This window comes from Limnoraphis robusta BA-68 BA1 (assembly GCF_034932365.1).
GTDB lineage: Bacteria > Cyanobacteriota > Cyanobacteriia > Cyanobacteriales > Microcoleaceae > Capilliphycus > Capilliphycus robustus.
Map to the genome: position 1 here is coordinate 1 of NZ_JAYGHR010000078.1, position 90,327 is coordinate 90,327.

General features: G+C 41.0%; 65 protein-coding genes and 4 pseudogenes. 29 read left to right on the forward strand and 40 right to left on the reverse strand.

Going from position 1 to position 90,327, the window contains the following annotated elements; genetic code table 11:
- Positions 1-169 precede the first annotated feature (169 nt).
- The 3 genes from hcp to hoxE form a co-directional block, all read right to left on the reverse strand.
- The gene (hcp, locus tag VB836_RS22755; protein WP_323222910.1) at positions 170-1,816 is read right to left on the reverse strand and encodes a hydroxylamine reductase; all 1,647 of its coding nucleotides are present in this window, start codon (positions 1,814-1,816) and stop codon (positions 170-172) included.
- Positions 1,817-1,848: 32 nt separating this feature from the next.
- On the reverse strand, positions 1,849-3,465 hold the full coding sequence (locus tag VB836_RS22760; RefSeq protein WP_323222793.1) for a NuoF family protein: 1,617 nt from the start codon (positions 3,463-3,465) through the stop codon (positions 1,849-1,851).
- A 199-nt stretch (positions 3,466-3,664) separates the two neighbouring features.
- Positions 3,665-4,189: a bidirectional hydrogenase complex protein HoxE gene (gene hoxE / locus VB836_RS22765; RefSeq protein WP_323222795.1), complete on the reverse strand. Its 525-nt coding sequence runs from the start codon at positions 4,187-4,189 to the stop codon at positions 3,665-3,667.
- 900 nt (positions 4,190-5,089) lie between these two features.
- Here hoxE and nifJ point away from each other — a divergent pair.
- Both nifJ and VB836_RS22775 read left to right on the forward strand, forming a co-directional pair.
- On the forward strand, positions 5,090-8,662 hold the full coding sequence (gene nifJ / locus VB836_RS22770) for a pyruvate:ferredoxin (flavodoxin) oxidoreductase (RefSeq protein ID WP_323222798.1): 3,573 nt from the start codon (positions 5,090-5,092) through the stop codon (positions 8,660-8,662).
- A 169-nt stretch (positions 8,663-8,831) separates the two neighbouring features.
- Positions 8,832-9,842, forward strand: coding sequence for a dihydroorotate dehydrogenase-like protein (locus VB836_RS22775; protein ID WP_323222800.1), 1,011 nt, complete (start codon positions 8,832-8,834; stop codon positions 9,840-9,842).
- A 79-nt stretch (positions 9,843-9,921) separates the two neighbouring features.
- Here VB836_RS22775 and VB836_RS22780 read toward each other — a convergent pair whose 3' ends face one another.
- Both VB836_RS22780 and VB836_RS22785 read right to left on the reverse strand, forming a co-directional pair.
- A complete protein-coding gene (locus VB836_RS22780) occupies positions 9,922-10,341 on the reverse strand; it encodes a type II toxin-antitoxin system VapC family toxin (RefSeq protein WP_323222802.1) in 420 nt (139 codons plus the stop codon).
- Positions 10,331-10,606 carry a hypothetical protein gene (locus VB836_RS22785; RefSeq protein ID WP_323222805.1) on the reverse strand — a complete coding sequence of 92 codons (276 nt, stop codon included), beginning with the start codon at positions 10,604-10,606 and terminating at the stop codon, positions 10,331-10,333. Before VB836_RS22785 ends, VB836_RS22780 begins: the two co-directional genes overlap by 11 nt.
- Before the next feature lie 391 nt (positions 10,607-10,997).
- Here VB836_RS22785 and VB836_RS22790 point away from each other — a divergent pair, with 391 nt between their 5' ends.
- Positions 10,998-13,265 carry a mechanosensitive ion channel family protein gene (locus tag VB836_RS22790; RefSeq protein ID WP_323222807.1) on the forward strand — a complete coding sequence of 756 codons (2,268 nt, stop codon included), beginning with the start codon at positions 10,998-11,000 and terminating at the stop codon, positions 13,263-13,265.
- A 220-nt stretch (positions 13,266-13,485) separates the two neighbouring features.
- Here VB836_RS22790 and coaBC read toward each other — a convergent pair whose 3' ends face one another.
- The 12 genes from coaBC to VB836_RS22850 form a co-directional block, all read right to left on the reverse strand.
- A complete protein-coding gene (gene coaBC / locus VB836_RS22795) occupies positions 13,486-14,748 on the reverse strand; it encodes a bifunctional phosphopantothenoylcysteine decarboxylase/phosphopantothenate--cysteine ligase CoaBC (RefSeq protein WP_323222809.1) in 1,263 nt (420 codons plus the stop codon).
- Between the two features lie 217 nt (positions 14,749-14,965).
- Positions 14,966-15,178 carry a protein IsiD gene (gene isiD, locus VB836_RS22800; RefSeq protein WP_046277048.1) on the reverse strand — a complete coding sequence of 71 codons (213 nt, stop codon included), beginning with the start codon at positions 15,176-15,178 and terminating at the stop codon, positions 14,966-14,968.
- Between the two features lie 87 nt (positions 15,179-15,265).
- Entirely contained in the window at positions 15,266-15,886 is a 621-nt protein-coding gene (locus VB836_RS22805; RefSeq protein ID WP_323222812.1) for an alpha/beta hydrolase, read from the reverse strand.
- A gap of 83 nt (positions 15,887-15,969) precedes the next feature.
- A complete protein-coding gene (locus VB836_RS22810; protein WP_323222814.1) occupies positions 15,970-16,713 on the reverse strand; it encodes a HEAT repeat domain-containing protein in 744 nt (247 codons plus the stop codon).
- A gap of 54 nt (positions 16,714-16,767) precedes the next feature.
- On the reverse strand, positions 16,768-17,289 hold the full coding sequence (locus VB836_RS22815) for a GNAT family N-acetyltransferase (protein ID WP_323222816.1): 522 nt from the start codon (positions 17,287-17,289) through the stop codon (positions 16,768-16,770).
- Positions 17,282-17,461, reverse strand: a complete 180-nt coding sequence (locus VB836_RS22820; protein ID WP_046277052.1) for a hypothetical protein — start codon at positions 17,459-17,461, stop codon at positions 17,282-17,284. The genes VB836_RS22815 and VB836_RS22820 overlap by 8 nt, the downstream gene beginning before the upstream one ends.
- A 62-nt stretch (positions 17,462-17,523) precedes the next feature.
- Positions 17,524-19,341: a sodium:solute symporter family protein gene (locus VB836_RS22825; RefSeq protein ID WP_323222818.1), complete on the reverse strand. Its 1,818-nt coding sequence runs from the start codon at positions 19,339-19,341 to the stop codon at positions 17,524-17,526.
- 183 nt (positions 19,342-19,524) lie between these two features.
- Positions 19,525-22,146 (reverse strand): response regulator, encoded by a 2,622-nt coding sequence (locus tag VB836_RS22830; RefSeq protein WP_323222819.1) that lies wholly within the window; start codon positions 22,144-22,146, stop codon positions 19,525-19,527.
- 86 nt (positions 22,147-22,232) lie between these two features.
- Complete coding sequence (locus tag VB836_RS22835; RefSeq protein WP_323222822.1) at positions 22,233-22,700, reverse strand: response regulator; 468 nt, start codon at positions 22,698-22,700, stop codon at positions 22,233-22,235.
- A 4-nt stretch (positions 22,701-22,704) separates the two neighbouring features.
- The gene (locus VB836_RS22840; RefSeq protein ID WP_323222825.1) at positions 22,705-24,966 is read right to left on the reverse strand and encodes an ATP-binding protein; all 2,262 of its coding nucleotides are present in this window, start codon (positions 24,964-24,966) and stop codon (positions 22,705-22,707) included.
- Between the two features lie 336 nt (positions 24,967-25,302).
- Positions 25,303-26,250, reverse strand: a complete 948-nt coding sequence (locus VB836_RS22845) for an XDD3 family exosortase-dependent surface protein (RefSeq protein ID WP_323222828.1) — start codon at positions 26,248-26,250, stop codon at positions 25,303-25,305.
- 298 nt (positions 26,251-26,548) lie between these two features.
- Positions 26,549-27,088 (reverse strand): ADP-ribosyltransferase, encoded by a 540-nt coding sequence (locus tag VB836_RS22850; RefSeq protein WP_323222831.1) that lies wholly within the window; start codon positions 27,086-27,088, stop codon positions 26,549-26,551.
- Positions 27,089-27,593: 505 nt separating this feature from the next.
- Between VB836_RS22850 and gloA the strand changes: the two genes are divergently transcribed.
- Both gloA and VB836_RS22860 read left to right on the forward strand, forming a co-directional pair.
- The gene (gloA, locus tag VB836_RS22855) at positions 27,594-28,022 is read left to right on the forward strand and encodes a lactoylglutathione lyase (RefSeq protein WP_046277055.1); all 429 of its coding nucleotides are present in this window, start codon (positions 27,594-27,596) and stop codon (positions 28,020-28,022) included.
- A gap of 114 nt (positions 28,023-28,136) precedes the next feature.
- On the forward strand, positions 28,137-30,914 hold the full coding sequence (locus VB836_RS22860; protein ID WP_323222834.1) for an ATP-dependent Clp protease ATP-binding subunit: 2,778 nt from the start codon (positions 28,137-28,139) through the stop codon (positions 30,912-30,914).
- 5 nt (positions 30,915-30,919) lie between these two features.
- Here the strand turns inward: VB836_RS22860 and VB836_RS22865 are convergent, their stop codons facing one another.
- Positions 30,920-31,864, reverse strand: coding sequence for a glycosyltransferase family 2 protein (locus tag VB836_RS22865; RefSeq protein WP_323222836.1), 945 nt, complete (start codon positions 31,862-31,864; stop codon positions 30,920-30,922).
- 182 nt (positions 31,865-32,046) lie between these two features.
- Here VB836_RS22865 and VB836_RS22870 point away from each other — a divergent pair.
- The 8 genes and pseudogenes from VB836_RS22870 to VB836_RS22905 all read left to right on the forward strand — a co-directional run bounded on the left by VB836_RS22870 (position 32,047) and on the right by VB836_RS22905 (position 40,605).
- Positions 32,047-33,237: pseudogene (locus VB836_RS22870) on the forward strand (RNA-guided endonuclease InsQ/TnpB family protein).
- 175 nt (positions 33,238-33,412) lie between these two features.
- Positions 33,413-34,363 carry a hormogonium polysaccharide biosynthesis glycosyltransferase HpsE gene (hpsE, locus tag VB836_RS22875; RefSeq protein ID WP_046277058.1) on the forward strand — a complete coding sequence of 317 codons (951 nt, stop codon included), beginning with the start codon at positions 33,413-33,415 and terminating at the stop codon, positions 34,361-34,363.
- Positions 34,364-34,393: 30 nt separating this feature from the next.
- On the forward strand, positions 34,394-35,446 hold the full coding sequence (locus tag VB836_RS22880) for a glycosyltransferase (RefSeq protein ID WP_046277059.1): 1,053 nt from the start codon (positions 34,394-34,396) through the stop codon (positions 35,444-35,446).
- Positions 35,447-35,457: 11 nt separating this feature from the next.
- The gene (locus tag VB836_RS22885; protein ID WP_323222838.1) at positions 35,458-36,396 is read left to right on the forward strand and encodes a glycosyltransferase family 2 protein; all 939 of its coding nucleotides are present in this window, start codon (positions 35,458-35,460) and stop codon (positions 36,394-36,396) included.
- Between the two features lie 111 nt (positions 36,397-36,507).
- Positions 36,508-37,353 carry a sulfotransferase family protein gene (locus tag VB836_RS22890; protein ID WP_323222840.1) on the forward strand — a complete coding sequence of 282 codons (846 nt, stop codon included), beginning with the start codon at positions 36,508-36,510 and terminating at the stop codon, positions 37,351-37,353.
- A gap of 125 nt (positions 37,354-37,478) precedes the next feature.
- Positions 37,479-39,437, forward strand: coding sequence for a molecular chaperone HtpG (gene htpG / locus VB836_RS22895; RefSeq protein WP_046277062.1), 1,959 nt, complete (start codon positions 37,479-37,481; stop codon positions 39,435-39,437).
- 250 nt (positions 39,438-39,687) lie between these two features.
- Positions 39,688-39,924 (forward strand): 50S ribosomal protein L28, encoded by a 237-nt coding sequence (gene rpmB / locus VB836_RS22900; protein WP_046279534.1) that lies wholly within the window; start codon positions 39,688-39,690, stop codon positions 39,922-39,924.
- Positions 39,925-40,002: 78 nt separating this feature from the next.
- Positions 40,003-40,605: a glutathione S-transferase family protein gene (locus VB836_RS22905; RefSeq protein ID WP_046279535.1), complete on the forward strand. Its 603-nt coding sequence runs from the start codon at positions 40,003-40,005 to the stop codon at positions 40,603-40,605.
- A 4-nt stretch (positions 40,606-40,609) separates the two neighbouring features.
- Here VB836_RS22905 and VB836_RS22910 read toward each other — a convergent pair whose 3' ends face one another.
- Together VB836_RS22910 and VB836_RS22915 are read right to left on the reverse strand one after the other, a co-directional pair.
- Complete coding sequence (locus VB836_RS22910) at positions 40,610-41,623, reverse strand: DMT family transporter (protein ID WP_323222843.1); 1,014 nt, start codon at positions 41,621-41,623, stop codon at positions 40,610-40,612.
- 69 nt (positions 41,624-41,692) lie between these two features.
- Positions 41,693-42,817, reverse strand: coding sequence for an RRXRR domain-containing protein (locus VB836_RS22915; RefSeq protein WP_323222845.1), 1,125 nt, complete (start codon positions 42,815-42,817; stop codon positions 41,693-41,695).
- Positions 42,818-43,275: 458 nt separating this feature from the next.
- Here VB836_RS22915 and VB836_RS22920 point away from each other — a divergent pair, with 458 nt between their 5' ends.
- Entirely contained in the window at positions 43,276-43,998 is a 723-nt protein-coding gene (locus VB836_RS22920) for a glycerophosphodiester phosphodiesterase (protein ID WP_046279537.1), read from the forward strand.
- A gap of 39 nt (positions 43,999-44,037) precedes the next feature.
- Here VB836_RS22920 and VB836_RS22925 read toward each other — a convergent pair.
- Positions 44,038-45,211: pseudogene (locus tag VB836_RS22925) on the reverse strand (RNA-guided endonuclease InsQ/TnpB family protein).
- 346 nt (positions 45,212-45,557) lie between these two features.
- Here VB836_RS22925 and acsF point away from each other — a divergent pair.
- The 3 genes from acsF to VB836_RS22940 all read left to right on the forward strand — a co-directional run bounded on the left by acsF (position 45,558) and on the right by VB836_RS22940 (position 49,780).
- Positions 45,558-46,634 carry a magnesium-protoporphyrin IX monomethyl ester (oxidative) cyclase gene (acsF, locus tag VB836_RS22930; protein ID WP_323222847.1) on the forward strand — a complete coding sequence of 359 codons (1,077 nt, stop codon included), beginning with the start codon at positions 45,558-45,560 and terminating at the stop codon, positions 46,632-46,634.
- 169 nt (positions 46,635-46,803) lie between these two features.
- The gene (locus VB836_RS22935; RefSeq protein WP_323222850.1) at positions 46,804-48,675 is read left to right on the forward strand and encodes a sensor histidine kinase; all 1,872 of its coding nucleotides are present in this window, start codon (positions 46,804-46,806) and stop codon (positions 48,673-48,675) included.
- Positions 48,653-49,780, forward strand: a complete 1,128-nt coding sequence (locus tag VB836_RS22940) for a hybrid sensor histidine kinase/response regulator (RefSeq protein ID WP_323222852.1) — start codon at positions 48,653-48,655, stop codon at positions 49,778-49,780. The genes VB836_RS22935 and VB836_RS22940 overlap by 23 nt, the downstream gene beginning before the upstream one ends.
- 55 nt (positions 49,781-49,835) lie before the next feature.
- On the opposite strand, the gene VB836_RS22945 is transcribed toward VB836_RS22940, so the two are convergent.
- Together VB836_RS22945 and VB836_RS22950 are read right to left on the reverse strand one after the other, a co-directional pair.
- Positions 49,836-50,723, reverse strand: a complete 888-nt coding sequence (locus VB836_RS22945) for a fructosamine kinase family protein (RefSeq protein ID WP_323222912.1) — start codon at positions 50,721-50,723, stop codon at positions 49,836-49,838.
- Between the two features lie 85 nt (positions 50,724-50,808).
- On the reverse strand, positions 50,809-52,209 hold the full coding sequence (locus VB836_RS22950; protein WP_323222854.1) for a DUF2079 domain-containing protein: 1,401 nt from the start codon (positions 52,207-52,209) through the stop codon (positions 50,809-50,811).
- Positions 52,210-52,401: 192 nt separating this feature from the next.
- On the opposite strand from VB836_RS22950, the gene VB836_RS22955 reads away from it, so the two are divergent.
- The 6 genes from VB836_RS22955 (at position 52,402) to pcrA (ending at position 60,890) form a co-directional block, all read left to right on the forward strand.
- Complete coding sequence (locus tag VB836_RS22955) at positions 52,402-54,315, forward strand: ArnT family glycosyltransferase (protein WP_323222857.1); 1,914 nt, start codon at positions 52,402-52,404, stop codon at positions 54,313-54,315.
- Between the two features lie 23 nt (positions 54,316-54,338).
- A complete protein-coding gene (locus tag VB836_RS22960; RefSeq protein ID WP_323222859.1) occupies positions 54,339-55,001 on the forward strand; it encodes a DUF47 domain-containing protein in 663 nt (220 codons plus the stop codon).
- Positions 55,002-55,117: 116 nt separating this feature from the next.
- Positions 55,118-56,176 (forward strand): inorganic phosphate transporter, encoded by a 1,059-nt coding sequence (locus tag VB836_RS22965; protein WP_323222862.1) that lies wholly within the window; start codon positions 55,118-55,120, stop codon positions 56,174-56,176.
- Between the two features lies 1 nt (position 56,177).
- Entirely contained in the window at positions 56,178-57,185 is a 1,008-nt protein-coding gene (locus VB836_RS22970) for an endonuclease/exonuclease/phosphatase family protein (protein ID WP_323222864.1), read from the forward strand.
- A gap of 265 nt (positions 57,186-57,450) precedes the next feature.
- Positions 57,451-58,440, forward strand: coding sequence for an NAD-dependent epimerase (locus VB836_RS22975; protein ID WP_046279546.1), 990 nt, complete (start codon positions 57,451-57,453; stop codon positions 58,438-58,440).
- Between the two features lie 107 nt (positions 58,441-58,547).
- Positions 58,548-60,890, forward strand: a complete 2,343-nt coding sequence (pcrA, locus tag VB836_RS22980) for a DNA helicase PcrA (protein ID WP_323222866.1) — start codon at positions 58,548-58,550, stop codon at positions 60,888-60,890.
- A gap of 368 nt (positions 60,891-61,258) precedes the next feature.
- Here the strand turns inward: pcrA and VB836_RS22985 are convergent, their stop codons facing one another.
- The 4 genes from VB836_RS22985 to VB836_RS23000 all read right to left on the reverse strand — a co-directional run bounded on the left by VB836_RS22985 (position 61,259) and on the right by VB836_RS23000 (position 64,640).
- Positions 61,259-61,627 (reverse strand): YccF domain-containing protein, encoded by a 369-nt coding sequence (locus tag VB836_RS22985; RefSeq protein WP_046279458.1) that lies wholly within the window; start codon positions 61,625-61,627, stop codon positions 61,259-61,261.
- A 32-nt stretch (positions 61,628-61,659) separates the two neighbouring features.
- Complete coding sequence (locus VB836_RS22990; RefSeq protein ID WP_046279459.1) at positions 61,660-62,280, reverse strand: tetratricopeptide repeat protein; 621 nt, start codon at positions 62,278-62,280, stop codon at positions 61,660-61,662.
- 136 nt (positions 62,281-62,416) lie between these two features.
- Positions 62,417-63,496: an RNA-guided endonuclease InsQ/TnpB family protein gene (locus VB836_RS22995; protein ID WP_323222870.1), complete on the reverse strand. Its 1,080-nt coding sequence runs from the start codon at positions 63,494-63,496 to the stop codon at positions 62,417-62,419.
- Between the two features lie 58 nt (positions 63,497-63,554).
- Entirely contained in the window at positions 63,555-64,640 is a 1,086-nt protein-coding gene (locus tag VB836_RS23000) for an ATP-dependent 6-phosphofructokinase (RefSeq protein WP_046281523.1), read from the reverse strand.
- Positions 64,641-64,955: 315 nt separating this feature from the next.
- Here VB836_RS23000 and VB836_RS23005 point away from each other — a divergent pair, with 315 nt between their 5' ends.
- Complete coding sequence (locus tag VB836_RS23005) at positions 64,956-67,493, forward strand: TDT family transporter (protein ID WP_323222873.1); 2,538 nt, start codon at positions 64,956-64,958, stop codon at positions 67,491-67,493.
- Between the two features lie 155 nt (positions 67,494-67,648).
- Here VB836_RS23005 and VB836_RS23010 read toward each other — a convergent pair whose 3' ends face one another.
- The 3 genes from VB836_RS23010 to VB836_RS23020 form a co-directional block, all read right to left on the reverse strand.
- Positions 67,649-68,107, reverse strand: a complete 459-nt coding sequence (locus VB836_RS23010; protein WP_323222874.1) for a hypothetical protein — start codon at positions 68,105-68,107, stop codon at positions 67,649-67,651.
- A gap of 132 nt (positions 68,108-68,239) precedes the next feature.
- Positions 68,240-68,782, reverse strand: coding sequence for a hypothetical protein (locus VB836_RS23015; RefSeq protein WP_323222877.1), 543 nt, complete (start codon positions 68,780-68,782; stop codon positions 68,240-68,242).
- A gap of 441 nt (positions 68,783-69,223) precedes the next feature.
- Positions 69,224-70,507 carry an FGGY-family carbohydrate kinase gene (locus VB836_RS23020; protein ID WP_323222879.1) on the reverse strand — a complete coding sequence of 428 codons (1,284 nt, stop codon included), beginning with the start codon at positions 70,505-70,507 and terminating at the stop codon, positions 69,224-69,226.
- Positions 70,508-70,735: 228 nt separating this feature from the next.
- Between VB836_RS23020 and VB836_RS23025 the strand changes: the two genes are divergently transcribed.
- A complete protein-coding gene (locus VB836_RS23025) occupies positions 70,736-71,401 on the forward strand; it encodes a peptidoglycan-binding domain-containing protein (RefSeq protein WP_323222881.1) in 666 nt (221 codons plus the stop codon).
- Positions 71,402-71,491: 90 nt separating this feature from the next.
- Here the strand turns inward: VB836_RS23025 and VB836_RS23030 are convergent, their stop codons facing one another.
- Positions 71,492-71,842, reverse strand: coding sequence for a hypothetical protein (locus tag VB836_RS23030; RefSeq protein ID WP_323222884.1), 351 nt, complete (start codon positions 71,840-71,842; stop codon positions 71,492-71,494).
- 255 nt (positions 71,843-72,097) lie between these two features.
- Here VB836_RS23030 and VB836_RS23035 point away from each other — a divergent pair, with 255 nt between their 5' ends.
- A complete protein-coding gene (locus tag VB836_RS23035) occupies positions 72,098-73,342 on the forward strand; it encodes a bifunctional sterol desaturase/short chain dehydrogenase (protein WP_323222887.1) in 1,245 nt (414 codons plus the stop codon).
- Between the two features lie 70 nt (positions 73,343-73,412).
- On the opposite strand, the gene VB836_RS23040 is transcribed toward VB836_RS23035, so the two are convergent.
- From VB836_RS23040 to VB836_RS23075, 8 genes and pseudogenes are all read right to left on the reverse strand, one after another.
- Positions 73,413-79,211 carry an AAA family ATPase gene (locus tag VB836_RS23040; RefSeq protein ID WP_323222889.1) on the reverse strand — a complete coding sequence of 1,933 codons (5,799 nt, stop codon included), beginning with the start codon at positions 79,209-79,211 and terminating at the stop codon, positions 73,413-73,415.
- A 318-nt stretch (positions 79,212-79,529) separates the two neighbouring features.
- Positions 79,530-80,081: pseudogene (locus VB836_RS23045) on the reverse strand (serine/threonine protein kinase); the annotation flags it as partial.
- A gap of 257 nt (positions 80,082-80,338) precedes the next feature.
- Positions 80,339-80,932 (reverse strand): VOC family protein, encoded by a 594-nt coding sequence (locus VB836_RS23050; RefSeq protein ID WP_323222892.1) that lies wholly within the window; start codon positions 80,930-80,932, stop codon positions 80,339-80,341.
- Positions 80,933-81,216: 284 nt separating this feature from the next.
- On the reverse strand, positions 81,217-82,215 hold the full coding sequence (gene cmoB / locus VB836_RS23055; RefSeq protein ID WP_323222894.1) for a tRNA 5-methoxyuridine(34)/uridine 5-oxyacetic acid(34) synthase CmoB: 999 nt from the start codon (positions 82,213-82,215) through the stop codon (positions 81,217-81,219).
- A 228-nt stretch (positions 82,216-82,443) separates the two neighbouring features.
- The gene (gene cmoA, locus VB836_RS23060; RefSeq protein WP_046279672.1) at positions 82,444-83,205 is read right to left on the reverse strand and encodes a carboxy-S-adenosyl-L-methionine synthase CmoA; all 762 of its coding nucleotides are present in this window, start codon (positions 83,203-83,205) and stop codon (positions 82,444-82,446) included.
- A 3-nt stretch (positions 83,206-83,208) separates the two neighbouring features.
- Positions 83,209-83,928, reverse strand: a complete 720-nt coding sequence (locus tag VB836_RS23065; protein WP_323222897.1) for a tRNA1(Val) (adenine(37)-N6)-methyltransferase — start codon at positions 83,926-83,928, stop codon at positions 83,209-83,211.
- The gene (locus VB836_RS23070) at positions 83,921-85,099 is read right to left on the reverse strand and encodes a U32 family peptidase (protein ID WP_323222899.1); all 1,179 of its coding nucleotides are present in this window, start codon (positions 85,097-85,099) and stop codon (positions 83,921-83,923) included. The genes VB836_RS23065 and VB836_RS23070 overlap by 8 nt, the downstream gene beginning before the upstream one ends.
- A gap of 7 nt (positions 85,100-85,106) precedes the next feature.
- A complete protein-coding gene (locus tag VB836_RS23075) occupies positions 85,107-86,339 on the reverse strand; it encodes a peptidase U32 family protein (RefSeq protein ID WP_046279675.1) in 1,233 nt (410 codons plus the stop codon).
- Between the two features lie 104 nt (positions 86,340-86,443).
- Between VB836_RS23075 and VB836_RS23080 the strand changes: the two genes are divergently transcribed.
- From VB836_RS23080 to VB836_RS23090, 3 genes are all read left to right on the forward strand, one after another.
- Complete coding sequence (locus tag VB836_RS23080) at positions 86,444-87,931, forward strand: aminotransferase class I/II-fold pyridoxal phosphate-dependent enzyme (RefSeq protein WP_323222902.1); 1,488 nt, start codon at positions 86,444-86,446, stop codon at positions 87,929-87,931.
- A 166-nt stretch (positions 87,932-88,097) separates the two neighbouring features.
- A complete protein-coding gene (cbiT, locus tag VB836_RS23085; protein ID WP_046279677.1) occupies positions 88,098-88,700 on the forward strand; it encodes a precorrin-6Y C5,15-methyltransferase subunit CbiT in 603 nt (200 codons plus the stop codon).
- Positions 88,701-88,799: 99 nt separating this feature from the next.
- Complete coding sequence (locus VB836_RS23090) at positions 88,800-89,690, forward strand: phosphatidate cytidylyltransferase (protein ID WP_323222905.1); 891 nt, start codon at positions 88,800-88,802, stop codon at positions 89,688-89,690.
- A gap of 41 nt (positions 89,691-89,731) precedes the next feature.
- Here the strand turns inward: VB836_RS23090 and tnpA are convergent.
- Positions 89,732-90,128: pseudogene (gene tnpA / locus VB836_RS23095) on the reverse strand (IS200/IS605 family transposase); the annotation flags it as partial.
- Positions 90,129-90,327 lie beyond the last annotated feature (199 nt).

A 90,327-nucleotide genomic window follows, 5' to 3' on the forward strand; every position in this document is an offset into this window, starting at 1 on the left:
GGTTGGTGGGGGTTAATCGGTGTAATTAGCCTCCTCCTCCCTCCCTTTCTAAGGGGGGCTAGGGGGGATTGGGGGAGGTTGGTGGGGGTTAATCGGTGTAATTAGCCTCCTCCTCCCTCCCTTTCTAAGGGAGGTGCCGTTGGCGGAGGGATGGGGAGGTTGGTGGGGGTCAACCCAAACAAGCGGCTAAATCTTCATCGGGTGTTGTAATCGGTTGGAGGTTGTATTTCTCCGATAACAAATTCAACACATTGGGAGAGAGAAACGCGGGTAAAGTTGGGCCTAAGCGAATATCTTTAATCCCCAAATACAACAGCGTTAATAACACCGCAACGGCTTTTTGTTCATACCAAGATAGTATCATCGATAAGGGCAATTCATTCACATCCATCTCAAACGCTTGGGCGAGTCCTAACGCAATTTGAATGGCAGAATAGGCATCATTACACTGCCCGACATCCATCAATCTCGGTAGATTTCCAATCTCTCCTAACTGTTTATCAAAGAAGCGGAATTTACCACAAGCTAGGGTTAAAACGATGCAATCTTTGGGAACTTTTTCCACAAATTCCGTGTAATAATTGCGATCCGGTTTTGCCCCATCACAACCGCCAACCAGGAAGAAATGACGAATTTTGCCTTCTTTTACAGCCGCAATCACTTGATCGGCTACATTTAAAACACTATTGCGGGCAAATCCGACTGTTACTTGACGGGGTTCTTTTTCTTCAGTAAATCCCGGTAACGCGAGGGCTTTTTGAATGGCGGGAGTATAATTCGGGGTGTTGTCTTCTATATGGGGTAAATAGTTAATCCCCGGATAACCCACTGGCCCAATGGTAAACAGTTTATCTTCGTAGGTTTCTTGAGTGGGCATTAAACAGTTGGTGGTGATAATAATCGCCCCTGGAAACTTCGCAAAATCTTTGGTTTGATTCTGCCAAGCCGTGCCATAATGCCCGTATAAATGGGGATATTTTTGCTTTAAAAGCGGATAACCATGTGCGGGTAATAATTCCCCGTGAGTGTAAACATTAATCCCGGTATTTTCGGTTTGTTTGAGAAGGGCTGCGAGTTGTTTAATATCATGTCCTGACACTAATATCGCTTTACCCAATTTCGGGTTTAACGGGACAACCGTTGGTGTAGGATGACCATAGGTTTGAGTATGACCCGCATCTAACAATTCCATTGCCAGATAGTTAATTTCTCCGACTTTTAACGCCAAATTCACCCAATCTTCTAAACTGAGGTTTGTTTGGTCTAAAGCGGCTAACGCTTCATAACAAAATTGGTAAATGCGGTCATCTTCTTGACCCAATTCTTGGGCGTGGAAACTATAAGAGGCTAACCCTTTCACCCCATAAAGAACCGTCAGTTTCAGCGAGAAAATATCAACATCACTTTTTGACTGAGTGATAAATTTTAAGCCAATATCTTGACCTTGTTGTGCCAAACTTTCGGTGAAGTCGGGTTGATAACAACTGATCTCAGACCATTCAACAGAAGTTAGATGTTTTGCGACTTCTGCTTTGAGTTTTTCACGCAATTGAATGGCTTGTTGAATGGCTTCCCAGAAGCGTTTTTTATTAAAGTTAACGTTGGTCATTGTGGAAAACAACGACTCGCAGGTAAACACATCAACTTCGTGAGTTGAGATGCCTAATTCCTTCGCTTTTAACGCAACCGGGGCAATGCCTCGTAAGCAATAAACGAGTAAATCTTGTACAGCGTTTACTTCGGGACTTTTGCCACAAGCGCCCCACTGATGGCAACCTTGTCCGCTTGCGGTTTGTTCACATTGTTCACAAAACATGGCTAATTCTTTTTGAAACTTCAACGGATTAACTAAACCAAAACCTTCTGATTGGAAACCTCTTGAGAAACCAACAATTCGGTGTATTCCGATTCAAAATAATGCAAGGTACTGACAATGGGATTCGGTGCCGTTTGTCCTAACCCACATAAACTTGTAGCTTTCACCATGCTACACAATTCTTTGAGTTTTTCTAAGTCGGCTGCGGTGGCTTGTTTTTTGATCAGTTTGGTTAAAAGCTGATACATCTGCACGGTTCCGGCGCGACAAGGAATACATTTTCCACAACTTTCTTCGCGGCAGAAATCCATGTAAAATTGCGCCACTTGAATCATGCTAGTGCCTTGATCCATCACCACCATACCGCCCGAACCCATCATTGAACCTAACTTTGTTAAAGATTCGTAATCAACGGGGGTATCCAACAAATGAACCGGAATACAACCGCCTGACGGCCCTCCTGTTTGTACGGCTTTGACTTCTCCATCAGGAACCCCACCGCCCATTTCTTCAACAATTTCTCGCAGGGTGATTCCCATTGGAACTTCAATTAATCCCGTATTTCTTATTTTACCAGTTAAAGAGAATATTTTGGTGCCTTTGCTTTTTTCTGTGCCAATACTGCCGAACCAATCTGCGCCTTTACGAATAATTGGGGCAATATTAGCGAAGGTTTCGACGTTGTTAATTAAAGTCGGTTTTTCCCATAACCCTGAAACAGCCGGATAGGGAGGGCGGGGACGGGGTACTCCTCGATTTCCATCAATCGACGCAATTAAAGCGGTTTCTTCCCCACAAACAAAGGCACCCGCACCCACGCGAATATCTACGCTAAAATCAACAGGCGCACCGAAAATTTGCGTGCCTAAAATGCCTTGTCGTTTGGCTTGTTGGATGGCTTTTTGTAGACGAGAAATGGCGAGGGGATATTCTGCCCGAACATAAATATAGCCTTGATTGGCGCCAACTGCATAGCCTGCGATCGCCATGCCTTCTAGGATTCGATGGGGATCACTTTCAAGGACACTGCGATCCATAAAAGCGCCCGGATCACCTTCATCTGCATTACAAATGACATACTTTTGTCCGGGAGGCATTTTCGCAACCGTTGCCCATTTTAAACCCGTTGGATAACCGGCACCCCCTCGCCCTCTTAAACCCGATTTTGTGATTTCTGCAACCACGTCTTCCGGGGTCATTTCATAGATAGCATGATGCAGGCTTTGATAACCGCCCACTGCTAAATATTCGCCAATTTTTTCGGGGTCAATTTTGCCGCTATGTTCACGAACGACTAACAGTTGACGACTGAAAAAGGGATGTTTCGGATCGCCCGGAGTGGCTTGAACTTCGCCTCCATTTAATCCGTCAATAATAGAAGCCGCAACTTCCGGTTTAACCACTTCATATTGTAATCCTTGGGGTTCGATTTCAACAATCGGGCCTTTGCCACAAAATCCCATGCAGCCGACGCCAACCACTTCTATTTTATCTTGGAGTCCAGCCGTTTTAACGGCTTGTTCCATTTCTTTTTTAACGGCTAAAGAATTCGCCGCTTGACATCCGGTAGACGTGCAACAATGAACGCGAATACTTTTCAAAGATTGACGTTCTTTTTCGGCGAGTTCTAGTAATTCATTTAATTCCATAGTGTTCTCTTCTATCAAATGTAACTTGGGTGTAACTTGAGAAACCCAACAGGTTTTATTGCAAGTTCAGAAGGTAATGCTGGATTTAATTTGGGTTTGAGTTGTCAGGTTTTGATCCCCCCTTCCCCCCTTAAAAAGGGGGGTGGCGTAGCCGGGGGGATTCCCTATTTCCTGTCCCCTGTCCCAATTCCCCTGTAACCTATTCCGCTTGCCATTGTTTAATTTTTTCAACAGAAGATTCTGCGGTTTGTTGAGGTGCCATTTTGCCATCGTAGACAACCACAGGCGCAATCCCACAAGCCCCAACGCAACGGGCTGTTACCAGGGAAACTAAACCGTCTGGGGTGGTTTCTCCCGAATGAATGCCCGTCTGTTCTTCCAGGGCTGCTAACACTTTATCCCCCCCTCTAACATAACAGGCTGTCCCCAAACAGATGACGCAATTATGACGTCCTGCGGGTTTGAGGGAAAACAAATGGTAAAAGGTCGCGACGCCGTAGACTTTACTCAGAGGCAATTTAAGGTTACGGGCAACGTACATTAAAACGTCATCTTCGAGATACCCAAAGGCTTCTTGGGCTTTGTGTAGCACTTCGATCAGGGCATCTTGACGATATTGGCTGCGTTTCATGGTGACATCCAACACCTTAAACCGCTTATCGCCACTGGGATGGGCAGATGAATCTTGGGTTTGCCCCGATGCCGGGGCGGTTGTTGATTGCATAGTTCTTTGGGTGACAATTTCAGTTACTTTTCGGTGTCGAATACCATTGTTTCTTTAACAACACCGTTGAAGGGACTTTCACGATAACGAACGGATTTAAACTTGTTCAAAACAACACTATGGTTGTTTATGTAAATTTGTTAACCAACCTCTAGTTAGGGTTCAATTTCTAATTGTAAGTATATCGGAATGATTCGTCTGCAATTGTTAAATTAATTCTAAAATTTAGGAGAGCTACTCTGTTAAGAATTGCTGCTGAATTGACATCTAACCCCCAATCGATTATGCCGAGTGGTAAAATCAGCGTTTATTTACAAAAAGGTTGGGCTGTTTATTGAGAAATCTTCTGAAAAACTCCCCAAATCAAATCCTTGGCTGAATTTCTCTCGGGGAAAAAAGCAACAGAAAATCACAAAGCGTTAAAAAACATTAAGAGCCGATCCCTTTTGATGGAATCTATTAGAAGATCAATATAGAGGAGACAGGTTGAGATTGTCCCCGTTAAGACTGAAACTCTTCTCACCAGCAAGCTCAAAGAAGGACAATGGGGGGAGGTGTAACATTCAGGCGTTCCAGCCCAGATAGGAGAACAAAAACAGGCTAGAAACGCTATCGAGAATCAACGGCGTGAATCCTAACACCAAACCAAACTCTAAATTCTTAACCTTTTATTAAAGAATTCACGACCGTTTATGCTTTAATTGAGGAACTCAACACAACACAGCAATAATTGCCGTGACCCGTAAAATTTTATGGAAGTTTCTGCACGTTTAATAACAGAAATGAATTGCCCTTACCCCCTATACTCAAGGGTATGGATGAGTAGAGTCGCATCAAACTGAGCTATTTCATCTGTCATTAATCTGCCGATAACCGCAGCAACATTTAGAGGAAATTTCAATGAACACAAAAACCTATGCAACCCTCGACGGAAACGAAGCCGTCGCCCGTGTTGCTTATCGTCTCAGCGAAGTGATCGCCATTTACCCCATTACTCCTTCCTCACCGATGGGAGAATGGGCGGATGCTTGGATGTCTGAAGCCCAACCCAACCTCTGGGGAAGCATTCCGTCAGTCATGGAAATGCAAAGCGAAGGGGGGGCAGCAGGGGCGGTTCATGGGGCGTTACAAGCGGGTTCTCTCACCACCACCTTCACGGCATCTCAGGGATTATTGCTGATGATCCCCAATATGTATAAAATCGCTGGAGAACTGACAAGCTGTGTGATCCACGTTGCAGCACGTAGTCTAGCCGCCCAAGGACTCTCCATTTTTGGCGATCATAGCGACGTCATGGCAGCCCGTGCCACCGGGTTTGCGATGTTGTGTTCCGCCTCTGTCCAAGAAGCCCAAGATTTTGCGTTAATTGCCCAAGCCGCTACTTTAGAGTCTCGCATTCCCTTCGTCCACTTCTTCGACGGCTTCCGCACCTCCCACGAAGTCCAAAAAATCGAAAGCATTGATAATACAGTGTTGCGGGCTGTTATTGATGATAAATACGTCTACGAACATCGCGCCCGGGCTTTAACCCCTGATGCGCCTGTATTGCGAGGAACCGCCCAAAACCCCGACATCTACTTCCAAGCCCGAGAAACGGTTAATTCCTTCTACACCGCTTGTCCGGCTATGGTTCAAAACGCGATGGACAAAGTAGGAGAACTCACCGGACGCTATTATAAACTGTTTGAATATCATGGCGCTCCTGATGCTGAACGAATAATAATTCTCATGGGTTCCGGTTGTGAAACCGTTCACGAAACCGTTGACGCCCTAACAGCCCAAGGCGAAAAAGTTGGGGTGTTAAAAGTGCGGTTATATCGCCCTTGGGATAACCAAAGTTTCGTCGAAGCCATCCCTAAAACCGTTAAAACGATTGCCGTTTTAGATCGCACCAAAGAACCCGGCGCAGGCGGTGAACCCCTTTATTTAGATGTTGTTACCGCTTTCATGGAAGCTTGGGACGGACAACTTCCGAAACTGATTGGCGGACGGTATGGTTTATCTTCTAAAGAGTTTACCCCAGCCATGATTAAAGGGGTGTTTGATCACCTCTCTCAAGACAAGCTTAAAAATCATTTTACGATTGGAATTAATGATGATTTAAGTTTAACCTCTCTGCCCTTTGATCCAGAATATTCGATAGAACCCAATAACGTAGTCCGGGCAATGTTTTATGGGTTGGGTTCTGATGGTACCGTTGGGGCCAACAAAAACTCGATTAAAATTATTGGGGATGATACCGACAACTACGCCCAAGGTTATTTTGTTTACGACTCGAAAAAATCTGGGGCGGTTACAGTGTCTCACCTGCGTTTCGGCCCGAACCCCATTCGTTCAACTTATTTGATTTCTCAAGCCAACTTTATTGGCTGTCATCAATGGACATTTGTCGAAAAATTAGACGTTCTCAAATGTGCCGCTAAAGGTTCAACGTTCCTGTTAAATAGTCCTTATAGCCGTGAGGAAGTTTGGGAGAAATTGCCCCTGGAAATTCAGGAGCAAATTATTCGCAAAGGGATAAAATTCTATGTGATTGATGCCGATACCGTTGCCCGTGACAGTGGCATGGGACGACGCATTAATACCATTATGCAAACCTGTTTCTTTGCCTTATCAGGGGTTTTACCGCGAGAAGAAGCGATCGCAAACATCAAAAAAACCATTGAAAAAACCTACGGCAAAAAAGGTGCGGAAATTGTTCGCATGAATATTCAAGCCGTAGAAAATACCTTAGCAAATCTGCACGAAGTTAACGTCACCGAAGTTAATAGCGATCTGCGTCGTTTACCCCCAATTCCTGTTAATGCACCGATATTTGTTCAAGAAGTCGAAGGGGCAATGATCGCCGGACAGGGAGATGAATTACCCGTGAGTGCCTTACCCTGTGATGGCACCTATCCAACCGGAACTGCGAAATGGGAAAAACGCAATCTTGCACAAGAAATTCCGGTTTGGGACCCGGATGTATGTGTGCAGTGTGGTAAGTGTATCATGGTTTGTCCTCATGCGGTGATTCGGGGTAAAGTTTATGAGGAAAAAGCGTTAGAAAATGCGCCGGAAAGCTTTAAGTTTACCAATATCAAAGATAAAGAATATTCCGGTCAAAAATTCACCATTCAAGTGGCCCCAGAAGATTGTACCGGATGCGGAATTTGTGTAGATATTTGTCCGGCGAAAAACAAATCAATGGCATCGCGGAAAGCGATTAATATGGAACCGCAACAACCCCTGCGGGAACAAGAACGAGAAAATTGGGATTTCTTCCTCAGTTTACCCAACCCAGATCGCCGTTTACTGCACCTAGATCGCATTCGTCAACAACAATGGCAAGAACCGTTATTTGAGTTTTCAGGGGCCTGTGCAGGCTGTGGAGAAACGCCTTATATTAAGCTAGCAACTCAGTTATTTGGCGATCGCATGGTGATTGCCAATGCCACAGGTTGTTCATCTATTTATGGCGGAAATTTACCCACCACGCCCTACACCACAAACGCTGAAGGACGGGGGCCTGCTTGGTCAAATAGTTTGTTTGAAGATAACGCCGAATTTGGTTTAGGGTTCCGTCTTTCCATTGACAAACACGCGGGTTTTGCCACCGAATTACTGCAAAAATTAGGCGGACTGGTAGGGGATAATTTAGTCTCGAAAATTATCAATAACCCGCAAAAATCAGAAGCCGATATTTGGGAACAACGGGAACTCGTCGCCCAAGTGAAACAATCTCTGCGAGGTGTTGATGATCCCGATGCTCAACAATTAGTCAGTGTTGCTGATTATTTAGTGAAAAAATCCGTTTGGATTTTTGGTGGGGATGGTTGGGCTTATGATATTGGGTATGGCGGTTTAGATCATGTGATTGCCACAGGTCGAAATGTCAATATTTTGGTGATGGATACCGAAGTTTATTCTAATACGGGAGGTCAATCTTCTAAGTCTACACCTCGCGCTGCGGTGGCAAAATTTTCCGCAGGCGGTAAACCCGCACCGAAGAAAGATTTAGGCTTAATTGCCATGACTTACGGTAATGTTTATGTGGCGAGTGTAGCGATGGGGGCGCGAGATGAACATACGTTAAAAGCCTTCTTAGAAGCCGAAGCCTATGAGGGGCCGTCATTAATTATTGCCTATTCTCATTGTATTGCTCATGGGATTAATATGACGACTGCCATGAACCATCAAAAAGACATTGTTGAAAGTGGTCGTTGGTTGTTGTATCGTTATCATCCAGAATTGGCAGAACAAGGCAAAAACCCCTTGCAACTTGATTCGCGATCGCCGAAGCAACCTGTAGAAACATCGATGTATAAAGAAAACCGCTTCAAGATGTTAACCAAGAGCAAACCTGTTGATGCGAAACGGTTAATGCAAGAAGCACAAAAAGATGTTGATACTCGTTGGGCAATGTATCAATATTTGGCAAATCGTTCACCGGAAACAAACGGTCATTCTACTCACGGCAGCAACGAAGAATAAATCCAAACCCCCGCCGGAATTAAACCAACTTCTGAAGCCTAACTCTTAATAAAACCCCCCTTTTTAAGGGGGGCTAGGGGGGATAAAACCCACCCTTTCAAAGGGGGGCTAGGGGGGATGAAACCTCCTAACTACGCCTAAAATTCCTAACTTTTGGAGAACAAAAACAATGGATATAACCACAACCTATTTAGGCTTAAATTTGCGATCGCCTCTGGTTCCTTCTGCGGCAGCACCCCTATCAGAAGACCTTGATAATATTAAACGCCTCGAAGATGCCGGGGCGGGTGCGGTGGTGTTGCATTCACTGTTTGAAGAACAATTACTCCGCGAAAAATTTGAACTTCATCACCATTTAGAATACGGTACCGAAAGTTTTGCAGAAGCGTTAACCTACTTTCCCGAACCCGATGAATTTCATGTTGGCCCTGAGTTATATTTAGACCATATTCAGCAAGCCAAACAAGCCGTTCAAATTCCGATTATTGCCAGTTTAAACGGTTTTTCTTCGGGGGGTTGGGTGGAATATGCAAAACTGATTCAAGACGCTGGAGCCGATGCGATTGAACTGAATATTTACTACGTTCCCACTGATTTTAACATGAGTGGAGCGCAAGTAGAGCAGAATTATATTGATACCTTGCGAGAAGTCAAAGCGGAAGTGAGTATTCCTGTAACAGTGAAATTAAGTCCGTTTTTTAGCAATCTCGCAAATATGGCAAAACAATTAGATGAAGCGGGGGCGGATGGGTTAGCTTTATTTAATCGTTTCTTGCAACCGGATATTAATCCTGAAGAATTAGAAGTTGAACCCGGTTCAATTTTAAGCCATGCTCAAGATTTGCGTTTACCGATGCGTTGGATAGCGATTTTATATGGTCGAATTAACGCAGATTTAGCCGCAACTAGCGGCGTTCAACGGGGTCGAGATGCGCTCAAATTGTTAATGTCTGGTGCAAAAGTGACTCATGTTTGTTCAGCGTTATTACGACATGGAATTCCCTATATTCAAGTGATGGAACAAGAAATGAAGCACTGGATGGAAGACCATGAATATGAGTCTGTTAAACAGATGCAAGGTTCGATGTCTCAACTGCATTGTGAAGATAAATCGGCCTATGAACGCGCTCAATACATGAAAGCCATTACTTCTTATCAACCCGAACGGAGTTTAATTTAGGATTAAGATTGTTTCCCTGGCTTTCTCAGCTAGGGAACAATTTTGATTGGGTTTTACTAAGTATGAAATCCCTTGAAAGTTACTTAAGTAAACGAATAAAACCCGCTTGTTCAAAATGTTGATCGGTTGTCAGTGCTTGCTGAATTTCTAGTTTTTGCATTACGATAAAAGAAGTGCAGTCAACCAGTGACCAAGCTTTATCCGATCTACTTTTGCAAAGTTCCCAAGCTGACGAATCCGTTAATTCATCAATATGAATAATCTCAACATAAGACGCATTTTTGATAGCATCAATAACCTCAAAGATACGAGGGCGAAATATTCTGAGAGGACTGTGTAATAATGCCACCAGTTCAGTGATAATATAATTTGTTGTAATTATACTTGTTTGCTGTTGAACAGCTAAACGAAAGTATTGCTCCGCTTGTAAATGATAAGATTGATTGTCAATAAATAGACTCGCCCAACCCGAGGTATCTACAAAGAGGTTATTCGACACCTTTCAACTCCTGATAGAAAGCGTTACCAAGATATTGATCGTGATTTTCTGCGAGATCGGAAACATCAACATGGAGAGAACCTATTAAACGCAATAGTGGATCATTTTCTTCGGGTTGGGTTAATTGAGATTGAGATAAGGTATCGATCTGTTGCGACAAGACTTGTAACACCACTTCTTCTAGTGATTGATTCAAACGTTCTGCTTGAACCATTAAAGCTTGCTCTAGCTCATCTGGAAGGGTAATTGTGAACGTTTTAGCCATAATAATAAATGATCTCAATTGTGCTGAAGTTATTCGGGTGTCAACTACAATTATATCAAATTATTTGATATCGATAACATTTTTTATAACAAATGATACCCGTTTACCCGAGATTCAGAATTTAGAATTATTAATTTTAGATCGGCTAATCACTTAAAACAATTAATAGATTCCGTAAATTGACTTAATTCAAATGTTCTAAAAAAGGGGTAATCATCCGGATTTTAACCCTTTTTATCTTTCTATCTTTAGACAGAGTAATTGAGTAAACCTTCTCGTTACAGTGGAAAACCCAGATGGGGTAAGGTTCTCTCCCCTTAGCAGTATTTCCTCCCACACTTCTATGCTTGTTGCTTAGAATGGAAAAAGTGCAAACGAGAGGTAGGTACATATGCTTAAATTCACGGATATCCGGATCGGAATTATCCGAACATTAGAAGCATTTAGCAGCCATTTACAAAGCCGACAAGCTAATCTCATGCGGTTTTTATCGGTTTCGTTGCTAACGTTCATTTTAACTGTCACCGGGATACCGACAGCGACAGCACAACTTCCGTTTATCCCCATCCCGACAGAAACTGCAACCGATAACGAAGTCCCCATTTTCAATGCGTTAAATAAACCCTTCAACTGCGCTAACCTCCAGTTGTGTAGTAATGTTTGGATGACTGGAAATTTCAAACCCATTCTGACCATTGCTTCACCTTCCGCCACTGTAGAACAACAAAATATCAGTTTACCTGTTGATTTGCGAGCCAGACAAATTCAGCGACAACTCAACCTCATTCAAGAAGAAGCCCTGCGTCGTGCTAGATCCAATCAATCTAATCCAGATATTTCATTAAATAAAAGTAACACTTCAGCGAAGAAGATTATCCTTGAACAAAGTCGAGAAACTCAAATTGGTAAAACCCTCACCTCTCCATCTGAGAGGAACGAGGAGAATCTTCACCCAGCTACCCCTGAAATTGAAGTTGCTCTAGAAAATAACATTCCTGTGATTTTTATACCTTCTCAAGAGGGATTTTTGAAACAAACGCTCTTGAGTGTGCAAGAATGGGATGTTATTCCCAATCAAGCTTTGTTAGTGCCGAGTGATATCAAACAGCAAGAACAAATTAGACAATGGCGTGAACAAATTTCTGAGAGTAATCCCAATCTATCCTACAGGAAGACAGAAGCATTTGTTTTAGCCAGAATTTGGCAAAATAAAATTCGGCAACAGTTAAGTAATTCCTTAAAAGAACAAGGAAGTATCCTCGAAAATCCTTTATTCTTTGTCAAGACTTTTTCGCCCACCTTCGCTGTTGTTTTGCTCCTGAGTTTTATCTTCTTTTGGCTGAAAAAACAAGTTAAAGCTAGACGCCGTAAACTTCAAAAAACATTAGAAAATCTAGAAAAATCAGTCGCCGTTGAACCCGATACGACATCTGAGGAGTTAGCTGCTAAAGCCGCCCAAGCAGAAGAAGCCATCAACGCAGCCAAAAATACCGATTCTCATCAGACCGACGAACAACCTGCACGTTCTTCTAAGTATCACAATAATAGCAGTGATTTAGCTGATATCCCCTTTGATTTAGTTGCTTCAGGAGTAGAGTCCCTTTGGCAGTATATTACTCAAAACTCTCTCAAACAACAAAGTTTTCTCAAGCAGCGAATTAACTTAATGCTGTTATTTGAAAACATTTCACTCTGGATACAAGTCATTATCTGGGGGGTGGGTATAGCAGTTATAATGTTCTTCTATGCTCCCACTCGAGTTTATGCCGGATTACTCGCGACTAGCCCCATTTGGATTGCTTTAATTTGGATTTTCTTCAGCATTGCTGACAAAGTTGTTGATTTCTTTATTGACTTCCTTCTCAGTCGTTGGGCGACAGAAGCACAACAAACTTCATCGACTCCTCAACGCTATACAATGCGGGTAAAAACCTATTCTGCTGCCCTGTCTCAAATGACTACTGTTATTGCTTATGGATTAGCAACGATTCTCTCTTTATCGGTGTTAGGTCTTTCAACACAAGGACTCGCCAGCGCTGGAATTATCACGCTGATTGCTACCTATATTTTTCAACCTCACATTACCAATATTATTCGCGGTTGTTTGATTCTTTTAACGGATCAATTTGCAGTGGGTGATGTGATTGTTGTTGGCAGTGTTGCAGGTTTTGTGGAAAAAATGAATCTCTACATGACTCATCTACGAGGTGATGAAGGGCGTTTAATTTCTATTCCCAATGGGAATATTGATATTGTTCAAAACCTCACCAAAGAATGGTCACGAGTTGACTTCAAAATTGAGATTGCTTACGATGCTGATGTCAAACACGCCTTAGAAGTGATTCATCAAGTTGCAGAAGAAATGCGTTGTGAACCGCAATGGCAGGATTTAATTCTAGAACCTGCTTCTATTTTAGGGGTAGATGGAATTACGCACAATGGGATTTTAATTCAAGTTTGGATTAAAACTCAACCCATTCAACAATGGGCGGTTGGACGAGAATTTCGCCTCAGAATTAAGTTAGCTTTTGATCGCGAAGGAATTGCCATTGGAATGCCTCAACGTCTTCTTTGGCATCACGAGGAAGAGAGTTCTCATAATGATGGTAATGGTCATCACTCCCAACTGCGAAGTTCCTCTAAAAATAACGACAATTAAAAGGCAGTTTACAGTGACCAGCTTTTACAGTTTACAGTTATCAGTTATGCAGTGACCAGCTTTTAAAGTTATCACTGTTCACTGTAAACTGGTCACTGTAAACTGGTCACTGGTCACTGGTCACTGGTCACTGATTACTGTTCCCTCTATTTTTTAACCGTTTCCAAAAAATTAAATAAGAGGGCAAGAGGGCGCAAGCCTTGCGCCCCTACAAAATTGTTTATTGTTTACCCATCTCGATAAAATTAAACAAATGATGAGCCAATTTTAACTTACTACATCCCCCAATATCTATCTGCTTTCCTGCCCGATTAATTAATGTCGCTATATTCGTATCACTGCCAAACCCCGCATTAGCTTGATCAACCGGATTTGCAACAATAATATCTAAATTCTTCGCTTCTAATTTTCGCAAGGCAGGCGTTAAAATATCCCCCGTTTGTGCCGCAAATCCCACTAAAAATTGAGGGGGTTGCTTTATTTTACCCAATTCTGCTAAAATGTCTGTACATTGCTTTAATGGGAGAACTGTGGGTAAATCCTGTTTAGCAAGCTTCTCCTCGTGGTATTCCCCAGGCTGAACATCCCCCACAGCCGCCACCATCACGGTAATATCCGCTTCGGGGAAACGCTGCAACATCGCTTGATACATCTGTTCAGCGCTCGTCACACTGACTAATTCTACATCCGGCAACTGGGCGACTAACTCCGTATTCATCGGCGCGTGTACCAACGTTACCGTCGCCCCTCGATGAACTGCCGCTTGAGCAACCGCCAACCCCATTTTACCCGTTGAAGGGTTGCCAATAAACCTCACCGGATCTAGATGTTCTCGGGTGCCTCCTGCACTCACTAACACCCGCTTTCCGAGTAAATCGCGTTTTCCCCCAGTATGCAACAACGACTCAAGATGAGCGAGAATTTGCTTCGGTTCAGCCATGCGCCCTGATCCAATTTGCCAACCCTGACTTTCTTTCAAGGGAAGATCACAAGCCAAAACCCCAGAAGTCGGAGCAATACCGTGAAAACGCTGATCGCTGAGAACCTGCTGCCAATTGTGCTGAACAATATTCTGCTTCCACATCTGACGGTTCATCGCCGGAACCAACAACACCGGACAACTCGATGCCAGCAGTGTATTTGTTAATAGATTATCCGCCATTCCTGTGGCAATTTTTGCTAACGTATTTGCCGTTAAAGGCGCAATCACAAATAATTCCGCCCATTCTCCTAACTGAATATGTAGCGGACGCCCATGAGTCGGTTGCCAAAAATCTGCATCGGTATAGGCTTGATGACGACAAAGCGTTGCTATTGTTAAAGGCGTAATAAATTGTTGGGCTGAGTCGGTTAAAATCGCTCTAACTTCCGCTCCCGCTTTCGCCAAAGTAGAAATCACCTCACAAATTTTATAAGCCGCAATTCCCCCACTCACGGCGATTAAAATTCGTTTTTCAAACAGAGAAGGTAAAATAGGTTTCATCTTCTATCTTCAAAACATAAAAGCTAAAATACTTATAGAAGTTTAGAAGTTCAGGAGTTCCTCATTCCGTTTTAACTTTTAACTATTAACTGTTGACTTCTGCCTTCTTGCTTCTGCCTTCTTGCCTATTCCCTCTTGCCTTCTTCAATTAAAATAGGGTTACAGCCCATGCTGTGAACCCCGTATTAATCCCATTGCAGATCATCTTGAAAGATGATTACGCCTCGTCGTATGTCTCCATATCGAGTAGATAGAGATAAGGTTCAGCTAACTCTGGACGCTGAAATGCGATCGCTCGTAGCAAATGCCAATCATTGAGCCCATCAAATGGATTACCATAGTCATCAGTTTCCAAACGTGCAGCCAACTCTGCAACATCTTCCACAGTCAGAGTGGAAATTTGGGGTGAGGATCGAGTCAACGTTTCCATCTGTAGCCACCTCCGGTAAATCGCATTTGCTTTGAGCCTTTGTGTGGGTAAATCTCACATCAGACTCCCTTTTTATAGTGTAAGGTTTTAAGCCGATTTCGACATCACCTCCACAACAAAACTTCGTATTAAACTTAAAACTTCCGGACGAATTTCGTGAGCCATATCGAATTCGTGATATTGTATGTCTGCTCCGAGTTCCTGAAAACGATCTCTAGCTCTGATAGCAGCAGTCAACGGCACAACTCGATCCAGGCGACCATGTACAATTAACATCGGAGGGAAAGAACCACTCACAGGTTCCGGTGAAAAATGCAGATAGCCACTCAACACAATTAATCCCGCCAAGCCTAACTCTCGCCCCACATCCATCGTCATCGCCCCCCCTTGCGAAAAACCGCCTAAAATTGTCCGACTCGCAGGAATACCTGTGGTTGCTTCTAGGGAGGTTAACCAGTCGATCAGGGTTTGGCGACTTTGATCGAGTCCTTTGTATTCCTGGGTTTCTAGGCTATACCAAGCCCGTCCAAGCGGAACTTGTGGATGGGGAAAGGGTGCGTCGGGGAAGATAAACTGATATTGGGTTAGTCTCAGCAAAGGCGTTAACGAAGCTAAATCTTCTGCATTCGCACCCCAACCATGCAGAAACACGATTAAACCTTCGGGGTTGTTGGTTTCCGCAGAAATCGTAATGGTATTTAAGTCCATGAATATTGATTGATTACACTCTAGGCGTTCACGCTATATTGTTCATGGTTTTACTCAAATTGGCAAAGCGAGTGATTAGAAAACTACAATAAACCGTCCCGTTGTAACTCCTCAATAATCTGTAACCCACGCGGATCACCCACTCGCAATAACGAAGATTTTGCATCTTCTCGCACGCCCATATCTTGATCTTCTTCTAAGGCTTCAATTAAGGCATCGATCGCCCCTGCATAGACGACATTAGAAGGCATTTCTCGACACAACTGACCTAACGCCCAAGCACAATTACTGCGAACCGCCGCCACTTCATCCCGGATCAGTCCTTCAATTACAGGTGGAACTGCCCGCACGACAACATCATACCCGACTTTTGCCATTTGACCCAAAGAACTAGCGGCCCACAACCGCACCGCCGGAATATCGGTTTTTAACGCATCCACCAACGGAATTAAAGCCCGTTGATCCTGACAATTTCCCAACGCCCAAACAACCCCTTTGCGAACATAACCATTCCAGTCTTGTTCGAGTTGTTCAATCAACGGTTCTACGGCTTCTGGACTGGGGTTGCGTCCCAAGGCATAAGCTGCACTGACTCGAATTAAGGGACAGGCTTCTGCCAACAAATCAATTAACGGCTTAACGGCCCGCCTGTCTTGAATCTCACAAAATGCCCGTGCTGCAATCATCCGGCGTTGCGGTTCCGGTGATTCGAGTAACGGCAACATCTCCTCTGGATCGGGTTGGGGAGTTTCTGATCTCTCCAGATGATCCAGTGGACTTTCCCATGCTTCTGGGCTATGAATTACACTTAACTCATCATCCTCCATAGCATTAATTTACAGCATCAGGGTGACATCTTAGCAGGCGATCGCAAATTTGTTTCATGTTTCGAGATTGGATAAGGATTTATACATAGAAATGGACTGAGTTTGATAGCCGAGTTTCTGGTACAGATTGAGTGCGGGTTGATTGTGGGAGAAAACTTGCAAGCTAATTTGTCGATCTCCCCGTTGTTTTGCCCAGTTTTCTGCGTGATTCATCAAAGCTGAACCTATCCTACGACGTCGGTGGTCAGGATGAACATACAGTAGAAAAATATGAGCAATGCGTTCACCCTGTAATTGATCAATGGCATTTCCCATCCATAAACAAGCAATCGGAGAAATCGGTTGTAAAGCGGGAAAAGGACTGTTTGTTTGCGGGGAATATTCTTCGCCTGCAACTTCTACCCACCACAGAGGCGTTTGATTGCTAAAATACTGCTCAATGGTATCGGCTAAATGGCTAAAGTTGCGCTCTGGATGAAGTTCTCGATAGGTGCGGTTCATAAACTTCAACAGCAACGCCCGATCCAAACGAGAACCCAAACGTAATCGATAACCCGGAATTGACCAATCAGACACGAATATTACTGAGAAAAACTTGAGCTTGTTCACCCGTCGGACTGACTTCTCCAATGGGTGCAGGTGCAGCTAGATCCCCGGGTAAAAAAATACGCGCACTCACCGCAACCAGAGCCAATAGAAAAATTAAAACGACAATCAAGGGTGCAATATATTGACGAAAAATAGCCATAGGATTTTCAACTTCAGCTAGAAAATTCCAATCTAATTGTAATCTATTTTGTGTCTAGATTTCTACTGATAATCTTCGAGATCTTCATCATCGAGTCCTGGCCTGGGCATGGGTAACACTCGGCTTTTACTCAATTGACGCAAAGCCACGCCGCCCCCAACCGTCAAAATGAGACAAACCCAACCGAACGTTTCTTGCAACAGTAAAAAACCACCAACCGTTAATAAGGCTCCTAGTAATAATACAATAGCCGCGAGCGTCTTTTGTAAATCCCGCCCCAAATCTTGAACTGGAGTTAACCCGGTTTTCAGGCGTTGTTGTTTCCATCCCGGCCCACCGGGTCTGACAAGCCGATAAAATGTTTCTAAAGTTTCTTGTGATTCCGGTGAAGTCAACAGCAAAACCGTCACCCACAAAACAGTTACACAAGCGGTAATAAACATAATCCGCAAGCCAAAATCTTCGATCTTAAAAATGGGGACTAGACTCGTCGCCATTCCTACAAAAAAACTGGCTACAATTGCGGTTAATTCGGCTGCTGCATTAATTCGCCACCAAAACCACCGTAAGATTAAAATTAATCCCGAACCCGTACCAATGGCAATCACCAACCGAAAAACCGTCGCAACATCCGTTGCTAAAAATGCCGCACCTGCCCCTAAAGCGGTGACTAAAACTGAAGACAACCTCCCAATGAAAACCAGTTGAGTTTGAGAGGCATCAGGTTTAATAAAACGTAGATAAAGGTCATTCGTAATAAAAGAAGCCCCCCAATTAATCGAAGTTGAAACCGTACTCATAAACGCCGCTAACAACGAAGCCACAACTAACCCTAAAATTCCCGGTGGCAGAAAATCCAGCATTAATTGGGGATAACCTAACTCTTTATCTTCTAAATTTGGATAAAGAACAATTGAAGCTAAGGCGACCAAAATCCAAGGCCAAGTTCTAATCACATAGTTCATAATATTAAACGTCCAGGCGGCTTTTTCGGCTTCTGCTTCCGTTTTAGCTGCTGCAAATCGTTGGACAAATTCACCGCCCCCATCACTGCGTCGCCATGACCACCATTGAATAAAAATATAAGCAAAAAAGGTACTTGCTGAAATTCCGGCTGTTTTGCTAAAGGCGAGAAATCCATTTTCACCCCCAACTGAAATCGGAAGTAAAGATAATATATCTTTGTCTGGAGAAGCGAGGGGAACTTTTATGACCAACTCCTGAATTCCGCCCACACTATCCACCGCAAAATAAGCAACAATAATCGCACCCAATAAGGCGAGAAAAAACTGAAAGAAATCTGTGGTTACAACGCCCCAAAGACCTGACAATCCGGCATAAATTAAGACAAAAATACTAACCCCAATCACACTTAAAAGTTTGAGATTAGTTTCTGTTGCGTCAATCCCCAAAGCTTGCCAAATATTTAATGCTTCTACGACTTTTACCATCGCTAACATGGCGTAACCAATGGCAATGCAATTAATCGGAACTGCAAAAATAAATGCTTTTACACCGCGTAAAACTGCCCCCATTGTGCCACCATAACGTATTTCGGTTAATTCGGCATCGGTGAGAACTTCTGAACGTCGCCACATCCGGGCGAAAATGTACACCATAATGACGTGAGAAATGCCAAACGTCCACCATTCCCAGTTTCCTGCAATGCCTCGGTTGGCGACAATTCCAGTAATATAGAGAGGCGTATCAATTGAAAACGTTGTCGCCGCCATACTAATTCCGGCTAACCACCAGGGAAGCGATCGCCCGGAAACGAAAAAATCAGCAAGGCTTTTGGAACCTTGACGAGACAAATACAACCCCATCGCCATTGTTGCGATGAGATACAGCAAGACAATTAACCAGTCAATCAGTTGCATGAAACCGGGCGCATGGTAAGATGAATCTAAGTCTTTTAGTTTACCCCTGAAAGTCCTTTTTGTAAAAGCTTTTGTTCTCAAAACAGACTAAAGAGCAAGAAAAGCCCTAAATTTCAATGGTAAATATTGCCCCTTGAGGTTGATTATTCTCCACAATAATGTTTCCCTGATGAGCGGCTACAATCATTTAAGGCTTTCCTGACTTAATAACTGTTCAATCTTATTCGATAAATTTTTTAAACTAAAAGGTTTCGCTAGATAATCAGTAGCTCCTGATTGTAGACATTTTTCTCGATCTTCAGGCATTGCGAAAGCCGTTAAAGCTAAAATTTTAATTTGAGCTGTATCTGGCTCTGATCTAATTCTGCGAATGGCTTCTAATCCATCCATTCCAGGCATTTTAATATCCATTAATATTAATTGAGGCTGCTGTTGTTTGGCGATTTGAATTGCCTCTAAACCATTTTTAGCAACGATTAACTGATATCCTTTTAACTCAAAGTAATCTATAATACTATCAACGTTAGCTTCATTGTGAGCAGCAATTAAAATTAAAGGTTTAGTAGGTTTTTGATGATGTTCTGTAATGTTTTTTGAGGGTTGCTCGTTAAAGTCTTGAGCGGAATTTTCAGTAAAAATTCCTTCCTTTTCAGCGTTATCTTTCCAATAATTTTTGAAAGGGAGAGTAACAGTAAATAGACTTCCCTGACCTAATTCACTCTGGAGATGCACTTGACCTTTGTGTATTTCTGTAATGTGTTTTACCAATGCTAAACCTAATCCCGTACCGGGGTAACTTTTCGATAAACGACTATCAATTTGTACAAAAGGTTTAAAAATTTTTTCCTGTTCTTCTGGAGCAATACCAATTCCTGTATCGCTCACTTTAAAACTAATAGTAGATTCAGCAAAGTTGACTGAGACGATTAAAGTGACTTCACCTTGTTCTGGCGTAAATTTTACCGCATTACCAAGCAAATTCACTAAAACTTGACGTAAATGACGTTCATCTGCTTCAATTTCAGTAACGTCCTGAGTGATTTGAGAGTTCAGTTTAATATTTTTCTTAAAAGCCAGGGGTCTAACGCAATCAAGACTAGAGTTACACAAGGCTTTGAGGTTTACTTGTTCTAGATTTAACTTGAATTTTCCGGATTCAATTTTGGAGAGATCAAGAATATCATTGATCAGATCTAACAGATGTGTTCCACTTTTTCTAACCGTTGAGATAGAATTAGACTGTTGAGAGTTTAGCATTCCAAAAATTCCCTGTTCTAAAGCTTCAGACAAGCCTAAAATCGCGTTTAACGGAGTTCGTAATTCATGGCTCATATTGGCGAGAAACTCATCTTTTAAGCGAGTTGTTCGTTCTAGCTCTATATTCGCTTTTCTGAGAATTTCTTCAGCTTTTTTGCGCTCAGTAATGTCCCGAGCTTCTGGGATTAAAAAGATTACCTTTCCGGCTTCATCGAGCAAAGGACGAAGGGAAAAGTCAAGGGTTAATGTATTTCCCTGAGCATCAAACGTATCAATTTCATAGCGGAGAAACTCTCCTTGAGCCGCTCGGGAAATAGACTCCTGTATGTTGGCTTGAGTCTGAGTAGAAGCCCTTTGACAGGTTGGAATTTCCCAAAACGGACGATTTAGAATTTCTTCACGGCTGACATTTTCCCAATTTAAAGCCGTTTGATTCAATTCCAAGACAATACCATCAATTGCTAATAATCCGGTGAGTTGAAAGCTATTATTAAAAATAGCTCGAAACTTTTGCTCGCTTTCTTTGAGTTTAGCCGTCCGTTCCTGAACTTTGTTTTCTAACTTATGATTAAGCTGTTTTAAGTTCTGATAGAGTTGAGCTTGCTGAATGCTGATGGCAATTTGTACAGAGAGTTCTTCTAAAAGTTCAAGTTCAGATTTTTCCCACTGCCGAAAATCATCACACTGATGAGCAATTAATAACCCCCAGAGTTGAGAGGGTTTGATGTTATATTTTCTCACTCCTTTATTTTCCTTTCTTTCGATAATAATCGGAAATATCAGATTGGCTTTGATCTGAAAACGTTCTAACATTTGGATATGACAGTCGCTATACTCGGCTTGATAAATATCGTTATTAGCATGGGATTTTTCCCAAAGTTGGGTGCGGTTTGTGGGGATATTACAGCACATATCTTGAGATGAAATATTAATTGTTTTTGGCCAGCCTTCTCCCACAGATTCAGAAATAACCCGGCCTTCTAGATGAGATTTAAACTGATAAACAACCACCCGATCACAATTTAAAAATGAGCGGACTTCATTGACTGAAGCTTGTAAAATTTCTTCGAGATTTAAAGATTGACGAATTCGTAAGGCGATGGTTGATACTAACCGACGTTGCTGTTGATTACGTTCGATTTGTTTGAGAAGTTTAACTCGTTCAAAGACAGTATCCACTGTTTTTAAAAGACTTTCAGGTGTTACATTCCCTTTCACTAAATAATCTTGAAAACCACTTTTCATAGCTTGTACAGCAACCTGCACATCCCCTTGACCTGTTAGCATGATTACAGGGATATCTAGACTGATTTCTTGTCTCAAAATTTCTATCAGTTCTAGTCCATCCATATCCGGTAGAATAAAATCCATGAGAATGAGGTCAGGCGCAATTTCTGATAAACATTCAAGCCCTTCTTCTCCCGTTTCTACTCCGATAATTTGATAGTTGTATCGTGAATCTTTAGTCAGATAACGACGATACATTTCTTGGTCAGTGAGAGAATCTTCAATAATCAGAATAATCCGCTTATGGTCTACTCTAGTCATAGCCTTCAGATCATTTTTATCTTTCAAATGTCAACTACTCTAATTTGATGGGTTTTAAAAACTCGTGATCCAGATATAATCAATCTCTAGCTTATATTCTTTGGAAGAATAACAGTCTCAAACCAATAAGAAATAAAATCTTGAATATTCTTTTTTAAACAATCAAGACCAATCGGTTTTTGAATGTAGCTATTCACTCCCTGTTGATAGCAGGCTTGAATATCTTTAGGATTAGAAGATGTTGTCAAAACAACAATCGGAATAATTTTTAAGCGTGGATCTTGTTTGAGGATAGCAATTACATCTCGTCCGTCCATTCCGGGTAAATTTAAGTCCATAACAATTATAGCTGGATCAGCTTGATTTTCTCGATTTGTATATTCTCCTTGAAAGTAAAGAAAATCAAGAACTTCATCTCCATCAATACAGCGCTGAATTGGATAGGCAAAATTTGATGATTTCATCAATCGCAGAAAAACTTCAAAGTCTTCATCACCGTCTTCGACAATCAGCAAATAAGGAATATCTTTTGATTTAATATGAGAGCTATTCATTTGATTACTCCTGCTTAGGATTGAGAGTAAAGTAAAACGTTGTTCCTTGTCCATATTCAGACTCTATCCATATTTGACCTCCATGACGCTCAATAATTTTTTTAACGATTGTTAAACCCGCTCCTGTTCCGCCTCCATAACGATTTCGACCATGCAACCGCTTAAAAATTTTAAAAATGGTGTCGAGATGTTTCTCTTGAATTCCAATTCCATTATCCCGTACATAGAGGGTACAAGGATTGACTTCAGTTTCTAGACAACCAATCTCGAGAGATTTGTGAGAGTTTTCATTATATTTCACAGCATTACTCATTAAATTACTAAAAACTTCTTCGATTAAAATGCGATCGCCTAAAATGACAGGTAAAGGTTGAGGAATGTTAATTGTAATTGATTCATTCGGTTGACTGATCCTTAAAACTTCAGTCACATTCTCGACTAATAAATTTAAGTCAATAGACCGACGGTTGAGTTCTTGACGACCTAAACGGGAAAAATGCAGCAAAGTATTAATTAAATCTTCCATTCGTTGGGTCAAACGGACTAACGTTTTGAGTTTTTCACGACCAGCATCATCTAAAATCTCACTATAATCTTCCATTAAAAAAGTGGAGTAATTGTGAATCCCTCGCAGGGGTTCTTTCAGGTCATGGGAAGCAATATAAGCAAAAGAATCGAGTTCATTATTACTGCGAGATAACTGTAAATTAACTTCGGATAATTCAGCCAATCGACGTAAAACAATGCTAAGGATTGCATTTTTCAATTCTTGGGCATTTTCGATTTCGCAACTTTGCCAAGGTAATGATTTAGATTCGACTGTTTCTTGCCAGAGTTCAAAAGATTTTCTAGGAAATAGGGTGAGACTGCCATCGGCTTCAACTTTTGGAGGTTTCTGAGGATTTCCCGCCCAGTTAACGGTTTGAATCACTTCTGAGCGAAACCATAAAATATAATTGGGTTGAACTTTACCAATTTCTAAAACTAACAACCCACTGGCTAAACTTTTAAAGTTTTGAGCGGAGGGATAAACTTTTGGTAAAGAATCAGTGTAGTAAATACTATCATCGATATTAAGTTGAATCCAATCAATTAAATTTTTGATCTCGGTTTCGTTGGGAGTCTGACCTATACATTGCAGATTGTCTTCTATATAAAGAGCGGCTCCTGAAGCACTGACCAGTTGCAGTAACGGATCTTCGAGATCAACTAAAACATTTAGTAAATCATCAGAGGTAGAAAGAAACAAAGTAATTTCAGATTGAATCTTTCTCAAATACACCTGATAATCCAAATTTTCATTTTGCTCTTTTGTGGGAATTTGTAAAGACATAACTTGACCCAAGAATTCACAAGCGGTTCGGATTTCATAGGGAACATATTTATCAGATGACTCGTGATGGCAAGCGACTAATCCCCATAATTTGTTATCTTTGATGAGAGAAATAGACAGGGAAGCTTTCACTCCCATATTTTCCAAATATTCCAGATGTATTGGAGAGACACTCCGAAGGACTGAATAACTCAAATCCAGGGGATTTTGAGTGAGAGGATTGTTTGCAGGAATCAACTCAACGGATTGATAATTTACATCGGGAATTAACCGCAGAAAATTTAAACAGTAGAGTTTTCGAGCCGGTAAAGGAATATCGGTCGCTGGATAATGTAGCCCTAAATAGGGTTCTAATTCTTCTAATTTATTTTCAGCAATAACATGACCGGAATCGTCTTCATCAAACTTGTAGATCATCACCCGATCAAACCCAGTTAGCTGACGAATTTCCCGGACAATGATAGAACAGAGTTCTTGGAAGTTTTTGGCTTGTTGAAATAAAGTGATAGTTCGCTTTGTGAGTGTATAAAATTTGGTAAATCCGGCGTTTTCTCGGCTACCGAGAGGCTCTAGTTCTAATACCGCTAGACCCTCAGAATAATGTACAATTCCGTTAAACGGTTGAGACTGAGGGCGACTGTGAAGGGAGACTGTGATCGGGTTAAGATATTCAAAGTTTCCAGATAAACATTGACGAACGGCTTCTATCTGTTCGGCGTCTAATAGATAATCTAAAGTTTGGTTTAATAACTCCTCCGGTGAAAATCCGAGTAAGTTTTCCACATTGCGACTAACTTGAACAATTCTCAGATTGGGTTCCTGGAGGCTTAAAAGGACTCCATGAGGCTGAATTAAACCCGGAATGTGAATCTGTTCGCGATCACAATTGGTTAAATTAACATTTGTCCCTGTAACCGTTTTATTTTGAGTCATTGTCCCAATCTGCTTCAGTCTAAACTTCTTAAATTTTTATATTTTCATTATATACTCTCACTGAATCTGTATTCTAGACTTCAATCACCTTGGGATTTTCTGACCCGCCATTCACTCAACATTTGTTAGATTAAAAATATTATATATTTTAAGTTTTTAACATAATTTTTTGGCTAAAACCTCAAAAAACGGCAGAAGATTTAATATCTTGCCGTTTCCAGTTTTAGAGTTTTTATTGCTCTGTCTATTGTTCAATATCAAGTAGATGCCCTAACAGAAGAAAGAATAGTCGTCAATCAAAAGATGAGAAGTGAACTTGACGTTTTTTAGAATCAACTAAGCTTTGTTTTGTTTACGAACTTTGCTTCCGGCTAAAGCCAAACTCACTACAGCTAAACTGGTAACTGTTGTCGGTTCAGGAACACTTGCAGCTACGGCTACTTTATTCGGTTCAAAGTTCATTGCCATCGCCATACCATCGTTTGCACATTCGGCTAAAAGGCTGATTAAAGCATCACCATCAGGAAGGAAGTTCCGATCAAAGCTAAAGCCAAAAGTATGTGCAAGGCTAAAAACTTCTTGATTTCCCGTACCGAAATCTAATCCTGCGAGTTCGTCATTGCTTAACATGGTAATTCCGCCTAATAAATTACCCGAAGCCATCACGTTTTGAATATTTGTATCTCCGATATAGTCTTTGGCTTCTGCTGCACTTAAATCACCAAAACCCACTGCTCCACTTTTTGTTCCTGTTGCACCTGGAGTTTTATCTCGGTTATTTCCTTCTACCCAACTTTGATAACTGCTAAAGCTTCCCCATCCACTATTTGAACTAACTACACTTTTAGCTTGTACATCTCCATAAACGCCTACGCTTCCAACTCCAGAATCATTAGAACCTGCGAAGCGAATTCCAAATAATTTATTAGCAGCACTGGCATCTTTGAAGGTCATGCCACTGAAGTTAAAGAACAAGTCACCGTAACCAACATTCTGATCGGCAGCAGAGCCTGAATAATTTCCTAAGAGGGGAATATTCGCATTAATCGCAATGGAAACTGTATCTTGGTCGGCTTTAATTGCCATACCGAACATTTCATATTTACTCGGACTGCCAACACCATTTAGACCGCCGTCAGTACCATCTTTAAAAGAATCTTTAACAATATTCCACTCAGAACCTACTGTTGTAAAATCAGCCGCTTGTGCTGCTTGTCCAGCTACTAAACTGAGGCAAATAGAGGTAGCGACGACTCCGACTGTTGTTTTTAAGTAGCTTTTCATGGCGTTCAACTCCGTTTACTTGTAGACTATTTTTTTCTTTGTTAACACCATCATATTCACTCAATTATGAAGATTACAACCAACATCTCAACAAAATCTGTAAAGAATTTGTATATCTGTAGATTCTGTGAATAGGTTAATTTCTTTGTTTTTTGCTTCTCCGTATATTCACGGATTAAGTGAGTTAAATTGATTGAATAAACTGTAGGGGCGGGTTAAACAAAGATCTATGTCTGTCATAAAAAACCTGAATAAACCCGCCCTCTGAGGCAGAACCCCGATCACTAAGTTGATGATTTTAAACTTCCTGAAGGTCAATATAATTAATTTTACCCCGTTCAATTTTGTCAGGAAGATTAACGACTTTGTATTGAGTTCCTTTGGGAACTAAAACTTCACATTCAGCATACATAGCGGAAAAATTACAAATAGCCACACCCGAACGATTCCCTTTAACTCTCAGTACAACTGAATAGCAAGAACCTGAATAATTTTCAGCAACATTCAGACTAAACGTAAAGCTAGCCATCGCTTCTAAAGTATAACCTTCAGGCTGCTGGATCTTTTCTAGAAAAGTTTTAATCGACTTTTCAGTGAATGACATTCCTCGATAAATCTCACCCTGATAGCCTGACATTTTATTCATAAAAGTGTTGAGAAGTTCTATTCTCGCGTCTTTTATTCCTTCTTGTTCAGCGCGTCGAATTTTGCGATAATCTCCCGTTGTAAAATCACTAATCGCATTAAAAATTTTTTCGACTACAGGGGTATCAATTCCGGTTAAGCGAGTGACATCTTCTGGTGTCAAGGGTTCCAACGTTGATGTAAGTTTATTCATAGCCCAGCAAAAAAAATTTATAAACCTTAGAAGGGTGAAGTGGGAACTTTTCGTCTCACAGGTATAAGCTTGGCGGTGCTTCTTGACTCAAACTGAAATGAACTCCGGGGGGACAGTCAAGCTTTAAACTGGATGTACAGACTTTAATCTCGGGTTTTTGTAGTCCCTATTACAATTTAAGCACTCTTTTCTGAAATTGCTAGGATAGAGTTACAGAAATTAAAATGAACCTATGATAAACTGAATAACCCCCAAAAATACGGATATTCCCCCAAGCCCATCTTTCAAAGTTTTCCGGGGTGCATACCACAAAACCCCTAAAATTTCAAGAACTTGTTGGTTAAACGAAGTAACAAACCGTGAAGCGGAAGAGATAACTATTGGTGGAAATATCCTGGAAATCGGTGTCAGGTTGACGCATTTTTCAGCCCAATCTCGGCCTAAGTAGCGAACATCCTTTTAAAATAAACAATGAGGGTACACTAACAAGAGGTCAACACCAGCAATGAGACTGTTACATACAATGCTGCGAGTCGGCAACCTAGAAGAATCTAAGAAGTTTTATTGTGATATTCTCGGAATGAAGCTCCTACGCCAGAAAGATTATCCGGGAGGAGAATTCACCCTAGCCTTCGTCGGTTATGGAGAGGAAGCCGATCAGGCTGTTATTGAGTTAACCTACAATTGGGGCGTAGATCATTACGAGATCGGGGATGGATACGGCCACATTGCTCTCGGAGTAGACGATATCTACACCACTTGTGAGCAAATTAAAGCATCAGGTGCTAAAGTAACCCGTGAACCCGGCCCGATGAAACATGGTTCTACCGTGATTGCCTTCGTACAAGATCCCGATGGCTATAAAATAGAACTAATTCAACTCGGTACCCAAGGAAGCAGCAGCGAGAAAGAAACCGCAACTGCTGCAAGTTAATCAAAAAACGTAGAAGTAGGAGAACGAACAGCAGCACACCTTAGAACAAGATTTTCCTGCTTCTACCCTAAAAGTGTCCGCTCAAATTCCCAACCCAAAATCTGAAACCGCAAGATGCAACCGACTGATGAGAGCAAATTTACAGAGAAAGCCTGGGACGCTATCGTTAAGTCCCAGGAAGTGGCTCGTCGTTTTTACAATCAGAATCTCGAAGTTGAACACTTAATTATTGCTCTACTCGAACAAAATGGACTCGCTACAACTATCCTGTCAAGGGCGGGAATAGACCCCGATAGTTTAACTCAACAACTCGAAGCCTACACCAAGCGTCAGCCCCGAGTCGGTAAAATCGATGATCTCTATCTGGGGCGTGGGTTAGATGTATTGCTAGATGTCGCCGAACAAACGCGACAAACCTGGCAAGATGAATTTATCTCCATCGAACATATTTTACTGGCCTTTTCTGATGATGAACGGCTTGGGCGGCGTCTTCTCGGTGGCGGTGGACAACAACAGCAACAACCGACTCGCCCCGGACGCCCCGGCATGGAACAACGCTCATCATCCGCCCGTCCTCCCTCCGTCTCGGTTCGTAAAAAGCTAGAAGACGCCATCAAAGCCACTCGCGGCAGCGCAAAAGTCGAAACTCAGAACCCCGAAACGGGGTATGATGCCCTCAAACGCTACGGACGTGATCTCACCGAACAAGCCAAAGCGGGAAAACTTGACCCAGTTATTGGTCGAGATGAAGAAATTCGCCGAGTCGTAAGCTGTCTATCCCGTCGGACGAAAAATAATCCCGTGTTAATTGGAGAACCGGGTGTCGGGAAAACAGCGATCGCAGAAGGACTTGCCCAACGCATCGTTAATGGAGATGTCCCGGAATCTCTGAAAAACCGTCAACTGATTTCCCTCGATATGGGCAGTTTAATCGCTGGGGCCAAATATAGAGGCGAATTTGAAGAACGGTTACGGTCTGTTTTGCGAGAAGTCACCCACTCCGACGGTCAAGTTGTCCTGTTTATCGATGAACTCCATACTGTTGTCGGTGCAGGCGGTGGCGGCAGTACCGGAGGCTCAGGGATGGATGCCGGAAACTTACTCAAACCGATGTTAGCCCGGGGCGAATTGCGGTGTATTGGGGCAACCACCCTCGATGAATACCGCAAACATATCGAAAAAGACGCCGCTTTAGAACGACGCTTTCAACAAGTTTATGTTGATCAGCCTTCTCCCGAAGATACGATTTCCATTTTACGCGGACTCAAAGATCGCTACGAACGTCATCACGGCGTTAAAATTACTGATTCGGCTTTAGTCGCGGCGGCGGTGCTTTCCAGTCGTTATATTAGCGATCGCTTTTTACCGGATAAAGCCATTGATTTAGTCGATGAAGCTGCCGCTCAATTGAAAATGGAAATTACTTCCAAACCCGTAGATTTAGAACAAATAGATCGGCGGGTGATGCAGTTAGAAATGGAGAAACTTTCTATTGAAGGCGAAAGCGGTATTAGCAATGGAGATTCTAAAACAGATGTAGCAGTAAGTGTGCGCTTAGAACGCATTAAACAAGAAATTGAAGCCTTGAAACTCAAGCAAGAAAAATTATCTTCTCAATGGAAGTCGGAAAAAGAGTTACTTGATGGTATTAATACCCTCAAAGAAGAAGAAGAAAAACTGCGCGTTCAAATCGAACAAGCCGAACGAGATTATGATTTGAATAAAGCCGCACAGTTAAAATATGGCAGATTAGAAGCGGTTCATCGGGAACGGGAAGCCAAAGAAGCGGAACTGCTGAAATTACAGTCCCAAGGTTCAACTTTATTGCGAGAACAAGTCACCGAAGCTGATATTGCTGCAATTGTGGCTAAATGGACGGGAATTCCGGTTAATCGTTTGTTAGAGTCAGAACGTCAAAAACTCCTGCAACTCGAAAGCCATCTGCATCAACGAGTCATCGGACAACAGGAAGCCGTAGCTGCCGTAGCTGCCGCCATACGCCGTGCTAGAGCCGGAATGAAAGATCCCTCTCGACCTATCGGTTCATTCCTGTTTATGGGGCCGACAGGGGTCGGAAAAACTGAATTAGCGAGAGCCTTGGCAGAGTTTTTGTTTGATAGCGAAGATGCCTTGATTCGGATTGATATGTCCGAATATATGGAAAAACACGCCGTTTCTCGCTTAGTGGGGGCGCCTCCGGGATATATTGGCTACGATGAAGGCGGCCAACTTTCTGAAGCCGTGCGCCGTCATCCCTATTCTGTGATTCTGTTTGATGAGGTGGAAAAAGCCCATCCTGATGTGTTTAATATCCTCTTACAAGTGTTAGATGATGGTCGAATTACGGACTCGCAAGGACGGAAAATAGATTTCCGAAATACGGTGATTGTAATGACGAGTAATATTGGCGGGGAGTATATTTTAGATGTCGCCGGAGATGATACTCGTTATGAGGAAATGCACCGTCGGGTGATGGGGGCTTTGCGATCGCATTTCCGCCCCGAATTTCTCAATCGACTTGATGAAACGATTTTATTCCATGCTTTAAATAAGTCAGAATTGCGTCATATTGTGGCGATACAAGTGAAGCGATTAATGCGATTATTAGTCGATCAAAAAATTAGTTTGGTGTTGTCGCCAGAGGCAATGAATTATGTTGCTGAAGTCGGTTATGATCCGGTTTATGGGGCTAGACCGTTAAAACGAGCGATTCAACGGGAGTTAGAAAATCCGATTGCAAATTTGTTGTTAGAACAGAAGTTTATGCCGGGAGATACGATTTGTGTTGATCGTTCAGAAGAGGGTTTATCTTTTAGTAGTAAACCCCCCGTTTTAGAAAAACCCTCTTCTCCCGTAACCGCTATTACCACAATCGCTAAACTCGAAAACTAAATTTTTTATGGGGTGGTCAGTTTAAATTTTTGCAGTAATTTTAGAGATTGAGGTAAAACAATCAGAGCAATACTTTTGAACAAGAGAATCAAAATTAACTTTAATTGTTCCCAGAGTTGAGGTTCATACCAAGTATAAATTCCAATCAATCGCAAACCTTTCCAACCGTTGAGGCGAGAGGGAGCCTGTTCTAAGATTCTGCACGCCAGATACTTGTAAACAAGGGCTAAACTTTTTCGTTTTAACGGTTGGAGGTTTTTCGGTGCTTGAGAAAAAGCCTTGTTTAAAACCTTGACGACTTGTTGTTCTTGACGAGTAATATTGGCAGAGATCGAGTTATCGCGAATCCGATAAAGTATCTGTACTTTCGGAACATTTACGAATAGATAACGAGCCGCTAAACGCAAGTATAAATCCCAATCTTGTCCACCCGTTAAAGACTCATCAAAACCGCCTACGGTGTTGAGAGCATCACGACGAATTAATGGGTTTGAACCATTTTCCAGAAAGTTATAAAGAAGCATTGCAGCATAGGCTTCTCCATTAACTGTCCTGTGTCTTCCGGCTTGTCGCCAGGAACCCGCCTCATCTATAAAATCTGTCCAACTGTAAGCGACTGCGGCTTCAAGATGGGTTTGGAGGGCGTTGAGTTGGGCTTCTAGTTTATCGGGAGTCCACAAATCATCCGCATCTAAAAAGGCAATATATTCTCCAGAAGCTTGTTTGAGTCCTCGGTTACGAGTAGCGGCTGCCCCCGCGTGGGAACTAGAAACAACTTGGATACGTGGATCGCCGTACTGAGATATGATCTTGAGCGTATCATCCGTTGAACCATCATCAACAATAATCAGTTCAAAATCTGAAAAAGTTTGAGCAAGAACAGAGTCTATCGTTGCTTGAATTGTCGTTGCACCGTTATAGACGGGAATAATGATAGAGATTTGTGGCATCTTGAAATCTGCATCCCTATTAAACTGTTTATCGGATGTGGGGTTTGGGGAGCAATAAAACCCCGTCATTTATAGCGGGCATACATGGACTCCCCAAAGTCAAAAACAACCGCTCGATGTGCTTGTGTTAGACAAATCTATGCTATCATGTTCGGTATAAATTAAAAGGTAAGTAGTCAGAATTGATAGTTTTTGAGTTTAAAGCAAAAGGTAAAGATAGCCAGTATCGAGCAATTGATGAGGCGATACGCTCCTACAAGTTCATCCGAAACTCTTGTTTAAGATACTGGATGGATAACAAAATGGTGAGCAAGTACGACCTCAATAAATATTGCAAGGTGTTGGCTAAACAATATCCTTTTGCTCACAAACTCAACTCTCAAGCTAGACAGTCTGCGGCTGAATGTAGTTGGAGTGCAATTAGCAGGTTTTACAACAACTGTAAGAAAAAAGTACCGGGAAAAAAAGGATTCCCTAAGTTCAAGAAACACGCTCGTTCTGTTGAATACAAAACTTGCGGGTGGAAGCTTTCAGAGAACAGGAAACATATCACTTTCACCGATAAGAACAATATCGGTAAGCTGAAGCTAAAGGGAACCTATGATCTTCATTTCTACCAACTCGAAGACATTAAGCGAGTGAGGTTAGTGAAGAGAGCCGATGGATACTATGTGCAGTTTTGTATTTCAGTTGATGTGCGAATAGAAACTGAACCCACAGGAAAAGCAATAGGCTTAGATGTTGGGATTAAATATTTCTTGGCAGATAGCTTTGGAAATACCATAGAAAATCCTCAGTTCTACAGGAAAGCTGAAAAACAGTTAAATCGAGCTAATCGCAGAAAATCCAAGAAATACATTCGTGGGGTTAAACCGCAGTCAAAAAACTACCACAAAGCCTTGTGTCGATCTGCTCGGAAACATTTAAGAGTAAGTAGGCAGCGTAAAGAGTATGCAAAAAGAATTGCATACTGCGTAATCCACTCTAATGATGTGGTCGCTTAGGTCGACTTGAATGTTAAAGGGATGATAAAAAATCGACACTTAGCTAAATCAATTTCAGATGTTGCCTGGTCTACTTTTCGTCATTGGTTAGAATATTTTGCAATAAAATATGGGAAGCTAACAATACCTGTATCTCCCCATAATACCTCTGCTGACTGTTCTAACTGTGGGAAAAAAGTAACAAAATCTCTATCAACAAGAACCCATGTTTGTTCATGCGGATATTGTGAAGATAGAGATGTTAATGCGGCTAAAAACATTCTGAAAAAAGCCCTAAGTACGGTCGGGCAGACCGGATCTTTAAAGCTTGGGGAGTTTGCACCTCTTTTAATGTTGGATGATTCCTGCGTTGGAAAGTGCGATCTGTGAACCAAGAATCCCCGTCATTTATGGCGGGGAGTGTCAACAGTATAAAAGTGTAAATGCCGAATCACCCCAAAAGTATCAGCAAGAAGACAGAATTGAGCTATAGTGGGAGTGCGGCTCGATCAAGGGCTAATACTACTGAAAGCGGATCACTTCAAACCCTGACAAACAAGCGGTTATGCTGGATTTTACAATCGCTATCCCAACTTACAACGGCGCTAAACGTTTACCCCAGGTACTCGACAAGTTGCGATCGCAAACCGATGTTGAGCAGATTTCCTGGGAAGTGATTGTTGTTGATAATAATAGCACCGATAACACGGCGGAAATTGTTCAACAATATCAACAAAATTGGTTATTAAACGTTCCGTTACGCTATTGTTTTGAACCCCAACAAGGTGCTGCTTTTGCCCGAAAACGAGGGATTAAAGAGTCTGTTGCCCCTCTGACTGGGTTCTTAGATGATGACAATATACCTGCCTTAAATTGGGTAGCTGCGGCTTGCAAATTTGCCCACGAACACCCCAAAGCAGGAGCCTATGGCAGTCAAATTCACGGAGATTTTGAAGTCGAACCGCCTGCGAATTTTGAGCGGATTCAAGCCTTTTTAGCGATTACCGAACGAGGTTCAGAACCCCTTTTCTACAACCCAAAAGTTAAGTTATTACCGCCTTCAGCCGGATTAGTTGTTCGTCGAGAAGTTTGGCTTTCCAGTGTACCGGATCAGTGCATTTTGAGTGGTCGAGTTCCGGGGAGTATGTTAACGGGTGAAGACTTAGAAGTTTTATCTTATATTCAACAATCGGGATGGGAAATTTGGTATAATCCGCAAATGCAGATCAATCATCAAATTCCTCGCCATCGTTTGGAACGAGAGTATTTAATTCCATTTATGCGAGGAATTGGTTTAAGTCGTTATGTGACTCGTATGGTTGGGGTTAAGCCCGGAATTAGACCGATTTTATCCTTAGCTTATATGATTAACGATCTGCGAAAAATCGCATTACATTTAATCAAGCATGGTCAAGTTGTTAAAACCGATTTAGTAGCGGCTTGTGAGATGGAACTTTTTATCAGTAGTTTGAAAAGTCCTTTTTATTTATGGAAAAAGGGGTATTTAACTCGTTAGTCTTTACTGTTAATTTTCAGCTCTATCAAAATGAAAGTTATTGCATGGCCAGCCTTTAAAACAAAATACAAAAATCCCTACAATTGGCTACTGTACAATCATCTCAGTCAGCAGGGATCAGAGGTCACGGAATTTTCATTTAAAACAATATTACAACAAAATTATAATATTTTTCATCTTCACTGGCCTGTGGAAACAATTGTTCGTCATCCTAATTTATTAGTCGCTTGGACTAGAGCCAGATTAATGCTAGCGTTAATTGATTGGGTACGATACAGAGGAACTCGCATAGTCTGGACAATTCACGATCAAAAACCTCACTTACTTTTACATCCTAAATTAGCAAGCTGGTTTGAGTCTGAATTTATTAAGAGAGTTGATGGAGCTATTAATTTATGTCAGTCTAGTCAAGCTTTAACAAACGAATTATTTCCGAGGTTACAACATTGCCCAAATACGATTATTCCTCATGGTCACTATCGAGAAGTTTATCCCAATAATATTAGTAAAACTCAAGCAAGAGAAAGTTTAAATATTCCTGAAAATCATCGAACTTTGATGTTTTTAGGCTATATTGACCGTTATAAAAATGTTACGCAACTGATTCAAGTTTTTCGAGAATTAAATCCCCAAAACTGGACGCTTGTTATTGCGGGGAAACCGGAGATTTCTGAATTAGCTGAAGAGGTGATTCAAACTGCGGCAAACGCTCAAAATCTTAAATTAGACTTAAAGTTTATCCCCGATCAACAGGTACAAATTTATCTGAACGCTGCGGATTTAGTTGTTTTACCCTTTCAACAAATTTTAAATTCTGGTAGTGCAATTTTAGCACTATCTTTTGATTGTCCTGTATTACTTCCCAAGCAAGGCGCACTGGCGGAACTACAAACTCAAGTCGGGGTAGACTGGGTAAAACTTTACGAGGGAGAATTCACCACAACTGTACTTCAGAACGGTTTAAACTGGGTGATAGAAACAGTCCGTTCACAACAAGCACCCCTAGACGCATTAGACTGGCTTAAACTGAGTCAACAAACCCTTAATTTCTATGAAGAAGTCATTACTCATTCAACTCGCTAACATTTTTACCTATGCCGTATACTCCAGATTATTCTGAACATTATCCTTTAATTTCAGTAGCGATTTGTACTCATAATCGTGCTGAACGTTTACAACTGGCTTTAGAAGCCCTCAAAAAGCAATCATTGCCTCAAGACGTTTTTGAAGTCTTAGTTGTTGATAATCTTTCAAAAGATAATACAAAACAAATCTGCGATCAATATTCTCAAGACTTTATTCATTTTTACTATATTTATGAACCCATTTTAGGGCTTTCCAAAGCGAGAAACACGGCGTTAAAAGCAGCAAAAGGGGATTATATCGCATATCTTGATGATGATGCTATTCCTTGTGTTATTTGGTTAGAAGCGATTTTAGAAACATTTAAAACCATTGAACCTATACCCGTTTGTGTTGGGGGTCCGATTTACGGACTCTGGGAAATTCCCACTTTCAATTGGGTTGAAGAATATTCAGATATTGCTTCCTATTTTACAACATTAGATTATGGTTCTAATCCTTGTTGGTTTCCGCTTCAACGTTTTCCTTATGGTGCAAATATGACCTATCGACGAGACGCTTTATCCGAGGTTGGTGGGTTTTGTGAACAACTCGGAAGAAAGGGTGAAAGTCTACTGTCTCAAGAAGAATTACTGCTGAATTTAGCATTAGAACAGAAAGGCGAAAAATTCTACTATCATCCTAAAGCCTCTGTTCAACATTGGATTTCTCAAGAGCGAATAAACTTAAATTGGTTACTCCGAAGAAGTTATTGGCAAGGACGTTCAGAGGCAATTTCTGAACAACATTTAGGGAAATCTATAAAACAGCAACGCCAAGAAAGTGTAGTCAAACTTCTCAATTTTAGACGAATCATTGCTCAAATATTACCCAATCAACAAAGGAGAATTGTCACTCGTTCACGAATGTGGCGGAGTTGGGGATATTTCTATCAAGTTTGGTTTAACTAGAAGCTGATTGGCTTGTATTTTTGTTTAAATTGTCGATTTTTTGTAGACATAAAACATGAAAATAACAGTGATAAATATTAGTATTTTATCAATTAAAATAAGGAATAAAAAATGAATTCACAATCATTTCAACCGTTTTTTTTAGTTGGATGTCCTCGTTCAGGAACAACTCTATTGCAAAGTTTATTAGCAGCGCATCCGAAAATTACTTCATTCCCTGAATCTCACTTTTTTACTTTTGCTGATCCTAAGTATGAACCCAAAAGAAAAGCTTTAGGGCTGATTTCTAAAAGAATAAAGCCAGTTATGAAAAACTATTTTACACAAGAGATACAACGCCCAGAAATGCTTAACTATTTTTCTCCCTTACCTTGGGTTAAACCTTATAGTAAAAGTTTTATAAAAATTATGATGCAACTGACTGAAGAACAAGGGAATACTATTTGGTTAGAAAAAACACCTGAGCATATTTATCACCTGAATTTAATCGAAAGAGTGTTACCGAGTATTCAAGTCATTCATTTAGTCAGAAACGGGATAGATGTAATTGCTTCATTATTTGAGGCAACTCACAAATATCCTAAAGCATGGAGAAGTGCAAAAGACATTGATAGCTGTATTCAAGACTGGGTAACAGCTATTGAGATCACTAAACGGTATTTAGACAATCAGAATCATATTGTTGTCAGATATGAAAATCTGGTAGACTCGCCCGAAAAAACTTTAGAAAGTTTATGTAACTTTATGGGTTTAAACTATACTCAAGAGATGATTGAAAACTATGCTAAAGTTTCCCAAAAATTTGTTTTTGAGCAAGGGGGAAGAACAGTTAATCTAGAAATCAAAAGTGCGAACTCCCAAAAATTTTATACAATTTTTGATGAAGCGCAACAGCAATATATCAAAGAGCAAATTGCCCAAGTCAATCTAGAATCCCTCAATCAAAGATCTCTGTGAATCTCCAAGTCGGATATACGGAAATCCGAATCCTTCTTGGGGGTGATCCCATTCACAAAAAGGGATAGCGATCGCACACAATAGTCCCAGAATACCGTATTTCTAGAGCATTAGCCGTAAAACCTATGACCGTACTTGAACAGGGAACGATCACCATCCACACCGAGAATATCTTCCCGATCATCAAAAAATCCCTTTACACCGATCACGAAGTATTCTTTCGGGAGTTAGTCTCTAACGGCGTTGACGCCATTTCCAAACTCAAAACCATCGCCCGATCTGGGGAATATTCCGGCGAAACGGGCGAACCCGAAATTATCGTCGAAGTTGACAAAGATAGCAAAACCCTTTCCATCACCGATAACGGGATTGGGTTAACTGCTGATGAAATCAAAAAATACATCAACCAAGTCGCCTTTTCCAGCGCCGAAGAATTCATTCAGAAATATCAATCTAACGCAGAGAACGCCATTATCGGACATTTCGGCTTAGGCTTTTATTCGTCCTTCATGGTTGCCAAACAAGTCGAAATCGATACCCTATCTTACCAAGACGGAGCGCAAGCCGTTCACTGGACTTGTGATGGTTCACCGCAATTTAAACTCGAAGACTCCAACCGCACCCAACGCGGTACCACCATCACCCTCACCTTGATGGATGATGAACTCGAATATCTCGAAGCCAGTCGCATTCGTCAATTGGTGAAAACCTATTGCGATTTTATGCCTGTCTCCATCAAAATGGACGGGGAAACCCTCAACCGTCAGAAAGCGCCCTGGAGAGAGTCACCCAGCAACCTGACAGACGATGATTATCTCGATCTCTACCGTTATCTCTATCCCTTCCAAGAAGATCCTCTCCTATGGGTTCATCTGAATACCGATTATCCTTTCATTGTGAATGGTATTCTCTATTTCCCCAAACTCAAGCCCGATGTTGATGTGACGCAGGGGAATATTAAACTCTTTTGTAACCAAGTTTTTGTCAGCGATCACTGCGAAGAAATTATTCCGAAATTCCTGTTACCCTTGCGCGGGGTGATTGATAGCACTGATATTCCTCTGAATATTTCTCGGAGTGCTTTACAAACCAATCGCACAGTGCGGAAAATAGCCGATTATGTGGCTAAAAAAGTTGGCGATCGCTTAAAAGAACTTTATCGCGATGATCGCAAAGAATACATCCGGTGTTGGCAAGATATCGGTACTTTCGTTAAATTTGGTTCTCTTAACGACGAGAAATTTAAAAAGCAAGTTGAAGATATTCTCGTCTTCCGTACAACCTACAAACCTGAACCGACTGACAGCCAAAAACCTGAAGACGCTGATGATGCTTGGGAATCTTCAGAGAATATTGCTGGTAGTTTTGATCAACAAGGAAACTATTACACCACTTTACAAGAATACCTGGAACGCAACAAAGAACGCCATGAAAATCGCGTTTTTTACTGCACAGAAGAAGCTGCCCAAGCGACTTATATCGAACTGCACAAGAGTCAAGGCTTAGAAGTGTTGTTCCTGGATTCTTTCATTGATACACACTTTATTAGTTTCCTGGAACGAGAACACAGCGATGTTAAATTCCTGCGGGTAGACTCAGAAATCAATGAAGAATTAATCGATAAAGACAGCAGTAAAACTGAAATTGTCGATCCAAAAACCAACAAAACTCGCAGCGAACAAATTAAAGAACTGTTTGAGAAATCCCTCAACAAACCCCGTCTCAATATTCGCACCGAAGCCTTGAAATCAGAAGACACTCCCCCGGCGATGGTGTTACTTCCAGAAGCGATGCGACGGTTACAGGATATGACAGCATTATTCCAGCAACAAAAAGCTGAATTTCCCGAAGATCATGTTCTGATGATTAATACGTCTCATCCTTTAATTCAAAATCTCGCCAATTTGAGTCAAGGAAGTATAGAAGGAACTGAATCTCCTTCGGCGGAATTGGCAAAAATGATTTGTTATCATGTTTATGATTTGGCATTAATGGCACAAAAAGGCTTTGATGCAAACGCCATGAAATCCTTTGTAGAACGATCAAATCAGGTGTTGACTGAGTTAACTCAACGGGCGGTTTAATTAACCTCACCCCCACCCCCTCTCCTACCTCTCCCTAACCCTCTCGACCTCTCCCTACCCTCTCCTACCTCTCCCTAACCCTCTCCTACGAGGAGAGGGAAAAGGTGTCCCTGGCGGGACTATTTATTAATCGCGATAGCAGTAACAACAGGGGAGGTGGGTGACGGTTAGTGAGAGATTTCGCAGTTCGGCGGATGAGGCAATATAATGAAGGTTTGGACTGTAAATGAAGTGTTAATTTGGAGGTATTATGTCTCGTAGATGCCAGATCACCGGGAAAAAAGCGAATAATGGGATGGCGGTTTCTCACTCTCACCGTCGTACTCACAAGTTACAACAGGTTAATTTGCAATGGAAACGGATATGGTGGCCCCAGGGGAACCGTTGGGTGAGACTGAAACTTTCGACTAAGGCGATTAAAACCCTCGAAATCAAGGGTATTCACGCAATGGCAAAAGAAGCAGGACTTGATCTCAATAAGTTTTAATCTTGAGTCGCTCGATTTGAGGACATGGCGATCGCTTTGAGGTAAGATGATAGCGATCGCCAGTCTTTTTTATGAGTGATGTTGCGATTATACGAGTATCCGCCTTCGGGAAATTGTTATAAAATTCGTCTGTTGTTAACACAGTTGGGAATTCCGTTTGAACGAATTTATGTTGATATTGTTCAACGAGAAAGTCGAACCCCAGAATTTTTGAGTAAAAATCCAAATGGACGAGTTCCGCTTTTAGAATTAGAACCGGGAAAGTTCTTACCGGAATCTAATGCTGTTTTATATTATTTGAGTCAAGAAACGCCATTTTTCCCAACCGATCAGTTTGAACAAGCGCAGGTGATGCAATGGATGTTTTTTGAACAATACAGCCATGAACCTTATATTGCAACTTCTCGTTATTGGATTTCAATTTTAGGAAAAGCAGAGGAGTATAAACAAGTTTTAGAACAAAAACAACCGCTTGGTTATGCTGCGTTAGGGGTGATGGAAGAACAGTTAAAAAATTCTCCTTTTTTTGTGGGAAATTGCTACACCATTGCTGATATTTGTTTATTTGCTTATACTCATGTTGCGGATGAAGGCGGATTTGATTTAACTCGTTTTCCAGCGATTTTAGCTTGGATCAATCGGGTGAAAGAGCAACCCAATTATCTGAGTATTACTGAATAGTCGTTTAAACGCCTTTGTATCCAACTGTGCGATCACCTTCTGCGGCTGATTGGTTGAATTGAGATTGAACTTTAGAAGACCCAATTTGATTGAGAATAATCCCTAAAATAATCACACTTCCGCCAAGATATTGGGCAGTTGTTGGGACTTCACCTAAAATTAAATAAGAGGCTAAAACCCCAGCCAGGGGAGCAAAAGAATTTGCTAAAGAAATCTCAGATGTACTAGACTTTTTTAATCCCGAAAACCAACAAAATTGACCGCCAACGACAATTACAGCGCTATAAAGTAACATCCATTGCCACACAAAAGGAGAAAATACATCCATAAAGTGACTAAAACCAAAGAGCGAGACAACAATAATAAAAAAGATAATTGTACTTAAAAAATTTCGATAAAGATTGAAAAAACCCAGTGAAATATTGCGAAGACTGACTTTACTAATAATCGTCGCCACTGCGGCGGAAACTGCACCCATCGCCACCATGAATTCCCCGATTCCAATTTGAAATCCTGCCATATTCATCATTTCTCGATTGGGGTCAGGGAGAAATACGGTTAATCCCACACCAATAAAAGAAACAATTGCACCGATAATCACCCAACGGTTGACTCGTTCATTCAGTAAAAAAATAGATAAAGCCAGAACTAAAGGCGGTTCAATTCTGCTAATTAAAATTACATTATTAACCGTTGTCCGTTCTAAAGCTGAAAAAAATAAAGCTGGGCCTAAAGCACCTGCTAAGAGGGCGACACTGGTTAATGCTAACCAATCTTTTCTCGAGATTTGTTTAATGCGTTCAAAATTCAATTCTTGATAATACAGCAATAAAAAAATCAGAAAAGCCCAAATATTGCCAACAAACAGAAGATTACAAAAAGAGATGGGATTTCTACCGTCAATTAAATTTTCGGCTCCCAATTCAGTTAACTGACGAGTCACGGCGTTGGCGGCACCAAAAATCGTAACACCGAGTAAAAGATAGGCACGTCCGGGAATTCGCTGAATTAAATTCATTGATCGATGTGTGAGTGGATACCCCAACCGACACGCAAGTAGGTTGGGGAGGAAACGAACACCAACTAATTAACATTTGCTTGCCTGGAATTCGCTTTCCTGTTGACAAATCAACCCAGTGGCACGAGCAAGCAACACCACTTTGGACGCTGTAAATTGTCCGAGTCTTTTCCAATTGAGATCGGACACAGAAATTTGTTTTGCCGTGTCCCCCGAACACCATCCGTAATAGGTTTTTCCGGTTTTTTCCGCCTTGACAAAATCTCCTTTTCGGATGCCGTGACGGGTTGTTGTACCTCCATATTTTCGTCTTACTCCACCTAATGAGGGAACCATCAAGTGTAATTGACGACGACTAATTGGAGGGCGACGAATAACCGTAAACGGTGCATTCGTTATCGTTACAACACCCTCCCAATGACCGTAGTGGTGTCCGGTTTTGTATCTGGTAAAAGCGTGAGCCGCCAACGCAACACCATCAACAGCGTGAGTGGCTGGAATTCCATCACCTTTGGATGTTTTCTGTTTTTTTAGTCTCAGAAAATCTCGGAGATTTGCAGTTTGCCAACCCAGTCTGGTTGTAGTAGGCGCAAGTTCACTCAACCACTTGAGTTGATATTTTTGACCCACCATGACCGGGGAGAATCCTTTCCCTGACTGAGCTTTTTTACGCTTAGTCCTATCTACATCGGCTTTCACAATTTCGTAGATAATTTGGGAGACCGGGTAAAGTTTCATCAACTCTTTAACGATCCTTAATTCAAGCTGTTTGTTGGCTCGAATTGAGGGAGGAAGTTTGTTTCCCCTCCGGTTATCAAATCGCTTTTGCCGATGCGCTCTTTGAGCGTAAGGAAGTTGGCGATTGATTCGACGACCCCTGCGACCCCGACGCATTAAGCGCCTTTGTTCCATCCGTTTTTTGACGACTTCAAAGGGCAAGATTAGGTGAGCTGTCCAAAGCGTGAACTTTTTTGACTGAACACCCAGACCCGAAAAATGCTTGCCGGGGTCAATTCCGCAGGATATAGACTGAACTTCTTCTCCTAATGGTTCTTCGATTAGTTGAACGGCAAACGTGTTTAAATCGTTTCGATAAACCTTGGCTTTGCCTTCCTTTAACCAACGTCTAACTCGACTTGGCTTGGCTGGCATTAAAGGTTTGCCTTTTGGTGAAATTACAGGTACTCGATACATTAAGATAATTCTCCTTTTAAAGGAGTAGTAAGTCCCCTCGACTACCGTTAGCAAGATGTCCATTCTTAATGCACTTAAAACAAATAAGTTTGCAGATAATCCAGGCTGGGGAAGTACCTAGAAGTGCGTACCAGCTAACGGCTTATAGTCTATTCAACACAACGCGGAGAAATTTGCTTTTCTCAATCCCCGTCCGCCGCGAAGCAGGGCGGGGTTATTGAATACCTATAGAGGTTGACATCAGAGCCAGATTAGCATAAGTTTTCGGATAAAATTCAAGTCTAGGGAGAAAAAAGAGAAACGGGTAGGGGGGTAATTTATGAATTACTCCTACGCTCCGGGTAACTGTTAAATGAATGGATTGATTCAATTTCAGGTAAACTAGATTTTGTCGTTGTTTAACTCTCTCAAAAAGATCGTTAATCGGTCAGAGTGGAGGGTGAAGGAGCAGGAGTATCTTGGATTTAGAAATTGTTGCTCATCGGGGTTTTTCGGCTATGGCTCCAGAGAACACGTTAGCGGCGTTTAGTGCGGCGATAGAAGGGGGAGCGAATTCGATAGAATTTGATTTACAATTATCAGCCGATGGTGTACCCGTAATCTTTCACGATGAAACCTTAGATAGAATTACGGGAACTTCTGGTAAAGTTAGGGAGAAATCCTTAAATGAGTTAAAACAACTGAATGCGGGAGGCTGGTTTGCGGAACAGTTTGTTGGGGAAAATATACCCACGCTAGCGTCAGCGTTAGAGATTTTTAAAAGAGTGCCAAATTTTCTCTATTTTGATGTTAAACCTCATTGTCAATGGTCAGAAACAGAGGTTGAAGGGTTAATTCAACAGGTGAAAGAGGCGGGAATTGTTGAAAAGTGTATTATGACGGCGTTTAATGAGGACTTTTTAGATCAAGTTCGCTCTTGTTGTCCTGAGATGAAATTGGGATATTTTCTCACAGAAGCATCGGATTATCCGCAACAACTGCATAAAGCAGCCACAGCCGGAAATGCGATTTTAAGCAGTTTATTGGATGTGGTGTTAGAAAATCCTCACTTTGTTGAGGAAAGTCGTACTCAGGGGGTAGATTGGGTGGTGTGGACTGTTGACCGTCCCGAACATTTTCAACAGTTAATCGATTTGGGCGTCAAGCGAATTATTACCAATTCGTTGATCGGTTGGACTTGACATCCTCCCTCGCCGGAGACGAGGGATTCCCAAACATCGCTATTTGGGTTTCTGCTTCTTAGCACCTGGCTTAACAGATTTACTCTGTTCGGCTCTTATGGTCGCTCCACAGACTGACACTGCGAGTCCCGCAGCCAAAATATTTATACTGGCGTTGATATCCCGGTCGTGGTGAGAGTTGCACTTAGGGCAATCCCATTCTCGGATATTCAACGGCATTCTTTCTGCAATGTATCCACAGTTGGAACATCGCTTTGAACTGGGAAACCATCGATCTATTTTGATTAATTCCCGTCCGTACCACTCAGCTTTATATGTGAGTTGTCGGACAAGTTCTCCCCAGTTAGCATCACTAATTGCTCTAGCTAACTTGTGATTCTTGACCATGTTCTTTACCGCTAAATCCTCAACGACGATTGTTTGATTTTCACGAATCAGTTGAGTGGTTAACTTGTGAGTATGGTCACGCCTACAATCAGCAATTTTAGCTTGAATTTTAGCAACTTTAACTCTGGCTTTCTCTCTGTTTTTTGAGCCTTTAATTTTTCGGCTTAAAGACTTTTGAGCAAGTCGGAGTTTTTTGTGTAGTTTATTAAAGTGTTTGGGGTTGGAAACTTTAACCCCGTCAGAAGTGGTGAACAGACTGGTAATTCCCAGATCTATTCCCACTTTTTTATCGATGGGCCTGAGCTTGTGGTCTGTTGGGTCGTTGATCCTCAAAGAAACAAACCATCTACCACTTGGATCTAGTTTGACCGTTATGGTAGATGGTTTACAATTTTTAGGAAGCTGACGACTCCAACATATGGGTAAGGGTTCTTTGCACTTAGCAATATAGACTTGACCTTCTTTGAATTTGAAGGCTGACTTAGTGAATTCGGCACTCCCACCGTTACGTTTTTTCTTGAAGTTTGGGTATTTTGCCCGACCCGCAAAAAAGTTCGTAAACGCAGTTTGTAAGTGTCTTAAACCTTGCTGAAGTGGAACACAACTTACCTCATTCAAGAAGTCTAATTCTTCTTCCTTTTTCCATTCTGTCAGCATTGAAGATGTTTGAGAATAGCCCACTCGTTCCTTTTGTTCGTACCACGCTTGAGTTCGCGCCGCCAGTGCGATCGTTGTACACCAGTCTTACGCACCCCAATGTTCTCCTCAACAGACTTTCCTGTTCGGGAGTTGGATAGAATCGGTAACGGCAGGCTTTTTCTGTCATGCGTCACATCTTAGCATATAGTATGTGAAAGCTGCAATTAAAGAGGCGTTTCCTCCCGTCGGCATAGCCGAGGGTCTCCACGCCAAATTCAGATGATGGCTGTATCCTTTGCTTAATCGGGCAAGTGAGCGCTTCTAGGCTTCTGAAATCCCCAGTGTATCAACTGTTGTTGCAATTCTTAACGCAGCAGATGTCTTTTGGGGGTAAGAGGTTGGTAGACTGAAATTCATACATTCAACGTTTTTGCTCCCGGCATTGGTTTGTTCGTGGGGGTGACACTCCAAAGCTTAGTGCCTAACAACCTCTGCACCTCAAACCAGCAATCATTTAAGATCACAGAAACACTATGGTAGATTCTCTAAAAAAACCAGCTTTTGATGAAATACGGCCGGGGGTTAAAGTTCCCGCCAAAGAAACCATTCTTACTCCTCGGTTCTACACGACAGACTTTGATGAGATGGCGCAGATGGACATCTCAGTGAATGAGGATGAACTGCGGGCTATCTTAGAAGAGTTCCGGGCGGACTACAACCGTCATCACTTCGTCCGGGATGCCGAATTTGAACAATCCTGGGATCATATTGATGGGGAAACTCGTCGCCTGTTTGTGGAATTTTTGGAGCGTTCCTGTACGGCTGAATTTTCTGGGTTCTTACTCTACAAAGAGTTAAGCCGTCGCCTCAAAGACAAAAGCCCGCTTTTAGCTGAATGCTTCCAATTGATGTCCCGAGATGAAGCTCGTCATGCGGGATTCCTCAATAAAGCGATGTCTGATTTTAACTTATCGCTTGATTTGGGATTTTTAACGAAGAGCCGCAAATACACCTTCTTTAAACCCAAATTCATTTTCTACGCGACTTACCTCTCTGAGAAAATTGGGTATTGGCGTTATATCACCATTTATCGCCATTTAGAAGCTCATCCCGAAGATCGCATTTATCCGATTTTCCGCTTCTTTGAAAACTGGTGTCAAGATGAGAACCGTCATGGTGATTTCTTCGATGCCATGATGAAATCTCAGCCGCAAATCCTCAATGATTGGAAGGCGAAGCTGTGGTGTCGTTTCTTCTTGCTGTCGGTATTTGCCACCATGTACTTAAACGATGTCCAGCGTTATGGTTTCTATGCAGCCATTGGCTTGGATGCGCGGGAATATGACAAGTATGTGATTCTCAAAACCAATGAAACTTCGGGTCGTGTCTTCCCAATCATCTTGGATGTGGAAAGTCCTGAGTTCTACGAACGGTTGGAAGTTTGCGTCAAAAATAACGAGAAATTAACGGAAATTGTTAATTCCAATACCCCTAAGTTCTTCCAGTTGTTCCAAAAACTACCCTATTACCTCTCTAGTGGTTGGCAGTTGATCAAACTGTACTTCATGAAGCCCATTGATGTTCAGGCTCTAGAAGGCACGGTACGTTAAAGCTGACGTTTGAACTTTCGACTAGAATAAATAGATAGTAGGCTCTGTGTTAAAAGCAGAGCCTCTTTTTTTTAACTGTTGCATGGAGTCACCCTCGAGTGCAGTAGGATTGAGCCGGGATAATTCAATTAAAATAAACAAGCTTCACCTATTTTACAGAGGTCAACAGATGATTCGCAAATGGTTGATGTTGCTGCAACGACTGTCGCCGATTCGGGGAATATTGACATTCCTCAGAAATGCGAACGCCTACCCAGAAAATTATGGCAATTTAACTGCTCTTTCCTACGAAACCTGGCGCAATCGCTTTCTACGAGCCAGATTAAATTTAGCCTTTGGGTTGGTGTTGTGGGCCTACTTGACGAGCTTTGTGTTAAACCTAGCTCGATTTTTTTATGTGGGGGAGGCTTTTTTTGATAAGCAACTGATTATTCAATTGATTGGGCTATTTAGCTTATCTACGGGTATGGGAGTCCTGCAAACTCACTGGGGGCGTCGTCATCTCGGCTTGATTTTTCTGGGGTTTTCTTGGTCTTTGGAGATGAACGAACAGATTATTGAGACGATTGTCGAGGTTCTCAGGCCAGGTTCGCCCCTGGTTAGCCCTGAACTCATGGGTTGGGGTTCAACCTTTTTTACGCAAGCGACTCTCATTCCCGTTTGCTGGCCGCTGCACTTCTTATCACAGATGATTACGTTCGGGTATTATTTCGGGATTAATCGTATCTTTGGATTTGACACGATTCCTAACTATAATGAGCCATTGCGGTTGATTTTGATGTTATTTTGGATTTGTTTGATTTGTGATTTATCTGTCTATTTATATGAACGTCTACAACGGGCTGAGTTTAACGCTCGTCAGCAATTGGAAATCGCAGAAGCCAAATATCGAAGTATTTTTGAAAATGCTGTTGAGGGACTGTTTCAGTCTACTCCTGAAGGACGTTTCTTGGATGTTAATAGTACCTTAGCTCGCATCTGTGGCTATCAGTCACCTCAAGAAATGATGGCTCAAATTACGGATATTGGAGGTCAAATGTATGTGGATAAACAACGTCGTGCAGAGTTTATTCGGTTAATGGAAGAAAATGAAAGTGTACTGGCGTTTGAATCTCAAGTTTATCATGCAGAGGGTTATGTAATTTGGATTTCTGAAAATGCCAGAGCCGTGCGAGATGAGGAAGGTAATATTATTGCCTATGAAGGAGATGTCGAAGAAATTACAGAACGCAAACGAGCGGAAGCTGAAATGCGTAAAGCCCTGCAAAAAGAGAAAGAACTGAATCTCTTGAAGTCTCGTTTTGTTTCGATGATTTCCCATGAGTTTCGCACACCCCTGACGACAATTATGGCAGCCACCGAGGCACTAGAATATTATGGTCATCGCTGGAGCGAAGAGAAAAAAAATAAATATTTTAATCGGATTCAAGTGACAATTCAGCACTTGACAGAACTGTTAAATGATGTTTTAATTATTGGTCAATCAGAAGCCCATAAACTTCCCTACAATCCGACGTTTACCGATTTAGATACTTTTTGCAAGAACTTACTGGAAGAAATTCAATTGACTGCTGATCGGAAGTGTAAGTTCACTTTAAAAATTCATGGTAAAAAAAATAGAATCAATCTAGAAAACACTCTCCTAAAAAACTCTCAAATGTTTCCTTTAATTGATGAAAGATTATTACGACATATCTTTACAAATCTGATTTCAAATGCTATTAAATATTCTCCGAATGGAGGTGAAATTGATTGGAAAGTTTTTTATCAAAAAAAACAAGTTATTTTTATGATTAAAGATGAAGGAATTGGCATTCCTTTTGAAGATCAAAAACACTTATTTGAATCTTTTCATCGAGCCAGAAATGTAGGTACAATTCCAGGAACAGGTCTAGGATTAGCCATTGTTAAACGGTCTGTTGATCGATTAGGGGGAACGATTACTGTACATAGCGAAGTTGGAAAGGGTACAATATTCACAGTAACATTGCCATTGAGATTTAAGGAGCAAGAACTCGATGAAGCGGATTTTAGTGATTGAAGATGAATCAGATGTGCGGGAGATTATTCTTGATATTCTAGAAGCTGAAGAGTTTGAAGTCAGGGGTGCAGAAAATGGTAGAGACGGTGTTGAACTTGCTAAAGAATATTTGCCAGATTTGGTGATTTGTGATGTAATGATGCCAGAAATGGATGGATATGATGTTTTGAAAACATTACGTCAAAATAAGAACACCTCGACTATTCCTTTCATCTTTTTGACGGCTAAAGCTACTCGCGAAAATCTCCGCTATGGGATGAATTTAGGGGCTGATGATTATTTAACTAAACCCTTTAGTCGCAAAGACTTACTAAACGCAATTTCTAGTCGAATTCAAAAGAAAGATGCGATTGATCAAAAAACACAAGAACATCTTGATGAACTCAGAAGTAGTCTGACGCTTTCACTCCCCCATGAACTGCGGACTCCTTTAAATGGAATTCTGGGTTTATCTCAACTGTTGATAGAAGATTTTACCGAGATGGAAGCGGTGGAGGTACAACCGATGTTAACTGATATTCATACTTCCGCCCAACGCTTGTATCGATTGATTTCTAATTTCCTTCTTTATGCTGATTTAGAACTGTTAGTTCACGACTCAGAACGTATGAAGTTTTGGCCAAAAGGTTCTGTTAAAGATCCGAACACATTGATTACAAAAGTCGCTGATGAAATGCTAGAATCTTTACCCGAACGCCAGTCAGATTTTAATTTAGAACTCGAAAATAATTGTGAAGTTAAACTTCCCGAAGAAATTTTCAAAAAAATTGTAGAAGAACTGCTGAATAATGCGTTTAAATTTTCCGAGGAGAGCCAAAAAGTCGGTCTTAAAAGTGAAGTATATTCTCAAACATATTCTCTCGAATTCATCAACCAAGGCAGGGGAATGACAAGCGATCAAATTGCCAAACTAGGAGCTTATAAACAATTTGATCGAGGTCGAGCAGAACATCAAGGGGCCGGATTGGGATTGGCAATTGTTAAACGTCTTTTAGATTTGCATGGCGGAGAATTAACCCTAGAAAGCATCCCTGATAAAATTACAACTGTGCGTATTATTTTACCGATTTCTAGTCCTGACGAGAATATTCGGTTTGAGAAGTGACTGAAAACAAGTGAGCTGAGAGTCAATTGATTTCCATTAATCAAAAGTTTGTCAATTATTCGCGTAAAAGTTGCTGAATCATCCGATTTGCTTGTGAACCATAACTCCCACCAAATAAATTAAAATGATTGAGAATATGATAAAGATTGTAAAGGGTTTTGCGATTGGCGTAGCCCTCATCAAGCGGGAACAGTTCATCATATCCTCGATAAAAAGCAGGTGAAAAGCTACCAAACAATTCAGTCATTGCTAAATCAACTTCGCGATCGCCATAATAAGTTGCAGGATCAAAAATTACAGGTTCTCCGTCAGCCGTAACAGAGGCATTTCCGCCCCATAAATCTCCGTGTACCAAAGACGGTTTGGGTTGATGACCTGCTAACAATTCCGGAATTTTTTCAATTAAAACCTCAGCATTGTCAAAGTGACCTCCCCGCTTTTTCGCCAGTTTTAGCTGATAGCCAATTCGATGATTTGCCCAAAATTCCGCCCAATTTTCTGTCCAAGTATTAATTTGAGGTGTTGAACCAATGGTATTATTAATCTCCCAACCAAACTGATGCTTTCCTGGATAGTCATCGGCGGGCGTCCATTGGTGCATCATCGCTAACTTTCTTCCCATTTCTATCATCGCTTCTGTGTGGCTGCGTCCCCCCATTTCCAACCATTCCATCACAATATAAGCTGAGTTTTCTTCTGTTCCCCAACAAAGGGGTTTAGGAACTCGAATTGTATGAGTTTCCCACATCTGTTTTATCCCTAAAGCTTCCGCTTCAAACATCGAAATTTGAGACGCTTGATTGAGTTTTACAAAATAGTTGCGAGAACCATCAGTGAGGTGATACCCTTGATTAATACAGCCTCCACCCACAGATAGAGTATCACTCGCCTGAAATTTTTCTCCTGTTACTTGGCTAATATGTTCAGAAACTTTTTCCCACATCATTTTTAATTCCTATTATTCTCAATCCTATCTTAGCACTTCTAGTTTTACAATCTTCTTAAGATAGATTTTCCGTAAATCAAAGCTAAATCTCATCTTCTTGATTTTCAAAAAGCATCACTTCAGATTTTTGATAGCGGAGTTGAAAGTTGGGTAATTTTTTGAGTTTCTCAACGAGAGTATCAACAAGTTCTCTAGAACTATCCCAGCCGGGATAACTCGCATTCAGTAAAATATATTTAAACTGATTTAAGTCAAATTGATCAGCTCTTTTTGTTGCTAACATTATTACAGAACGATGGGTTAAATGAGGCGCAATATGATCGGCTGTTAAAACACTCCCTTTTGTTTCGACTAAGGAAACCGCTTCGTGAGAAGCTTGAACCGTATCAAAATGTCGGAGATATCTTGAAGCAAAATAGCCATACTTTGCCAAGGCAAAAAACGCAATTAATGACCATAAGACAATCTTTTTGGGATGACGTAACCCTCCTCCTCCTGCGGCTAAAGTGGAAATAACAGCCACTAATAAAAAAGGTAAAATCGGAAGGGAATATTGTTGCGTTAAATTTTTTTGCTGAACACTATCACTCAGTAAATTTAAAACTAAAATTGGGACTGCACCCACCAAGGGCGTTAAATGTCGGGGAGAAAGTCCCCAAATGATCGGAACAGTTAGCAGGACTAAATACTCCAAATTAGCTAAGGTAAAAATTTGTTTCAAAACAATTCCCGGTTTTAGCAACAAATTAATCGCAATTTCCCCAACAGAATTTCCGAGAGAATCATAAAATTTAACACCTGCGGGTTCACCTCCACTGAATTGAGGAATGATCACCTGAGTTGCAATGAAAAACCACGTTAAACCCAAAAATAAAGCAATTAATCCACAAGTTCGCCGATTTTCAAACAACAGTAACCATAGCCCTAAAGCGGCGACAGTTAAAGATAAAACCGCTTTGCAGCTTAAGATGATCACCAGGGCGAAACTAAAGGCTAAAACTTGCTGTAAACGAGCGGCTAAAATCGCCCAGAGTAACGCAGGAAGTGCTATAACTTCTGGATGAAAATCAAACAAATTGAGATTAAAAACAAGCGGATAAAGTAAATAAACGGCAGCCATAGCCGAGGCTTGGGATTGTTTTAAATTTGCTTGAGTTGCTAAATAAAAAGTCGGTAAAGCACCCATCGCCAGGCTAACCGCTTGGACAAAAAATAACCAGTGAATATCTGGGAAAATCTTGTATAATATAGCCAAAGGATAAAGTATCCAAGCCCCATGATCACCCAAAATATGCAAACCTCGAAAAACCACAAAAGGTTCTTGCCCTTGACTAATTAGGTAAATCCCATTATCAAAAATTCCCAAATCAAAAGCATTGGATTGAAATAAGGCATGACGTAAACTGCTACAAATAAACAAGATGATGGTACTGACAATAACCATCACACCCACGAGATTAAGTTTAGAAATAAATTTGGTCATACTGGGTAGATTGATTAAACCTCTAGATACAGCTTTAAGGAAATGCTATCATTTTAGATGAAAAATTTGCTCATTTAGGATTGCCAAAAGTCTGCAACTGTGAAACAATAAAAAATTCTCCTGTCCTGATGGAACCTCGAACTGCTAAATTAGGGTCTGAGAGATTGAATATTTGGAAATGACGCACTGGGAATGACAACATTGAAGATAGCCAAACCCCTCAAACAATACTGGAAATCCTTTGATCAACATCCAAAAACAAGTTGGGGATTCTCAATTTTTGGGTTGTTGTTGATTTGTAGCATCGCGTTTCTGTGGAATTTGGGGAATACTGGGTTAGTTGATGAAACTGAACCCTTGTTTGCGGAAGCCGCCCGTCAAATGGTACTGACAGGAGATTGGATCACGCCCTATTTTAACGGTGAAACTCGCTTCGATAAACCCCCGTTGGTTTATTGGTTGATGGCGGTGGGTTATCAAGTTTTTGGTGTGAATGAATGGGCGGTGCGTTTTCCCTCCGCATTGGCGGCGATCGCTTTAACGGTGGGTTGTTTTTTAACCTTGCGATCATTCGGATTTTTTCCCTCAAATTTTCCAGTTGATTCTAGACAAAAAACACGCCAGTTGTGGTTATCTGCTTGGATCGGATCGGCGATCGCAGCTTTTAATCCTGAAACCCTGATTTGGGCGCGTCAAGGCGTCTCAGATATGCTGTTAAGTGGGTGCATGGGAACCGCTTTATTTTGCTTTTTTTGGGGCTATGTTGAGGAAGGAAAAAAAACAACCGAAAGCCCAGAAGGTTTTTCTCTTTCTCAGTTATTCCTAGACTTTTCTCTGCCTAATAAATGGTATTTATCCTTTTATATTTTCTTGGGATTAGCCGTCTTAGCAAAAGGACCTGTTGGTATTGTTTTACCAGGATTAATATTAACATCTTTTTGCCTTTTTCTCGGTAATTTTAGAAACGTTTTACACGAAGTAAAGCCCCTTGTAGGCGGAATCATTTTCACAATAATTGCCCTGCCTTGGTATGTTTTAGTCATTCTCCGCAATGGTCAAACCTATATTGATTCTTTCTTTGGCTATCACAATATTCAACGATTTACGAACGTCGTTAATGGTCACGCCGCCCCTTGGTATTTTTACTTTCTTGTTGTTTTAATTGGCTTTATGCCTTGGTCGATTTATTTGCCCTTAGCTATCATTCGTTCTCACTTCTGGCAGCGTTCTTTTTGGCGTCAACAGCCTCGTGATCATCAGTTAGGTTTGTTTGGGTTATTCTGGTTGGTTGGTATTTTTATATTTTTCTCTATTTCTGTTACAAAGCTTCCCAGTTATGTCTTACCAGCAATGCCAGCAGCATCTATTTTAATTGCCTTATTATTTAGTGAATCAATAATTGCCCAAAATTCAGAAATCCAGGAAATAAAAGCTTCAAAAAATAGAGGAATACTGTTCACGGGAGGATTCAATATTTTGTTCCTCGTTATTCTGGGAATTGCTTCTCTTTATAGTCCTCAATTCATCGGAAGTGATCCAGCGATCATTGACTTACCCGCAGTCGTTGAAAAATCGGGCTTACATTTACGAGGAGGAATCATCTGGCTGATAACAGCAATATTAATCGCATGGATACTGCGATATCCCAATCAATGGCGTTGGTTAATCGCTGCCAATTTAGCTGGATTTATGGCGTTTTTTATGCTTCTAGTTAATCCCGCAATTTTTCTGATTGATGAAGTTCGTCAACTCCCCTTAAGACAAATTTCTCAGCAGATTTCTCAACTCGAAAAACCCCAAGAAGAACTCTGGATGATCGGCTTTAGAAAACCCAGTGTTGTCTATTATTCAGAACGTCATGTTGTTTTTTATACGGTGCTTGACTTTTTCAAGGGATTAATGGAAGATCAGCCAATATACAATCTTTTTGATTCAATTCAAAATCGTCCCAATCCTTCAACAATTATGGTGATTAGTCGCCTCAAAGAACTTGAAAGACTGGGTTTACAGGATCAAGATTATAAAATTCTAGAAGAAAAAGGTCGTTATCTATTAATTAGAGTTGAAAAAAAGATGCTTTTAGATCGGGTCTTAAATTTACCTTAGATTTTTTAACAGAGGCTAAAACGATGTCAGAAAAAATACCATCCTTCTTTGGTAAAACAAAGTTTATTGAAAGTCAGCTTGATGAATTTATGGATAAAGTATCTGAGGGAAGCTTATACTTTGAAATGGGTTTAACCTCCTATCTTGCCAAAGGTTTTGTTACCGAAAGCTGTGAGGAAAAAATGCAGCAAATTCAAAACGTTAAAGATCGCTGTAACGAATTACGGCGGGCAATTGAATCTGAACTCTACACAGAAATGTTAATTCCAGATTCCCGAGGTGATGTCTTAAGTTTGCTCGAAAATCTTTACTATTTAATCGATGTATTTGGTGATATCTATCAAGATATTATCATCGAAAAATTAGAAGTTCCCACGGTTTACGAAAAAGACTTTAAAGATCTCACCCAAATGGTGGTTAAAAGTGTAGAAACGATTGTCATTGCAGCCCGTTCGTTTTTTAGAGATCCACGCACAGTACGCGATCACATTTATAAAGTCAGAGTTTATGAATCTGAATCTGATAAAATTGCTTTACGGCTCAAGAAAAATATTTTTGATTCTCAATTGCCTTTGGAGCGAAAAATTCAACTGCGCGATAGTGTAAATGTGATTAATTCTCTGGCGGATGCGGCTGAAAATGCTAGCGATAAACTGGCAATTTATGCAATTAAACGAGTTTTATAATATTAGTAGGGTGCATCAAATAGTTAAGCTTTTTTCTTGAACAAAAGCCATAGGTTTGATGCACCTAAAGGTAACAAGTTTGATGGTATTATTTTTTGAGGTTAATTTTCAACTAAATGGACATCATCGCAACACTCATTTTTCTGTCGAGTGGCTTATTTTTGGGTTGGTCTTTGGGGGCAAATGATGCAGCTAATGTATTCGGTACAGCCGTCGGAAGTCGCATGGTTAGATTTAGTACCGCCGCTTTTATTTGTAGTATTTTTGTTATAATCGGAGCAGTGATTGGGGGTGCTGGTGCTGCGGAAGGCTTAGGCGAATTGGGTGCAATTAACACGCTACCCGGTGCATTTACAGCCGCGTTATCTGCCGCAATTACAGTGTTTTGGATGACTCAAATTGGCTTACCTGTCTCTACCAGTCAAGCCATTGTAGGTGCAATTATTGCTTGGAACTTATTTAGCGGTTCAGCAACCGATATCAACGCATTAATCAAAATTATAGGGACTTGGGTTGCTTGTCCAATTTTAGGGGCAATTTTTGCGGCTATTATCTATAAAATTGTGGTGGTTTTCATTAACGGAATCAAACCTCATTTACTTCAGCTAGACTTCTACACTCGTTTTTTCTTAATCTTAGCAGGTGCATTTGGTTCTTATGCACTTGGAGCGAATAATATTGGGAACGTCATGGGAGTATTTGTTCCTTCCTCTCCGTTTACAGATATTCGTCTAAATCAATTGACTTTTAGCTCAGTAGAACAGCTTTTTTTATTAGGAGGAATTGCCATAGCTGTGGGAGTCTATACTTACTCTAAAGGCGTAATGATGACAGTCGGAAATAATCTGATGCCCCTGTCTCCGGTGGCTGCATTTGTTGCTGTTACTGCTCATTCTCTCGTTTTATATGTATTTTCTTCGAGGCAGTTACAACAGTTTTTGGTGAATAATAATTTACCGACAATTCCGCTCATTCCTGTTTCTAGTTCTCAAGCGGTAGTCGGTGCAGTTATTGGTATTGGTTTACTACATGGAGCCAAAGGAGCCAGACAAATTAAATGGAAAGTTTTACGCAATATTGCATTGGGTTGGATAGCGACTCCCATTATTGCGGTTATACTGGGTTTTGTGATGCTTTTTATTCTGGAAAACGTCTTCAATCAACAAGTTTATTAAAATGAGAAACAGAACTTTGAATTTATTATTAAATAATCTCGGTTTTGGCATGAATATTATAGCAATTTTGGCTGCAATTGCAACTATTCTGGGTTTTTTGGGTCGCCAATGGTGGGTTTTCCAACTCCTCGATCATTTGCGAGTTCAATTGAGTTTAATTTTACTGCTGGCTATTTTCTTAAATGGGATTAAATATCGCTTTTGGAGTTTAGCTTTTAGTCTCCCCTTATTCCTGAACGTCCTGTTAATTTTGCCTTTGTTTATCCCACCTTCTCAAAATATTAACGCTGTTCAAGGGAATAATACTGCTCAAAATTCCTTACAGTTACTTCATCTGAATCTTGACCGCAACAACACCAATTATACACCCACACTGCAATATTTAGACCAACAAAATGCCGATCTAATTTTTCTCCAAGAAGTGACACCCGCATGGTTAAATCAGATTGAATCTAATCTTACTCGTTATCGGGTTGTCGAGTCCCGTCCGCTAAAAAATTCTCATGGAGTTGCCTTTTTAGTCCCGACAAATTTACCCCCATCTCTGCAAATTAAAAACACAGAAATTCTTCATTTTCCCTCAAATTCCGAACGTCCGATGATTGCCACTCAGATACAAGGGAATCAAACCCTATCTATTCTCAGTTTACACGTTACTCGTCCTCGAAATAACGGCACTTCTAACTATCAACAAACTGAACTAGATGCAGTAGCCGCTTGGAGTCAGCAACAACAAAATCAGGGAAATCAAGTAATTATAATAGGTGACTTTAATCTTACCCCTTGGTCAAGTCGATTTCGTCAGTTTTTACAAGCCGCTCATTTGAGAAATTCTCAACGAGGTTTTGGACTTCAACCCACTTGGTTAGCAGGTTTACCTCCTTTTATGATGATTGCAATTGATCACGCGGTGTACAGCGAGGATCTGATGACTTTAGACCGAAAAATAGGCCCTAAACTTGGCTCAGATCATTTACCGCTTTGGCTAGAAGTCACTCCCAGAGGTTAACTCAGTTGATTGAGGATAGGGCTTGAAAATTACCTAATACTTAACAATTTTGATAAAATATGCTATGACATTAATAGAACGGTTAAAATCATTGAAACGGGTTGCATTTGTCTAAGCTGTTCTTTGCCGTTACAATTAGTGCATAATCTTACAGAACAGCGACTTGCTAATCTGAAGCTCTAAAGCCGATTAGTAAATTGGGTCTATAGAATCAACGTTAACACCAAAAGAAGTCAAAACCTGAAGTTTAGAAGGGGAAAGTTTTGTGAAAATCTTAGTGACAGGCGCGGCTGGATTTATTGGATTTCATTTGTCTAAAAGGTTACTGCAACGAGGGGACACCGTTATCGGATTAGATAACCTCAATTCCTATTATGATGTTTCTTTGAAAAAAGATCGACTTGAGCAAATCAGTTCTTCAAAAGATTTCACCTTTTATCAATTAGACTTGGCCGATCGCGAACAAATAGAAAAGCTCTTTTCTGAACAAAAATTTGAAGTTGTTGTCAATCTAGCTGCTCAAGCCGGAGTTCGCTATTCTATCACGAACCCCCATGCTTATGCTGATAGCAACCTCACGGGTTTTATGAACATTCTCGAAGGTTGCCGTCATACAAACGTGGGTCATTTAGTTTTTGCATCTTCGAGTTCAGTCTATGGGGCAAACAAAAAAATACCCTTTGCGGTTGAAGATAACGTTGATTATCCCGTCAGTTTATATGCAGCCACAAAAAAAGCAAATGAATTAATGGCTCACAGCTACAGCCATCTCTATAATATGCCCTTAACAGGCTTACGTTTCTTTACCGTTTATGGGCCTTGGGGTCGTCCAGATATGGCAGTTTTTCTGTTTACAAAAGCCATTCTTGCAGGAGAACCCATAAAAGTCTTTAATTATGGTAAAATGCAACGAGATTTTACCTATATTGATGATTTAGTTGAAGGCATTGTCCGGGTAATAGATAACGTTCCTCAGCCCAATACAGAAGCTGAAAGCAACTCAAAAGCTCCTTACAAAATCTACAATATTGGCAATAATAAACCCGTTGAACTTTTGCGAATGATCGAAGTTTTAGAGAACTGTATTGGGAAACAAGCCGTCAAAGAAATGCTTCCGATGCAACCCGGAGACGTGCCGATCACTTATGCAAATGTTGATGCTTTAGTTCAAGACGTTGGCTTTAGTCCCGATACCCCAATTGAAGTCGGAATTGAACGATTTGTAGAGTGGTATCGGACTTATTACAACTGCTAATTCTAACTTGATAAGTTTCTCTGTTACTCCTCCCCTGATTAATTTTAGTCAGGGGAACCTTGAACATGGTAGCCTAAACTATAGCGGAAAATTTCCCTTTTGCAGCCATGACTCAGACCGTTGACTTCCTTAGCCATCTCAACCCCTGCCAACGCCAAGCCGTCGAACATTTTTGCGGTCCGATGCTCGTTGTGGCGGGAGCAGGTTCGGGTAAAACTCGGGCGTTAACCTATCGCATTGCCAACCTATTGCGAACCCATCACGTTCATCCCGAGAATATTTTGGCGGTGACATTTACCAACAAAGCCGCCCGAGAAATTAAAGAACGAGTCGAGACAATCTTTTCTGAACAACAGGCGCAAACTCAGTATCAAAAACCCTTTTCCGCCTTGACTCCCCCCGAACAAACGAAGTTGCGATCGCAAGTTTATCGCAGTATTACTAAACATCTGTGGATGGGAACTTTTCACAGTCTTTGTGCGCGAATTCTTCGCTACGATATCAACAAATATACCGACGAAAAAGGCCGTCAGTGGCAACAAAACTTCTCGATTTTTGATGAATCCGATGCTCAAAGTTTAGTCAAGCAAATCGTCACAAAACAGCTTAACTTAGATGATAAAAAGTTCGATCCTCGAAAAGTTCGCTATCAAATTAGTAACGCCAAAAACTTAGGGCTTTCTCCCCTAAATTATCAACGAGAAAATCCCGAATATAATGGTCGAGTCATTGCCGACGTTTACAGCATCTATCAAGATAATCTCGCCGCCAATAACGCCCTAGACTTTGATGATTTAATTCGAGTTCCCGTTGAACTATTCCAGCAAAACGAACAAGTTCTAGCCTATTGGCATCAAAAATTCAGCCATATATTAGTCGATGAATATCAAGATACCAACCGCACTCAATATGATTTCATTCGGCTATTAGTCACCAACGGCGAACATCCGAGAACCTTTAACAACTGGAAAAATCGTTCAATCTTTGTCGTCGGAGATGTCGATCAATCGATTTATTCTTTCCGCATGGCAGACTATACCATTCTGTTAGAATTTCAAGAGGATTTTGGGGACGGTTTAGCCGATGACGACACCCGCACCATGATTAAATTAGAAGAAAACTATCGCTCACGAGAAAATATTCTCGAAGTCGCCAATCAACTCATTCAAAATAATACCACCCGTATTGAAAAAGTATTGCGTCCGACACGCGGAGAAGGGCCGCCTATTTTCTGTTATCAAGCCGACGATGAAGCCGCAGAAGCAAGGTTTATTGCCACTCAAATTAACAATTTAACCCAACAACATCCCGAATTAGGTTATGGTAGTTTTGCAATACTTTACCGCGTTAACGCTCAATCTCGTGCCTTAGAAGATGCTTTAATTAAAAGCAATATTCCCTATCGAGTTGTGGGCGGGTTGAAGTTTTATGATCGCAAAGAAATCAAAGATGCCATTTCTTATTTACGAGTGCTTGCCAATCCTGCTGATAGCATGAGTTTAATGCGAATTATCAATACACCCCGCAGAGGAATTGGCAAAACCACGATTGATAGCTTAGTCAATGCGGCGCAACAATTGGGCGTTCCCCTGTGGGAAATTGTCAGCGATCAAGACTCAGTAAATACCTTAGCTGGACGTTCAGCAAAAGCTGTTAATCAGTTTGCTCAAATGATATCATCTTGGCAAGAACGAATCGCATCCTACACGGTGCTTGATATTTTAGACGGTGTAATGCAGGAATCTGACTATATTCTAGATTTGACAAATCAAGGGACAGATGAAGCCGAAAGTCGCCTTGAAAATATTAAAGAATTGAGTAACGCCGTCGCACAATTTCAAGAAGATTCTGAAGATACAACCCTCGGCGGATTTTTAGCCAGTGCTTCTCTAGCGTCTGATTTAGATAATCTCCAGGAAGGGGAACAAGCCGTTTCTTTAATGACACTTCATTCGGCTAAAGGATTAGAATTTCCCATTGTATTTTTAGTGGGAATGGAACAAGGATTATTCCCCAATTTCCGCAGTTTAAATGATCCCTTAGCCCTCGAAGAAGAACGGCGACTTTGTTATGTGGGAATTACTCGCGCAAAAGAACAGTTATTCCTCTCACACGCCCGAGAACGTCGTCTCTGGGGATATTTAGAACCCTGCATTCCTTCGATGTTTTTGAAAGAATTACCCCCAGATCTCATCAAAGGTTATCTCCCGGTTACTCAACCTGCAAAATCAACTAAAAAGACTCAAAAAACTCCCGAAAAAAAGAATCAAACCCCCTCAAAAGTCGAAAGCTTTGCTGTTGGCGATCGCGTACTTCATCGATCTTTTGGAATTGGAGAAGTCACCCATATTTTTGGAAACAAAGGTAAAATATCCATCGCTGTTAAATTCACAACTTCCAGCCCCAAAATTCTTGATCCGCAGATTGTTCCTTTAGAAAAATTAGAGTAAAATTTTATGGGGATTTTCTATAGAGAGACTAAAAAACCCGGTTTCTCAAAGAAACCGGGTTTATAGAAAAATTGGATTAATCAAAATTACTCGCTAATTCTTCGCCTGGCGCCCCTAATTTGTTTCAATCTTTTCCCAATTTTTGATTGACAAATCCCCCGACTTGACCTATTCTTAAAGAATGGGAATCTGTGCGGACTTATATATATACAATTTTGACCGGGCGATCGCTCCTTAATTTAACCCCCTGTCATTCTTCGTGTCTTTGTGATTATTTCCCCCAACTTTTCTAGACTGATGAAAACTGACAGGTCGGTTAGCAACAAGAAACGGGGTTTTTCGGTCTGGGTTGCCTAAACTCTATCTGATTAACGAAGTTCTCGCCCAAAAGGAAATAGAGCCAGTGGAATCAGTTTAAAATGTTGTTGAGCAAAAGGAATCCCGATAATCGTAATCAATAAAATCAGCCCATGAACTAAATGAGAAAGGGCAATTTCCCAACCAAAAAATATCACCCAAATCACATTAAAAATCATCGTAAAAGGATTAGAAAAACCTTCTAATACCACATTTTCTTTGCCAAAGGGTGTCATGGTTGCAAAACCGAGTTTAATCGCTTGCAGTCCAAACGGAATGCCAATAATCGTTAAACAAGTTGCCAGCCCACCCAAAATATATCCTAAACCCGAAAGAAAACCGCCAAAAATCAACCAGATAATATTTCCGATCAGACTCATTTTTTATTCTCCTTTATAGCGTTAACGGCATTTTACACCCATTCTCGTAACGTTTGATGCACAACAGCCAGATGCCACATATAATCCTCTAAGGGGTATTCAGAAGCCGCTTTGATAATAAACTCTTTGGCTTGCGCTTCATCCTGTTGGGCTTCATAATACAATCCCACATAGAGATGAGCATAAAACTGTCCTTGTTTTCCTAACTGTTTACCCGTTTTAACTACATCTTCGGGCTGACAATTTCCGCAAAACAGTTCATAAACCTGCCGCATCACCTGGCGGGGATCATTACGCACAGATAATAGCGCATCTCTCGCCGCTTCCGCCCCTAAAAGTTGAGCCATACAGAGATATCGCCAAATCGTTTCTTCCACATCTTGCGAATTAACGACTAAATCCAGTTCAAATTGATTCGCTCCCGCTTGAAATTGTCGAACATAATAATAGGATAAGCCCCGTTGCCACAAATAAGGCTGAAGGGTTGGTTCAAGTTCTTCGGCTTTGTCAAAATCTTGAATCGATTCTTCGATTTTAGCCAATTTAAAATGAACCATCCCTCGCTGAATATAAGCTTTGGGATCAAAGGGTCGAGAAGCAATTTCATCGTTCCAATGAGCCAATTGATTTTGGAGAAACTCTTGACGATTCATATCAGAAAAAACAGTTCCGGGTGACTAAACATAATCATCTCACTGCTATCGAAAACTGATATAACACGGTATAAACCGTATTAATGTTTCGTTCCTGCATCACCCCGGACTGTCGGCAGCACCCGGTCAGACAGGCTCAAACCGAATAGCCTTCGGCGTAATGCTTTAAGTTGAGGCTCGCATTCAAATCGCGATCAATTGATATGTCGCAAGCTTCACAGATGAAAACTCGTTCTTTCAGTGCTATTTCTTGAACGTGACCGCAATTTGAACAGGTTTTAGTTGACGGATAGAAGCGATCTGCAAAAACCAGAGTCGAGTCGTACCACGAGGATTTATATTCGACTTGACGACGAATTTCATAAAGAGCAGAATCGGCAATAGCACCCGCTAACTTGTGATTTTTCAACATCCCAGAAATATTCAAGTCTTCTAACCCGATGACTGCGTGGTTTTTGCATAGCCATGAGGTGAGTTTGTGAATTGTATCTTTCCGAATGTTGACAATTCTTTGTGAAGCTCTTGCTAATTTGAGCTTGGCTTTATTCCTGTTGTTTGAACCCTTTTGCTTTCTCGAGAGTTCGCGCTGAAGTTTTGCCAGATTTTTTTGAGCTTTTTTGTAAGCTCTGGGATTAACAAAAATAGTACCATCTGAACAGGTCGCCAATGCCTTAACCCCAACATCAACACCCAAATAAACTCTTGATTTAACAGTCTGTTCAGGCTCAAACTCGTAGGCTACAGACAGATACCAAGAATCAGCGACTCGACTAATTGTGACTCGTTTAGTCTGAATTTCCGGGAGGGGTTCATAAGTGAATATCCATCCAATAAAAGGAAGCTTCAATCTCTTCCCCGAAAACCTCATTACCTTGCCACAGTTATCAATCGTAAAGCTATCGTTTCTGCCTTTTTTCTTGAATTTAGGATGTTTGGCAACGCCTTGAAAAAAGCGACTGAAAGCTTCTCCCAAGTGCATAAAGGCAAATTGATAAACTCTAGAACTTAGCGTTGACTGCCAGGGATAGTTTGGCTTAATGTGATTGGTGTAGAACTTTTTTAGCTTATTCGTTGAAGGTTTTAAACCCTGCTTGTAAGCTTCATTCCACATCGCCAAAGCCCAATTCCAGACCCACCTAGAATATCCGGCGTGGGTCGCCATTAAGGTTCTTTGACGGTTGTTAAGTTTAAGTTGGGTTTGAAAGGCTCGTTGCATAGATCTATTATCTGATCTTACAGATAGTACCGTTTTGTACCATAAATCGTCTACTAAGTTACTTCTCTCCCAAATAGATGCCCATACTACGAGCCGTTTTCACTAAAATTTCATTGGGATCAACAGCCCGATATTGAGCGATCGCCTCAGCAATGGGGACACTATCGACCTCTCGATTATGCCAAATCACCATACGATCATATTTTTCCTCAGCAATTAAATCAACGGCCGCCACCCCAAAAGCCGAACCAATCACCCGATCCGTCATCGTCGGTGTTCCGCCCCGTTGAACGTGACCTAAAACCGTCACTCGGGTTTCCGCCCCACTACAAGCCGCAATTTTATCCGCTAAATATTGACCAATACCTCGGAGTCGAGATTCTCCATGAAAATCTGTATTCGTCAGCGCCTCTCCGCTTTCTGTACGCACCGCCTCAGCAACGGCAATCAAACAATAGTTTTTACCCTGTTTTTGACGTTCGCGAATTTGGTCACAAATCTTTTCCAAACTATAGGGAATTTCTGGGATCAAAATCACATCCGCCCCACCAGCAATTCCCGCTCGTAACGCAATATGTCCGGCGTCACGTCCCATGACTTCCACAATCATCACCCGACTGTGACTGGCTGCGGTAAAGTGTAAACGATCAATTGCCTCTGTCGCAATCGTTGCAGCCGTGTGATATCCTATCGATAATTCCGTACTTCCGACATCATTATCAATCGTTTTGGGAATACCAACGAGATTGAGATTTCCTTGTTGGGCGATTTTTCGTAAGATCGCTAAACTCCCATCTCCACCAATCCCAATTAACGCATCTAATTCGAGTAGATGGTAGCCTTCAATGATTTCACCACATCGATCTTGTACGCTTCCATCTGGCATCGGAAACGCAAACGGATTCCCTTTATTTGTCGTTCCCAGCATGGTTCCCCCATGCGTCAGAATTGACTGTACTTTCTCAATCGTTAAATTGATAGCATCCGGTGGACGAGACATCAAACCATTCGTGGCTTGACGAATTCCCCACACTTCCCAACCGTAAGTCCCAACTGCTCGATATACGGCGGCTCGAATGGCTGCATTCAAGCCTGCACAGTCTCCCCCACTGGTTAAGATGCCGATGCGTTTGTGTTCTCCCATAATTCACATCCTGCACTCACGTAATTTAAGATTAAGTCCTCTCGGTTTCAATACCGCTAAATTTTCTTCTGACTTAATCTTTTATGTATTAGTACCCAGTGGTTAAGACCTGGCTTCCCAACTTTAACAGCAAAGTGTCGTTCTGACGAGTCACTGATTGAAAAGTTTATATTTCACGTCAAATGTTCTCAATGTCCCGACTTGATCAGATTGTGGTATACTGCGACCCGAGACTTGACTCTATGGCGTTGAAGTCTTGATCAGACTCTTTTATTAAGTTGAAACACTGCAAAATTTGCCGAAATTTTAATTCAGATGCGTCAAATAATCCGCAACCGTCGAATTCAGATTTCTCTGTTGATTTTATATTTAATCCCCATTCTTCTCCTCATCGGATTTATTGTCAAATTTCGGGTTAATGTTCCCAGTTGGGATGAGTGGCCCGTCTCAACAATTTTTGAAAAAGTCGCAACAGGTGAACTGAGCTTCTCTGATCTCATTGAACCTTATAATCAGCATCGATATTTATTTTTAAGACTGATCCTTATACCCCTAGCCTTTTTAACCAACTGGAACAAAGACTATGAATTAGCTTGTAGTGTGATTTTGGCAATTTTTACCGGGATTATTATTCTACAGATTTCTCGTCAAAAGCTCGATCCGGTGAAAGGGATTATCCCTTTTCATCTTGCTAATATCTCAACCGCTTTTATTATCTTCTCTCTGGTTCAGTATCAAAATTGGCTCTGGGGATTACAAATTGGTGTTTTTTTAGTGAATTTTTGCCTAGCATTATCCGTCTGGATTATGACTGCAAAATATCAATATCAACCGGAAAAAAGCTTATTTTTAGCGGCAATTCCTTGTATAATTGCAAGTTTTACAATGGCTCAAGGACTAACGACTTGGTTAGCGGTTCTTCCGAGTATCTATTTTCAGCATCAGAGAAAACAGAGGAAAATGCGTTCACTCCTCTACTGGTTTGGACTATTCCTAATGACTTGTTGGTTCTATTTTTTAAATTATCCCGAATCCGAAAGTAAAACCAGTAAATTCGCAACGGTTTTGAGTCATCCCCTTTATTTTTTAAAGTTCTTTTTTACCGTTCTCGGTGCGCCCTTAGCCCATTATTCATCAGTTGCATCATTAGCAATCGGTATTTTGCTGATTTTAGTCTTTTTAGGATTGATCCTTTGGGGAATCAAGTTATACCAATTTAAGTTTTTTCAGAAAATAGCACCTTGGTTATCCTTTGCGACATTTGCCATTTTATTTTCGGCTATCGTTACTTTAGGACGGGCTAATATTGGAATAGAATTTGGGAGAGGGGTTGATTTTGCATTAGGATCTAGATACACAACCAATTCACTTTTTATCATTATTGCAGTCATTCAGATTTATTATAGTTTATTTCCTCTAGAATCCTTCCCTCAAAAAATAAACTTAATCCCAAAATTGTTAGGCTTTAACATCTTGTGGATAGTTCTCTTAGGCGTGAACTCAATTGACTCCATTAACAAAGGAAAAATCTATCATCAGCGACTTGAAGCTGAAAAATTTTGTTTAAATCTAATTCAAGTTCTCGATGAAAGACATCATTGTTGGCATTGGTGGGAGATTATGACTTTTACGGATGAAATGAGAAATTATGCCAAGTTTTTAAACTCTATCAACTTTATTAATAGCCCCGACATCAAATTTATTGATTCTGATACAGCAATACATGGAAAAATCATAACATCAGATCTCAATCAACAAATATTCGTCCAAAATCCCAATGATGTTTTATCAATTTCTGGAGATCTTCGTCTGTCCAAAGATTTATTATCCGATAAACAATCTTATCTCGTCGCCTTGTCCTATGGAAACCGAAAAACCATTATTGCAACCAGCCATCCCTATTCTTTAAATAAATACCAGGCTTCTCATCAAAAATTGGCGTGGAATATCTTTTTATATGCTGAGACCATCCCCCTGGGAGAAACAACCCTAAAAGCTTGGCTTTATCAGCCTCAAAAACAGCAATTTATTCGTTTACCCGGAGAAGTTTCCGTTAAACGGCTTCCTGAAAATTTTGATAAAAATGCAACTTTTAACGCAAAACCAACGGAAACCTATGGTTTCCTAAATACCTCTACCATTCCACCCGTCGCCACTGCAAACCAGCGAGTCATTGTATCCGGTTGGGCTAGACTTCCTGCTCAAACTCAACAACCGAGTCACGTTTTTCTGTCCTATGATGATGAGAAATATTTCGCCGCTAGTACCGAAGTGAACTTAGATAGCCCGGATGTGGCTCAAGCATTAGGTTCTAACCGATATCGCCAAGCCAGATGGTTAACCTCCCTTCCGACGTGGACTTTACCTCCCGGAGAAACAACGATTAAAGCTTGGGTTTATAATCCAAAACAAAAACAATTTGTTAAATTAGAGAATGATGTTACTGTTAAAGTTTTCCCCGAAGAAACCGCTTTTGTTAGTCAGTCTCAGGAAATATACGGCTATATTGACTCATCGAAACTCTCTGAAAATTCATTAACTCTTTCTCGTCGTGAACCATTACCTTTAGAAGGTTGGGCAAGACTACCGGATGCCCTTGAACAACCCCAACAAGTGATGTTTTCTTATGGGAATGAACAGTCATTTTTTGCTGTGGCTTATGTGAATCTCAGTAGTCCAGATGTTGCTGAAACTTTCAATTCACCCCAATACAATCAAGTCCGATGGAAAACTGTATTACCCCTGAACTTTTTACCGTTAGGAGAAACCGTCATCAAGGCTTGGGTTTATCATCCTGAAAAACAGCAGTTTGTTCAGCTTGAAAATGAAGTTACGGTCACAATCGTTGATTAAATTAAGCAGGTTCTAGGATAACGATTAAAGGCTTACTCCCACAAAAAAATAGCAGACAGAACGCTTTAATTTTTGCTCTGTCTTGCTATCATAAAACTTAAGCACTCGTTAACTGAGAAATCACATTTTTGCGTAGGTGAAAAGTTCAGTTCATCTTAGAAAGGGCAGCTAATAGGAGGAAATTGTGTTCCAGCGTTGATGCGGTTGTAGCCATTCAGGTCAAGAATTACACTTGTATAAATGACTTTCTTTCCTTCTTTTTTACCCCGACGAACGCGCAGAGAACCCGCCACATCCCAAACAACAAAATCTTCTCCACAATTTCTTAAAATGGCTTCATCACCGGGTTCGGACAATTCTACCGCAGCACCTGTAATGGTATTTCCATTCACTTGACCGCTAATACAAATATTATTAGAACTATTCGCTTGACTCAGTTGACCTGTAATATTATTTCCTTTTTTACGGAATAAAAAGATTAAAGATTCTGTTTGAGCCAGTTCTGTTTCTGTAATAGGAGTGCTAGCGGTTACATAGCGATAATTTCCATCCGGTAAGCTAGAAACTTTGGGTTGAGAATAGGATTGTTGGGTTTCAGGTTTGAATTGTACCACGGTAGAACTCCTTTGCTGGTTTACTTATTTGCTTAATTACAATCTAACTTTTCAGTCTTCAGGATGACAGTCACTTGTTCGAGTGACATAAAACTTTGATGGCCCTGATGGGTTAATGTTTTAACTTGTGTTTTAACTTTTGAGTGGAGATTTAGTAGAATGAAGTTTCACCTGTTCCCGAGGATTTTCTTGAATAAATTCCACTTTCAAAGATTTAAAACCCTCTCGAATTTCTTCTATTTGCACCTCAGTTTCGGCTTCAAATTCCAGATCACTGCGGAGGTTATCCGCTTTCACCAAAATTAGTTCATATAGAGAAACTCTCTTACTCATGGGAACAGAAGCGATCCAACTATTTAAAGTGAAAGCGACTGTTCCTAAAGGTGTGACTAATTCTTGGATTTCAGGCTCCTTGGAAGATCCACAAATAGCCGTTGCTGCGGTTAATGCTAGTGCAATTCCAATTGACCAACGATTAAATCGTCTTGACCAGATTAACTCTTTATTCTTTTCTGCTTGATAAGCCTTGATTTCCTCAGTAAGCTTGACTTTTTTCTTCTCTAAATCTTCATTACTATTCTCATCGATATCTCCTTTCTCTGAACGATTTAAGGAAGCAGAAGGCGGAGTTGATGTTGTCGATTCAGAATCGTTTTTAATAGTGGTAGATGTCATGGTTGATTCCTCCTATGCAGGATATCTTTAAGGTTGATAGTTTTATATTTTTAATCTAACGTTTAGCTGAATCAGCTAACAGTCACTCATTTAAGTGAAGTCAGTTTGTGAGCTAAATATCAGATTCAGTTGATCTTAATCACACCCAAATCATTGATTCTAATTTACTTCTCTTTTCTCTCTGAGTTACCCTATAATCCGGATAAATTTTTACTAAAATAACCCTGAATCAGTCACCTTTTTCAGTGATATGCCATCAGTTTATCTAAGTGTCACTCATTTGAATGATACAACTTGACATTTAATAATAGGGGCCTATGGCATAAGCCCATATCCGTGTTTTTAGTTGATGAAACACTCGGTTTTTCTACTTCACCGTAGAAAGGGCTATTCAGCAAGCGAGACGCTTGCACTACTGTTATCCTTTTCAATATTTTTTGATCAGCGATTTTGCATCGCTAAACGAGCCGCACCATAAGCAGCAGCAGTATGTATCGGTTTCACCATTGGTACTTGAAGATAACGTTCTCTCATCCTCGCCCAAACTTGATTTTTAGCCCCTCCTCCGGCTGTATAAACTTGAGTTAGCGGCGTCGCGCCTAACTGTTGCAAAAGTTGATAACCCTGGGCTTCAATACGGGCTATACTTTCGAGTAAACCGTGCAGAAACTCTACAGAATTACGGGGGCGAGGTTCCAGTCGGGGCGGAAGTTCAGGATCATTAATCGGAAAGCGATCGCCTTTTTTTAATAAGGGATAATAATCGAGGGGACTGCTCATATTGGGATTAATTTGCTGACTCAGCGTTTCTAATTCTTCATCGGTAAAAAACGCCCGCAATACCGCCCCCCCAGTGTTTGATGCCCCTCCAGTCAGCCACAAGTTCCCCAAACGATGGCTGTAAATACCATATCGAGCGTTATTAACGGGGGTATGGCTCAACAGTTTTAACACCAGAGTAGAACCCAAGGAAGTCACCGCTTCACCCGGAGAGGTTGCGCCACTGGCGAGAAAGGCAGCGATACTATCGGTGGTTCCCGCACAGACAACACAGTGTTTTGGTAGGTTGAATTGTTCAGCAATTTCTGAAGTAATTGCACTGATGGGGGTTCCCGGTGCCACCACTTTAGGCAATTTGAGTTTGAGGCGATTTGACTCACAATTCACTTGATTTGTCAACCAACCAGGGTAGCATAAATGAGTGATGTCGTAGCCAAGTTTAAGCGTGTTATGATAGTCGCTAATACCAAGTTTCCCATGTAGCAAAAACCCCAACCAGTCCGCTTGATGCAGAAAGTAGAGCGGCTGAAAAGGAATGCTTAATTCGGAGTGATGATGTTCCCACCACAGTAGTTTTGCTAAACTAGAAGTCGCACTCAAAACAGGATGATTTGCCGGGGCGATCGCTTTTAATTGTTCCATGATTTCCACCCCTCGTCCATCGTTATAAAGCAGAGGGGATGTAATGGGTAAACCCAGTTGATCGCACAAAAGGGTCGTTGCTGATGTACCATCAATCGCGATCGCCTGAGTCTGTCTACGAAGCTCTAGGGGAATTTTGCCGATCAAATCAAATAAAGTTGTTTTCCAAATAGAAGGCCATTCATCAGGGGAAGAAGATGCAGGAAATGGAGTTTCTGCTTCCCCATAGATTTGACCTTTTATATTGGTAATCACCAGACGTCCGCCGGAAGTTCCAAAATCAATCCCGATGTAAAAATTCATCTAAAATTAACCCAAAAATAGTTTTTAACTTCAGATTTTAGAGTATGATAGTGGGTTTGTGATCAATGATTCAAACAGAGCATTTATTAACTTTTGATAAAAAGTACGTGATCGAGTATTTTAGCTCTGGACTTTTAGGCAATTGATGGTTATAAAGTAGGATATACCAGGGAAATCCCACAGGATTAACCCCTGAAGAAATACTTTAACGAGCTTGCAGAGGATTTCATGGATAACCTAGCTTTTACTCACTTAGTCTCCGCTTTTGAATCACCTCGTCAGTCCAATGTTGACGGGAGCCTCGTTCTATTCCGGGGTCTAAACTGGAATAAAGTATCTGGTGCTTGCTGGCTACCCATTGTCTCTCTGGCGATTGGCGCTGCTGTCGTTAGTGCCAGTCAACCTGCCAACGCCGCACTGTACTATGGTGATCGCGGTTCTGATGTCAAAGCGGTTCAGCACAAGCTGGCTTACTACGGCTACTTCCATTACAACGCCACTGGCTACTACGGCAAGCATACCAAGCACGCGGTTAAAGCATTTCAGTATAGCCAAGGTTTACACGCTGATGGTATAGTTGGCCCTAGCACGGCTGCTGCGCTGGGTTTGAACTGCTATAGTAGCTCCTGCTACAAGCCTAGCCATCACAAGCCTAGCTACAAGCAGGCCAGCCATCACAAATCCTATGGCTCTAGCCTGAGTCATGGTTCTAGCGGCTACAAGGTTGTCAAGCTGCAAAATAAGTTAGCTAACTATGGCTACTTCCATGCCAATTCTACTGGCTACTACGGCAAAATTACTGCCCATGCTGTGAAAGCTTTCCAGCGTGACTACGGCTTACACGCCGATGGTGTTGCAGGCCCGAGAACCCTGCGTGCAATGGGTATTTATTAATCTCCTTTAAAGCCCATCAAAAAACCCTACACCTATTATAGATGTAGGGTTTTTTCAGTTAGATTTCGTTTTCAAAAACCGTTAAGCGAACTATTTTTTCATGTCCCGAGCCATTTTGAGGAACTCGTCCATCTTCGTGTCAGGACGCCGGCGCTCTGTAGATGGGGTGGGAGCGGAAAAAGAAGAGGAAGAGGAAGATGAAGGAGTAGAAGCGTTGCCATTAGAAGCAGGTTTCGACATCTCCATCGCCGCTTTCGTCATAGAATCAGAGACCTTAAAGGGCTGTCCACCGGACATCTTGGGGAAGCTCTTCTTGACCTCTTGCTGCTTACGCATGAATTCAACATTGCCAAAGGTTTTGGCATCGTCAGAATCCAGGTAGAAAGCCCCAGATTCAGTATTTTCAGACTTTTTACCAAATAAACCAAATAGTCCTGCCATCTAATACTCCGAATAGCTGTATGATAATTTTTCGTCGTTATGTAAAATATTATCAAATTTTATGTAAATATGAATCGAATCTTAATTTTTTCACGGCTGGCTCCTGCTATTGAGTAGAGAAGGGGTAGAAGTCTTAAAATGTCTATATCTCTTGACTAGAGGTAGATTGAAACCGTCATAGAGTTCTCAACGACTGCACAGAGGCTCACTCAACAGACCAACTCAATATGAGAAAAATTAACGGGTAATCGGTTTATGATTAATCTTTGGATCGGACATATCGCTTGGGGACTGGGTACTGTACTAGGAGCCGAACTGGTGAGAGATTTTTACCACGTCCTGTCTCACATTTGGTCGCCCCTCTACCGTTGGCACGTTTGGCATCATCGGGTATTTCGTCCAGATTATACCGTTGTCAGTGACCAAATATATCGCCAGGGAAACTGGTATCACGACGTACCCGAAGCGATCGCCATGCTAACATTTAGCTTAATATTTGGAATCATCGCCCATTATTTCGCCCCTGAACATCTTGGGTTTGCGATCATTGGTTGTGTGTATAGCCTGAGTTTTTTGTTTCCGGCGATCGCCCGAGGAATGGGTATTCCCAAAGTCGATCAATTAACAGATATTACTCATCTTCCCGGACAATTTTTGAGTCCGCCTTCTCACTGGTTTGTTAACCGTCCCTATCACTGGCGACATCACTTTGACAACCAAAACGCCTATTTTTGCGGTACCCTGACATTTGTAGATAAACTGATGGGAACAGCACTTTCTCTCAAAGGTAAAACAATTGCAGTCACAGGCGCTTCTGGAACATTAGGGCGATCGCTTTTGTTACAACTTCATCAAGCAGAAGCCAAAATTATCGCCCTGACTTCTAGAGATGAAACGGTGACTCTCAATGTCAAGGGCGAAGAATTTCCGGTCAAAACTATAACCTGGAAAATTGGAGAAGAAAATCAACTTAAAGAGTTACTTGAAAAAGTCGATATTCTGATTTTAAATCATGGGATTAACGTTCACGGAGAACGCACCCCAGAAGCGATTTCCCAATCCTATGAAGTCAATGCTTTTTCCAGTTGGCGGTTACTAGAATTATTTCTTTCAACCGTTCAAACGAACGCAGACAAAGCCAAAAAAGAAGTCTGGGTGAATACCTCAGAAGCAGAAGTCAGTCCAGCGTTGAGTCCGTTGTATGAACTTAGTAAACGAACGTTAGGAGATTTAATTACACTGAGACGTTTAGATGCGCCCTGCGTCATTCGGAAATTAATATTAGGGCCATTTAAAAGTAATCTAAATCCGATTGGAGTGATGTCGCCTGATTGGGTTGCCAAACAGATTGTTAAACAAGCCCGTTCTGATATTAGAACAATCATTGTAACCATTAATCCGATTACTTTTCTTGCCTTTCCGATTAAAGAGTTTTTTGTTTCCATCTATTTCAAACTCTTTAGTCAGAAACCTGTTTCGACGAACCGAACCTCTGAATGAGGAGATGGGGAGATAGGGAGATAGGGAGACTGATCACTGAAAAACTGTTACCTATTGCAAGATTGCCTGTTTATTTAATAGGAAGTGTAATCTCAAATTTAGTTCCGTGACCTAAAGTCGAATTAACAGAGATTAAACCTTTGTGTTTTTCGACGACAATTTGACGTGCGATCGCTAATCCTAAGCCTGTACCTTTTCCGACGGCTTTCGTTGTAAACAAGTGATCAAATATTTTGGGTTTTACGGCTTCATTGATCCCATGCCCATTATCAGTAATGATAATTTTAACATTTTCATTTTCGACTGATGTTTTAATAATAATTAGGTTAGGATTTGCTTGAATTTCAGCAAAACTTCGCCCAATATTCGACTCATCCAACGCATCAATCGCATTAGACAAAATATTCATAAACACCTGATTTAATTGCCCAGGAAAACACTCGACTTTCGGTAAGTTACCATAGTCTGTGACCACTTCCATTCCGGGACGTTTATCGTTAGCTTTGAGGCGATGCTTGAGAATTAAAAGTGTACTATCGATCCCTTCGTGAATATTGAATGGCACTTTATAATCCTTATCAGCCCGAGAAAATGTTCTTAAACTGGTGCTAATATTTTTTAATCGGTCACAAGCGATCAACATTGAATCGAGCATCTTGGGTAAATCTTCTAAGCTATAATCTAAGTCAATTTTTTCGGCGTGTTCTTGGATTTCATCACTGGGATTTGGTAGAGATTTTTGATAGAGTTTCAAGTGTTCAACAAGAGCAGCAATAGTCGGTTGAGCCTGTTTGAGACTAGCAAAAATAAAGCCCAAAGGATTATTCATCTCATGGGCAACACCCGCAACTAAATTGCCCAAGGCTGACATTTTCTCACTTTGAACAATTTGTAATTGAGCTTGTTGTAAATCCTGCAATGCTTTTTCTAATTCTTGGGATTTTTGTTGAACAGCCGCTTCTGCTTTTTTGCGATCATCAATGTCAGTACAAGTGCCAATCCATTCATAAATACTGCCATCTTCTGCCAGGAGTGGCACCCCTCGAACCGCAAAATAACGATAGTTTCCATCTGCACCTCGAATGCGATACTCCGTCTGATAAATACTTTTTGTTTCAATGGCATGAGTCCAGTCTTGAACGGTGTGTGAAATATCATCAGGATGAATGGCATTCAGCCATCCGGTTCCTTGGACTTCTTCTTCCGTTTGTCCTGTATATTCCATCCAGTGGACTGTATTGGTGTTCTCTCCTGAAACATTAGCTAACCAAATCATTTGAGAGGTTGCAGTTGCTAGAAAACGATAGCGTTTTTCACTTTGTTCTAATGCCTGGGATTTTTCTTGGGCTTGAGTATATAAACGAGCATTTTCTAGAGAAATTGCAGCTTGGGCGCAAAGTATGTTGAGGATTTTAACGCGATCGCTCGTAAATGCACCTGTTGCTAAGTTGTTCTCTAGATACACCATACCGATCAGCTTGCCCTGATGCAAAATTGGGCTGCACAGAATACTCTTTAAGAGGTGCTTCTGAATGTAAGCATCATTAATAAACTGCGGATCTATCCTGGCATCAAAGATCACAACGGGTTTCAGGCTGCGTTGAACCGTGTAAATTAAGCGAGTGGGTAACTCTTGGCTGTCTTCAACCGGATGAGGAAGCGATAAAACTGGACAACAATCAATGCCAGAGACAGCTTGAACCATCAAACCCTGTTCTTCTGATAAAATCAACACAGCTTTATCGGCTCCGGCATTTTCGATCACCACTTGCAGCAGAGTAGAGAGCAGTTTGTCTAATTCGATCTCCCTCGAAAGGGTTTGGGAAGCTTTCAAAATAGCCGCTAGATCGAAGGAATCCGAGATGCTGCATGAAGAACTCGTCGCAATAGCTGTAAGCGATGCAGTGATGGTTTCTTTGATCGAAAAAGGGGAATGACGCTGCTGCTTCAGGGGGGTGAGGAGTTGGGGATAACGTTGTTCTAAATCAATCACTTTGGCTTTCGCGCCCCAACGAGTATAACAATAATATGCTTCTTGGATATAAACTTGAGCGACCTTTTCTTTACCCCAGTCGAGGTAGAATTTAGCGGCGAGTTCATTCGCCAGCGCTTCTTCTTGGATAAAACCGTTTTCTTTGGCTCCAGAAATAGCGCGATCATAATATTCGATAGCTTCTGTTTTCTGACCCAAAACTCGATAACGTTCCGCTTCTACTAAATCAAATTTATGTTGAAAATTCATGGGCGCGTAAGTTGCCCAGTCTTTGAGTTTTTCTTGGTTATTCGCGATGCTTTCGTTCATCTGTTGCTGTTGCAGGCTTGAACAGTTTCCCAACACCGCTAAATAGGCTAAAGACTCATAGAAATGAAAGATGGGTACATAGACAAAAGCAAGTAGAGCATCTAAATATTGTTTAGCTTTCTCTACCTGTTCTACGGCTCCTTCAAAGTCTGAAAACAGATAGGAAACAACCAATTTATTAATCCAGAACAATCCTAATCCCGTGCGATCGCCCGATGTTTCATGTAAAGGAAGTTGATGCTGTTCATTGTAAGCAGTACCGCTCAACAGCAGTACGTTATCTCTCTCTCCCATTAAATTGAGCAGAATTTGTTGAGTCAACTGAGAATAAGTCAGAGTTACAGTTTGTCGAAGCTGATTGAGCGCTTCACAATATCGGCTAATTTCCGATTCCAGTTGTGGTAAATTTTCGCCCGAAAAATAGGCGTTTAAACTGTAGATCCACGCGGAATAACCCGCAAAAGCTAAATCCCCTAAGTCTAAACAAGTACAATAGGCATTTTGTAAGGGATTTAAGGTTTCGCGCAGGTGTATTTTCCAATGGCGGGTGTATACATAAACGAGTAATAATGTTTTCCCTTTTAATTCTGAATTTGGATAATGTGATAGCAGATCAAGGGCTAACTGACCGAATTCATACCCTAATTCAACATTTCTAATTACACCACACATCAATATCCCATAAGAAGCATAAGCAAAGGGGGAAGTTGACTCATTACCATAAACAACAGATAAATAAACCTTTTTTAAAACCACCAGTAAATACAATTGCGGTTCTGATAAATAAGCGACGGGTGCGGCAGATGTCAAAATGCGAGCGGCTGCTAAAATATTCACATCCGTTGCTTGGGGTAAATTTAGTAATTCGTTCGGTGAGCGTCCAGCGATCGCATCTGAGACGGTTTTAAAGGCTGTTTCTACATCTTCAGGACTGGGTGTTGCAGGCAGTTCTACGCCTAATTGTTGTAAGATAGCGAGTGCTGTGGCGATCGCTTCTGTGAACTGACCCTGAGCCGTTAAAGCCTCAATTTTCACCTGATAAACCCTGACTTGATCGAATGGGGTTTTCGCATGGTTGAGGATCTTATTTCCCAACGTCTCCATCTGCTCTAAATCACCGCCCAAATAAGCCGCTTCCGTGGCGATTTGATGCAGTGTTAGAGTCAATTCATACTGAGTTTGCCAACAGTTTTCAGCTAGTAAATTAATACCCAGTTTAGCATATTTCAGGGCAGCGAGATATGCAGTAGCCGCTTTTGCCTTGCGACTTGCCATCAAGTTAAACTGTGCTAGTTCCTGACGTTCGGTCAATTGGGTAATTAATTCAACGGCTATATTCAGTTGACTAACGATTTCAAAAATGCGGTCTTCGAGGTGAGTTTCTGGTATGTTATTCCTAAGTAATTGTCCAATCTTCAGGTGAACGGGTTGTTTCTCATCGCTGGGAATCAAAGAATAGGCAGCTTGTTGAACGCGATCGTGAAGGAATTTATAACTAACAATCTGTGAATGTTCTTGAGAAACCGCTTGATTGACTTCCCCAACATAAAACTTATAAACTTCACTTTGGGGCAAAATTAACCCTTCTTGCAAGGCTTTCCATAAACTTGCGGCGGTTTCTATTTCTGAGTGTTCTGAAACAATGGCTAAGGTTGCTAAATCAAATTGATTTCCAATACAAGCCGCTAACTTGAGTACATTTTGGGTTACTTCTGGCAACTTCTGCAACTGCAACGCCATAAATTCAACGACATCATCTGTCAGTGCTTGTTGATTGATCTGGGGAAGATCACATTGCCAACATCCCTCTACTAAATTGAACTTGATTAGCCCATCTTGATATAATGCTTTCAAAAATTGCGTGGCAAAAAATGGATTTCCTTGAGTTTTTTTATAAACCAATTCAGAAAGCGGCAATGCAAATTTTTCTGTACATTTCAGGGTATCAGCTACTAACTGATTGATTTGCCTTTGACTTAAGGGTTTTAACGTAATGGTATGAATGGCGGCAGTTTTTTCGATTTCACTTAAAGTTAACATTAACGGATGGGCTGGATTCACTTCGTTATCCCGATAGGCCCCTATTAAAAAAAGATGTCCGGTATCAGCCATTAATAACTGCATTAACTTCAGCGAGGCTGAATCAGCCCATTGCAAATCATCTAAAAATATCACTAATGGATGTTCAGCCGTCGTAAAAACTTGAGTAAATTTTTGAAATAATAAATTAAATCGATTTTGTGCTGCCGTTCCTGATAATTCTATAGCGGGCGGTTGTTCACCCATAATTCTTTCTAATTCGGGGATGACTTCAATAATCACTTGTCCATTTTCCCCAATGGCTTCTAATATTTTGCTTTTCCATTGCTGGATTTTAGTCTCGCTTTCTGTTAATAATTGCTCCATTAAATCTCGAAAGGCTTGCACAAATGCACTGAAGGGAATATTTCGTTGAAATTGGTCATATTTTCCTTTGATAAAATAACCCAGTTTCCTGACAATCGGTTTATGAACTTCGTTGACTACGGCTGTTTTTCCAATCCCAGAAAAACCAGCGACTAGCATGAGTTCTCCTCTTCCTTCTGGGGGATTACTGACTCTTTCAAAGGCTTGCAGGAGGGTTTTTACTGAGGTTTCTCGTCCATAGAGTTTGTCGGGGATGATCAAGCGATCGCACAGATCCCGTCGCCCGATTTCAAAAGATTCAATCTCACCCGTTTTTTGAAGTTCAGTTAAACATTTTTCTAAATCATATTTCAGTCCCAATGCACTTTGATAGCGATCTTCGGCATTTTTTGCCATCAATTTTTCGATGATTTCTGATAAGACAGATGGAATTTTTGAATTAATTTCATGGACTAAGGGTGATGCTTTGGCAATATGATAATGTACTAACTCCATCGGATCACTAGATTGAAAAGGCAATTCTCTTATGAGTAATTCATAAAACGTTACACCTAAAGAATAAAAATCGCTGCGGTAGTCAATTCCCCGGTTCATTCTGCCAGTTTGTTCGGGGGAAAGATAGGCTAAAGTCCCTTCTAGGACGTTAGGATTTTCGATTTCTGGGGTTTCTTTGGGTAGCAGCGAGGAAATACTGAAATCTATCAGCTTGACTTCTAGGGTTTCGGCTTGAATGAGAATATTGGCAGGTTTAATATCTTTATGAATCACCCCATATTGATGCAACTGCTGTAGGGTATCTGCGAGTTGAATAGCAATCAAGAGAAATTGCTCTAATGTCAGTGGTTTTTCCAGGGTAAATCGCTCCAAAGAAATGCCACCAAAATCTTCCATCACCAAAGCATAGCCATTTTGGTAGGGTTCTAAGTTGTAGGGTTTGATAATACCTGGAATCTCTAAATTTTTGGCAATGGTATACTGATTCCGAAATTGCACCAGTTCACTAAAAGTGGGATATTGCCGTTTTAGAAGCTTAATGACTACAGGGAATTTGTCATCAATACGGACGGCTCGATAAACTAATGTTCGACTCCCTAAATAAACGGTTTCGGTAATTTCATAGTTAGGAATATTAACAGTTGTTTGAGAGTTGGAGTTATTCATAGTCAGAGTTGATTGAGAGTTGAGCAGGAAGTCTGTTGTTTTAATGATTTGAATTTTACCAATAAATTAACTTTTTATTTCGGCTTTACTAGGTCAAGTGATCACAAATTCTGTTCCTTCTCCCAGTCTAGAGTTGACGTGAATCGTTCCCCGATTCTTTTCAACTACAATTTGACCTGGGATTGCTAACCCTAACCCTGTTTCTTGTACTAGGGGTTTCGTTGTCAATAAAAATGTATCGGCTATTAAGATGATCAAGCGATCGCACAAATCCCGTCGCCCAATTTCAAAGTCTTCTATCTCACCCGTTTCTTGAAAATGCACCAACTCCATCGGATCATTGAATTGAAAAGGCAATTCCCCGGTGAGTAATTCGTAAAACGTCACACCTAAAGAATAAAAATCACGTTGAGTTTCGGGTTGAATCAAAATATTGGCAGGTTTAATATCTTTATGAATCACCCGACAACGATGCAGCCCGGAGAGCGTTTCTGTCAGTTGCAGCCCAATGTTAAGAAAATCGACAATCGATAGGGGGGTTAAGTGATGATCAGGATTTGCTGTTGTTGGTTTGAGGTAATCTGCCAGGGAAATACCGCCCACATCTTCCATAATTAGGGTATAGCTCTGACGATACCGCTCTAACGCTAAGGGTTTAACCACAGTGGGTAGCGCCAGATTTTGAGCAATCACGTACTGGTTGCGAAATCGGACTAATTCTGCAAAGCTTGGGTATTCCTCTGGCAGCAGTTTGAGGACGACGGGATACTGATCGGTTTCACGAATCCCTCGATAGACCAGGGTACCTGACCCAGCATAGAGCTGATTGATAATCCGATAGCCTGGTAAATCGATATTAACGGTATTCATGCTCAACCCCTCCGATCAACCTGCGAAAAATCTTTCTTTTAAGCCCAAAAATTTTCCCTCGTTGCGATACTGTACAACGAATCTGCTCTGACTTCCATTATACAAAGGTTTCCAGTTGCATTGATTTTTGAGCTTTTAACTGAACAATTTGAGGGTTTTTTTTTAAGTAAAGACGAGAAAATAACAAATAAGCCAATTAGTGATCAGTGAATCCTAATTGGCTTTCTCTATTTCTGATTGGGTATTAAATTTTTGTTCTAATTCTTGACTTCTGACATTTCTACAACACGTCCGTCTAAATCTTTGACTAGAAAATTAAGGGGTTTTTCACTGCGAATTTTAAATTTTACTCCGCGTGTTTGTACTCGCATTAAGATTTGTTCTAAACAGTCGTGATCGAAACAAACATGACGATGACGGTTTTTCGGGCCATAACTTGCACCACTAATGATGTGTAACTGAGTATTTTTCATTAATTGATACCATAAACCCTCAGAAGTACCCAACTCCGAAGAACTCCTCGAAGGAGTCGCCACGCTTGTAGACATATAGAGGGGATCAATTCCTGTTGCTCCTAGTGTTTGCTCATAGTTGTAATAATAGTGCAGGGGAACATCTGCAACGGGCATATCGAGCAAGCCTTCATAGAACTGTCGGGCAACATTCAGATCGCTCACCATAATGGTATGTACTTTCGGCGCACTGGTGAGAAACATCCACATAGCCCCAGCATAGGCGGCAAGCAGCATCACCATTACACCTTGAGTCGAGAAGATACTGTCAAGTGCAGGGAAAAAGGCACTCAAGGGGAAATGGGGTAGAGAAAAATCAATCAGATCAATAGCTAGCATGAATGATATAAATGTAAACTAGACTCAACAGTGGGGTTGGCAGAGACTAACGTCCCAATGTCTGGCTAATTCTAATGTTAACAAAAAGTTATCCAAATACGTCGGGTTTGGGGAGCCATACAACGAAGTTCTCGCCTATCGAGGATCTTGGTAACTTAAAAAATTACTAGACCCCAGAGAGGGAGGGTCATATCAATAGTAGCCATGACTGAACTGATCGTTTCCTTTATTATAGCGCTACTGTGACAAACAAATTGGGGATAAAGTCGTTGATTCCCACTGAGTTAATCTTTGTGAGCAATCACATAATAACGCCAAGGTGCGGGATAACCTTCTATCGTTAATGAAGGATTTTCTGGAGCTAGAAATTCCGATAAACTCTCAATATTTGCCCAACTTGTGCGGCGTTGTTCTTGGGTTGAAAGCGGTTCAGCAAAAAAACAATTGACGTTCGTAAAACCTGCCCGATTGATCCAATTTTCGAGTGCTAATTGAGTGGGCAAAAACCAAATTCCTCGCGCCTGTGCATAACGTTTTTCAGGGGTGAGTGCAACAGGTAAATCTCCCGGTATTCCCTGACAATCTATAATAATTTCTCCGTGTTTTTTCAGAGATTTATGCAGTTTTCGCAGTAAACCCACAGGATCAGTATGATGATACAAAATCCCTAAACAGAAAATTGTATCAAAAAAATCAGGATAAAGGTCAATATGTTCGACACCTAAAAGTTCAAAATGAAGCATTTCCTGTTGAACAATATTCTGAAATAATTGAAAATTCCAGAAATGTTTAGCATAGGGTTCAAACCCAATTACACAAGCAGGGTTTTGATGCGCCATCCGCAACATAAAATAACCATTATGACAGCCAATATCAGCGATTTTTTTATCTGTTAAAGATTGAATATGGGGTAAAATTCGCTGCCATTTCCAATCCGAACGCCATTCGGCATCAATCAAAGTTCCAAACAGTTCAAACGGCCCTTTTTTCCAGGGACAGAACGTTTTTAGAGTTTGATAAAATCGTTGCTGTTCTTCGGAAGAGAGTTCATCCGCTTCACCAATTTTCACCACAGAATCTGCAAAGTTAAACGTATTGGTTTGAATATCTCTAACCGCTTTAACCGCTTGATAATAGGGCTTATTTTTAGCGTCAAATCGTTGTATTTCTCGTTTTTGACGAATGTCTAAAATTGTTTCCCGTTCAATCAGATCACTGTATTCTTCAAGATAGTCAGGCGCAACATAGCCAATATTTTCATCTAACATTTTAGATCGATACATTTACAGATTCATCTATCTTAGAGTAGCTTAAGTTGACATCTATAGCAATCAGCAGGGAGCCTGTTTACAACTTCTTTGTGTTCTTGGTGTCTTGGTGGTTAAATTAGCCTGGCTGCTATCAAACTCAACAAAATTAATCAAAAAGTAAATCCTGTAGACAGAATTCAGAAAAATAACGAGTTTACCCCTGAGTATGAGAAATTAAGATGTTTTAGGTTAACGCAGAAACTAGGCCGATTTTAAAGCCACAAATGAAATAAAGTTATGCAGTTTAATAATAGAGTCAACCTGTTCAAAACCACTTTCCTGTAACATGGCAATTTGTTCATTTTCAGTTAACGGAATTAAGACGTTTTCGAGTGCTTCTTTCTTCCGTTCAATTTCATTTTTGGCGTAACCATTACGAGTTTTAAAGGCTTCATAGTGTCGGGTAATTGTTTCTTGAAATAGGGGAGAAGCTGATCGAATTTTTTCACTGAGAAAGAACAAGCCACCCGGAACTAAACCTTCATAGATTTTTCGCAGTAACTTTTGACGTTGATGTAGGGGTAAAAACTGTAATGTATAGTTCATTACAACAACACTACTTTGATGAAAAGAACAGTTTTCGGCTTGATTACAAATTAGTTCAATTTGATGAATTTTAGAGATTTCAGCTAACTTTGCTGAGGCTTTTTCTAACATCGCTTGAGAACTATCTATCCCCACTAAGGTTGCAGGTTGCTTCAGAAAACGTCCGAGTAATTCTAAAAAAGTTCCTGTTGAACAACCAATATCAATCACTTTTGTTCCCTCTTGATAATAGGCTAAACTCCAATGCGCCGCACAAGCAACCACCTCTCGATACAGAGGAACGGAACGAGACACCATATCATCAAAAACCCGCACCACTTCTTCATTAAATACAAAAGGTTTTGGCCAGGTTCCTTTCTCAAAAAGTTCGTCTTTTTCGGAACTAAAATAGAGTTCAGTATTGAATAAATCGCTCATTTTTTAATACTTGAGATAAAAATCTTTAACTAAATCAATGAACTCTTGTGTGTAAATATGTCTATCAGTTTCAATTGTTAGAGTATTTTCTGCATAGTTGTTTGAGTTGAGACTAAATTCCATTAAAATTCGCTTGACTGAACTTGTCGGAGTCGGTTTAACAAACAGCTTTTTATTACAAAAAAGACCCAGTTTTTGAGCCATCTTTTGAAAACTGTTCGCCGCTTCGGTGGGATAAATAACCGCTAACCGTCCATCCTCTTTTAAAAGCTGTTTGGCGACGTTTAATAAATCTATCGGTGACAAAAGATCCGTATGTCGCGCCACTGTTCTCGCTGGTTTAGAGGCTTTAGAGGCATTCTCAAAAAAAGGAGGATTTGAGATAATTAAATTATATCGCATTGAACAACAGTTTGTATAGTCCTGAATAGAAAGATGATAGATTTTAACTCGTTCTTTCCAAGGTGATAATGCAACATTTTCTTTCGCTTGAATACATGAACGTTCATCAATTTCTACTGCGTCTATTTTCGCCATTGAACGTTGCGCCAGCATTAACGCTATCAAACCCGTCCCTGTACCAATATCTAATATATTCTCAGTCTTTTCAACCTCTGTCCAGGCGCCTAAAAGTACACCATCGGTTCCCACTTTCATCGCACAACGATCTTGAAAAATCGTAAACTGTTTAAACTTAAAATAAGGATTTGAACATCTAGCCATTCTCTATTTTACCTAAAAGTACAGCACCTGGCATGGCTTTTTTAAACCAATTTGTAATCAAAATTTGTTCGCCGTCGCATTTTGTTATTACTTCCGCTTTTAAATTGCGAAATTCTAGTTCCTCTGGAAGTTCTCGTTCTTCACCTGTTGGCAAAATTAAAGCATGAACTTGTGAAAACTCAAAGGGTTGTAACGCATAAAAAATAACAGCAGTTTTGCTTTCCACCGCTACAATTTCTGCCAGCCCTATTTCATTGCGATATTCAGACAATTTCGCCTTTGACTTCATGCGATGAAAAATAGAAGTCGTGCGGTTCGCTTTAAAAAAAGGTGCGCGAATAGGTTTAGGCCATTGAGTTTTTAGTGTTGTTGGGTTTTCTAAGATTTGCTGACAAATATTATCGATATTTACTGCAACATTATCAGCTTGGCTTAAATGTCTTAAGTCTAAACGAACCGTCTTTAACCCGGCTTTTTCTAAGGAGGCTAACTGATCTAAAATAAACTGATCCTTATCCAAAAACATCAACGTACCATGTACCGTTTCTAACGTTGGAAAAGGTCTATTTTGAGTTTCTTCAGATGCAACAGTTGTTTCGATATAACGAACTTCTTCTGAACTGTTAACCGATAAATGTTGTGCTAACAGAGAACGAGGAGAATAAAACAGCAAAATTCGCCCCACCCCTAAAATTTCACAAGCAACAGGAAGCTTTTGACAATATTCTATCAGTTGTTGTTCGGGAAGTTCTATCGATAAAATTAACCGTTCTAGGGAACCAGAAAGAACTTCACACCAGCCGAGTAACGCTTCAAAATTATGATTTCCCGTTTCTACAATAAGCTGTATTTTAAGCTTCGGAAAATGGGTTTTCACCCACCAAGCCGCACCCGGATCACAAACTCGAATTGCTGAAAAGATGTTAAAATTAACTGGGGTAAGTTTTTGACAGATTTCTATCATCATCTGTTCTGTCATTAAAATATCCCAAACTAACACCGGATGCAGTGAACGGTTAACCGCTTCCGAGGCGAGAAATTCTACAGTTTCAAGCGAAAGTTTACCTTGACGCGCTAATAGTAAAGGTTCAAGTAAAACCTCTTGTAAATTCGGCGCATGAACACACCGTTCTAAATCAGCAATAGATGAGACAAAGGTGTTAAATTGCATTAAAAATCTAAGAATAAGTGACTAATTCAGCTTGAACAAGGGTATTTTGTTGGGCGAGTCGAATGACCGTTAATTTTGTAATATTCTGTAGAATATTAACCCTCGGAATACAGACAACACTATCTTTTTGGATGCTGTTTAAACGTTCCCCTGTGACTGAAAACAGTTGAGTGATTTTCCAGTTAATAATCTCTCCTTGCGGTGGAATAATGTCAATTTCATCTCCCACTGCTAAAGGTTCTAGTAACTGAATTGCCAAATAATTAGGTGTTGTATCAATAACAATCCCCAAATATTCGTGAGTTCCGCGATTATTTCCCGACAATTGACCAAATACAGAATCACTATCAGCCGGATTTTCTAAGGAACCCGAAGAATAATCCCGATGAGGAATTGATTCTAAATTTTTCGCAATTTTATCAATTAATTCCGGTGTTACTGTTCCCTCAACATAAGCATCAATCAGTTGTCGATAGGCTTTACACGTCATCGCAACATAAAAAGAAGACTTCATGCGTCCTTCTATTTTCAAAGAACAAATTTTATGTTGAAAAAACTCGGCGATTTGATGAACTCCCCACAAATCTTTTGAAGACATAAACGTGATCGGATTTTCCTCTTGATTTTCAAGTTTATAAGGTAATCGACAAGATTGTATACAACCACCTCGATTAGAATCTCGACCTGCGGTAAAATTAGAAATCGTGCAGTGACCCGAATAAGCCATACACATCGCCCCATGAATAAACATTTCAACATCAATCCCGCATTTTTCTCCGATTAAACCTGTTTCTGCAATACTCAATTCTCGGCCAACAATTAAACGTTTAACGCCAAATTGTTTCCAAAGTTCTGCGGCGGAAGAATTCAAACAAGAGGCTTGGGTTGAAAGATGAATATTCAGGTTAGAACTCTTGCGAACCACTCGTAAAACTCCTAAATCTGAAACAATGACCGCATCAATTCCAATCGATTCGAGAAACTGACAATAGTCTCCTAAACCGTCAAAATCGGCATCATGCAAAAAGGCATTTAAAGTCACATAAAGTTGAGCGTTATACTGATGAGCAAATTCTGCCCCCTGTTGCAAATCATAATCCGTAAAATTATCGGCCCGCGCCCGTAAACCGTAGTTCTGTCCGCCCACATAAACCGCATCTGCACCATAAAGAATGGCAACTTTTAATCGTTCTAGATTTTTCGCTGGGGCTAGGAGTTCAGGTTTCCATTTTGTGATCATTTTTATTTTTTGTTAACTCCAATGGGTTCAATTTGTTCTACAATATATTTTAATCGATTCTCTAACCAGTCGGGCGAGTTTATCTAGAAATGATTGCATAAATAATGTTAGACCAAACAAAAGCCCCTTTAGTCGAAGCACTACAAACCCTAGCAAACCGTCCTCACGCTGCTTTTTATGCACCCGGACATAAACAAGGACAGGGAATAAACCCTCTTTTGCAGACTGTTTTGGGTTCAAAAGTCTTTCGCGCAGACTTACCCGAATTACCCGAATTAGATAATTTATTTGCACCCGAAGGCGTTATTAAAGAAGCACAAGAACTCGCTGCCGAGGCATTTGGGGCTGAACAAACTTGGTTTTTAGTCAATGGTTCAACAAGCGGAATTATTGCGGCAATTTTAGCAACGTGTCGAACAGGCGATCAAATTATTGTACCGCGAAATGTACATCAATCTGTGATTTCTGGGTTAATCTTATCCGGGGCAATTCCTATCTTTATTCAACCCGAATATGATACTCATTGGGATCTCGCTTATAGTATTACGACTGACGCTCTTAAAGCCGCCCTAAATCAACATTCCGATGTCAAAGCCGTTCTTGCAGTTTATCCCACCTATCACGGCATTTGTGGAGAGATAAAACAACTTGCTGCAATCACTCATCAATACAATATTCCCCTACTCGTTGATGAAGCACACGGCCCCCATTTTCACTTTCATCCAGACTTTCCCATCGCCGCATTAACCGCAGGTGCAGATTTAGTTGTACAGTCTATTCATAAAGTATTAGGCGCAATGACACAAGCTTCAATGTTACACGTTCAAGGAAATAAAATTAATCGAAATCGCTTAAACCAAGCCTTACAAATGGTACAATCTAGTAGTCCGAATTATTTATTATTAGCCTCTCTTGATGCCGCTCGTCAACAGATGGCAACTCAAGGGCGATTTTTAATGGAACAAACGTTAAACTTAGCAGCAAAAGCGAGAATATTATTAGATAAAATCCCGAAAATTTCCGTTCTCGAATTCCCCAAAAGCAAACAAACATCCTTTACCGAATTAGACCCCACTCGCCTGACGATTAAAATTTCAGATTTGGGATTAACAGGGTATCAAGCCGACGAGATTTTACATCAACAATTCAAAGTTACAGCCGAGTTACCCAGTTTAAAGCATTTAACGTTTATTATAAGTTTGGGCAATACAGAAGCCAATATTGAACAACTGGTGAACGCTTTCACTCAACTATCTACAATGGGCAAATCTCAACCTCTAAACCGTGAATTTCCACTTCCGCCTGGGTTTTTACCTGCGATGCAACTTTCACCTCGGGAAGCCTTTGAGGCGGCAAGTCAGAGGCGAAGCGTTCAAGATTGTGTGGGTTGTATTAGCGCTGAAATCATCTGTCCCTATCCACCCGGAATTCCGATTTTAATGCCCGGTGAACAAATTACTCTAGAGGCAATTACCTATTTACAAAATATTTTAGCTCAAGGTGGAATTATTACCGGATGTAGCGATCCGACTCTGGAAACCCTAAAAATCTGCCAACCCCAACCCAAATCAAACAATTACCCCTATTCTTAAACAAATACCCTCACCGTCAAATTCTCAGTCACCACTATTGTAGGGGTCATTCATGAAGCCACCCCTACCCGTTAACCGTTTTTTCCTCTTGCCTATTCCCTCTGTTGCAAAGTTCCTAAGATTGCAAACTTTGCCCTGTCCCCTGTAACCTCTAACCTAACTTCAAATGCCTTCCCAACTGTGGCCTTATATCACCCCCGGTATTCCCGATGAATTATTTGAACGTTTACCGGGTATTCCGATGAGTAAGCGAGAAGTTCGCTTATTATTAATATCTCACCTACGACTCCAAGCCGACTCCGTAGTATGGGATATTGGCGCCGGTACCGGAACCATTCCCGTCGAAATTGGGTTATTGTGTCCCCAAGGTAAAATTGTAGCCGTTGAACGAGACTCAGATGTTGCCAGTTTAATTCGCCAAAATTGCGATCGCTTTGAAGTACACAATGTAGAAATCGTAGAAGGAAGCGCCCCTGAGTGTCTAAAAGATTTATCAACCATCCCCCATCGAGTTTGTCTAGAAGGAGGGCGAGATATCAAAGCCATCTTGACAGAAGCTTGGAAATACTTGCAAACTGGAGGTCGAATTGTTGCCACCGCTTCTAACCTAGAGAGTCTCTATGGCATCTCAGAAGGCTTCGCCCAGTTACAAGTTCGGAATGTAGAAGTCGTTCAATCTTCCATTAACCGTTTAGAACGACGGGGAAGGAGTCAAAGTTTTGAAGCGATTAATCCCATGTTTATTTTAAGCGGCGAAAAACTCGATTAGGAAAAGTTGTAACTTGTTTACTCAATGCCGTCATACTTAAAGTTGGGGGGCGTAGTGGTTTAAGCCTTCAACCCAGCATCACGCCATATCATCTGCCTTATGTCTTGGTCTCGCGTTTTTAGTGGAATTGTTGCCATCACCGTCGCTCTCGGAATGATTCTTTGGGGAGGATGGTACTTTACCATTGGCTTTGGAATTATTATTTACCTGGGTCAACTCGAATATTTTCAGCTTGTCCGGGCAAAGGGAATTGAACCTGCGGGGAAAACCACCTTGGTTGTGAGTCAAGCCTTGCTGATTACGGCAGCTTTTGCCCCCAATTTAGTCGATGCAATGTTTGCCCTAGCTGGAACCCTAATCTGTTTTTACCTATTGTTTCAGCCCAAACTCTCCACAATTGCTGATATCGCCTCCTCAATTTTAGGACTATTCTATGGGGGTTATTTGCCGAGCTACTGGGTGCGATTGCGTGTGGGCATTGAACACCCTTCACTGTTAGTCAGTAGCGCGATGATCAACCCTCAACTCAACCTCGACTGGCATCAGTGGTTGACTCATCCGAATAATCTTCCGGTGGGATTAACCGCAACCTTACTGGCGTTTCTCTGCATTTGGGCGGCGGATATTGGGGCTTATATTGTCGGTAAGTTTTTCGGGCGGACTCGCCTCTCAGAGATTAGTCCCAAAAAAACCGTCGAAGGCGCTGTGTTTGGCGTAACTGGAAGTATCGCAGTTGCCATTACTGGGGCTTGGTATCTGCAATGGCCGGGTTTTCCTTGGTCGGGTGGGGCCTTGGGTTTATTGATTGGGATTGCCAGTTTACTCGGGGATTTAACCGAGTCGATGATGAAGCGGGATGCGGGAGTTAAAGATTCTGGACAACTGATTCCGGGTCATGGTGGAATATTAGATCGGGCCGATAGTTATGTATTTACCGCACCCTTGGTTTATTATTTCATCACGTTATTGTTACCCTTACTTTCTCGTTGATGGTTGACCAAAAAAATTGGGATACAAGCCCCGTCCGTGACTGACGGCTTTTCAAGATTGCTGAATATACTCTTTCAGCACTTCAATCGGTGCGCCTCCAACTGAACAAGCAAAGTAGGCAGGACTCCACAAAGCTTCTTTATGCGGTTTTGGGTATCCTGCCTGTCCGTATCTACGGCTAGAGACACCTTTGAGAGTGTTAACAATTTGGGACACTGAAAGTTTAGGCGGATACTCAATAATGGCGTGAATGTGGTCTGATTCTCCATTGAACTCCAATATTTGAAAGTTCATTTTTTTAGCCACTTCTCGGAAAGATTGATCTATTACTCTCAGCCTTTCATTGGTCAAAACAGGCTGACGATATTTGGTTACGCAGACCAAATGGGTGAGCAATGCTGTAACGCTATGCCTTTCGTGCCTTAAGTCTCTTTTCATTTTTGCAGACTCAGCTATAATCATGTAGTAGACCAATTATAGCTGAGTTCCGTGAAAGCCAGGTATCAATTCCGAAGTGCGACTCGTTGGCTAGAAACCAGACCAACTTGGTTTTAGGGGGATTAGCCGCAAGGTATATAACCTTGACAACTGAATGACCATGTAGGTGAGAGTTAGTACCCTAGAACACTAAAATCCT

Excerpts from the sequence above, each read along its gene's own strand:
- hcp (WP_323222910.1), bottom strand. The coding sequence starts at position 1,816 with ATGTTTTGTGAACAATGTGAACAAACCGCAAGCGGACAAGGTTGCCAT.
- VB836_RS22760 (WP_323222793.1), bottom strand. The coding sequence starts at position 3,465 with ATGGAATTAAATGAATTACTAGAACTCGCCGAAAAAGAACGTCAATCT.
- hoxE (WP_323222795.1), bottom strand. The coding sequence starts at position 4,189 with ATGCAATCAACAACCGCCCCGGCATCGGGGCAAACCCAAGATTCATCT.
- nifJ (WP_323222798.1), top strand. The coding sequence starts at position 5,090 with ATGAACACAAAAACCTATGCAACCCTCGACGGAAACGAAGCCGTCGCC.
- VB836_RS22775 (WP_323222800.1), top strand. The coding sequence starts at position 8,832 with ATGGATATAACCACAACCTATTTAGGCTTAAATTTGCGATCGCCTCTG.
- VB836_RS22785 (WP_323222805.1), bottom strand. The coding sequence starts at position 10,606 with ATGGCTAAAACGTTCACAATTACCCTTCCAGATGAGCTAGAGCAAGCT.
- VB836_RS22790 (WP_323222807.1), top strand. The coding sequence starts at position 10,998 with ATGCTTAAATTCACGGATATCCGGATCGGAATTATCCGAACATTAGAA.
- coaBC (WP_323222809.1), bottom strand. The coding sequence starts at position 14,748 with ATGAAACCTATTTTACCTTCTCTGTTTGAAAAACGAATTTTAATCGCC.
- isiD (WP_046277048.1), bottom strand. The coding sequence starts at position 15,178 with ATGGAAACGTTGACTCGATCCTCACCCCAAATTTCCACTCTGACTGTG.
- VB836_RS22805 (WP_323222812.1), bottom strand. The coding sequence starts at position 15,886 with ATGGACTTAAATACCATTACGATTTCTGCGGAAACCAACAACCCCGAA.
- VB836_RS22810 (WP_323222814.1), bottom strand. The coding sequence starts at position 16,713 with ATGGAGGATGATGAGTTAAGTGTAATTCATAGCCCAGAAGCATGGGAA.
- VB836_RS22820 (WP_046277052.1), bottom strand. The coding sequence starts at position 17,461 with ATGGCTATTTTTCGTCAATATATTGCACCCTTGATTGTCGTTTTAATT.
- VB836_RS22825 (WP_323222818.1), bottom strand. The coding sequence starts at position 19,341 with ATGCAACTGATTGACTGGTTAATTGTCTTGCTGTATCTCATCGCAACA.
- VB836_RS22830 (WP_323222819.1), bottom strand. The coding sequence starts at position 22,146 with ATGACTAGAGTAGACCATAAGCGGATTATTCTGATTATTGAAGATTCT.
- VB836_RS22835 (WP_323222822.1), bottom strand. The coding sequence starts at position 22,700 with ATGAATAGCTCTCATATTAAATCAAAAGATATTCCTTATTTGCTGATT.
- VB836_RS22840 (WP_323222825.1), bottom strand. The coding sequence starts at position 24,966 with ATGACTCAAAATAAAACGGTTACAGGGACAAATGTTAATTTAACCAAT.
- VB836_RS22845 (WP_323222828.1), bottom strand. The coding sequence starts at position 26,250 with ATGAAAAGCTACTTAAAAACAACAGTCGGAGTCGTCGCTACCTCTATT.
- VB836_RS22850 (WP_323222831.1), bottom strand. The coding sequence starts at position 27,088 with ATGAATAAACTTACATCAACGTTGGAACCCTTGACACCAGAAGATGTC.
- gloA (WP_046277055.1), top strand. The coding sequence starts at position 27,594 with ATGAGACTGTTACATACAATGCTGCGAGTCGGCAACCTAGAAGAATCT.
- VB836_RS22860 (WP_323222834.1), top strand. The coding sequence starts at position 28,137 with ATGCAACCGACTGATGAGAGCAAATTTACAGAGAAAGCCTGGGACGCT.
- VB836_RS22865 (WP_323222836.1), bottom strand. The coding sequence starts at position 31,864 with ATGCCACAAATCTCTATCATTATTCCCGTCTATAACGGTGCAACGACA.
- hpsE (WP_046277058.1), top strand. The coding sequence starts at position 33,413 with ATGCTGGATTTTACAATCGCTATCCCAACTTACAACGGCGCTAAACGT.
- VB836_RS22880 (WP_046277059.1), top strand. The coding sequence starts at position 34,394 with ATGAAAGTTATTGCATGGCCAGCCTTTAAAACAAAATACAAAAATCCC.
- VB836_RS22885 (WP_323222838.1), top strand. The coding sequence starts at position 35,458 with ATGCCGTATACTCCAGATTATTCTGAACATTATCCTTTAATTTCAGTA.
- VB836_RS22890 (WP_323222840.1), top strand. The coding sequence starts at position 36,508 with ATGAATTCACAATCATTTCAACCGTTTTTTTTAGTTGGATGTCCTCGT.
- htpG (WP_046277062.1), top strand. The coding sequence starts at position 37,479 with ATGACCGTACTTGAACAGGGAACGATCACCATCCACACCGAGAATATC.
- rpmB (WP_046279534.1), top strand. The coding sequence starts at position 39,688 with ATGTCTCGTAGATGCCAGATCACCGGGAAAAAAGCGAATAATGGGATG.
- VB836_RS22905 (WP_046279535.1), top strand. The coding sequence starts at position 40,003 with ATGTTGCGATTATACGAGTATCCGCCTTCGGGAAATTGTTATAAAATT.
- VB836_RS22910 (WP_323222843.1), bottom strand. The coding sequence starts at position 41,623 with ATGAATTTAATTCAGCGAATTCCCGGACGTGCCTATCTTTTACTCGGT.
- VB836_RS22915 (WP_323222845.1), bottom strand. The coding sequence starts at position 42,817 with ATGTATCGAGTACCTGTAATTTCACCAAAAGGCAAACCTTTAATGCCA.
- acsF (WP_323222847.1), top strand. The coding sequence starts at position 45,558 with ATGGTAGATTCTCTAAAAAAACCAGCTTTTGATGAAATACGGCCGGGG.
- VB836_RS22935 (WP_323222850.1), top strand. The coding sequence starts at position 46,804 with ATGATTCGCAAATGGTTGATGTTGCTGCAACGACTGTCGCCGATTCGG.
- VB836_RS22940 (WP_323222852.1), top strand. The coding sequence starts at position 48,653 with ATGAAGCGGATTTTAGTGATTGAAGATGAATCAGATGTGCGGGAGATT.
- VB836_RS22945 (WP_323222912.1), bottom strand. The coding sequence starts at position 50,723 with ATGTGGGAAAAAGTTTCTGAACATATTAGCCAAGTAACAGGAGAAAAA.
- VB836_RS22950 (WP_323222854.1), bottom strand. The coding sequence starts at position 52,209 with ATGACCAAATTTATTTCTAAACTTAATCTCGTGGGTGTGATGGTTATT.
- VB836_RS22955 (WP_323222857.1), top strand. The coding sequence starts at position 52,402 with ATGACAACATTGAAGATAGCCAAACCCCTCAAACAATACTGGAAATCC.
- VB836_RS22960 (WP_323222859.1), top strand. The coding sequence starts at position 54,339 with ATGTCAGAAAAAATACCATCCTTCTTTGGTAAAACAAAGTTTATTGAA.
- VB836_RS22965 (WP_323222862.1), top strand. The coding sequence starts at position 55,118 with ATGGACATCATCGCAACACTCATTTTTCTGTCGAGTGGCTTATTTTTG.
- VB836_RS22970 (WP_323222864.1), top strand. The coding sequence starts at position 56,178 with ATGAGAAACAGAACTTTGAATTTATTATTAAATAATCTCGGTTTTGGC.
- pcrA (WP_323222866.1), top strand. The coding sequence starts at position 58,548 with ATGACTCAGACCGTTGACTTCCTTAGCCATCTCAACCCCTGCCAACGC.
- VB836_RS22985 (WP_046279458.1), bottom strand. The coding sequence starts at position 61,627 with ATGAGTCTGATCGGAAATATTATCTGGTTGATTTTTGGCGGTTTTCTT.
- VB836_RS22990 (WP_046279459.1), bottom strand. The coding sequence starts at position 62,280 with ATGAATCGTCAAGAGTTTCTCCAAAATCAATTGGCTCATTGGAACGAT.
- VB836_RS22995 (WP_323222870.1), bottom strand. The coding sequence starts at position 63,496 with ATGCAACGAGCCTTTCAAACCCAACTTAAACTTAACAACCGTCAAAGA.
- VB836_RS23000 (WP_046281523.1), bottom strand. The coding sequence starts at position 64,640 with ATGGGAGAACACAAACGCATCGGCATCTTAACCAGTGGGGGAGACTGT.
- VB836_RS23005 (WP_323222873.1), top strand. The coding sequence starts at position 64,956 with ATGCGTCAAATAATCCGCAACCGTCGAATTCAGATTTCTCTGTTGATT.
- VB836_RS23015 (WP_323222877.1), bottom strand. The coding sequence starts at position 68,782 with ATGACATCTACCACTATTAAAAACGATTCTGAATCGACAACATCAACT.
- VB836_RS23020 (WP_323222879.1), bottom strand. The coding sequence starts at position 70,507 with ATGAATTTTTACATCGGGATTGATTTTGGAACTTCCGGCGGACGTCTG.
- VB836_RS23025 (WP_323222881.1), top strand. The coding sequence starts at position 70,736 with ATGGATAACCTAGCTTTTACTCACTTAGTCTCCGCTTTTGAATCACCT.
- VB836_RS23030 (WP_323222884.1), bottom strand. The coding sequence starts at position 71,842 with ATGGCAGGACTATTTGGTTTATTTGGTAAAAAGTCTGAAAATACTGAA.
- VB836_RS23035 (WP_323222887.1), top strand. The coding sequence starts at position 72,098 with ATGATTAATCTTTGGATCGGACATATCGCTTGGGGACTGGGTACTGTA.
- VB836_RS23040 (WP_323222889.1), bottom strand. The coding sequence starts at position 79,211 with ATGAATAACTCCAACTCTCAAACAACTGTTAATATTCCTAACTATGAA.
- VB836_RS23050 (WP_323222892.1), bottom strand. The coding sequence starts at position 80,932 with ATGCTAGCTATTGATCTGATTGATTTTTCTCTACCCCATTTCCCCTTG.
- cmoB (WP_323222894.1), bottom strand. The coding sequence starts at position 82,215 with ATGTATCGATCTAAAATGTTAGATGAAAATATTGGCTATGTTGCGCCT.
- cmoA (WP_046279672.1), bottom strand. The coding sequence starts at position 83,205 with ATGAGCGATTTATTCAATACTGAACTCTATTTTAGTTCCGAAAAAGAC.
- VB836_RS23065 (WP_323222897.1), bottom strand. The coding sequence starts at position 83,928 with ATGGCTAGATGTTCAAATCCTTATTTTAAGTTTAAACAGTTTACGATT.
- VB836_RS23070 (WP_323222899.1), bottom strand. The coding sequence starts at position 85,099 with ATGCAATTTAACACCTTTGTCTCATCTATTGCTGATTTAGAACGGTGT.
- VB836_RS23075 (WP_046279675.1), bottom strand. The coding sequence starts at position 86,339 with ATGATCACAAAATGGAAACCTGAACTCCTAGCCCCAGCGAAAAATCTA.
- VB836_RS23080 (WP_323222902.1), top strand. The coding sequence starts at position 86,444 with ATGTTAGACCAAACAAAAGCCCCTTTAGTCGAAGCACTACAAACCCTA.
- cbiT (WP_046279677.1), top strand. The coding sequence starts at position 88,098 with ATGCCTTCCCAACTGTGGCCTTATATCACCCCCGGTATTCCCGATGAA.
- VB836_RS23090 (WP_323222905.1), top strand. The coding sequence starts at position 88,800 with ATGTCTTGGTCTCGCGTTTTTAGTGGAATTGTTGCCATCACCGTCGCT.